This window comes from Dyadobacter sp. NIV53 (assembly GCF_019711195.1).
Classification (GTDB): Bacteria; Bacteroidota; Bacteroidia; order Cytophagales; family Spirosomataceae; genus Dyadobacter.
In genome coordinates, this window is record NZ_CP081299.1 from 2,941,247 (window position 1) to 3,056,589 (window position 115,343).

General features: G+C 38.3%; 77 protein-coding genes, 3 tRNA genes and 7 pseudogenes (1 of these 87 cut by a window edge). 51 read left to right on the plus strand and 36 right to left on the minus strand.

The window, feature by feature from the left end:
* Positions 1-131: 131 nt before the first annotated feature.
* The 17 genes and pseudogenes from KZC02_RS11820 (at position 132) to KZC02_RS11900 (ending at position 22,712) form a co-directional block, all read left to right on the plus strand.
* Positions 132-875: an SDR family oxidoreductase gene (locus KZC02_RS11820; RefSeq protein ID WP_221394282.1), complete on the plus strand. Its 744-nt coding sequence runs from the start codon at positions 132-134 to the stop codon at positions 873-875.
* Between the two features lie 638 nt (positions 876-1,513).
* A complete protein-coding gene (locus KZC02_RS11825; protein WP_221394283.1) occupies positions 1,514-2,158 on the plus strand; it encodes a glycosyltransferase in 645 nt (214 codons plus the stop codon).
* Between the two features lie 119 nt (positions 2,159-2,277).
* Positions 2,278-3,006 (plus strand): glycosyltransferase family 2 protein, encoded by a 729-nt coding sequence (locus tag KZC02_RS11830; RefSeq protein WP_221394284.1) that lies wholly within the window; start codon positions 2,278-2,280, stop codon positions 3,004-3,006.
* A gap of 3 nt (positions 3,007-3,009) precedes the next feature.
* Positions 3,010-4,344: a hypothetical protein gene (locus KZC02_RS11835; RefSeq protein ID WP_221394285.1), complete on the plus strand. Its 1,335-nt coding sequence runs from the start codon at positions 3,010-3,012 to the stop codon at positions 4,342-4,344.
* A gap of 84 nt (positions 4,345-4,428) precedes the next feature.
* Complete coding sequence (locus KZC02_RS11840) at positions 4,429-5,721, plus strand: alpha-L-fucosidase (protein WP_221394286.1); 1,293 nt, start codon at positions 4,429-4,431, stop codon at positions 5,719-5,721.
* Complete coding sequence (locus KZC02_RS11845; protein ID WP_255637479.1) at positions 5,694-6,869, plus strand: FN3 associated domain-containing protein; 1,176 nt, start codon at positions 5,694-5,696, stop codon at positions 6,867-6,869. Before KZC02_RS11840 ends, KZC02_RS11845 begins: the two co-directional genes overlap by 28 nt.
* A 436-nt stretch (positions 6,870-7,305) precedes the next feature.
* Entirely contained in the window at positions 7,306-8,019 is a 714-nt protein-coding gene (locus KZC02_RS11850; protein WP_221394288.1) for a glycosyltransferase, read from the plus strand.
* A gap of 633 nt (positions 8,020-8,652) precedes the next feature.
* Positions 8,653-8,752 (plus strand): annotated as a pseudogene (locus KZC02_RS33315) (DapH/DapD/GlmU-related protein); the annotation flags it as partial.
* A 366-nt stretch (positions 8,753-9,118) separates the two neighbouring features.
* A complete protein-coding gene (locus KZC02_RS11860; protein ID WP_221394290.1) occupies positions 9,119-9,967 on the plus strand; it encodes a glycosyltransferase in 849 nt (282 codons plus the stop codon).
* Between the two features lie 4 nt (positions 9,968-9,971).
* Positions 9,972-10,205, plus strand: a complete 234-nt coding sequence (locus tag KZC02_RS11865; RefSeq protein WP_221394291.1) for a glycosyltransferase — start codon at positions 9,972-9,974, stop codon at positions 10,203-10,205.
* Positions 10,206-11,494: 1,289 nt separating this feature from the next.
* Positions 11,495-12,694 carry a T9SS type A sorting domain-containing protein gene (locus KZC02_RS11870; RefSeq protein WP_221394292.1) on the plus strand — a complete coding sequence of 400 codons (1,200 nt, stop codon included), beginning with the start codon at positions 11,495-11,497 and terminating at the stop codon, positions 12,692-12,694.
* Positions 12,695-12,757: 63 nt separating this feature from the next.
* Entirely contained in the window at positions 12,758-14,377 is a 1,620-nt protein-coding gene (locus KZC02_RS11875) for a DUF1800 family protein (RefSeq protein ID WP_221394293.1), read from the plus strand.
* Between the two features lie 45 nt (positions 14,378-14,422).
* The gene (locus KZC02_RS11880; protein ID WP_229254212.1) at positions 14,423-15,922 is read left to right on the plus strand and encodes a DUF1501 domain-containing protein; all 1,500 of its coding nucleotides are present in this window, start codon (positions 14,423-14,425) and stop codon (positions 15,920-15,922) included.
* Positions 15,923-17,178: 1,256 nt separating this feature from the next.
* Positions 17,179-18,180: a sugar transferase gene (locus KZC02_RS11885; RefSeq protein WP_221394294.1), complete on the plus strand. Its 1,002-nt coding sequence runs from the start codon at positions 17,179-17,181 to the stop codon at positions 18,178-18,180.
* A gap of 41 nt (positions 18,181-18,221) precedes the next feature.
* Positions 18,222-19,643, plus strand: coding sequence for a capsule assembly Wzi family protein (locus KZC02_RS11890; RefSeq protein WP_221394295.1), 1,422 nt, complete (start codon positions 18,222-18,224; stop codon positions 19,641-19,643).
* Positions 19,644-19,738: 95 nt separating this feature from the next.
* Positions 19,739-21,019 (plus strand): capsule assembly Wzi family protein, encoded by a 1,281-nt coding sequence (locus KZC02_RS11895; protein WP_229254213.1) that lies wholly within the window; start codon positions 19,739-19,741, stop codon positions 21,017-21,019.
* Positions 21,020-21,275: 256 nt separating this feature from the next.
* Positions 21,276-22,712, plus strand: a complete 1,437-nt coding sequence (locus tag KZC02_RS11900) for a capsule assembly Wzi family protein (RefSeq protein ID WP_229254215.1) — start codon at positions 21,276-21,278, stop codon at positions 22,710-22,712.
* 14 nt (positions 22,713-22,726) lie between these two features.
* On the opposite strand, the gene KZC02_RS11905 is transcribed toward KZC02_RS11900, so the two are convergent.
* On the minus strand, positions 22,727-23,116 hold the full coding sequence (locus KZC02_RS11905; RefSeq protein WP_221394297.1) for an HIT family protein: 390 nt from the start codon (positions 23,114-23,116) through the stop codon (positions 22,727-22,729).
* 136 nt (positions 23,117-23,252) lie between these two features.
* On the opposite strand from KZC02_RS11905, the gene KZC02_RS11910 reads away from it, so the two are divergent.
* On the plus strand, positions 23,253-23,960 hold the full coding sequence (locus KZC02_RS11910; protein WP_221394298.1) for a DUF1080 domain-containing protein: 708 nt from the start codon (positions 23,253-23,255) through the stop codon (positions 23,958-23,960).
* A 6-nt stretch (positions 23,961-23,966) separates the two neighbouring features.
* Here the strand turns inward: KZC02_RS11910 and KZC02_RS11915 are convergent, their stop codons facing one another.
* Together KZC02_RS11915 and KZC02_RS11920 are read right to left on the minus strand one after the other, a co-directional pair.
* Complete coding sequence (locus KZC02_RS11915; protein WP_221394299.1) at positions 23,967-27,938, minus strand: AAA domain-containing protein; 3,972 nt, start codon at positions 27,936-27,938, stop codon at positions 23,967-23,969.
* 23 nt (positions 27,939-27,961) lie between these two features.
* Positions 27,962-29,035 carry a TerC/Alx family metal homeostasis membrane protein gene (locus tag KZC02_RS11920; protein WP_221394300.1) on the minus strand — a complete coding sequence of 358 codons (1,074 nt, stop codon included), beginning with the start codon at positions 29,033-29,035 and terminating at the stop codon, positions 27,962-27,964.
* 422 nt (positions 29,036-29,457) lie between these two features.
* On the opposite strand from KZC02_RS11920, the gene KZC02_RS11925 reads away from it, so the two are divergent.
* The 3 genes from KZC02_RS11925 to KZC02_RS11935 all read left to right on the plus strand — a co-directional run bounded on the left by KZC02_RS11925 (position 29,458) and on the right by KZC02_RS11935 (position 32,789).
* A tRNA-Gly gene (locus KZC02_RS11925) sits at positions 29,458-29,530 on the plus strand.
* Positions 29,531-29,598: 68 nt separating this feature from the next.
* A tRNA-Leu gene (locus KZC02_RS11930) sits at positions 29,599-29,687 on the plus strand.
* A gap of 150 nt (positions 29,688-29,837) precedes the next feature.
* Positions 29,838-32,789 carry a DEAD/DEAH box helicase gene (locus KZC02_RS11935; protein WP_221394301.1) on the plus strand — a complete coding sequence of 984 codons (2,952 nt, stop codon included), beginning with the start codon at positions 29,838-29,840 and terminating at the stop codon, positions 32,787-32,789.
* Positions 32,790-32,864: 75 nt separating this feature from the next.
* Here the strand turns inward: KZC02_RS11935 and KZC02_RS11940 are convergent, their stop codons facing one another.
* From KZC02_RS11940 to KZC02_RS11950, 3 genes and pseudogenes are all read right to left on the minus strand, one after another.
* A complete protein-coding gene (locus KZC02_RS11940; RefSeq protein WP_221394302.1) occupies positions 32,865-34,160 on the minus strand; it encodes an adenylosuccinate synthase in 1,296 nt (431 codons plus the stop codon).
* Between the two features lie 78 nt (positions 34,161-34,238).
* Positions 34,239-34,742, minus strand: a complete 504-nt coding sequence (locus KZC02_RS11945) for a Fur family transcriptional regulator (RefSeq protein WP_131961309.1) — start codon at positions 34,740-34,742, stop codon at positions 34,239-34,241.
* Positions 34,743-34,867: 125 nt separating this feature from the next.
* Positions 34,868-37,152, minus strand: a pseudogene (locus KZC02_RS11950) (RelA/SpoT family protein).
* A 173-nt stretch (positions 37,153-37,325) separates the two neighbouring features.
* Here KZC02_RS11950 and KZC02_RS11955 point away from each other — a divergent pair.
* Positions 37,326-37,407: transfer RNA gene (locus KZC02_RS11955), tRNA-Leu, on the plus strand.
* 160 nt (positions 37,408-37,567) lie between these two features.
* On the plus strand, positions 37,568-38,914 hold the full coding sequence (tig, locus tag KZC02_RS11960; protein WP_221394303.1) for a trigger factor: 1,347 nt from the start codon (positions 37,568-37,570) through the stop codon (positions 38,912-38,914).
* A gap of 235 nt (positions 38,915-39,149) precedes the next feature.
* Here tig and KZC02_RS11965 read toward each other — a convergent pair whose 3' ends face one another.
* The gene (locus KZC02_RS11965; RefSeq protein WP_221394304.1) at positions 39,150-39,527 is read right to left on the minus strand and encodes a helix-turn-helix domain-containing protein; all 378 of its coding nucleotides are present in this window, start codon (positions 39,525-39,527) and stop codon (positions 39,150-39,152) included.
* 249 nt (positions 39,528-39,776) lie between these two features.
* Here KZC02_RS11965 and KZC02_RS11970 point away from each other — a divergent pair, with 249 nt between their 5' ends.
* The 4 genes and pseudogenes from KZC02_RS11970 (at position 39,777) to KZC02_RS11985 (ending at position 44,507) form a co-directional block, all read left to right on the plus strand.
* Entirely contained in the window at positions 39,777-40,451 is a 675-nt protein-coding gene (locus tag KZC02_RS11970) for a ClpP family protease (RefSeq protein ID WP_229254220.1), read from the plus strand.
* Between the two features lie 350 nt (positions 40,452-40,801).
* Positions 40,802-42,045 (plus strand): annotated as a pseudogene (gene clpX / locus KZC02_RS11975) (ATP-dependent Clp protease ATP-binding subunit ClpX).
* A gap of 181 nt (positions 42,046-42,226) precedes the next feature.
* Positions 42,227-43,186, plus strand: coding sequence for a 1-phosphofructokinase family hexose kinase (locus tag KZC02_RS11980; protein ID WP_221394305.1), 960 nt, complete (start codon positions 42,227-42,229; stop codon positions 43,184-43,186).
* A gap of 241 nt (positions 43,187-43,427) precedes the next feature.
* Positions 43,428-44,507, plus strand: coding sequence for a 6-bladed beta-propeller (locus KZC02_RS11985; RefSeq protein ID WP_221394306.1), 1,080 nt, complete (start codon positions 43,428-43,430; stop codon positions 44,505-44,507).
* A gap of 65 nt (positions 44,508-44,572) precedes the next feature.
* Here the strand turns inward: KZC02_RS11985 and KZC02_RS11990 are convergent, their stop codons facing one another.
* Complete coding sequence (locus KZC02_RS11990) at positions 44,573-45,298, minus strand: hypothetical protein (RefSeq protein WP_221394307.1); 726 nt, start codon at positions 45,296-45,298, stop codon at positions 44,573-44,575.
* Between the two features lie 266 nt (positions 45,299-45,564).
* Here KZC02_RS11990 and KZC02_RS11995 point away from each other — a divergent pair, with 266 nt between their 5' ends.
* Both KZC02_RS11995 and KZC02_RS12000 read left to right on the plus strand, forming a co-directional pair.
* A complete protein-coding gene (locus tag KZC02_RS11995) occupies positions 45,565-47,886 on the plus strand; it encodes a TonB-dependent receptor (RefSeq protein ID WP_221394308.1) in 2,322 nt (773 codons plus the stop codon).
* Between the two features lie 39 nt (positions 47,887-47,925).
* On the plus strand, positions 47,926-48,474 hold the full coding sequence (locus tag KZC02_RS12000) for a hypothetical protein (RefSeq protein WP_229254221.1): 549 nt from the start codon (positions 47,926-47,928) through the stop codon (positions 48,472-48,474).
* A 52-nt stretch (positions 48,475-48,526) separates the two neighbouring features.
* Here the strand turns inward: KZC02_RS12000 and KZC02_RS12005 are convergent, their stop codons facing one another.
* Entirely contained in the window at positions 48,527-48,937 is a 411-nt protein-coding gene (locus KZC02_RS12005; RefSeq protein ID WP_221394310.1) for a Fur family transcriptional regulator, read from the minus strand.
* Between the two features lie 198 nt (positions 48,938-49,135).
* On the opposite strand from KZC02_RS12005, the gene KZC02_RS12010 reads away from it, so the two are divergent.
* Positions 49,136-49,528 carry a MerC domain-containing protein gene (locus tag KZC02_RS12010; protein WP_221394311.1) on the plus strand — a complete coding sequence of 131 codons (393 nt, stop codon included), beginning with the start codon at positions 49,136-49,138 and terminating at the stop codon, positions 49,526-49,528.
* Positions 49,529-49,530: 2 nt separating this feature from the next.
* Here KZC02_RS12010 and KZC02_RS12015 read toward each other — a convergent pair whose 3' ends face one another.
* The gene (locus tag KZC02_RS12015; RefSeq protein WP_221394312.1) at positions 49,531-50,781 is read right to left on the minus strand and encodes a serine hydrolase; all 1,251 of its coding nucleotides are present in this window, start codon (positions 50,779-50,781) and stop codon (positions 49,531-49,533) included.
* Between the two features lie 113 nt (positions 50,782-50,894).
* Between KZC02_RS12015 and KZC02_RS12020 the strand changes: the two genes are divergently transcribed.
* Both KZC02_RS12020 and KZC02_RS12025 read left to right on the plus strand, forming a co-directional pair.
* Positions 50,895-52,613 (plus strand): IlvD/Edd family dehydratase, encoded by a 1,719-nt coding sequence (locus tag KZC02_RS12020; protein WP_221394313.1) that lies wholly within the window; start codon positions 50,895-50,897, stop codon positions 52,611-52,613.
* An 88-nt stretch (positions 52,614-52,701) separates the two neighbouring features.
* Positions 52,702-53,493, plus strand: coding sequence for an SDR family NAD(P)-dependent oxidoreductase (locus KZC02_RS12025; protein WP_221394314.1), 792 nt, complete (start codon positions 52,702-52,704; stop codon positions 53,491-53,493).
* A gap of 31 nt (positions 53,494-53,524) precedes the next feature.
* Here KZC02_RS12025 and KZC02_RS12030 read toward each other — a convergent pair whose 3' ends face one another.
* The 4 genes from KZC02_RS12030 to KZC02_RS12045 all read right to left on the minus strand — a co-directional run bounded on the left by KZC02_RS12030 (position 53,525) and on the right by KZC02_RS12045 (position 57,952).
* Positions 53,525-54,241 carry a hypothetical protein gene (locus KZC02_RS12030; RefSeq protein WP_221394315.1) on the minus strand — a complete coding sequence of 239 codons (717 nt, stop codon included), beginning with the start codon at positions 54,239-54,241 and terminating at the stop codon, positions 53,525-53,527.
* A gap of 73 nt (positions 54,242-54,314) precedes the next feature.
* The gene (gldD, locus tag KZC02_RS12035; RefSeq protein ID WP_221394316.1) at positions 54,315-54,920 is read right to left on the minus strand and encodes a gliding motility lipoprotein GldD; all 606 of its coding nucleotides are present in this window, start codon (positions 54,918-54,920) and stop codon (positions 54,315-54,317) included.
* Between the two features lie 144 nt (positions 54,921-55,064).
* Positions 55,065-56,903, minus strand: coding sequence for a glutamine--fructose-6-phosphate transaminase (isomerizing) (glmS, locus tag KZC02_RS12040; RefSeq protein WP_221394317.1), 1,839 nt, complete (start codon positions 56,901-56,903; stop codon positions 55,065-55,067).
* Between the two features lie 242 nt (positions 56,904-57,145).
* Positions 57,146-57,952 (minus strand): glycogen/starch synthase, encoded by an 807-nt coding sequence (locus KZC02_RS12045; protein ID WP_221394318.1) that lies wholly within the window; start codon positions 57,950-57,952, stop codon positions 57,146-57,148.
* A 215-nt stretch (positions 57,953-58,167) separates the two neighbouring features.
* Between KZC02_RS12045 and panC the strand changes: the two genes are divergently transcribed.
* Positions 58,168-59,010, plus strand: a complete 843-nt coding sequence (gene panC, locus KZC02_RS12050; protein WP_221394319.1) for a pantoate--beta-alanine ligase — start codon at positions 58,168-58,170, stop codon at positions 59,008-59,010.
* A 42-nt stretch (positions 59,011-59,052) separates the two neighbouring features.
* Here the strand turns inward: panC and KZC02_RS12055 are convergent, their stop codons facing one another.
* Positions 59,053-60,525, minus strand: a complete 1,473-nt coding sequence (locus tag KZC02_RS12055; protein ID WP_221394320.1) for a Gfo/Idh/MocA family protein — start codon at positions 60,523-60,525, stop codon at positions 59,053-59,055.
* A gap of 304 nt (positions 60,526-60,829) precedes the next feature.
* Between KZC02_RS12055 and panD the strand changes: the two genes are divergently transcribed.
* From panD to KZC02_RS12080, 5 genes are all read left to right on the plus strand, one after another.
* On the plus strand, positions 60,830-61,177 hold the full coding sequence (gene panD, locus KZC02_RS12060) for an aspartate 1-decarboxylase (RefSeq protein WP_221394321.1): 348 nt from the start codon (positions 60,830-60,832) through the stop codon (positions 61,175-61,177).
* Between the two features lie 56 nt (positions 61,178-61,233).
* Positions 61,234-62,271 (plus strand): lysylphosphatidylglycerol synthase transmembrane domain-containing protein, encoded by a 1,038-nt coding sequence (locus tag KZC02_RS12065; protein ID WP_221394322.1) that lies wholly within the window; start codon positions 61,234-61,236, stop codon positions 62,269-62,271.
* 62 nt (positions 62,272-62,333) lie between these two features.
* Complete coding sequence (gene rfaE2, locus KZC02_RS12070; protein ID WP_221394323.1) at positions 62,334-62,819, plus strand: D-glycero-beta-D-manno-heptose 1-phosphate adenylyltransferase; 486 nt, start codon at positions 62,334-62,336, stop codon at positions 62,817-62,819.
* Between the two features lie 88 nt (positions 62,820-62,907).
* Complete coding sequence (locus KZC02_RS12075; protein ID WP_221394324.1) at positions 62,908-63,588, plus strand: zinc metallopeptidase; 681 nt, start codon at positions 62,908-62,910, stop codon at positions 63,586-63,588.
* Positions 63,589-63,699: 111 nt separating this feature from the next.
* On the plus strand, positions 63,700-64,083 hold the full coding sequence (locus KZC02_RS12080) for a DUF5618 family protein (RefSeq protein ID WP_221394325.1): 384 nt from the start codon (positions 63,700-63,702) through the stop codon (positions 64,081-64,083).
* 1 nt (position 64,084) lies between these two features.
* Here the strand turns inward: KZC02_RS12080 and KZC02_RS12085 are convergent, their stop codons facing one another.
* Entirely contained in the window at positions 64,085-65,254 is a 1,170-nt protein-coding gene (locus KZC02_RS12085; RefSeq protein ID WP_221394326.1) for a VCBS repeat-containing protein, read from the minus strand.
* 163 nt (positions 65,255-65,417) lie between these two features.
* Between KZC02_RS12085 and gcvT the strand changes: the two genes are divergently transcribed.
* The 10 genes and pseudogenes from gcvT to KZC02_RS12135 all read left to right on the plus strand — a co-directional run bounded on the left by gcvT (position 65,418) and on the right by KZC02_RS12135 (position 75,930).
* Entirely contained in the window at positions 65,418-66,500 is a 1,083-nt protein-coding gene (gcvT, locus tag KZC02_RS12090) for a glycine cleavage system aminomethyltransferase GcvT (RefSeq protein WP_221394327.1), read from the plus strand.
* Positions 66,501-66,561: 61 nt separating this feature from the next.
* The gene (locus KZC02_RS12095; RefSeq protein ID WP_221394328.1) at positions 66,562-67,272 is read left to right on the plus strand and encodes a 2-phosphosulfolactate phosphatase; all 711 of its coding nucleotides are present in this window, start codon (positions 66,562-66,564) and stop codon (positions 67,270-67,272) included.
* Between the two features lie 31 nt (positions 67,273-67,303).
* A complete protein-coding gene (locus KZC02_RS12100) occupies positions 67,304-69,292 on the plus strand; it encodes a hypothetical protein (protein ID WP_221394329.1) in 1,989 nt (662 codons plus the stop codon).
* 68 nt (positions 69,293-69,360) lie between these two features.
* On the plus strand, positions 69,361-71,175 hold the full coding sequence (locus KZC02_RS12105) for a two-component regulator propeller domain-containing protein (RefSeq protein ID WP_221394330.1): 1,815 nt from the start codon (positions 69,361-69,363) through the stop codon (positions 71,173-71,175).
* 79 nt (positions 71,176-71,254) lie between these two features.
* Positions 71,255-71,894: pseudogene (locus KZC02_RS12110) on the plus strand (uridine kinase).
* A gap of 142 nt (positions 71,895-72,036) precedes the next feature.
* Positions 72,037-72,711, plus strand: a complete 675-nt coding sequence (locus KZC02_RS12115) for a hypothetical protein (protein WP_229254223.1) — start codon at positions 72,037-72,039, stop codon at positions 72,709-72,711.
* Positions 72,712-72,911: 200 nt separating this feature from the next.
* Positions 72,912-73,019, plus strand: a pseudogene (locus KZC02_RS33320) (lasso RiPP family leader peptide-containing protein); the annotation flags it as partial.
* A gap of 85 nt (positions 73,020-73,104) precedes the next feature.
* Positions 73,105-75,042, plus strand: a complete 1,938-nt coding sequence (locus tag KZC02_RS12125) for an asparagine synthase-related protein (RefSeq protein ID WP_221394332.1) — start codon at positions 73,105-73,107, stop codon at positions 75,040-75,042.
* 299 nt (positions 75,043-75,341) lie between these two features.
* On the plus strand, positions 75,342-75,644 hold the full coding sequence (locus tag KZC02_RS12130) for a collagen-like protein (RefSeq protein WP_221394333.1): 303 nt from the start codon (positions 75,342-75,344) through the stop codon (positions 75,642-75,644).
* 85 nt (positions 75,645-75,729) lie between these two features.
* Positions 75,730-75,930 (plus strand): hypothetical protein, encoded by a 201-nt coding sequence (locus KZC02_RS12135; protein WP_221394334.1) that lies wholly within the window; start codon positions 75,730-75,732, stop codon positions 75,928-75,930.
* Between the two features lie 151 nt (positions 75,931-76,081).
* Here the strand turns inward: KZC02_RS12135 and KZC02_RS33325 are convergent.
* The 4 genes and pseudogenes from KZC02_RS33325 to KZC02_RS12160 all read right to left on the minus strand — a co-directional run bounded on the left by KZC02_RS33325 (position 76,082) and on the right by KZC02_RS12160 (position 82,539).
* Positions 76,082-79,407: pseudogene (locus KZC02_RS33325) on the minus strand (C25 family cysteine peptidase).
* Between the two features lie 67 nt (positions 79,408-79,474).
* Positions 79,475-79,978, minus strand: a complete 504-nt coding sequence (locus tag KZC02_RS31755; RefSeq protein ID WP_229254377.1) for a T9SS type A sorting domain-containing protein — start codon at positions 79,976-79,978, stop codon at positions 79,475-79,477.
* An 81-nt stretch (positions 79,979-80,059) separates the two neighbouring features.
* Positions 80,060-81,412: pseudogene (locus tag KZC02_RS31760) on the minus strand (C25 family cysteine peptidase); the annotation flags it as partial.
* Between the two features lie 245 nt (positions 81,413-81,657).
* Complete coding sequence (locus tag KZC02_RS12160; protein WP_221394338.1) at positions 81,658-82,539, minus strand: hypothetical protein; 882 nt, start codon at positions 82,537-82,539, stop codon at positions 81,658-81,660.
* Positions 82,540-83,413: 874 nt separating this feature from the next.
* Between KZC02_RS12160 and KZC02_RS12165 the strand changes: the two genes are divergently transcribed.
* Positions 83,414-84,943: a malate:quinone oxidoreductase gene (locus KZC02_RS12165; protein WP_221394339.1), complete on the plus strand. Its 1,530-nt coding sequence runs from the start codon at positions 83,414-83,416 to the stop codon at positions 84,941-84,943.
* An 81-nt stretch (positions 84,944-85,024) separates the two neighbouring features.
* On the opposite strand, the gene KZC02_RS12170 is transcribed toward KZC02_RS12165, so the two are convergent.
* The 16 genes from KZC02_RS12170 to KZC02_RS12245 form a co-directional block, all read right to left on the minus strand.
* Positions 85,025-86,959 carry a tetratricopeptide repeat-containing sensor histidine kinase gene (locus tag KZC02_RS12170; RefSeq protein WP_221394340.1) on the minus strand — a complete coding sequence of 645 codons (1,935 nt, stop codon included), beginning with the start codon at positions 86,957-86,959 and terminating at the stop codon, positions 85,025-85,027.
* 558 nt (positions 86,960-87,517) lie between these two features.
* Positions 87,518-88,363: a sugar phosphate isomerase/epimerase gene (locus KZC02_RS12175; RefSeq protein WP_221394341.1), complete on the minus strand. Its 846-nt coding sequence runs from the start codon at positions 88,361-88,363 to the stop codon at positions 87,518-87,520.
* 219 nt (positions 88,364-88,582) lie between these two features.
* Positions 88,583-89,797: a VCBS repeat-containing protein gene (locus KZC02_RS12180; protein ID WP_229254225.1), complete on the minus strand. Its 1,215-nt coding sequence runs from the start codon at positions 89,795-89,797 to the stop codon at positions 88,583-88,585.
* Positions 89,798-89,869: 72 nt separating this feature from the next.
* Positions 89,870-92,554 carry a c-type cytochrome gene (locus KZC02_RS12185; RefSeq protein ID WP_221394342.1) on the minus strand — a complete coding sequence of 895 codons (2,685 nt, stop codon included), beginning with the start codon at positions 92,552-92,554 and terminating at the stop codon, positions 89,870-89,872.
* Positions 92,551-93,450: a PVC-type heme-binding CxxCH protein gene (locus KZC02_RS12190; protein WP_221394343.1), complete on the minus strand. Its 900-nt coding sequence runs from the start codon at positions 93,448-93,450 to the stop codon at positions 92,551-92,553. Before KZC02_RS12190 ends, KZC02_RS12185 begins: the two co-directional genes overlap by 4 nt.
* A 65-nt stretch (positions 93,451-93,515) precedes the next feature.
* Complete coding sequence (locus KZC02_RS12195) at positions 93,516-95,309, minus strand: hypothetical protein (RefSeq protein ID WP_221394344.1); 1,794 nt, start codon at positions 95,307-95,309, stop codon at positions 93,516-93,518.
* 37 nt (positions 95,310-95,346) lie between these two features.
* Positions 95,347-97,095 (minus strand): hypothetical protein, encoded by a 1,749-nt coding sequence (locus KZC02_RS12200; RefSeq protein WP_221394345.1) that lies wholly within the window; start codon positions 97,093-97,095, stop codon positions 95,347-95,349.
* Positions 97,096-97,256: 161 nt separating this feature from the next.
* Entirely contained in the window at positions 97,257-98,648 is a 1,392-nt protein-coding gene (locus tag KZC02_RS12205; protein ID WP_221394346.1) for a RagB/SusD family nutrient uptake outer membrane protein, read from the minus strand.
* Positions 98,632-99,027: a hypothetical protein gene (locus tag KZC02_RS12210; protein ID WP_221394347.1), complete on the minus strand. Its 396-nt coding sequence runs from the start codon at positions 99,025-99,027 to the stop codon at positions 98,632-98,634. The genes KZC02_RS12205 and KZC02_RS12210 overlap by 17 nt, the downstream gene beginning before the upstream one ends.
* Before the next feature lie 34 nt (positions 99,028-99,061).
* Complete coding sequence (locus KZC02_RS12215) at positions 99,062-102,187, minus strand: SusC/RagA family TonB-linked outer membrane protein (RefSeq protein ID WP_221394348.1); 3,126 nt, start codon at positions 102,185-102,187, stop codon at positions 99,062-99,064.
* Positions 102,188-102,226: 39 nt separating this feature from the next.
* Positions 102,227-104,125 carry a RagB/SusD family nutrient uptake outer membrane protein gene (locus KZC02_RS12220; protein WP_221394349.1) on the minus strand — a complete coding sequence of 633 codons (1,899 nt, stop codon included), beginning with the start codon at positions 104,123-104,125 and terminating at the stop codon, positions 102,227-102,229.
* An 18-nt stretch (positions 104,126-104,143) separates the two neighbouring features.
* Positions 104,144-107,827, minus strand: coding sequence for a TonB-dependent receptor (locus KZC02_RS12225; RefSeq protein WP_221394350.1), 3,684 nt, complete (start codon positions 107,825-107,827; stop codon positions 104,144-104,146).
* A gap of 54 nt (positions 107,828-107,881) precedes the next feature.
* Positions 107,882-108,967, minus strand: a complete 1,086-nt coding sequence (locus tag KZC02_RS12230; RefSeq protein ID WP_221394351.1) for a FecR family protein — start codon at positions 108,965-108,967, stop codon at positions 107,882-107,884.
* Positions 108,968-109,076: 109 nt separating this feature from the next.
* Positions 109,077-109,679, minus strand: a complete 603-nt coding sequence (locus KZC02_RS12235; protein WP_221394352.1) for an RNA polymerase sigma factor — start codon at positions 109,677-109,679, stop codon at positions 109,077-109,079.
* Positions 109,680-109,991: 312 nt separating this feature from the next.
* The gene (gene rhaT, locus KZC02_RS12240; RefSeq protein ID WP_221394353.1) at positions 109,992-111,074 is read right to left on the minus strand and encodes an L-rhamnose/proton symporter RhaT; all 1,083 of its coding nucleotides are present in this window, start codon (positions 111,072-111,074) and stop codon (positions 109,992-109,994) included.
* A gap of 285 nt (positions 111,075-111,359) precedes the next feature.
* Positions 111,360-113,522, minus strand: coding sequence for a T9SS type A sorting domain-containing protein (locus KZC02_RS12245; RefSeq protein ID WP_229254227.1), 2,163 nt, complete (start codon positions 113,520-113,522; stop codon positions 111,360-111,362).
* A gap of 217 nt (positions 113,523-113,739) precedes the next feature.
* On the opposite strand from KZC02_RS12245, the gene murF reads away from it, so the two are divergent.
* Together murF and KZC02_RS12255 are read left to right on the plus strand one after the other, a co-directional pair.
* Complete coding sequence (gene murF / locus KZC02_RS12250; RefSeq protein ID WP_221394354.1) at positions 113,740-115,047, plus strand: UDP-N-acetylmuramoyl-tripeptide--D-alanyl-D-alanine ligase; 1,308 nt, start codon at positions 113,740-113,742, stop codon at positions 115,045-115,047.
* Between the two features lie 219 nt (positions 115,048-115,266).
* A protein-coding gene (locus KZC02_RS12255) for a peroxiredoxin (protein WP_221394355.1) crosses the window boundary here: on the plus strand, positions 115,267-115,343 show its 5' end (the start). The gene runs 475 nt beyond the window's last position; only the first 77 of its 552 coding nucleotides appear in the window; the start codon lies at positions 115,267-115,269; the stop codon falls past the right edge of the window.

Here is a 115,343-nt window from a genome sequence, read left to right on the forward strand (position 1 = left end):
TTATTACATGTTTAGATTCCTCAATATTCAGAACTTTCTACCAATCCAAATTAATAATACCTTCTAAGTTCAAAGTCTTACAAATGCACGAAATGCCCATTTCAAATAATTTGATCCAATCAACAATGGATATGAAAAAAGGAAAAATGAAAATATTAGTAATTGGTTCAAATGGTTTTATTGGAAGGAACGTAGCTCAATATATTTATAATTCAGGTTTATATGAATTATATGAATGTGATGTTGTAGTAGATTATGTAAAGCCTAATTATCATCTTATTGACGCTACTAATGCAGATTATCATACTATATTTCAAAAAACAAAATTTGAGGTGTGTATAAATTGCTCGGGTGCCGCCAGTGTACCTGACTCACTAATTAATCCTTTAAGAGACTTCACTCTGAATACTTATAATGTCTTTAAACTATTAGATGCAATACGCCAATATCAACCTGATTGCAGGTTTATCAATATTTCAAGCGCAGCTGTATATGGGAATCCTCAAACATTACCTATTTATGAGCAATCCGATTTGAATCCAATTTCACCTTACGGAATTCATAAAGCGCAAGCTGAACAAATTTGCAAAATGTTTCATGATTATTACAAAATACCTACTTGTTCGTTAAGAGTGTTCTCGGCATATGGACCGGAATTGAAGAAGCAATTATACTGGGATTTATTTCAAAAAGCAAAAAATACCGATTCTATAACTATGTTTGGAACTGGTACTGAAACAAGAGATTTCATTTATATAGATGATGTCGTTCAAGCTATCTTTTGCTGCCTGAGAAACACTTTGTACCAAGGTGAATCTATAAATGTAGCCAATGGTGAAGAAATAACGATTAACAATGCTGTTAGTACCTTTTGAAATTTCTTTCCAGTTAAAAAATTGCTTCAATTTAATGGATTGGTAAAAAGCAGGAGATCCTGTACATTGGAAAGCGGATATTAGTTTGTTAACTAAAATGGGTTACAAGGCATCGTTTAATTTAGAGTTAGGTTTAAAAAATTACTATTCATGGATAACTCAAATATAAATAGAAAAAATATTGGGCTTCTTTTTTATCTGACTATACAACTTGGTCAGGAGGTATAATTTATATACTAAATATTATAAGTGCATTAAATACATTAGAAGATAAATTAAAGCCAGAATTAACAATACTTCATGGCGTAAATTCGCCTATTAATGACATTTTAGCTATCAATTATCCATATGTTAAATTTGTTCCAATTAATATAAATCTTACGCTCCCAGAAAGAATTAAAAATAAAATCACAAGAGTATTAACTAACAAATCTGTATATTTTAAGAATCTTCCTGACATTGTATATCCTTATCAGAAGGGTATTTGCCTGGGTAAATTTCCTTTCTTTTGGATTCCAGATTTTCAGGAGTGGTACCTGCCTCATATGTTTTCTGATACCGAGATAAAATTTCGAAAGAACGAACAGTTAATTATTTCTCGGAGTAAAGGAGTAATCATTTTTAGTAGCAAAAATGCAATGAATGATTTCCAAAAATTTTATCCTGATCATAATTGCAATTTAAGGCTATTACGTTTCGCTACTTCATTACCAACATACAAGCATCTTGATATTATAGTAGTAAAAGAGAAATATGGAATTTTAGGAACTTATTTTATGTCCCCAAATCAATTCTGGAAACATAAAAACCATATAGTTATTTTAGAGGCAATATCTGCTTTAAAAGAATACAACCTGAATTTCCAGGTTGTATTCACTGGAAGTGAAAACGATCACAGAAACAAAGATTATTTTCAGACACTGAAGGATTACGTTGAACTAAACGGTATTCAAAAATGGACAAAATTTCTTGGTTTTATAAGCAGAGCTGATCAATTGAGCTTAATGGATAATGCAGCTGCTATAATTCAACCATCTTTATTTGAAGGATGGAGTACAGTAGTAGAAGATACAAAGGCACTAAGCCAATTTATTATTTTAAGTGATATCGAGGTGCATCGTGAGCAGATTGATAAAAATTGTATATTTTTCTCTACTAATTCAAGTAATGAACTTACTTCAATAATGAAAACTGTCCTCGAAAATGGAGTGAGTCGGCAGTCAATTGACTATTCCAATAATGTTACCAGTTTCGGGAAGTCTATCTTAGAAGTTTTAAACTAGCATGCATCGTGAAAACCTTTTATAGTATTAATACCAATTTACAAATGGGTCATCTAAATAATTAATAAAAGTGTTATTAGTTATTTGAAATTATAAGTCAATTTCAAATTATTTATTCTATGAATTCTAATCCACTTCCCTTAATTTCAATTGTAACTGTTGTTTACAACGCCATTTCAACTCTAGAGCATACATTACAGAGTGTTATCAATCAAACTTATAAAAATATTGAATATATTATAATTGATGGTGGATCGAACGATGGAACAATTGAGCTGATCAATAAATACAGAGTTCATATTAGTCAGTTTGTTAGTGAACATGATGATGGTATTTTCGATGCCATGAATAAAAGTCTCAATTTAGCAAATGGAAGCTGGCTGATTTTTTTAGGAGCAGATGATTTACTGTTATCACCGACGATAATAGAAGAAGTAGTACCTTATTTTGAGAAACACGACGGAATATATTATGGAAATGCCTACATAAAAACAATAAACCGTTTATATAACGGTAAGTTAAACAAATGGTCAATGGCGCTTGGAAGCGTGTCCCATCAAGCCATTTTCTACCCAAAATCTGTATATAAGCATAAATCTTACGATCAGTCATTCAGGATCTTCGCAGACCATATCTATAACATAGAACTTTTCAACTCCCATACTTCACAATTTGTATATATCCCGAAGTTGATTTCAATTTACGATGGTAATGGTGTCAGTTCACATGGAAAAGACGAAAAATATCACAAAAACTTAATAAAAGTTATAATAAGTAACTATGGTTATCTTTGTGGATATTATGTTTGGATAAGAAAAAAATTGTATAGCCTGCAAGAAAAAATATAAAAAATGAATCATGCACAATTAGCATTAACTGTTTTAGATGATCTAAGTTTTTATGTAACTATCTATGTAATTTTAGTTGCCTTATACATGGTGCTTTACCGAAAAATGTATTGGGGCTTATTTGATCCGTTAGTTTGGACTGTTACAAGCATGGCTGGGGGGGCATTTTGCGTGTTTTTCCTAAGTCACCAAATGCAGCTTGATCCTCTTTATAAATGGTCATTCTTAACAACAGAAGTAGCATTATTCACCGGTTTAGTAGTGGCGAGATACATACCACCAATTCGACTAGATTTTGTTTCCCAACCAGAAGTAGTACCTGGTGAAGAAAATATAATTACAGAATTTGATATTTTCACCTGGGTAATTGGCACTATGTACATTGGCTGTGAGATAGTCAGTTTTATGGTTGTTGGAATTGTGCTTTTTGACGAGGGAGCGAATCACCTATCTGCATTTGCTGAACATGGTATTCTTATGGCATTTATAACTTCCTACAGAATGCTATGTCCCTTAGTTTTGTTTTATAAGATGCTTATTTTAAAACAAAAATTTAATTTATTTGATATTATTTGTTGGTTTTTCGCAGCATTTGGAATATTAACAACAGGCTCGAAAGGTGCCATACTTATTTTTATCTTTCAATATTTTATGATGCAGTTTCCACTTATCTATCAAGGAAAAATAAAACCTCTTAAAATTTCCGGAATCTTTATCTTAGTTTTGGCTTGCTTTCCTGTACTTGTACTTTCGATTACTTCTGGAGCCGATGCCATGGGTGCAGTTCAGGGAGTTTTTATCCGTTTGTTATCTAGCGGAGATATTTTCCTCCTCGGCTATAATGACGCAGTAATGGCGTCTATAACTGAAAAATCATTTCTAAATTACGCATTTTACCCAGGATGGGGAACTGTACTAAAAAACTTAGGATTTGACTTTACTCCTCCACAAGCAATAGGAGCTGATATTTTGAACTATCATTATGGCCGAACTGATGGTGGCCCTACTAGTAGATATAATTATGTTGCACTTCATTTTTTAGGCTTTTGGGGTGCAATTATATATTCAGGCTTTATCGGTACTTTCATTGGTGTAATTAGAAATTCATTTAAAACTCTTGACCCTACACGAATTAGTTATTTCGGTTACATCTTAGTTACATTAATTGTTTATGTATCAAATATCTTGATTGATGATATTAATATTTTCATGAACTATGTCTTTTGGAGAACATCCTTCTTAACCCTTTCTTATCTAGCAAGCAAAATCATATTTCTGATCATAAAAAACAGAGCTTCCTCGCTTTCGGTATCACAAAACATACAAAATTTACAGTGAAATTCGTTTCTTTGGCTGAAAATCATAATGAGAACGCTATGAACTTAACTGTAAACCAGATATTTATTTGTATTTTTTTCTTTTTTGAGCCATGCTGCACTGGCTCAAAATGGCTTAGTTAAAATTATATCCACCTCTACAAGTGAGTATGCACAGAAGCAATCAACTTCAATATATCCTGCCTTTGTAGATAGAATGCCATATCAATCCTGGACAGAATCTGGAAGTAAACCCTACTTTCAGTTAGCTGCAGATGCGGGGCAAAAACCATATCAATGGGCAATTGTTACAGGAAAGTTGCCTGATGGCCTTACCTTAACTAAGGATGGAAAAATACAAGGAACTCCTACAAAAGAAGGCAAGTTTCCATTTGTAGTAAAAGTTACTGATTCTCAGGGAAAAACTGATCAAAAATCTTTAGATTTCATTGCGGAACCTTACCGTTCCAAGTGGTTGACAGATGCTAAATTTGGTGTATGGTTTCCACTTAGTCCAGCCGTAAAACCTGCATTGTCTTCAAAAGAAGAGATAAAAATATTTGAAGAGCGAATAAAGAATTTCAATGCTGACAAATGGGTCCAAGCCGTAGTAGATATTGGCGGAAAAGTACTTAACTGCTCCGTAAAAGGAGGAGATGGAATCAGATTATGGCCATCTACAACTCCCAGTAAGTATGAAATGAAAACATCCAGGAATATTGTTAAAGAACTGATCGAAGCATGTCACAAAAAAAACATCAAATTTGTCGGATATTTTGCTCCAGATCATACATGGAACAAAAAAGTGAATGATACAGGAATTGATGGAACTTGGGGAACATTAAATAAAGGGTTAATCAGGGAATTAGTTGACATGGGTGTGGATGGATTTTGGATTGATATGGGAGGTACCCCAGAATTATTTAAAAACGAAGTAGATCCACGTTGGTTTCCATGGGATGAAATATTGCCAGTCGTTCGTACTAGAAATCCTCATGTGATATTTTCTAATAATCCAGGATGGGGTAATGGTGGAACAGTACTAAGATATCCAGATACTGATGTTCTAGTTTACGAAGGTTATACAGGAAATGCAGAAAATAACCTAATTGTAGCAAAACCATCTATAATTAAGAAAAAAGTGGCAATAGAAGTCGATAATTTATTAGATAGTACATGGTCTTGGATACCTGTTAAAGAACATAGAACCCCTAAATCTGCGGAGAGAATAATAGAAAATATCAAATCAAACTGGGCAGTAGGTGCTACTTACATGCTCGATGTCCCGATTCCACCTGATGGCGAAGTTATTAATGAAGATTACACTCCATTGTTAGCAAAGATTGGTGAATTTGTTAAAAAAATCAAAATATTACTTCCCCGCCAAAGTCATCTTTAAATAAAAATAGTGTCTACGATTCAACCCAAATATTGTATTTTGACACAGAGGATAATGCAAAAGTATATTATACAACGGATGGAACAGAGCCTTCTGCAAAAAGTAAATTATACAAGACCCCGGTTAAAATCTCAAAAAGCACCAGAATAAAGGCTATATCAATAGTACCAGGGAAACGTGCAAGTAAAATACTTGACGAGCATTATATTTTCAGTACTAATTTAAAATCTTCAGGATTAAGAATACAAAGTAAAGTATTGCCTCTTGACAAAGGAAAGCCAATAATCGATGATAAAGAGTATTATCGAGGCATGAGAATAATTGTAGAATCAGATCCAATTATCATTTATGGAATTGGGCGGCAATTCATAGCAGGTAATAAGAATACTCACAACATTGTTATCAAAAAATTTGTAAATGACTATCCGGTATTTTCTACTGATTTAAATACGAATAATTTAAAAGTAGATGCCGACGGATATCAATATGTTGCGATTCCTCCGCTAACCTTAAATGCAGGTGAATCTTATATAGTTGCGTCAAAAGAAGATTCAACTGATAAATTCATGCCTAATAATCTCAAAGAAAAAGCAGAAGTTACAAACGGATATCGAATAGCAGGCAATTTTATGTTGAGCCCAACTGGTGACCGCAAACCTGTCGTAAATGACCAAATCGGCTCAATTCTAAATTTTAAATACGAGATCGGCAAAAGTAAAGAACCAAAAAATCTCGCATTAGGCGCTGTTACTTATTTACTAAATAATAGCGGTAAGCCCTTACTTGCGTGGCAAGGAAGATTTTACGCCGAAAATGCAGTAGATGGTAATATGAGTACTCGTGCGCATGCAGGTGGCGAATATGCATGGACATTAAAAATCGATTTGGGTAAAGTAAATGATAAAATAAAACAAACAATAATTGATTTTGGAACAGGTACTTTTCCTACTGAATTTCAACTATTATCCTCTATAGACGGCAGCACTTGGACCAAATTAGCAGAAAAAAGTAACAATTCATCACTTCATATTGTATTTAACTTTCCACCCACCCGGGCTCGTTATTTTGAAGTAAAAGCACTAAAACCAGATGGGCCTGGCCAAAAAGGTGGAGCAATGGGTGTATTAGAGTTCCGAGCTTTCAAATAACTAACACTAGTTGATAGTATTAATAAATTATAAAAAAATAGGTTTGGAATAGGATAATTTAAATTTTATATGAAAACAAAAGTCCTTTTTTTCCTTACATCTTTAAAGTACGGCGGTACCGAAAAAACCACTATTTCTTACTTAAACGAGTTGTCACAAAGTAATAAATATGAAATTACGTTATGCGTAATGTTTGATGTTAATTGTGTAGAAACACTCGAAAAAAGTATTCATGAGTCTGTGAAGATTATTTATCTAACCAGTTCAGAAGTTGGCGACCTCTTTCATAAAGTTCAAACTTCTTATGCAAAAGGATACATATACAAAATAAAATATGTTTTGTTTCGATTAAAATACAATATAATTTTAGAAAAAAAAATTTGACGAAATAATTTCGCAAAATCAACCTACAACATTAGTACAGGCAGATAGTGTTATGCCAGATTATTTCTTTAAATATAAGAATTTAACAAAAATAATATTTGTACACTTTTCCTTAGACCATCTTTTTAGTGGATTATTGAAATCATATAGAATTGATAGATGGGCTAAAAAATTAAAACAGTATGATTTTATACTAGCAATTTCTAAGCGTGGGTATTCTCAATTAAAGCCTTTTTGTAATACTGATCAATTACGTCTCATTTATAATCCTACTTTTGAGAAAGAAATAATACCCTTGTCCTTGCAAGAATATCAACTACCGGATGGAGTAATTAATGGTGAATACATTATATCAGTCGGAAGACTTGATGAGAACCAGAAAGATTTCACTAGTTTAATTAAAGCTATAAAAATAGCAAATGCCAATTATAATCAAAGTTATAAGTTACTTATTGTGGGAGCGGGCCGTGATAAAGAATATTTAGAGAAACTAGTCATTGATAATAGTTTACAGAAATTTGTTTTTTTTATAGGAAATCAACGAAATCCATATCCGTATATAGCCAACAGTTCTTTACTAGTATTAAGTACCAAATTTGAAGGTTTTGGAAATGTGTTATTAGAAGCTATAATTCTAGGAAAATTGGCAATTTCATCTGATTGTTTAACAGGTCCCTCCGAAATTTTAAATCATGAAAAATTGTTAGTCCCTGTTGGAAATAGTAGACTGCTTGCTGGAAGCGATCCATGTTTTACTCTCAACTAAACAATTAAGAGATGACATTTATATTCATCTTGGCAAACAAAAACAACTTTTTGACCCAAAACATTCTGTAGAAGCATTAGAGGAATTATTGAATTGATTAGTAGTATCCAAACTTACTTAACATATACCTTATCGTTAAAAACTAGCATTACTGGCTAATTTTAGTCATTCTAAATTTTATTGTCTTATAAAATATATAAAAGGTATTTATGAGTAGTCTAAAAAAAATTATTCAACAGAATTCCTTTATTGGATTAATTCGATTAGGGAAAAATTTGATTTTAACTAAGTTATTTTTTCCAAGTGCCCGAATAATACGATTTCCAATTTTTATAAAGGGTAGAAATGGAATCCATATTGGTAAAAATTTTACTGCTGGCATTGGCTTGCGTTTAGATTGTGAAAAATTTGATTTGGCATCAAATCCCAGATTATTTATTGGAAATAATGTTGAAATAAACGATTATGTTACACATTGGATGTACGCATGCTGTTACAATAGAGGATAATGTACTAATTGCAAGCAAAGTATTTATTACTGATCATAATCATGGGGTTTATTCAGGTGACAATCAACATAGTTCTCCAGATGAACCTCCAAAATTACGAATTGTTACAGGTCAACCGGTATATATTGAACAAAATGTATGGATTGGAGAAATGGTTACTATATTACCTGGAGTTCGGATTGGCAGAGGTAGTATCATTGGAGCAAATTCAGTGGTAAGTAAAACTATTCCTGCCTTTTCTATTGCAGTTGGCACTCCCGCAAAAGTAGTTAAGCAATTTAATTTTGAATCGAAGAAATGGGAAATTTGAATAAACCATTGCCTATAATTGTAGTTTCTGCAATAAATATTTTTGAAGGTGGTCCACTTACCATATTAAATGAGTGCCTCAATTCTTTAAATTCTATTTTCTATAAAAATTATCAAATAATAGCTCTGGTTCATCGAACAGATTTTATTTCTCGATCTCAATCTTAAAAATGTAACTTTTCGGGAATATCCTAAATCAAGAAAAAAGTTGGTTATACAGGATATATTACGAATATTTTTATTTTAAAACTATTTCTAAGAGCTTAAAACCCTATTTGTGGTTGTCTCTTCACGATACTTCCCCTCGATTATTAAATACACAAAAACAATGCGTTTATTGCCATAACCCTTCTATCTTTTATAAAACAAATTGGTCAGAATTTAGATATGACAAGACCCATGTATTGTTTTCCTTACTTTATAAATTTTTATACAGGATTAATCAAAACAGCAACAGATACATTATTGTTCAGCAGGAATGGATCAGGAAAAAATTTAATCAGCAATTTGATTTTCCGTTATCTAATATTATAGTTGCTTATCCAAATACAAAAAATAATCAAGAAAATCGGATATTTTTTGAAGAAAGAAATACAGAACATACTGTAACCTTCATTTATGCTGCGTTTCCCAGAATATTTAAAAATTACGAGGTAATTGTAGAAGCTGTAAAAATTCTCCTCAGCAGAAATATTTATAATTTCCAAGTTAAATTTACTTTAAATGGTGAGGAAAATAGATATGCTGGAAAAATAAAAAAAATCAGTGATGGAGTAGAGCAAATTAAATTTTTGGGTTTAATGCCCAGAGATGAAGTAATGCTTCATTACTTACAATCAGATGTACTTATTTTTCCATCAAAGCTTGAGACTTGGGGATTGCCAATAACAGAATTTAAAAATATTCATAAACCAATTCTGGCAGCTGAATTAGAATATGCTCATGAAACTGTTGGATCTTATGACAAGATATCCTTTTTTGAACCAACAGACTCTACTATTCTTGCTGAGAAAATGGCTGCCATCATTCGAAATGATACATCGATCTGGCAAAAAGTTATTAAAACAGATCCTGAATTTCCTTTTACTTCGTCTTGGGACGAAATGCTTGAATTTATTTTAAAAAATTAATACTATGCAAATTACTGCCACAATAGTAACTTATAAAAATAATCCAGTAATTCTAAAAGAAGCAATTGATAGCTTTTTAAATACTAAACTAGATGTTCTGCTTTATCTCATTGACAATTCTCCGGTTGATGATTTACGGGAAATATGTAAAGACAGACGCGTAGAATATATTTTTAACAACGCTAATCTAGGATTTGGAAGAGCTCACAATATTGGAATAAATCTTTCTCAAAATTAGATGCTGAATATCATCTTGTACTTAATCCTGATATTTCTTTCCAACCAGGTACTTTGGAAAGTATATATTCATTCCTATCTGTTAATCATAAATTTGGCTTACTTATGCCAAAAGTAGTTTATCCGGATGGTACAACACAATATTTATGTAAGCTTCCCCCAAGTCTTTCTGTATTGCTCCTAAGAAGATTTATGCCTGCTTTTATACAAAATATGTTTAGAAAAAATTAGATAGATTTGAATATAAAGATCATAATTACGACAATATAATAACAGACGTCCCGTATCTGTCCGGGTGTTTTTATGTTTTTTAGAAATTCTGTTTTAAAGAAAGTAGGATTATTTGATGAGCGTATATTCATGTATATGGAAGATGCTGATATAACCATTAGAACACTTGAGTTTGCGAGTACAGTATATTACCCGGAAGCTTTAGTAATCTCATCATTTCATGAAGGGCTCCTATAAAAACATGAAGTTAATGTACTACAATATTGAAGGAGCGATTATATACTTTCAAAAATGGGGATGGAATTTCTAGAATGCACATGATTCTAAGTTCGCCAGCCAACGGCTTTAATCTTATTCACTGATAAAATTGCCTTTTCTTCTTAATTAATAGGATCAAATGCTTCATTAACTGTTGCTATGTAGGTGCTTTTGACCAATATTTTCACTTTTAACAGTTTTTTAGCAGCTAATAGTGCTACACTTATTGGGGCAGTAATATTTACTCTAATACAGTGTAAATACATTCAATGATTAAAATTAGAACTATTTAGAGTATCTCATTTCAAATAGATATCCAAACTGATTATCTTTTTCACTTTTCAAGGAAGATTACTGATACATTTGATAACAGTTATTACCCTCGAATTCCACATTATCATATACGTAATTACTTCTCCTATTCACTTCCTATCATTAAATGAATAGGAAATGAACGGATTATCTTTTATCAATATTCTAATTTCATTTTACCAAGTATTTTAGTTCCCCGGAAAACTAGCCAGCAAACTTAATATTGAATAAAAAAGCTCTTATGAACCCAATAATGCTTCGTTCAAATAGTTAAATAAGTCGATTTAAATTCTACACATATTCTATCATTAACAAGGATCATAGAATTAATATCTAATAATTCTTTTGTTTTAATCCAAATTAATCTACATTTGATTAGAATGATTTTATTATTATGAGCTGGAAACTACAAGTATCGCCGTATATCATTTTGATAAATGCTCTATTTTTTCTAAAAAAGAAGAGAAAAATAGCTATATCTATAATACTTTGTCCTATTATAAGGCACTTCTGTTCATTTTATTCATACTATTCAAATCAACACTGTGTTACTCACAGGATGCAAATGTTATAACTACTTCCAGAAGTAACGGAATGGGGATCATTAGTTATGCCGCACAGGTAACGTCTACCGGAATTTCATCAGGAAGTTATATTGATGGATATGTTAAGAAGCTAGGTACTAACTTTTTTATTTATCCAGTTGGTGACGGTGGATTTTACCGTCCATTTGCAGCAGAAGCAAATAGCATTACAGGAGCATATTACCTTGAAAATCCTACCGTAACAAGTAGTGAGATTATTGGCGGCCCTTTCCCTACTTCTTCTAAGGATCAGGATGTTGGGTCGATCAGTGAAAATGAATTTTGGGATATTAATGGTACATTTTCTACTAAAATTACTCTGACATGGAACGCTAACAGTAACATCAGCTCCCTTATAGGCAGTAATGATTTATCCAGGTTATTACTTGTTGGATGGGATGGTTCAAAATGGGTAAAAATTGAATCAACTGTGGATCCTGTTTCAATACTTGGAGAATCCAGCACAGCGACTACGGGATCGATTACTACGAATGAATCTGTCGTTCCTGATAACTACAAAATTTATTCATTAGGAGCTGCTCCAGGTGGAGCTTTACCTGTTACTCTGGTAAATTTTGATGTAACAGCAACAGAAACATCCATACAACTGAACTGGAATACGTCGGCAGAAATAAACAGTGATTACTTCGATATAGAAAGAAGCTTAACCGGTAAGTCCTGGGCTAAGATAGGCAGTATAAGTATAGAAGAAAGGCTCATTGCATCTGCTCACAATACTACACTTAAACAGTATAATTATACTGATAATGAGCCATTTAATGGAGAAAATCTTTACCGATTAAAAATGGTTGATAAGGATGGGACGTTTTCTTTCAGTACAATCCGCTCAGCAACATTTGATACTAAGAACGGAATGTCAATCTATCCTAATCCAGTCTCTGACAAGTTGTTTATTACTTCTAATAAAAACAATAAAATAGCAGAAGTCACCTTTCTGAATTTGCGCGGAGAAACTCTACTTACTCAAAAGGCTGTTTCACGGGATGGAATTAACACTGGATCACTAGCTTCTGGTGTCTACATTTTAACCATTAAATATAACGATGGCCTTATTAGTTCACATAAGGTAATAGTTAACCGATAGAATTTTAAAAGGAGTACTGGAATTTAATTGAGACTGGCAATCAACATTCTTAAAATTATTGCAATGCCATACTTAGACACTTACACAACACCATTAACTGCAAAGACCGCTGCTCATCTTTTGCGACGGGCAACGTTTGGTCCTACACAACAAGAAATTACAAATTTTACTGGTCTTTCTGCAACAGATGCTGTTCAGCAATTGATCAATAACGTAAATAAAACAATTGATGCTCCGCCACCTGTCGATCTTGATCCCGGCCCTACTTATGGACAGCCTTTTTTAAAACTGCCATATATGTCCAATAGAGAATTTCAAATGGGCTATTTTGTACGTTATTGGTGGGTAGGCCTTATGTGCGAGCAAAATGGTTATCCATCAGTCCTGGAAAAACTGGCAGCATTCTGGCAAAATCATTTTGTGGTTGCTCATAGTATAATTGGTGAGTACCGATTTTTGTATATGTATCTGGATATACTCAGAAAAGGATGCCTGGGAAGCTTTAAAGACTTAACCATTGAAATTTCCAAGTGTGCCGGGATGCTTACCTATCAAAATGGCAATGAGAATGAAAAAAACCATCCTAATGAAAATTATGCACGTGAACTGCAGGAGTTGTTTACGGTTGGTCAAAAGGACTTTGCCGGAAATGCCAATTACACAGAAAATGATGTAAAAGCTGCCTCCAAAGTATTAACCGGGTGGCAGCGTATCGCAAAATGGGATGGTGTGACACCTCCAACAGCTGTCGTTTTTACACCAAGCAGGCACGATACAACGAATAAAACGTTTTCAGCAAAGTATAATAATGTTACCATTCAGGGGCGTACTGGCGACACAGGTGGTGAGATAGAATTGAGAGAATTAACTGATATGCTCCTTGCACATCCTGAATCACCTAAATTTATATGCAGAAAGCTTTACCGCTGGTATGTAAATTCCAATGTTACTCAGGAAATAGAAAATAACGTAATTATTCCACTTGCCAATTTTTTTGCAAGTCCGCAAAATAACTTTCAAATACAGCCTGTTTTAATCAAACTGCTGACCAGCCAAATATTTTTCGATATCAAGAACATAGGATCCATGATCAAGGCTCCTTCTGAATATCTGATCGGCGCATTAAGATTTTTCAATCAGCCGCTACCTGATGTCACGACTCAACCAGCCGGTTATAGAAAATATACCGATTTTGTGCACTGGGGTATGGTTGGAATGCAGCTGAGCTTTCTGGATCAGCCTGCTGTTTTTGGATCAGTTCCGTATTACCAAATAGGCTACTCAAAAAACTGGATTAATGGAGTAACATTAATGAATCGAGGTGCTCATATGGATGAGTTGATATATCCAAACAGAGTGATCCATCCGGGCTATATTCTTGGCATTGACCTTATGGCCTGGGTAAAATCACTCCAGCCTAATTTTGCAGATGTTGAAGGGTCTCCTGCCATAGATTGTGAAGTAGTATATGAGTCGTTTGTGAAAAATTTATTTGCAGTTGAACTAGGACAAGCTCAAAAAGACTATTTGATCGATACTATTATGATGGAAGGCATGAATAGGAGTTACTGGAAAGGCTACTGGAACGCATATCGAAAAAATCAAAAAGACCTTGGCGCCTTATATATCTGTACCCGACTGATGAGATATCTTACGCGTATGTCTGAGTATCATATTTTTTGACTTACTTTCTTATGAAAAGAAGAGATTTTTTTAGCAGCATCCAGTGTGGTTTTACCAATCGCTGTAAATGGTTTTGGCGTAAAAACATTTACAAAAGACTCTGCTTTGGTTAAATCACTAATCAAAACAAATGCATTAGATACTGACAAAATATTAGTTATCATATATTTAAATGGTGGAAATGATGGGCTAAACACCGTTATTCCATTAGACAATTATCCCGCATATCGTTCTTTACGAAGCAGTATAGCAATTCCGGAAAATAAAGTATTGAGCCTGGCTGGAAATCCTAAAACAGGTCTTCATCCTTCCATGACTGGTATGCAAAATTTATACAATGAAGGCAAACTGGCAATAATTCATTCTGTCTCTTATCCTAATCCGAACCAGTCACATGTACGTTCTTCGGATATCTGGATGACAGCTGTAAATTCAAATCAGTATACTGATACTGGCTGGGCAGGAAGATATCTTAAATCTCGTTATCCTAATTATCCTGCTGACTATCCCAACGGAGAAATGGAAGATCCTCTGGCGGTACAAATAGGAAATATGAACTCTCCGGCATTATCCGGTGGTCCTTTAGGAATGGGTGTTACGTTTGAAAATCCAAGTACTTTTTATCAGGTACTGGGAAGTAATTCTTATGTATCTTCTAATCAACTTCCTTGCTGTGACGCTGGAGAGCTGATTAATTATTGCAGACAACAACAAGTGTTGAATTCTTCATTTGCCTTAGAAGTTAAGAGAGCTGCAAGTGCTGGTGTTAATAAAGCTACTTATCCAACTCCAGTCGGTATAACCGATCTGTCTGAGCAATTAAAAATAGTAGCAAGAATGATTCATGGAGGTCTGAAAACTAAAATCTACTTTGTGGAAATGTCTGGCTTTGACACACATGCCAATCAGGTGAGTTCAACAAATCCAGCTGAAGGATTGCATGCAACCTTACTTAAAAGATTGTCCGATAGTATTGCTGCTTTTCAGAATGATTTAAAGTTACAGGGTACAGAAGATAAGGTTATTGGAATGACGTTTTCAGATTTTGGGCGGCGTGCATCTTCTAATGGTTCGTTTGGCACGGACCATGGGATTGCAGCTCCTATGTTTGTTTTTGGTTCTGGTATTAAAAGGCAGTCTGTTGGCACTAATCCCGACTTGGCAAATGATTTGGAGCCTCCAACTATTAATTCAACTCCGCCTCCAAATCAGGATATTAAAATGCAGATTGATTTTAGAAGGATATATTCTGATATTTTAAAAGACTGGTTTGGTACAGATGCTACAACTACCAATTCACTTCTTTTTAATAACTTCAAAAGTACATCTTTGTTCTCAAATGTAATAGAAACAGTTTCATCTGGTGCATGGCCGGACCGGAATATCTGGTCAGCAGGCTGTATGCCAGGGCCAAAAGATTACGTAAAAATTAATACCGGACACACTGTACAAGTGGGACAGAATATAACTGTACGAAATATTCAGGTTGAAGGCGGAGCAGAATTAAGTTTCCTAGGTAACTATAGAATTGAAACTACTGGTTAATAATATGTATTCCTTTTTCTTAATGATTATACCACAAAACATCTGTACAATTAAAGGATAAAATATCAATAATATTATATTTTGACAAATTATAAAACCGTCTAAGAATTTTAAATTATTGACCCTTTAAGTCAAAGAATACTAAACCTGTTATGAATTCATGAACTATTATTTATAAACAAGCTCTGCAAGAATGAATACTTTAATATTCTCAGTGATGTAAGTATCTTTATCCTGACAATAATTCCATACATTGAAAAGACAAAATTCAGAAATCTTTTTACAATGGATTCAAGGCCTTTTCACCTGGTTTTATTAGATAGAAATTTAAGATAAAACTTGTCATTTTATACCTTAAAAATTATGCTGTTAAACAAGAAAGCCATAATTATCAGGTTAATTATCTAATCAATTAAGTGAGGTAAATGAATATTCTATTAACTGGTGAATTTTTATAAAAACTCGCTATACATTCGCTCCAATAAACTCAACAATAGTTACAACCGACGACACAGGCCATTAAATACAATTTAAACTAATTTCTGCTTCTACTGCGATTCAAGCCACTTTTAATGTCAGAAAAATATACTGCCACCCGTATGACCAGCGCATAGCAATTTATTATGTCATACGATTATTTAAACAATACAACTCTGAAAGTAAGGTCTTTACGGATATACTAATGCTTAAATTCCAGCTAAAAATGTTGATTTTTACTTAAAGTATCAGTTACATTATAATAAACCTTATATAGAATAATAACTTCATCATTGACGAACCAACAATCCGAATTTTTCAGAAGTTATTTTTTCAATTCCACGTGATTATTTGCAAATATTTGCTTTTAGTTTTTACTATCAGATACAAATCATTCTATACTGAACTAACCACGGTCACTAATTATTCAGAAGTAAATGGCTACATTTTCAAATTCAAAAGCTCTGTATTTAAATTAGATTTATACTTAGCCATATACTTGTCAACATAATTAAACATTCCATCCATACTAAATAGATCCCCCTTGCTTGTCACCCAATAAATTAATTTTATTTTAAAGTCTAAATAGAAATTCTATGCAGATAAAATTAGTATTATCTCCAATTCACATAATTTTTAATGTCTTCTACGTATAATTTAATCCTGATTAGTTCAACATCTCAAAAAATTATATTATCGAGCTACCCTACTCAGAAAATTTCCTATTTTAAAGTTTTTTTTATAAACTTGCAAAGGAGTACACAACTATAATCGCACACATGAACAAAAAATTAATCTCTAACCGGCCGTATGTCCATCGGCTGTTGAGCAAAACTGCTACAACAGACGAAGTCTTAATCATTACGAGCTACGATTATTTCCTTCAAAAGAACGATCTGCATCTTCTGAGGAAGATATATAAAGAGATTATTCTTGTTCCGCATTCCACTGATGATGATTACCTGCTTAATAATACTGTAAGTCCGCTACTTGATAAATACGAAAAGATACATTTGGTAACTAATCCACAGTTTGACAGTCGTTACCATGTTATTTATGAATTAGTAATAAGAAGAAATAAATCAATACGAATTACGACTGTATACGATTTTTGTGAGAATCATCTTAAGAAAGTATACATACCCGAGGACATTACCCAAAGTAATCCCAACATTCATACCCTGCCCGCATTTGGTAAAAGAGTACGTTATCCAAAAAAAATAATAGATGTAACTGTTTCTACAATCATTTTTCTTTTAAGCCTGCCTGTCTGGATTATCAGTTTTATAATTATCAAAATACAATCTCCCGGCGCTGCTTTCTTTTTGCAGGAAAGAGTTGGTATGGATAATAAATTGTTCAATTGTATTAAGTTTCGCTCAATGGGTCTGGACGCAGAGGCAAATGGTGCTATTTTCTCAAAGAAAAAGGATTCACGTGTATTCAAATACGGTGGGTTTATGCGCCTTTCCAGAATCGATGAATTGCCACAAATTTATAATATATTTAGAAGGGATCTTTCTTTGATCGGCCCACGTCCCGAAAGGCCTGTTTTCTGCGAGAGCTTTGAAGAAGTAATTCCCTATTATAATTTGCGGCACAATGTAAAGCCGGGAATAACTGGATACGCTCAGGTAATGTATTCTTATGGAGCCGGAGTTGCCGATGCACGCCACAAATTGATGTATGACCTTTATTACATTAAGAACTGGAACCTGCAATTAGAATTGAAAATTATCCTGTTAACTATCATTGTAATTTTTGGAAGAAAAGGGCGCTGAAATTCTTCGCTGTCTGAAATTCTGAAATTTATGTGATTAACATGAAGAAATTCTTCTTTATTTTTATTTGTGCTGCTTTACCATACGAGCAAGTACATTCCCAAGATTCTACACTAGTTTATCAGGTAAATCTTCGGGGAGCCTTAGCAGGCTCTTCAACTCCATTTTGGATGCATTCTAATACCAACGGAGTTATTCCGGTTAATGGATCTTTTTTGTCCGGCCAGTTAGCATTGTACAAGAAGTACAACACCAGTATAAAACGCTTTGCCCAATGGTCTGCTGGTTTGGAATTGATCACGAATACGGGTAATTCCAATAATATTTTTTTTACTGATCTGTATTTAGCCGGCAAACTAGGACCGGTAGAACTAAGTCTTGGTCAAAAAAAGGAATATATGGGTTTAGCCGACAGCACTTTATCTTCCGGAGGAGTTGCTATGGGTAATAATTACCGGCCATATCCCAAAATTCAAATTTCTGCACCTAAGTATTTTAATGTTATTCCCGGCAGTGATATCCTTGCATTTAAATTCTCTTATTCAGATGGTATATTAGGCCCGGCACAGGTTCAGTATGGAAATGTATCTGAAGTCTCCCGGATTTACCTTCACCAGAAATCAGTTTACCTCCGGTTAGGCAGAAAAGACTTTATTTTTAATTTATATGCTGGTTTTAATCATCAGGTTATTTGGGGAGGAGAAGATAAAATTTTTAGCGGCGGGCTTAGCAGAGGTGCCGCGTATAAGTATGTTGTTTTTGGCAAGCCATGGTCCGGCAGCCGCGTAGGAAACCACTTCGGTACAATAGATCTGGCATTGGAGGCAAAAACAAATATGGGAGTCTTTTTCTTATACAGGCAAAGTATATACGAAGATGGTTCGCTAATAAAATTCTCTAATATTGCTGATGGTTTAAACGGGCTGCGTTTTAAAAGAACTAATATCGATAAATCAGATCGGACCTTTAAAATCAATACAGCGTTGATAGAATTTGTGTACACAAAAAATCAGGGAGGTGCAGTATTTAATTACAACGCGGGTATTTTCGGAAATGATAATTATTTCAATCATTATATTTATACACAAGGCTGGTCATACCGCGGCAGATCCCTGGGAACACCATTGATTTCTCCACAATCTCTTATCAAAAATAATCTACCTCATAATAGTCGCGATTTTACGATTAATAATCGTATATCTGCTTTTCATACTGGCTTTTATGCAACCTGGATGGATTACCAATTGATGTTTAAAGGAACATATTCTAAAAATTATGGAAATTATAATTTACCCTTAAAACCCTCATTGAATCAAACTTCTTTTATAATATCATTAGAAAAATCAATACCAATTTGGAAAAAGAGCATTGTAAGTGTAAGTTTAGCTACTGACATTGGCCAGCTTTATCCTAATACTGCTGCCGCCAGCGTTGGATGGAAAAAAATTGGTTTCATCAGATGATGATTGATTCATCAATTTGTTCCAGCATTCAGTGAAACATTAATTTTGTGCTTGTAATCACGATCCGTACTTATCTTATTATCTTTTTATCTTTTGTGGCATCCAAAATTTTTGCACAGGATTCCACACTAAAGTATAATGCATCAATCATGCTGTCTGGTGCAAGTGCTGCAACGCCATTTTGGATTCAGGCTAATCAAAACGGTACCATTCCAAATTCAGGAAACTTTGGAACCGGACAATTTGGAGTTTATAAAATTTACAACCCAAATAATCCACGTATTCTACAATGGTCAGCAGGTGCCGAATTAATTGCCAGTTACGGAACTTCAACAAAGCTTTTTGCTTCTGATTTATATGTAGCCAGTAAAATAGGACATTTTGAGATACTGGCCGGACAAAAAAAACACATGACTGGTCTTGCAGATACTCTTTTAACGTCTGGTTCTTTATCCGTTTCAGGAAACTCCAGGCCTATTCCACGTCTGCAAATTGCAATGCCTGAATTTTATCCTCTTTTTTTTACAAACGATTTTATATCTATTAAAGCCTCTTATTCAGATGGGCTTTCTCATGGCACAAATATTAATTACGGCAGTACAAGACATATACCTCAGACCTACTTTCATCAAAAAACTCTTTATTTCAGGATTGGTAACGATCACCAAAAATTAGTGGGATTCGCCGGAATTAACCATCAGGCTATTTGGGGAGGTGAAGGAAAAATTGCACCGTTATACGAAATGAAGCCAATACAAGCTTATTGGTATACTATTACCGGTAAAACTTTTAACTATACAAAAATTGGAAACCATTTTGGTACTATTGATCTCGGTCTTCAATGGAAACGTAAAGAATGGTCTTATTTTATTTATCGTCAAAATATTTATGAAAGCGGGTCATTATTCAAAGTCATAAATTTTACTGACGGGCTTAACGGCTTAAGCATCAAACGTAACAAATCCAGGTTGGCAGGTACCACTTATTTCCAAATCCGCTCGATATTGCTTGAAGTTGTTGGCACCAAGGACCAGACAAATAGTAATCCGTTTTCCGGAATAAGCCTTTTTGAAAAAGGAAATTACTATAATAACTATATATACCAGAATGGATGGTCATTTTATGGAAGGAATATGGGTACGCCATTGGCTGGAAATAAAAATGACACAAAACCTGATACCTATTCCAGCGTATCGGAATTTACCAATAATAATAGATTTTGGGCCTTTCATATTGGTGCAACGGCATCGTGGTTAAATGCTGAAATTCTTTTTAAAGCAACGTATTCGCGTAACTTTGGTACATATATTAACCCCTTTGATGTTCGTAAGGATCAAATTTCTATTTTGCTTAATGTAGAAAAAAATTACCTATAAAATCAGGACTCATTCTTTTTACAAGCCTGGCATCTGATATTGGTGATCTTTACCCGGCTTCAAACGGTTTTCTATTAGGAATTAAAAAAAGAGGCTTTCTCAACTAATGATTATTGACCTTACCTCATTCAGGAATATGTTTATTGAATAGCCAAAAGTTTATATTATTTTTATCGTCAATATCTACTGTTAACACACCTTTATGTATAAGTTTGACAAAAACATTTTAACAATTTTCTGCGTTTTGTTATGCTTATTGATTGTCATAAGACCTGTTAAATCATTTTCTCAAGATACATTCGCAACTTCTTACAAAGACTCAACAGTTAATTACATAGAATTACAAGGATTTGGAAGTTCAACATCACGCACTCCATTTTGGATTCAGGCCAACCAATATGGTGTAGTTCCCAAATCATCACCGGTAGGAAGTGTAAGAGGCGGACTAGAAAAATTCTATAATCTGGATGAAAATAACTTATGGCGGGTCGGCGGAGGACTTGAAGCAGTTGGAAATTTCACCCGGCAAGGATCTAAAATATTGCTTCCCCAAGCCTATGGATCATTAAGATTCCGAAACTGGGAATTATATATAGGCCGTAAAAAACAATCAATTGGATTAGCTGATTCGACACTGGGAACAGGTTCTTACGCCTGGTCTAACAATGCTATGCCTATACCCCGCATTTTTGTTGGCACAAGAGGTTTCGTAAATATTCCGTACACAAAAGGGTGGTTATCTTTCAATGCCTTTTATTCAGAAGGTTTATTTGAAAGCGGAAGACCTGTAACCAGCCATCTCAAATTGCATCAAAAGATGTTCTATGCAAGATTAGGAAAGGCAACTTCCAGAGTTAAATTTTATGGTGGTTTTAATCATCAGGTACAATGGGGAGGCTATTCTCCTTATAATACAGTAGATGGTAAAATGCCGACCGGTTTTGCAAATTATATAAACGTTATTTTGGGAAAAGCCCATAGCAAGAATAACGGAATTAATGACGAAACAGGTAGGGTTGGAAATCATTTGGGAAGTATTGATCTCGCGCTGGAAATAGAAACTTATGCAGCAAGTATTTTTCTTTATCGTCAGAATATTTACGAGGATGGATCTCTTATCTGGCTAAGTAATATTAAGGACGGATTGAACGGAATAAGAATTCAACGTAAAAATTCTTATGGAGCCAATTTTGAAATAACAGCAGCTGTATTCGAATTCCTTTATACAAAAAATCAGGGAGGAGATACGGCGGATTGGAACAAGCCTAGTTACGCAAGAGGCAAGGACGACTACTTCAACAATGGCCAGGTTCATGATGGCTGGTCTTACTATGACCGGGCAATTGGAACTCCCTTTATTCCGCCAACCTCAGATACTTATCCGAACTGGCCCAAGTATAGCGATTTTTTCACGAGTAATAACCGTGTTTCTGTTTTTCACATTGGTCTTAGAGGAACATTATACCAAAAAGTTAACTGGACAAGTAAATTTTCTTACTCCAACAATTCAGGAACATACGATGTTCCCTTCAACGGATCTCCAACCCAGTTTTCCGGCCTTATTGCTCTTCAAACTAAAGTAAATTTATTGGGAGGTACTCTTCTGAAAGGTTCATTGGCTGCAGATATTGGGGATTTGTATCCAAAAAACTATGGATTTACACTTGGCCTTCGTAAAGAATTTTCATTTTAAGCCCTTTTAGTTCATTACATGTTATACCTGATCATAGCGGCCAGCTCTGCCAGTTCTTCTTGTGACATTTTTACCTTTGTTCCAAAATCGGCATCAGCCATGCTGTTCAACGGCAACAAGTGAATGTGGGCATGAGGTACTTCAAGGCCAATCACACTTACACCAATACGTATACAAGGGACGGTTTTTTCCAGCGCAGGTACGATGGACTTAGCGAAAAGGAATAAATTGGCATACATAGTCTCATCCAGATCAAATATGTAATCAATTTCTTTTTTTGGGATTACTAATGTATGTCCTTTTGCTATGGGAAAAGCATCTAAAAACGCCAGAAAATCTTCATTTTCCGCAATTTTATGACAAGGAATTTCTCCGCTTACAATCTTTGAAAATATAGATGCCATTTTATTTAATGTTATAATTATTATTAAAAGTCAGTCTCAGTTCAGTTTGTTAAACGTATCAACTTTAATCAAATATTAAGTAGTTCAGAGCATAAAAGTACTTAATATTGTGATTGAAACTTTTAACAAAATGAATATGAATTTCACAAAATGGCAGGCATTCGGTAAAGCTTCTTTAATTGCTGTATGTGCATTATCATTCAGTACTAATGATGCCCAGGCTCAAAAAGGCAAATGGGTGAGCTTGTTTGATGGCAAAACCACGAATGGATGGCATAGCTGGCAGTCTGACAAAGTTTTGCCTCAATGGAAAATTGAAGATGGCGCAATTGTATTAGCCGAAAAAGGAGGGAAAGATCTGGTAACAGATAAAGAATATGGGGACTTTGAACTGGAACTGGAATGGAAAATAGCGGAAGGAGCCAATAGCGGAATTATTTATCATGTTATTGAGGATAAAAAATATTGCTGCCCCTATTCCACCGGACCTGAAATCCAGATTCTGGATGACGAAAGACATGCTGATGCAAAAGCTGGTAAAATGGGAAATCACAAAGCAGGTTCTTTATATGACATGCTTCCGGCAACAGATTTTAGTGTTGTAAAACCTGCCGGACAATGGAACAAAGCCAAAATTGTGATTAAAAGCGGTAAAGGAGAAAGCTGGTTAAATGGCAAAAAAGTGGTTGACTTCCCAACTCAGGGTGCTGATTGGGATAAACTGGTTGCTGACAGTAAATTCAAAACCTGGGAAGGATTTGGTGCATCACCCAAAGGTAAAATTGCTTTACAGGATCATGGCGACAAAGTTTCTTTCCGTAATATCAGGATTAAGGAACTTTAAGAAAACTCATAAATTCATAGTCTTGGTCCAGTATTCGCGACTGTAAATCCGGCTGAAAGGCCAATGTTTTTGTTTAAGAAGAAGAGGCAAATAAGCGTGTGGTTCCTTTGACGATTTGGAACGATGGTATAAATCATCATCCGTCAATACCAAACCTTTATATGTCTCTTTTTCTTTTACCGTAATATCGCTGAATGGAAGGTCTTTGCTATATTTCTCGTTTAATTTGAGCAACCGGTCTTTCAAAAGCCAATCTGTCCGGAAACTATCAGTAGATAAAGGTTTGGATTGAAACCTGCCTTCTGAAACATCCAGTGCGTACTGTAAATAAGCTTTTAATAGCTTTGGACCTGTATTGGCAGCAAGTTCTGTGTTCAGCTCAGAAGGCCACAAGCTTGTTACAAAATAAATCCGCTTGCGGGCACGGGTAACTGCAACATTTAATCTGTTTTCACCTCCTTGTGCATTCAGGCTACCAAATTGCATACTTAATTTACCTTTTTCGTCAGGTGCATATCCCATCGAAAAAATAATAATGTCACGCTCATCTCCCTGGACATTTTCAATATTTTTCACAAACAGATCCTTAGCAACAATTTTTTCTCTTTCAACTACTTCCTGAATTGCCTGCTGCTGAAAAAAATTGAACGTTACCACTCCTACGCTATAATTTTCAGCACTCAGTTCCCTTAATAATTTCACTACATTTTCTACCTCTACCAGATTGGCGTTCTGCTTCCAGATGCCCTCTACTTTTATATATTTTATACCAGGCTCTTCTTCATTAATACTTTGGAAATCGGGCAACAGGCGTAATGTATTTTTGTAAAAATGCTGGTTAGAAAAATCGATCAGATCCAGTGATAAACTCCTGTAATGACCCGAAAGCTGATATTGATCCAGTGACTGAGCAGCCAGATCAAGTAAGGATTCTATTTCCAAAGCAGCCGAATAATCTTCTTCATTTGTTTTTTCCTCGTATCTTATTTTGTACAGATCACTGGGAGAAAGTTGCCTGCTGTCTCCGGTAACAACAACCTGTTTTCCCCGAAAAGCAGCTGGTAACCCATACTCAGCATAACATTGGGAGGCTTCATCAAAAATAACCAGGTCGAACAATCCAGCTTCCATAGGAAAAATAGCGGAAACTGCTTCGGGAGAGGCCATCCAGCACGGCACGAGTGAAAATACTTCTTCTGTATAATTTTCAAGCAATTTACGGATTGGCCAGATCTTCCTTTTCTTGGTAACCTGATGATTCAGCTCCCGGTACGTAACCCGATTTCCAAACCTGTTATTTTCAATATCCTGATAAGTCGATTCCCGAAGTTTAATTCCGGTAATATCACTGCTTAACTGCTGCTTGGTTATAATACTGCCTTGTATTTGTTCTTCCCACTGTTGCATTTTCAGGGAAGTGACGGCTCTGAGTTGTGGGAATTTATTTTCAATATGTTCAATCCAACCCAGTCGGATGCTATTTTCAAAAAGATTTACGATTTGATTTGAATCAGAAAACCCATTTTCATAAGAATACTTTACAATCACTTTGGTTACTGATTGCTCAGCAATGTTCATATCTTCCCAAAGCCTGTCCATGTCTACTATCGAATCGAAATCTTTTCTTAGTGCTGTCAGTAATAGCTCACTATAATTCCCCGAACCAGTCTGTAACTTTTCTATCTGTTGGGCCAGAAGGAACTCGCTCATTACAGATTCCATACGATCCCAAATCTGAATCCAACCAATTAGCTGATTTATCTTATATTTGAAACCCTCGGAATCCTCAGTCTCCAATGCCAGTTTTTTCAGAATGGTCACCCATGGTTTCAATTCTATTCTCACTGAAGCATCCGCCGCAAATTCCGCCTGTTGAAAGAATTCTGCGTATTGCTTTTCCTGGTCCAGAGAAATATTAAGATATTTTTGGTCAAAAAATAAATTAGGATTTTGCAACCAGCTTTCCAGTTCTATCCGGTTTCTGACTTTTAACTCAAGTTTCACCAAATGTTCAATTGAAGTATTCAATCCATTTTCTGCCGAAACCTGACTCACAATTTTTTTATCAGAACCAAACAAATCCCACCAAACGGAGCTAACCGCTGAATTCCTAGCATCAATGGCCTTTTTAAGCTGTACCCTGAAAGTGAGCAGCTGCGATTTTTCCAGTGAAAATTCCACTCCATCTTCCACCAAAATACCTTCCAGAGAATCGGTTACCTGTCGTATAAAGGCCAATCTTTCATAACTGCTAAAATCGGAGATAATGTATTTCCTGAAAAGCTTAAAAGTAGTTTCGTCCCGAACGGATACTGTAACGTCCTGTAAACGTTCCAGTATTTCCTTTCGGTTGGAAGTCAATCCATCTGCAAATGGCTGTCCGGTTATTGCTTTGAATTTTTCAATTTGCTGTTCATATGCGTCCGGCCAGTCAGAAAGCATTTTCTCCATACTTCGCAGATCGCCCAGCCCAAATGCCTCAAAGCTTTTGCGCTGATTCCAGATATGACTGGAATTGATAATAAGGGAATATTTTGCAAATGTGTTAAGCCGTCTTTTATAATCGTCCCACTGATCAATCCTGAAAGATTTGTAATCCGGAAGATTAATGTGCGGCATAGTTTGGTCACTCGTCAGATATAATTCCTTGATAGAAACGCCACACTCTTTCTCATCGAACAACGCGATCCGAAAGGCATCCAATTCCTCCACTGTCCGGTCGATATGCCTGCTTTCCTGTGTAAATTGCCTTTCCAGAAAAACGGCGTCCAAGCTATAATTTTGCTGTTTGTAAGCTTCAACTTTTTCTATTTGTATAGCAAATTGCCTGTACAATTCCGACCGGTCATTTTTAAAGTCATGAATGAGAGCAACAAACGGGTCCATACCAATTGTTTTTAAACGTTGATAAACCACATCTAAAGCAGCTCTTTTTTGACATACTAAAAGCACCCGCTTTCCTCTGGCAGAAAAATCGGCCATCAAATTACAGATCAATTGGGATTTGCCACTTCCGGGAGGTCCCTGCACCACAACCGACTTTCCTGATTTTACAGAAAGAATAATACTTTCCTGGGACTCGTCAATTGCAAAAGGCGTCAATACCTCCTCTTCTTTTATTTTTTTAGCTACCTGAATATGTACTGATAAATCATTTTCGGAAATGTCATTTTCATCTTCCAGTAACAACATTTTGAAAGGATTTTCCTCATATTGTTCCAAAAGCCTATTATAATCAGGAACCAGGTACGAGCCAGCTTGTGGAAAAATGCCAAGCACTGCTTCTGGGAATAGTTTTAATTCCCCGTTCTTTTCCGTCAGTTCCAGCTCAGAACTCTTTTTTGCCTCAAATGGAATAAGTTTATCTTCAAAAAGCTGCTGATTAAAGTTGATCCGGAAAGGAGTTTCTTTGAGCCACTCATAAAGCTGCGTACGGAATTCCAACAAATCTTTCGAAAAATCTTCATATGACTTTTCAAGTATTTCGTCTGATACTACTGTTTCATTAAAATGGGCATAAGCCAAAGCAAAACTCCTGTTCAGACTTATTTCCGCCTCATCTCTGTGAAACAGGCACCATTGCTCCTTATCCGGCTTTAATGTTACCGGGAAGAAAAGCAAAGGTGCATGAATGGGAGTTCCGTCGGAAAGTTTACCACGTATAAAAGGATAACCCACATATAAATCCTGAGAACCTCGTTCCTCCTGAATAAAAGATTCAGTTCTGGCTATTTTCCTAAGCTTTTTACTGATTTCATTGACGCGCTCAAAACGCGGGTCCTGCATATCGCAAAGCGGAATACGGGCTTTCTTTTGTACTAATTGCTCAATAAACTCAAAGGAAGATTTTCCCAAAAGAAAATCTGTATCACATATATCCAAAAACTGCTCTGCTGGCAAACCTGATAGCAGCAGAGATTTATTACGCGTACTAAGATTTGTGAGTCTTTTTAAATAAGCTTTAAGGATTCGGTTCATAAGCACTAAAACGATCCTTGCGTTTAACTATTTGATAAAACTTCTGCTTCCGACTCTTTCTTTTCCGGAAAAACAACCGACGCAAGTATACTCACAGCCAGAATTCCTAAAATGACATATAAAGAGTAAACAGTTTCGAAACCAATGGATTGCAGGTAGGTATGTGCCAGCATTTTACCCCCGATAAATACCAGAAGAACACCCAATCCATATTTAAGGAACCTGAAAAGGCCCATAATATTACTGAGAAAAAAGAACATTGAACGCAGTCCCATAATAGCAAAAATATTCGAAAAGAAAACGATATATGGATCTTTTGTAACTGAAAATACAGCAGGAACGGAATCTACTGCAAAAATTAAATCAGTAAATTCAACAATCAACACCACGACAAACAGTGGCGTTAACATCCATTTTCCCTTTTTTAAGACAAAAAAATGTTCTCTGACGTATCTTGGGAATACAGGAAAATATTTTGATGTAAATTTCACAACCGGATGCTTGGAAGGATCAATTTTTTCATCACTGTTCCCTTCAAAAAATATTTTTCCACCCTGATAAACAAGCAGCAAACCAAAAATATAAATGATCCATTCAAAGCGCTGCATCAATGCTGATCCCAGGAAAATAAACAGGAAACGCATGATAATAGCGCCTAACACACCCCAGAAAAGGACTTTTTTATAATATTTGGCTCTCACACCAAAAGAAGAAAAGATCAGAATAATCACAAAAATATTATCTACTGAAAGCGCATATTCCAGAAGATAACCAGTTATAAATTCAAGGGACATATTCTTCCGGTAAATCGTCAGACTTTCTTCAAAATTCCCTGGTATAAGCTGAATATGTGATGCATATTTGCTTTGTATGGCTTCCAGCTCCGCATAATTGCTGACTCCATGAATAAGATCTCCATGGGTATTGATTATTACATAAAAGACTAACGCAAGCACAATCCATGCGACAGTCCATGCCGCCGCTTCACCAAATTTTACGACATGATCTTTTTTATTAAAAACCCCCAAATCCAAGAGGAGCATAATACTGATTACCAAAACAAAACCTCCGAAAAACACAACTTCGTTGGAAAACATAAAAAAATGATATTTTAATTTAACAAAAACGCTCAGTACTCAATAAAATTAAAATAAATCGGCTATCCGTATTATAATATTACTATTTAAGCCAACGAAGCAAAGGTAATGAAAATTCAAAATTTGAATCTGAAATAGGACAAACGGTGATAGGTATAATTTTGTCGGTAGGTTTTGAGAGTTGAAAGAACCAGAAAAATTATTTAGCTGCTGAAATAACAGATCGAAATAGCTGAATACGGCTCTTATTGCATATTTGATTTAATTTAGAATAACAAGATGAAATAATAATGTAAGCTAACCCCAATGATTTACAATTTGTTAATAAAAAGTTTAATTTTTTTTTCTAATATTTTACTAAAAAACTTGCGTGAAATATATGACATACCTACATTTGCACCACGATAATCAAAAACGGTTATGCGAAAGTAGCTCAGCTGGTAGAGCGCGACCTTGCCAAGGTCGAGGTCGCGGGTTCGAACCCCGTCTTTCGCTCAGAGAATACAAGCACCGGAATCGGTGCTTTTTTTCTCTCAAACGCCAAAACATCCGTAATGGCTAATGCCGGGGTGGTGGAACTGGTAGACACGCAGGACTTAAAATCCTGTGAGCCGAAACGCTCGTACGGGTTCGATTCCCGTCCCCGGTACCACTTAGGCCAAAGACTTCCTTTTCCGGGAAGTCTTTTTTTTGCTCTCATTTTATTATATATTTGATATTTTGCCAAGCTTGGTGTTGGTATATTTTTAGCTAAAGCAAGCATTTTACTCTCTACATTAGGCTGATTGACAACGTTAATATTATGAAAGTATCGCCTCTCGAACCCTTCAAGATCGTATATTCTATTCTTGCCCATGAATATCTTGGATATATCTTCGAATCTTTTGTAGTTCAGTTAAATGCACAGGGCGATTTTTCTTATCAGATTCAAAGCATTTCTTCCAAAAATATTCAGGAATTCAGCAATGGCCTTGATGTGACGGATTTTGAACTGGTCCAATTGATTGATGACATTCAGCAGGATACTATTGTAAAAAAATTCAATACCAGAAAATTAAATGCAGTTGATTTTTTTCTGAAAATTTATGATTCTCAAAAGGGAGATAAGGCCGTACAGGAAGTAATTACCATATACCTTGAAAAAATCAAGGCCAGTATTCTGGAAAAGCTTGAAGGAAAGGATTTGTTTATTATGGGAAGTGATGGGAATCCGCTTTGGAAACCCATTATCCGGGAAGAAGAAAAAGCGACTATCCGCTTTCATTTTGTAAGAAACGAAGACAATACCCATTATTTCCCCACGATTAAGCACAAATACGAAAAACTTGATTTCCAGTATAAAAATGCCATTCTGATCTGTGATGAACCTGCATGGCTGGAAGTAGACGGACATCTTTACCATTTTGCCGGCCACGTGGATGGAAAGAAAATTAAACCGTTTCTGGCAAAAAAATTCATTGCTATTCCTGCAAATGTTGAGGAACAATATTATCGAAAGTTTGTAGCTCCGCTTATTGCATCCTATGATGTTGTAGCCCGTGGTTTTGAAATAAGAAATATAGCTTCTGCACCAAAAACGATATTAACAATTTCCGACCATATCGTTAATACCAGAAAAGAAGAACTTTTACTTTTTGCCAATTCACATGAAAAGGAAACTATAGTTGAAGAAGAAGATGATAACGATGTAACATTGGATTTGTCGTTTCAATACGGAAACTTCTTTTTCCATTTTGATAGCCTCGCCAGCCAGTCGAGTGTTTCAATAGAAAAAAAAGGGCCGGATTATTTCTTTCACAAAGTAAAGCGAGATATTATCACTGAACGCCACAATGTAGCCCATTTGAAAGATTGGGGGTTGAACATTCGTAACGGAACGATTAAGATGCCAAAATCCCAGGCATTTGGATGGTTACAAGGTAATGCAAATCTCCTTACTGAAAATGGCATAATTGTCAGGCAAAATACTACTGACGCCAAACGTTACTTTTTGGGTTATTCTTCTTTGGATATTTCCATTCAGGAAGGCAGGGATTGGTTTGATATTAATGCAAAAGTGCAATTCGGTGAATTTGAAATTCCTTTTATCCAGTTAAAAAACTATATTCTCAATCAGAAAAAGGAATTCGTACTGCCAAATGGAGAAATAGCTGTTATACCTGAATGGTGGTTTACAAAGTATTCAGAATTGTTTTCATTTACTGAACATGACCACGAAAGCGATCATTTGCGCTTAAAAATGCATCATCTTGCATTGGTTCAGGAATTAAGAGAAGAAAATCTTGCGACTGCTGTTATTAGTAGAAAACTCGAAAATTTGAGGGATTTTAATCATATTGAATCCAGTGTGCCTCCTTTAAATTTTAACGGGACATTACGTCCATATCAAAAATCGGGCTACGATTGGCTGCATTTTTTACACCAATATCATTTTGGCGGTTGTCTGGCGGATGATATGGGATTAGGAAAAACAGTGCAGACACTTGCATTTTTGCAATCACAAAAAGAAGCCGGAATCGTGGAACCATCTTTGCTGGTGATGCCTACATCCCTGTTATATAACTGGGTATTGGAAGCAAAACGATTTACTCCGGGTCTGAAGGTGATGCTTTATACCGGAACATATCGTGAAAAAGATCCTGCTCAATTTACCGGCTACGACCTCATTCTGACCTCATATGGTATTGTCAGGCTGGATATTGATTTGATCAAATCTTACCGTTTCAACTATGTTATTCTGGATGAATCCCAAGCCATAAAAAATCCTTCGTCTAATATTACAAAAGCAGTCAGAAAGTTAAATTCAGCGAATCGACTAATACTTACCGGCACACCGATTGAAAATAGTACGCTTGATCTTTGGTCGCAGATGTCTTTCGTAAATCCGGGATTACTGGGTAGCCAGCCTTTTTTTCGGGATGAATTTCAGATTCCAATTGAAAAAAAGAATGATGAGGAGAAAAGTAAACGGCTTTATAATTTAATAAAACCGTTTATTTTACGGCGTCTTAAATCTCAGGTTGCAACGGATCTTCCCGAAAAAGTGGAAAGTATCCAGTATTGTGAAATGTCAGAAGAACAGGAAAAAGCATACGAAGAAGCGAAGACTTATTACCGCAATATCATCTTACAAAGTATAGACTCGGATGGCATTTCCAAGTCTCAAATGGTTGTTTTACAAGGTTTGACAAAATTAAGGCAATTGGCAAATCATCCTAAAATGATTGATCCGGCTTACGAAGACAGCTCTGGAAAATTTGAAGATGTGCTGCATAAGATTCAGACTGTAATCAGTGAGAACCATAAAATATTGATTTTCAGTCAATACATCAAGCACCTGGATCTGTTCAGGAATTTTCTGGAAGGCAAAAAAATCTCGTATTCTTATTTGGATGGCTCAACGAAGGATCGTCAGACGCAGGTTGAAAATTTTCAGACAGATGATGATATCAAAGTTTTCCTGATCTCGTTAAAAGCAGGAGGTCTGGGACTGAATCTTACAGCAGCAGACTATGTATTTATCCTTGATCCATGGTGGAATCCTGCCATTGAAGCACAAGCGGTAGACAGAGCACACCGGATTGGACAAGACCGCACCGTATTTACCTATAAATTTATTACCAAAAACTCTGTTGAGGAAAAGATCCTTTCTTTACAAAGAACAAAAAAACAGCTGGCTGACGATTTAATATCCAGTGAGGACGGATTTGTCAAATCACTTACGAGGGAAGATGTATTGAGCTTACTAACTTAAAAGTATAAATAACAGAAATAAAAAAAGACCGCTAAGCAATGAGCTTAGCGGTCTTTTTGCGAAATTATAGTTAAGTCAATTCAGTTGTACGGAAGTTTCACGGCTAATTAAAGCCTCTCTGTCCGGACCGGTTGAAATGAATGTAATTGGCAAATTAAGTTCTCCTTCCAAAAATTTAACATAGGCAAGAAGTTCAGCAGGAATGGCTTCAAAATCATGAATACCATCCAATGATTGCTGCCACCCGGCGAAATCTTTGTATATCGGTTCTACTGTCTCGTCACACAGATCGTAAGGAAGCTGATCTGTAATTGTACTATCAGATAAACGATAATCCGTACAAATGCGAATGTTATCAAAAATTGTCAGCACATCCACCTTCATCATAATCAACTGTGTAACACCATTGATCATAATTGCATATTTCAACGCAGGAAGATCCAACCAGCCACAACGCCGGGGACGGCCCGTGGTAGCGCCAAATTCACGTCCTTCCTGACGCATTTTTTCGCCGGTTTCTTCCAGAAGTTCAGTTGGAAACGGGCCGCTGCCCACTCTCGTACAATATGCTTTAAAAATACCAAAAACCTCTCCTACCTGATTAGGAGCTATTCCTAAACCGGTACAGGCTCCTGCTGCCATAGTAGTAGAACTGGTTACAAAAGGATAAGACCCAAAATCAATGTCGAGTAATGATCCCTGTGCCCCTTCTGCCAAAACAGACTTACCGGCTGTCAATGCATCGTTTACCACATATTCACTATCTACCAGTGTAAATTGTTTCATGAATTCAATGGCTGCAAAAAAGTTTTCTTCAGCCTGAGGTAGTGTAGCAGAATAATCGAAAGCGTAAAAATCCAGAATTACTTTATGTGCATCAACCAGTTTTTTATACTTCGCTGCAAAATTCGGAGATAAAACATCCCCTACCCTTAATCCAAGACGCGCGATTTTGTCCTGGTAAGTCGGGCCGATACCGCGCAAGGTCGATCCGATTTTAGAATCTCCTTTTGAGCGCTCGTAAGCAGCATCCAACAGTGAATGTGTAGGAAGAATCAGTGATGCTTTTTTGGAAACAAACAGGTTACTGATTAAATCAAGGTTGTATTTGGCCAGATTATCAATTTCTCTTTTGAAAACGATCGGATCCAATACTATTCCGTTACCGATAATATTTTGAATATCACGGCGAAATATCCCTGATGGAATCTGGTGCAGAACGTGTTTAATACCATCAAATTCAAGTGTATGACCCGCATTAGGGCCTCCCTGAAAACGAGCTACAACATTATACCGTGGCGCCAGAACGTCCACAATTTTTCCCTTACCCTCATCTCCCCATTGGAGACCAAGCAATACATCAACTTTCATTCAATAATTGATTACTAAAAAATAAAATTTCTTGTAAGATTGATGGCTCATGTACTGAGCCAACTAACGAAAATACTATTAATCCCTTTCGTGAGCGACTGACACTTCCTGACCGATCTCATTTCGGTTCTGGCAATTTTCTTTGGTACAGTTACCATAGAAAATAAGTGAATGGTGCAGTACACTAAAATTCAACATTTCCCCAACCATATTCTGAATGGACTGGATACGCGGATCACAAAACTCCATTACCTTATGGCAATCCGTACAGATCAGGTGATCGTGCTGTTTATTACCATAGGATTTTTCAAATTGTGCCAGGTTTTTACCAAACTGATGCTTGGTAACCAGATCACAGTCAACAAGCACATCAAGCGTGTTATAAACAGTAGCACGACTTACCCGATAGCGCTTATTTTTCATGCTGATGTACAATTCATCAACATCAAAGTGATCTTCGCGGGTATAAATTTCTTCCAAAATCGCAAAACGTTCGGGTGTTTTACGAAGTCCTTTATTTTCTAAGTAGGCCGTTAAGATCTTCTTGGCGGCTTCAAAATTTGGTTTGCTGGCTTGTGGCATATCTTTTGAAATCTTGCGCAAATTACGCTTTTTTACTTAAAACACCGTAGGTTACGTGGCAGTTATCATCAAATCCAACGCTGCCTGATCAAAATTAATTCGATCACATATCCCTTCCCTTACAACTATTTTCCGTTCAAATTGGTGTCAAAACGCTGAACTTTGTACACTCCTTCTACCTGTTCAAGCTTATTGATCAATATATCCAAATGGCTGGTATCTTGTACATAAAGCCGAATATCTCCATTGAAAACACCATCTTTTGTATCAATGGTAAGCCCTCTCATATTAATATGCAGCTCGTTGGAAATGATCCGGGTCACATCGTTAATTAACCCTACACGGTCCGTTCCCGAAATATACAAACCAGCCAGAAAAGCCTCTTCTCTTGTCGATTCCCACTTTGCTTTTATTATACGGTTGCCATGTTTAGACATTAATTCCGCAGCATTGGGGCACGTAGTACGGTGAATTTTAATGCCTTCATTAATAGTCACAAACCCAAAAACGTCATCGCCTGCTATTGGATTGCAGCAAGGCGCAAGTTTGTAATCTATTTTATCCATGTCGTCACCGATTAGCAATGTATCGCTGTCGGCACGATCGCCGTGGATATTTTTTAAAAGTTTTGTGAACGATTTACCATCACCAGTCGCAACAGCAGGCGTTGTTGCCGTAATTTCAGAAGCTTTCCTTTCCTTAGCGTCTCTATCCTTTTTAAATCGTTTTAATTCATCCAGCTGAATATATGCCTTTCCAATTCTGTAAAAAAATCAGCAGACGTTTTACATTCAAAAAAGGCACGCAGCTGGTTGGTTACTTCTGCATTCAACTCAATACCAAGCACTTTCAGTTTTTTCTCAACAAGCTGACGTCCATCCGTTTCATATCGGCGGTTATCCTCTTTCAGGAAATCCTTAATTCTTGCCCTTGCTTTCGATGTAATTACAATCCGTAACCAATCCTCATTCGGTTTTTGCTTACTGGAAGTAATAATTTCAATCTGATCTCCATTATTCAGAACATAACTGATAGGAACGAGTATACCACCTACTTTGGCAGCCATACAATGGGCGCCAACTTCGGAGTGGATATCGAAAGCGAAATCCAGTGCAGTAGATCCGCTTTGTAATACTTTCAGTTCTCCTTTTGGTGTAAAAACAAAAACTTCTTCATTGAAAAAATTACTCCTGAATTCATCCAGAAACTCAATAGCGGCAGTTTTATCACCAAAACCATTTTCCAATGTTTCCCTTACCTGGGTGATCCATTGTTCGATATTTCCACGGACTTTGGTATCATTTCCTTTGTATTTCCAATGCGCTGCGTAACCTTTTTCAGCAATTTCGTCCATGCGTGAAGTCCGAATCTGCACCTCCACCCATTGTCCGCTTTTACTCATTACAGTTGAATGCAGTGACTGATAACCATTGGCGCGAGGTGTACTCAGAAAATCTTTTAACCGGTCTGGATTGGGCTTATAATGATCCGTTACAATGGAATACGCCTGCCAGCAGATTGCTTTTTCCCGGTCGCCTTCCACGGACGATTCCAAAACAATTCTTACTGCAAACAAATCATAAATTTCCTCAAAAGGCTTGTTCTGCTTACGCATTTTGTTCCAGATCGAATAAATCGACTTGGGCCTTCCTTTCAAAATGAAGTTTAAACCAGCAGCTTCCAGGTCCTGGGCGATCGGTTCCATAAACTTGGATATAAAACGATCACGGATACCTTTGGTTTCTCTCAGCTTTCTTGCAATTGCCCTGTATTCCTGTGGCTCTGTATATTTTAAATATAATTCTTCCAGCTCTGACTTAATGCTATATAACCCTAAACGGTGAGCCAGAGGTGCATAGATAAAAATAGTTTCTGACGCTATTTTTAACTGTTTGTCTCTGGGCATACTGTCCAGCGTACGCATATTATGGAGCCGGTCTGCCAGTTTTACCAATATCACACGAACGTCATCAGACAGTGTGAGAAGCATTTTTCTGAAATTTTCAGCCTGCTGTGATGTACCGTATTCAAACCTGCCCGATATTTTGGTAAGCCCGTCGATGATTTTCGCTACTTTTTTACCGAAAAGGCGTTCGATATCCTCGATACGCATATCCGTATCCTCGACAACGTCGTGCAACAACGCAGCAACGATGCCTGTTGTACCTAATCCAATTTCCTCTACTACGATCTGTGCAACAGCCAGCGGATGGTATATATATGGCTCTCCCGACCTGCGACGCATATCTTTATGTGCCTCTACCGATGTGTAAAAGGCCTTTTTGATAAGTTTTGCGTCATTATCCTTTAAAAAAGGTTTAGCCGTCCGTAAAAGCCTTCTGTATTTTTTGAGAATATCCTTACGCTCCTGCTCCAGGTCAATGGTGAGGGATTCAACGAGTTGCTCCACTGCTTAATAGTCTTTAGTATGCTTCACCAAAATAACAAATTTTAACGACATTATTCAATATCATTTTACCTAAAGATAAAATTTTTAAAAAAGTTTGCATGTATTAAAAAAATAAGCATACCTTTGCACTCCCAATTCAACAATCGCGTTGGAACGGAAACAAAAAAATAAAAGCGGGCGTGGCGGAACTGGTAGACGTGCTAGACTTAGGATCTAGTGCCGCAAGGCGTGGGGGTTCGATTCCCTCCGCCCGTACGAACAACAAGGGACTGACGGGGCGTCGTATTTCCTACTTTAATTTAGAAAATAAATGGCTCCGTAGTTAACCCGTCAAATGCCCTCAGGACACTGTTTTGAGGGCATTTTTCTTTTTCATTTTATCTAAAAAAGGTATTTACCAATACATAAGGAACGCATGGAAGTTTTGTTAGAGAAGAATTCGCCGACATTAGCCTCGCTTAAAGTGAAGCTAACAAAAGATGATTATCAGCCAAAAGTTGATAAAACTGTTAAGGATTATTCAAAACGTGTGAATTTAAAGGGATTTCGCCCTGGCAAAGTACCATCTCATGTAATACAGCGCATGTATGGTAAAAGCATTTTAGTTGATGAGGTAAACAGTATTCTGAGCAATGCTGTCAGCACTTATATCCGTGATAATAAAGTACAGGTAGTAGGTGATCCTATTCCAAACCGTGAAAAAGCGGAGGAAGCAAACTGGGACAAACCAGGTGACTTTGAATTTAGCTATGACTTAGGTGTTGCTACTGATTTTGATGTCAATCTTTCGGAGCTTCCTGCCGTGAAACGTTATAGTATCAATGTAGACGATAACGAACTGAACAAAACTTTGGACAGCCTTCGTGAGCGGTTTGCAGACAATATCCATCCGGAAGTAAGCGAATTGGGTGATATGGTTTTTGGTGAACTGAAACAGGAATCCACTGAATTCACAACCAATACCGCTATTCCAACCAAACAATTGAATGAAGATAGTTTATCTAAGTTCATTGGTGCAAAAAAAGGTGATGTAATCACTTTCGATATTCAGAATACTTTTACCGAAGAATCTGCTATTGCGCATGTTACGGGTAAAAAGAAAGAAGACGTTAGCGAACTTTCCGGAGAATATACTTTAACTGTTGAGGACGTAACACGTACTGCTTCTGCTGAACTGACTCAGGAATTTTTTGACAAAGTTCTTGGACCAGGACAAGTTGAAAGTGAAGAGCAGTTTAAGGAAAAAGTTCTTGAAATTATCAAAGGCAATTACGAACGTGAAACAGAAGCTCTTCTGCGCCGTGACATCGAAACTGCTCTGCTTGATAATATTGCAATTGACGTACCGGCAGATTTTCTTAAAGACTGGCTGGAAAAAACAAACGAAGGCAAATTCACGCGTGAGCAGATTGAAGAGCAATTCGAGGATTTTCAGAAATCATTGAAACTGAGCCTGATCAAAAATAAAATCGCTGATGTTGCCGCCATCAAAGTAGAATATCCTGAAATCCTTAATTTCACACGTGAAATGATGAAAGGACAATTCGGAATTTATGGTGACGACGAAAGTATGAGAGAAACCATTGACCGTGTTGCACAAGGTTATCTGGCCGATAAAGAGCGCGATAATTATACAAGCATTTTCAATCAGGTTTTTGATAATAAAGTATTGGAGATCATTCGTAACCAGGTTACTACTGACGAGCAGACAATTGAAGTAAGCGAGTTCGAAACTCTGGCAAAAGGAGAAATCCAGGAATAGTTTAAGTTTAGACCGGGCCGCCGGTGCGGTAAAGAGTTCCAAAGTTTAGAGTAAGCTAGCTTTTATATCTAAGTAACTTTTGGTAATTCAATAAAAAGAGTTCAAAGCTTGCAGTGATCTGCAAATTTTGAACTCTTTTGTATTTACAACTAGTCACATACAATAATCTTTAACCGTTTATCTTTTACGGTTTTCCCGTTAACCCTTCACCTTTTAACCCTTTTCTCTTTCTTCTTTAAAACCCAATCCTTTCCCTTCCCTCCCCTATCTGGCGGATTATTCCTTCTCCAAACCACAGCTTAAATTTTGCTTTCCATTGCTCCAATTCGTTTTGCAAACGGCTGTTAACTGCCATAAGTCTGGTATTTTCCTGTCGCAGCCATTCCGTTTCAGAAAGTGCCGTGGATTCAAAACCCAATAATTCTGGTAACGGCATATCCAGCAGTTTTGAAATATTTTCAAGTCGCGAAAATGAAAGCTCTGTTCTTCCACGTTCCAGATCACCATATGCCGTTGTGGACAAACCAAGCATATCTGCCATATTTTCCTGAGAAAGACCCTTACGAAGCCTGATCTGACGTATTTTTTCTGATAAATTCGATGCAATACTCATAGTGCCGGTATTAATTATTAACCATTGACAAGTTATTATGCAATATAATGATTCGCTAAAAAGATAGTTCTCGCAATTTTCGATAATTTATCACACAAATAGATGAGGATTATACAATGAAATACCCAAATTTGCAATCGGGTTAGAAACCAGTAAGCAATCTTTTATCAGAAACTAAGATAATGCGCTTTTTGTTCTTTTGAAGATGTACCCTTTAAATTACATATCATTTAAAATTTAGATTTTTTCATGGATCACGGAAATGAATTTAGAAAATATGCCGTTCATCATTTAGGAATGAGCGGCCTTAAGGTTGATGGCTACATGAACCATACAGTTGAAAATATGACCCGTTCTGTTATTGAAGAACGCCCTATGAATTTCAGGGAAGTGGATGTTTTTTCAAGATTAATGGCCGACCGTATTATATTTATGGGAACTGGGGTTGATGATAATATAGCTAACATTATTGTTGCCCAGCTTTTGTTCCTGGAATCTGCCGATGCAAAAAAAGATATTCTGATGTATATCAATAGCCCTGGCGGATCAGTTTACGCCGGATTGGGAATTTATGATACCATGCAGTATGTACGTCCGGATGTTGCAACCGTATGTACCAGCCTTGCGGCTTCAATGGGAGCAGTTCTTTTGGCTGGCGGAGCAGCAGGAAAGCGTTCTGCGTTGCCACACGCAAGAGTTATGATCCATCAGCCTTCCGGTGGAGCACAGGGAACTTCAATAGATATTGAAATTACGACGCGTGAAATCGTTAAGCTTCGTCATGAATTGTATGAAATCCTTGCAAATCATACCGGACAAACTCCTGAACAAATAGCTTTGGATTCTGATCGTGACAAATGGCTGCGGGCCTATGAGGCAAAAGAATATGGCCTTATCGATGAAATATTGACCAGAGACAAATAAAGTAATCTGGTTGTTAAGCTAGTAAAACGGGCGGGACATAATTATGTTCAGCCCGTTTTTATTTTTTGGCAAGACTTCTGTTTGGTAACACGCCTAAAAAACCGGAACTTTACATCATATTTCAAACTCTGCCTTTCGATGCAATAAAGCATCTATATAAGAAGTGTTACATTCAGCGTTTTTAAAACATTCGTTTTAGCAAAAAAATATTGAATTGTGAAGTGTATAAGATGGTTTGAAACAATATGTTTATTCATTTTGTTAATTCCACTTTCAGGCTAGAAATACCGCACAGGTATTTCTACGAAATTTAATCCAGTGCATCGTACCATAACTGTATATCATATTCAATGGCACAAGTAAATTGTTCGTTTTGCGGACGCAAAAAAAATGAAGTTGATTTATTACTTTCCGGAATTGACGCCCACATCTGCAATCATTGCATTGCACAAGGATATCAGGTAATTACAGAAGAACTTAATTCAAAAGAAGAGAAGAAAGAAAAAAACCAAAGCTGCCTAAGCTTAAATCAATTCCTCCAACAGAGATCAAACGGTTTTTAGAACAGTATGTAATTGGCCAGGATGAAGCAAAACGCTCACTTGCTGTTGCAGTTTATAATCACTACAAACGCCTCAACCAGCCGGTTGGTGATGATGATGTGGTAATTGAAAAGTCTAATATTATCATGGTAGGTGAAACCGGAACAGGTAAAACTTATCTTGCCAAATCTATTGCACGTATTTTACAGGTTCCTTTTTGTATCGCAGATGCAACTGTGGTAACCGAAGCTGGCTATGTGGGTGAGGACGTAGAAACGATTTTAACACGTCTTTTGCAGGCCGCGGATTATAATGTTGAAGCAGCAGAACGCGGAATTGTTTACATTGATGAAATAGATAAGATTGCGCGTAAATCTGATAATCCTTCAATTACCCGTGATGTAAGCGGTGAAGGAGTACAGCAGGCACTTCTTAAATTACTGGAAGGGTCTTCGGTGAATGTTCCCCCGCAAGGCGGCCGTAAACATCCGGATCAAAAGATGATCACGATTAATACAGAAAATATCCTTTTCATATGCGGAGGTGCTTTTGATGGCATTGAGCGTCATATTGGGAAACGTATCAATACACGTCCCATTGGATTCTCTGGTGATAACCGAATCATTGAAATATTTGATAAAGGCAATCTGATGCGTTATGTAACTGCGATGGACCTTAAATCCTTCGGTTTGATACCGGAATTGATTGGCCGTTTGCCGGTTTTGACCCATCTTGATCCTCTGGACAAAGAAACATTACGACGGATTTTAACAGAACCTAAAAATGCTTTGGTAAAACAATATGCCAAACTTTTTGAAATGGAAGGAATTAAATTACATTTTCAGGAAGAGGTTCTGGATTTCATTGTAGATCAGGCAATGACATATAAATTGGGCGCTCGTGGTTTACGTGCAATTTGCGAATCCATTATGACGGATGCTATGTTTGACCTGCCATCCCAGAAAAATGTAAAAGAATTTACGTTGTCTCTGGACTACGCTTTGGAACAATTTGAGAAATCATCCATGTCTTTGTTGCGGTCAGTTGCATAAAATTATATTGATGTAAAACCATAAAAAGCTCTGCGGGTTTATTGCCCTGGCAGAGCTTTTTATTTTACAGGCGAACAATTAAATGAATATTACAAAGCATATTTTTGAATTTATTCACGTAATTGCGTTTGTGTAGTTTTCTTTTGAAACTTGCATTATTATCACAACGACTATTATTTCCATGGCTACCGGACCGATTGTAACACTTACTATTAACCCTGCACTCGACAAAAGTTCTAACGTTGCACGTATTGTCCCGGACAATAAGCTGCGTTGCGAAACACCCAATTTTGAAGCTGGTGGCGGAGGAATCAATGTAGCTAAGGCAATTCACCGTTTAGGAGGTAACCCTGTTGCCATATTTACTGTTGGCGGACCAACGGGTCAACGGTTGCATAAATTAGTTAAAAGTGAAGGGGTAGAAACTATTGTTATTGAAACCAAACAATGGACACGTGAAAACTTCCATGTACTGGAAACCAGCACCGGATTTCAATATCGCTTTGGTATGCCGGGCACGGAGATGATGCCAACTGAAATAAGGTCTGTCCTGGAAACTATGGAAGAATTTGACCCGAAACCTTCTTATATTATTGCCAGCGGTAGCCTGCCTCCCGGAGCTCCAATTGATTTTTATGGGCAAATAGCTAAAATAGCACATAAACAAGGAGCAAAGTTTATTGCTGATGCGTCAGGCGATGCATTGCGCTATGCGACCGAAGCAGGTGTATATTTATTAAAACCCAATATTCAGGAACTCAGCCATCTGGTTGGAGTTGATAAACTTGAAATGGATGATGTGGATGATGCTGCACGTGCACTTATTATCCGTGGCCAATGTGAGGTTGTGATTGTTTCCATGGGTGCTATGGGGGCTATGCTGGTTACAGAAGATCAGGTGGAACATATTCCTGCACCCCCGGTTCAGCCTAAAAGTACAGTCGGTGCTGGGGATAGCATGGTTGCAGGCATCGTCTGGACATTATCCCAAGGCAAATCGTTACGGGAAGCCGTTAGAATGGGTGTGGCTTGCGGTTCAGCGGCAACAATGAATTCAGGAAGCGAATTATTCAAGATGCAGGATGTGAACCGGCTTATGGATTGGCTGAACAGATACGGCCAAAGATATTCTGCTTCATAATATAGTCATAGATAAGAGAATTATAAAACCGCATAGGCCGTATTGCGCGGTGATATTAGTTGCGTACCGATGGTATGCTGTGAATTAACAATAGTTGCAATTGCTACAAACAGGTATTCACTATGCGGCATTAAATAATGCAGTCGCCAATGTGATAAAGATCAAACATTTTGAATTACATTATCTGATAGCTGATAGTAAGAAATCCTGTCGTTTGTCTTTTTAATAAAAAAGAAAAGTCATGTCAGAAAAAATCCCCCGCCGTGAGTTTACAAAAATTACGGCTGTTGCAGCGGCAGCTGTTACCACAGCGGTATTAACTTTTAAGCCATTTTATATTCTTCATGCCAAGCCCAAAGCAGACGAAGAAATTATAGGACATGGGTCACACCGCTACAAAGTACATCAGACCTGGGGAAATCTGGATTCTTCCAAATTTCCGATCAACAACTGCCATGAAATGGTGCAGGATAGCAAAGGGCGGCTGATCATGGTGGGCGATGAAGTAAAAAACAATATTCTTATTTATGACCGTTCGGGAAAACTGACCGAGAGCTGGGGCCACGAATTCCCAGGCGGGCATGGGCTTACACTTTGGAATGCAAATGGAGAAGAATTCCTTTTCATTTGTGATCCCAATATTGGAAAAGTATTTAAAACAGACCTGAAAGGGAAAATTCTGCTGACGATTGAACATCCTTCAAAAGTAGGTGCCTACAAAGAAGCCGACGCTTTCAAACCCACTGAAACAGCAATAGGGCCCGACGGAACTATATATATTGCTGATGGATATGGCTCACAGTGGATTTTAAGATATACTCCAAAAGGAGAATTCATAGATAAATTCGGTGGACCTGGTGATGGTGATGAACAATTTTCTACCGCTCATGGTATTGCCATCGACACCCGTAATAAAGCAAATCCTACTCTTCTAATTACTTCCAGGGTCCACAATGCGTTTAAGAGATTTACCTTAGATGGTAAATATATCAGCACCATATTCCTTCCCGGCGCTTTTGTTTGCCGTCCGGTTTTTGATGATGATACCCTTTATGCAGGTGTTTGCTGGTCGCGACTGCGTTACCTGAACCAGACCCCTAATTCTGGGTTCGTTACTATTCTGGATAAAAACAACAAAGTAATTTCTAATCCTGGCGGCACCAAGCCGGAATACCGAAATGGAGAATTACAGATTATGGTGCAGGATAAACCCATTTTTATGCATTGCCACGATGTGTGTATTGATGAGGATAAAAATATTTATGTCTGTCAGTGGAATGCTAAAAAGACTTATCCTGTCAAATTAGAGAGAGTATCTTAAATATGAGTCGTTAACCGGGACACCGGTTGCGGTTTTAAGTTTACAGTTGCTATCGAAAAACAGATTTAACGGATCATTTTGACTGTAATCCCATTTATAATCATTACTCCGATAGTAATGCAGGCATAGGCCCATCCTATTGTCATGATTGGTAACAGCCAATAAACGCCAATTAAAAAAGCAACAAAACCATATCCTGCCAAAAGCAGTCCGTATAAAATCCGGGCTGCCGCAGCAGATCCTTGTTGGGAATGTGTAAAAACAGCTAACGTGGAAGTCATAATAGGAAATGGCGTGAGAATTCCGCTCCATGTAGGGCCAAGAAAATCGGCGGCTTGTGTTAAAATAACTACAAAAATGGTAGCTACGAACATTCTTAATGGAATATCATATGACGGCTGTTTTTTGTAATCTGTTTTCGCCTCTGGTTTAGGAAAGATATATAGTACAGCTGTTAACACGATCAGGTTTAGTGCAATTGCTGCCTGAAATGAAATATCCCTGCCTAAGGAAGCCAACGCTACAACAAAAAAAGCAAGATAGCTCAACAGAACAGAAGGAAGCCATGAAAGCCTGGATGAAGCAATTGCATAAACCAATGCAAAAAATGTAGTCCCGATTGAGCCTAATAATGCTGACGGTATTGTTGATATCCCAAAATTAGCACCGTGTTCAAATGCTATAAAAAAAGAAATCGGTCCGGCTACCCAGGGAAATCCTCCTACCCAACCTCCAATACCTTCACCCCATTTTCTTACAGCCAATGTAACGCCTGCAATCAGCGGAGGCATTAAAATTATTTTGGTAATTAATAAATAAGACACTTTTTAAATCAACAGATGGATAACTGCAAATTTACTCCCGTTGATTCAATACAACGTATAAAGCATAAAATTCTTCGCAAATAATTTTGCAACGCAGTTGCATTAAACTTATATTTGCAACATTGTAGCAATGTATATTATCCATTCATCTGTAACGATATACAATAGTAGTAAGCGGTTACATTTTGATAAAAGTCACTCCGGATATCTTAAAGGTTTAAAATATTGACTCAATGATAAGAATAATTTTAAGCCTTTTATTTTTAGCTTCTTCTTTGGTCTCTTTTGGACAAAATCCAGCTTGTACGTGTTTTGTAAAAGGTGTTGTTCTTGACCAGCACACCAACCTGCCTATTGTTGGGGCCACCATATTAATTGTAGGACAGAACAATGGTGTTTTTACAGACGATCAGGGACGATACCAAATCAGCAATTTATGTCCCGGAGCTTATGAACTGGAGTGCAGGATTGTTGGGTACAATTCATTTAAGCAAAAACTGGATTTAACAGCCGGACATGAGGAAAACTTCAATCTTCAGGAAAACGAAGTACATCTCAAAGATGTGGAAATAACAGCACACCGTACGGACGCACCTTCTTCCCAGCCATTAACTGTTCTTTCAGGAAACGATTTATTCCAAACGCGTGGGCAAAGCCTGGCTGAAAGCCTCAAAGGATTATCGGGTGTTACAACACTGCAAACCGGGTCTTCTATTTCCAAGCCTGTTATTCATGGGATGCATAGTAACCGGGTACTGATCATGAATAATGGCGTTCGGCAGGAAGGCCAGCAATGGGGTTCTGAACATGCACCCGAAATTGATCCTTTCCTAGCCACCCAGATATCCGTTGTGAAAGGCGCAGCTGGCGTACGGTACGGTTCCGATGCAATTGGTGGTGTAATATTGGTTGAGCCCGAAGAATTACCATTTAATAAACCTTTAAGCGGAGAGCTGAATCTGGTAGGACTTTCAAATGGCCGGCAAGGTGTAACTTCTGGAACGGTAGAAGGCGGTATCAGGAATTTTGAAGGATTTGGATGGCGTGCCCAGGGAACCATCAAACGTTCGGGTAATATCAGAACACCAAATTATTTTCTGGACAACACAGGAATAAGTGAGAAAAACTTTTCGCTTGCAGCAGGTTATCGAAAAAAAGGATTTGGTATCGATGTTTTTTACAGTCTTTTTGACACTAATATTGGAATTTTTTCAGGCTCACATATTGGCAGCGTTACTGATCTTTTAAATGTCATTAAAAACGGTGAACCTTTTGTCAAATCAGGTTTCAGTTATGCTATTGGCAGGCCATATCAGGATGTTACCCATCAATTATTTAAAGCTGAGGCACATTATCATTTAAAAGACGGGAACCGGTTTCAATGGACATTGGCACGTCAGATCAATGATCGTGCGGAATTTGACCTTCACCGCCCACGGAATGATTCCATAGCTGCTCTTAATCATCCGGAACTTTCCTTCAAACTTACAACGCTTACCAATGATGTAATTTGGGATCACAAAGCGATTGCTAAAAAAGTGGCTGGCCAGGTTGGTCTGAGTACACTTTATCAGTATAATCTAATGAGTGGCCGGCCGTTAATACCCAATTTTAACCAGTTTAATATTGGACTTTTCTGGATAGAAAGATATGTTACAAGTAAATGGGAGCTGGAAGCAGGGATAAGATACGATTACCGGACACTTAAAACACACCGTATTGTTAGTCAGGAAAAGGTTTCAAATAATTTTACATTTTCTAATTTTTCAGGTACACTTGGTGCGACCCGAACTTTTTCTTCGCATTTTTCTGCCAGGTTAAATATTGGAACTGCATGGAGAGCGCCAAATGTCAGCGAATTATACAGCGACGGTGTACACCATGGTGCAGCAGCTTACGAAAAAGGCGATGCAACACTTCAGCCCGAAAAAGCTACCAATACGATTGGAAGCATTAAATATTCCAATACAAAATTGTCCGTAGAACTCGGAGGTTACTACAATTACATATCTGATTACATTTATCTGAAACCTCAGCCGGAACCCATTTTAACAATCAGAGGTGCTTTCCCTTATTTTAAATATACCCAGACAGATGCCGTATTTAAGGGAATTGACCTGAATGTTTTGTGGGAATTTGCAAGGAATTTAACATGGACGAGCAAACTAAGTTATTTGAGAGTTTATGATACCAGAAATGACAATTATCTGGTGATGATTCCACCTAACCGCTGGGATAATCAATTGAAATATGAACTCCCGGAACTGGGAAAATGGAAAAAGGTCTATTTTTCGGCAGGAAATCTTTCAGTAGCAAGACAAAAACGCGTACCGGATAACAGCGATTTTCTGCCACCACCTGCGGCTTATTCTTTGTGGAATTTACAGGCAGGCGGGACAATCAAAATCTCAGAAAAAAATCAGCTGGAAGTGGGCGTTTCCGTTCAAAATCTATTCAATACAGTTTACAGGGATTATATGAACCGATTCCGTTACTATTCTGACGATATGGGGCGGCAGGCTTCGCTGCGATTGAGATGGAAGTTTGGAGCATGAAAATTTTCACTTTTATAAATAAATACATTTCACATGAAAATGAACCGTAAATTAATCTGGATACTGCTCTTCAGTGTAGCTGCTTTATTTACACAATGCAAAGACTCAGGAGATGAAGTCCAGATTGATGATGAAAATGAACTAATTACATCAGTAACATTGAAATTCACGGAGCAGGGAACAAATAACCAAAGTACATTTTCATATAAGGATGCAGACGGTGAAGGTGGAAACCTGCCAACCCAGTTCGATACAATAACTTTAAAGCCAAATACGACCTATACGCTTGCAATTGAATTGCTTGATGAAAGCAAAACTCCGGTTGTTGATATTTCTACTGAGGTTAGCCAGGAAGCTTATGAACATTTGTTTATTTATACAGCCACACCAGCTACTCTGCTAAAATATACTTATGGAGATAAGGATGCAAATAGTTATCCAGTTGGGTTAACAGGAACGGCAGTATCGGGAGCAACCGGAACGGGATTGCTGAAAGTACAGCTTCGTCACCAGCCAGGCTCAAAAGATGGAACTACAACACCAGGCAGCGACGATGTCAATCTTGATTTTACATTAGAAGTTCAGTAGAATAAATATGCAAAGTGAGTTGACGCAACATCCGTTGTATCAACTCACTTTTTTATTTGCATTTAGGGCAGGTTCCCTGAATCAGCAGATTAAAAACTTCGGGTTGATAACCCAGTGGCAACTGCACGGCCGGGATATGCAAATTTTCCAGACAATTGGTTTCCCCGCAGGCACTGCATTTAAAATGGATGTGATCGTGATGATGCTTTTCCTCAGAACAATTATTTGAGCACAAAGCGTAACGTAATCCCTCATCGTCCAGGACTTTATGAATAATTCCTTTTTCAAGAAAGGTTTTTAAAGTACGGTATATTGTCACACGGTCATAATTCTCTCCCAATGCCCCTTCCAGGTCTCCATGTGAAAGCGCATTCTTTTTATTTATAAACGTCGAAAGTACATCTTCCCTGCAAGTGGTGGTTCTGAGATGATGTCCTTTAAGCGTTTCTCTTAATTGTTCCATTATTTCCAACAATTTAATTATTCGTCAGGCTTGGTTATGATTAAAACCTTTCCTGTCAAAGTTAAGTTCTAAGTTTGGCAAAATCTCAATTACAGGATAATTCGTTTGCGAATTGTAAAATAATTGAACAAAAAATATTGCAACACCGTTGCAAGTAAGCAGATATAGTTTTACTTTTGCAACGTTATAACATTTAGCATGAAAGCAACACACTCACACGGCAAAGCCGATTATATAGGAATACTTGGTTCCGTACTTTGTATTATACATTGCCTGCTGGTTCCGGCACTGGCATTTGGGTCAACTGTTTATAACAAACATACGCATGCTGGTCTTCTCTCACTTGATTATTTCTTTATTCTTGTAAACGGAATCGCAGTTTATTATGCCACCCGTGACCATAAATCTTTGCCAATACGCTTACTTCTCTGGGGAGCACTAATGATTTTCTCAGTGTCACTTGTTTTTGAGGGCCGCAACCAGATTTTTACCTGGATGGGTTATATTGGTTCCGCTTTACTGATCATCGGGCATCTGCTTAATATTTACATTTGTCAGATTGCACCACGGACGAAGTACAAAATTTCCTGATTTCACTTGTCGTATTGCACTTCAAACCTTTCCAGATCCGGTCGGTTCAGCCGTTTTCTGCTTAACTCGTATTCAAAAATAGTTTTCCCTAAATTGGCCAGAAATGGCAATCCTATTGTTTCGTAGTCGTATTTGTTATCGTTAAATATCTGATCCTCGTTGGCGTAAATTACCGCAGTCAGCATAAATTCAATTCCCTTTTCAAAATCTGCTATATATGCATTATCCAAAAGATAGCCATATGCGTCCCCTGATTTATTAAACAAACGGATATGCCGGGGCAAGCGCGTTTTAGTTGCACCAAAAATCAAAAACTTTAAATATCCGTCATAATAATCATCCGTGTAATTGGCAGGAAAACTGGTTTCTACGGGAAACTGAGACATGTACTGATATAAAAAAGTATAGTCTTCTTTTGTCAGATTAAATCGTTGCTGCTCCGGAACCTGCTCAGGAAAAAATATTGCTTTCAGAAGTTTATGCTGTTCTTCTAATGCAAAGAAATTCTTTTGGGTAAAATCCAAAGGTTCATTTACCAATTCGCCGTTTTTTAAAAACCCCTTTCCCTGAAGAATGGCTGTTGGGGAAAAATAAGTTTTTGCCGAATATTTCTCCGGCTGCTCATAAACTGTTTTTCCATCCTTAACAAATCTGACAGGATTGGTATAACGATTACTCTCAGCACTTAGAGGAGATTCCAGGCGATGTGTGATCCGTACATTTTGATAACCTTTGGCATGTAAAGTTTCGTTGAATTCTTCCTGTCCAATAAATTCATACAACCTGTTAAACGCATCGTTGTCACTAGCCAATAGTATTTTTTTGGCATAATGTGCTATAGATGGTAAGCCATTTTCGGCAGTAGTATCCCTGCGGACTGATGATTGTTCAGGACGGGCCGAATCTGTGAGCATGACCGTATATTTATCAATACTCAGCCTGTTGAGCTTTTCCAGTGCCAATACAATTGCTGGTAATTTGACTGTACTCGCCGGATAAAAATAGTCAGCATTATTGACCTGATAACCGTGCGTTGTAAAATGAGGTTCGTTCTTTTTATTCCGGTCTATTTTGGTATACAAAATTTGAACATGATATTTTTCTGGCGTTTTCAGGATTTCTGAAAACCTTTCAGGATGTTTTTTAAGTAGTTTCTCTATAAAAGAATCCGACTGAAACTGAGCGAAAGCAGGTAATGAAAACAATCCAAAAAGCAGGTAAAAAGGAAGCTTATTCACTCTAAATAAAATCATGGATATCAGGAGCACGTATAAAACGAAGATACAATAATTTAATTTAAAGGGTAAGATGAATTATATTTTACTGATGACTGCCTTTACTAATTGAATGTAAACAATGGCGAATAATGGAAGAAAATAATTTACGCAGCCGAGGCTGGTTTGGTAAATCGGGTAAAGATGGATTTATATACAGAGCCTGGATGAAAAATCAGGGCTATCCTGCAGATGAATTTGAAGGACGGCCTGTTATCGGCATTTGTAATACATTTTCAGAATTGACGCCTTGTAACGGGCATTTTAGAGAACTGGCAGAATCGGTAAAGCGTGGTGTTTGGGAAGCAGGAGGATTCCCTCTGGAATTTCCTGTGATGTCTCTGGGAGAAACACTGATCAAACCAACGGCCATGCTTTACAGGAACCTGGCAAGTATGGATGTTGAAGAGTCAATCCGTGCCAATCCGATTGATGGAGTTGTGCTTCTTTGCGGCTGTGATAAAACAACTCCCTCACTTGTGATGGGTGCTGCCAGTGTAAATATCCCTACAATAGTAGTGTCAGGAGGCCCTATGCTGACAGGCAGGTACCGGGGAAAAACAATAGGAACCAGTGACGTATGGCGATTCAGTGAGCTTTACCGGAAAGGCGAAATTTCACAGGAAGAATTAACAACAGCAGAAGCATGTATGTGCCGGAGTGATGGCCATTGTGCTGTGATGGGAACGGCTTCTACAATGGCCTGTATGGTAGAATCGCTTGGATTAACCTTACCTGAAAATGCAGCAATTCCTGCCGCTGACTCACGAAGAAAAGTTTTAGCACATATGTCCGGACGCCGTATTGTGCAAATGGTAAAAGAAGACCTCCGTCTTTCACAAATACTGACTAAAGAAGCTTTCGAAAATGCGATTATGCTTAATGCAGCTATTGGTGGGTCTACTAATTTCGTGATTCATTTACTGGCTATCGCAGGAAGAATTGGCGTCGATCTATCGCTGGATCATTTCAATGACTTATGTGCCAAAATTCCTCTTTTGCTTAATTTGCAGCCATCCGGAGGATACTTCATGGAAGATTTCTATTACGCTGGCGGCCTACCGGTGGTTATCAAAGAAATGCTTGGTTTATTGCATGAAAATGTAATAACAGCCAATGGAAAAACTATGGCTGAAAACTGTGCCACAGCGGAATGTTTTGATGCGGATGTAATAGGAACACTGGAAGAACCCGTAAAAAATCTGACTGGACTGGCTGTGGTACGTGGCAATTTATGCGCGAACGGAGCAGTTATCAAACCATCGGCTTCCTTAAAACCTGAGCTCATGCAGCACCGTGGAAAGGCAGTTGTGTTTGAAGATATTGATGATTATAAAGCTCGCCTGGATGACCCGGAGCTTGATGTAGATGAAAATAGTGTACTGGTCCTAAAAAATGTAGGTCCAAAAGGATATCCTGGTATGCCGGAAGTAGGCAATATGTCTCTGCCGAAAAAATTACTTGCGCAAGGTGTGATTGATATGATTCGTATATCGGATGGGCGTATGAGCGGAACAGGTTTTGGCACTGTCGTTTTGCATATTTCTCCGGAAGCAGCGGTCGGCGGTGTTTTAGCTTTGGTAAGAGACGGCGATATGATTGAACTGGATGTTGAAAACAGGAAGCTGAATCTGGAAGTATCTGACGAAGAACTTGAAATTCGCCGTGCAACATGGAAACCTCTCGAATTGGGATATAACAGAGGATATGTAAATCTCCACATAAAGCACGTAATGCAAGCTCATGAAGGAGCCGATCTTGATTTTCTGGTAGGAGGCTCGGGTGATAAAGTGGCGAGGGATTCTCATTAATAAACGAACTATTTGTATCTTTATTAACCGTCCGACAGTATAAAGTACTATCGGACGGTTAACTATTTCTAAGTAAACTTACAGCAAAATGAATACCCAATTATTTAATAATCAGGTTGCTATTGTAACCGGAGCAGGACAGGGAATTGGTTTTGAAATAGCAAAACAGCTATCTGTACAGGGAGCAGGAGTTATTTTAAATGATTTCGACGATGCTCTTGCCATCAAGGCTGCAACTGAAATCCGCAATAAAGGCGGAGAATGTATTGCCTTTTCAGGAGACGCATCCCAACCGGATATTATTGACGGGATGGTGGAAGAAGCAATCCGCTGTTTTGGAAAACTAACTATAACCGTTGCAAATGCAGGAATTACACTTTTTGGGGATTTCTTTGAGTATCCGCTGGAAAGCCTCAGAAAGGTTTTAGACTTGAACCTGATTGGCTCGTTCATGCTTACCCAGGCAGCGGCAAAACAAATGAGAGCACAAAAATCCGGTGGAAGAATTTTATTAATGTCATCGGTGGTAGGTCATCAGGCACATCAGTTTTTAGGTGCGTATGCTATGACAAAAGCCGGATTAGAAATGCTGGCAAAAAACCTTGTTCTGGAATTATCTCCGTATGGAATTACCATTAATACCGTAGCACCCGGCGCCACGCTTACCGAAAGAACTTTAACAGAAGATCCATCTTACCCTAAAACCTGGTCAGCGATCACACCAATGGGCAGGCCGGCAATTTGTGAAGACATTGCTAACGCAGCTTTATTCCTCCTTTCGCCACATTCAGGGCATATAACTGGTCAGAGCCTTGTTGTAGACGGCGGCTGGACATCTGTAAGTCCTTTACCCGACCTTAGCAATATGAATGTAAGCTGATTTTTGAAATGACAAATTGTAGTTTCAAACACTAATCTTCCAAACCCTCTGCAAACAGCTGAGCTTCCAGATCATCAAAATTGCTGTCCTTAGAAATAAAAAGCTCTTTTGGCTTGGAAGAAGATGCAGGAACTACTGTCATAAAATTCCAATATTGATCCTTGTTAATAATACATAACTGTAATGCTCTTTTCAGAACTACTGAAAAAGGCACTCTGAAAAAGTTCGCAATATCGGAAGCCAGAAATTCCGGGATCTTTGAAATATCATTTCTAAAAAAACTCTCCACATCTGCATAAGGCAGTAATGCTTCAAATATTAAATGTTCAGATCGGGCAGCGAGAGAAGTTTTATTGGTATAAGAACCGCTTAATCCCAGAGAAACTGTTAATAAATGGATATAGTAATTGCGTTCGTTTATTTCCAGTGATGCATTTACAAAAACCCATCCTTTTTGCCGGTAAATAGCAGAAAATCCTTTAAAAGCCTCATCAACATCATGCAGCTGTGCAATCTTAATTCCTTCCGGGTATGGCAATTTGTGTCCTATCTGATGTACAATATCCTGGGCATAGGAGATGTCTGCGGCTTCACCTGCTGGTTCAATCATCCATTCTCCTTCGACCAATCCTTCGAAAAGTGCATTAGACAACTTCTGGCTTTCAATTTGTCCTAAATGCAAAACAATCCTGTTACCACGAACTGAAAAGTCAAGTGGAAGCTGATTCTTTGGTTGCCTTTTTGACATAGTAGTGAAGACTTTGTGATACGAACTTCAAAGATACATCCTTCCGGTTTGCACCGCAATATCTTTCAGTTTTTTATCTCCATTGCAGTGTGTTAAGCAATTGAAGCATGTCAGCCTGGACGTAGTCTATAACAGGTGCCAGGGAATCATTTTTTGTGGCTATGGGGAAATATATGGCCCCTCTTAAAAAATGTTTTGTACTATCTGTCGTGTAAAACTGGTAGGGGCTTGGTACATCTCCCTCAATCTTGAATATTGTTACTGTACGCCCGCTTTTAGTAAGAATACGCCTTTCCTGAATAGAAGAAGCCCGTATCTGATGTTTCCCCGCCAGTTTGAAAGAATCATTAATATAATCTCTTAATTTATTCTGATCCTTGTTTAAAGGCTTGTATGTTAACTGGATATTGGCCTCAAACTGTGGATACTGAATAAACAACCAATCTTTTTGAGCCGTCGAAAAAGTATCAGGGAGCACCCGCGCTGATTTAGAATATTCAAAAGTATATGGATGTACTTCTGTTAATTTCTGATAAGCATGCTGTGGAAGATTAATACGGTTATATCCTTTTGGTCTGGGAACATAATTCTGTTCTTTTTTTCCACACGAAAAAAGTATCAGGATCAAAAGAGGACAGAGAATATGAATTGTATAAAACCGGAAGGAATTCGTTGGCATAACTTAAAAATTAAGTAACATTTTTAGTGCAAAGCTAACGAATTGAAGTAAATTTTATTTTCGAAAAAAACAATCTATTGCGATGCATAAAAGCGGACCAATCGAACTGATGCTCCGCTTTTATACTTATCCGATATTTACTATCTATTCAACTGTAACAGATTTGGCAAGATTTCTTGGCTGATCAACATTTCTTCCGCGCATTACAGCAATATAATAGGATAGTAACTGCAATGGAATTACAGAAAGTAAAGGAGTCAGCATTTCATGCGTTTTCGGAACTTCTATTACAAAATCCACCATGGCAGGAATGAGTGTATCTCCTTCGGTAACAATTGCAATAACCCGCCCTTTTCTCGCTTTTACTTCCTGAATATTTGAAATGATTTTTTCATAAGAACCATCCTTAGTTGCCAAAAATACAACTGGCATATCCTCGTCGATTAAAGCAATCGGCCCGTGTTTCATTTCAGCAGCGGGATAGCCTTCTGCGTGGATGTATGAAATTTCTTTCAGTTTAAGAGCACCTTCCAGTGCTACCGGAAAATTCAGGCCTCTGCCCAGATAAAGGAAATTTCTGGCGTATGTAAAAATATATGCTATTTCTTTAATCGTGGATGCATTTTCAAGGACACGTTCTACCTTAGCTGGAATATTTTCCAGTTCTACTAACAGCTGACGGTACATTTCCTCCGAAATCGTTCCTTTTCTTTTGGCAACTGCTATGGCAATTTGTGTAAGTACTGTAACCTGTGCCGTAAATGCCTTCGTACTTGCCACTCCTATTTCCGGTCCGGCATGTGTATATGCTCCCGCATGAGTAGCCCTTGCAATCGACGAACCAACCACATTACAAACCCCAAATATCGTTGCTCCTTTGGCCTTGGCCAGCTCTATTGCTGCCAGTGTATCTGCTGTCTCGCCGGATTGTGAAATAGCAATAACAATATCCTTTTCCTTAATTATTGGATTTCTGTAACGAAATTCAGAAGCATATTCAACTTCTACATTAATTCTTGCCAATTCTTCAAAAAGATATTCTGCAACCAGACCGGCGTGCCATGAAGTTCCGCAGCCAATAATTACAATTCGTTTGGCTTCGGCCAGTTTATCAAGGTAATTACTTAGTCCACCCAAATGCAGATGTGCATCGTCCGCCTTAACCCGACCACGCATACTATCGCCAATAGAACGTGGCTGTTCAAAAATTTCCTTAAGCATGAAGTGCTCATAACCACCTTTTTCAATGGTTTCCAGCTCCATTTCAAGTTTTTGGATATATGGGATCGTTTGTGTGTTATCCAGATTCTGGATCGTTAACTTACCGTCACGTATCATAGCTACTTCATAATCATCCAGATACACCACATCTTTTGTATATTCAATGATGGGTGTAGCATCAGAAGCAAAAAAGAATTCGTTCTCTCCCACTCCAATAACGAGAGGGCTTCCTTTGCGTGCGGCTATTAATTGTCCGGGATGATCTACCGACATGACTACAATGGCATATGCACCTACCACTTCGCGCAATGCAAGTTTTACAGCGTCTTCAAGTGAATTTCCTGTTTCCTGCTGGATATCTTCTATAAAATGTACCAGGACTTCCGTATCCGTATCACTCAGAAACACATGCCCTTTTTTTATCAGGTTTTGCTTGATAGTAGCGTAGTTCTCAATAATCCCGTTGTGAATAATGGCAAGCTTACGGTTATTGGAATAATGTGGATGTGCGTTTACGTCATTGGGCTCTCCATGTGTCGCCCATCTTGTATGCCCTATCCCGATAGTCGATTTACGGTCTTTCCCGGTATGCTGATCTTCCAGTTCCGAAACCTTCCCTTTTTTCTTGTATATTTTTAATTGCGATTCTTCCAATAATGCAATACCGGAGCTATCATATCCCCTGTATTCCAAACGTTTCAGGCCTTTGATAATCAAAGGAAATGCGTCCCGGTTTCCAACGTAAGCAACAATTCCGCACATATTTGTATTAATTATTAAGTGTATGTGAATGTAAAACGTACAAATAAATATCAATCAAAGCGGTATAGCAAACCATTTTTTTACAAATTATTCAAATGTCGTATAGTGCTCGAACACATGATGGTTTAGAATAAAATATGAAAAATAAGATTTGCATTTTTACATGAATAATTAAATTATTTTAATAACAGGGCATAAAAAAAAGGCGACATTTCTGCCGCCTTCCTCAATTTTTTATTCAGCTAGTTCATCAAATCTGTATACAGATTGTAATACGACTCTGAGAATTTTTCATCTTCTTCATCAAGTTCAACACGTTTAGGTGCATCATTGAAAATCTGATTTAAGCTATCACTGCAATGATCATCCGCTTTTACAACAGCATCTGCGTAAGCACATCCTATTTTAATAAAGCCCTCAAAATCAGCAGAACGCAAATGAGCCAATGCTTCATCACTCACATCCAAAGCTTTTGCTTTATTGTGCAAATCTGCATCAAACTTATAATCAAAAGCGTTGTTATGAACTGTAAATACACTTTTCGTATCCTTAAACATAGGATCGTTCCTATAGGTAGTCTTAAGATACAAAGGAATCAAAGCTGTCATCCAGTCGTTACAGTGAACAACATCAGGAGCCCATCCCAATTTTTTAACCGTTTCTAAAACACCTTTGCAGAAGAAAATTGCGCGTTCATCATTATCATCGTAAAAGTTATTTTCTTTATCAACGAATACTGATTTACGGTGAAAATAATCATCATTATCTATAAAATAGACCTGAAGCTTCGCATTTGGAATGGAAGCAACTTTAATGATAAGAGGCTTTTCTTCATCTCCTACGGTAATATTTATTCCTGACAGTCGAACTACTTCATGAAGCCTGTTTTTGCGCTCATTAATAAGACCAAAACGAGGTACCAGAATTCTAATTTCTGCGCCGCGCTCTTGCATTGCCTGAGGAAGTCTTCTTACGTAATCGGCAACATCTGTGGTTTGAAGGAAGGGGTTTATTTCACTGGCTACATATAAAATTCGTAGTTTCTCCATACATCTTAGCAGTTTGTGAAAAAAAGTTTTGCAAAAATATACAAAAAAAATCGAAAAATCAATAGATATTCCAAACTAATTGTAATATTGCGCTCAATTTGGGAATATCTATCCCGGATATTTCAAAAACTGCAAACCGGAAATAATTTTACCTGCTGACTTTGAATTCAGCTTTTTGATAAAAACCGGAAACTCCTATATTTAGTACTCGATTCATGGAAGTATTTACTTCGATTCAAAGTCTCCGGAATTTCTTGCACCAACAACGTACCGCAAATAAGACAATCGGATTAATTCCTACTATGGGTGCTTTGCATGATGGGCATATTTCTCTCCTGAATTCTTCTGTGGTGCAAAACGACATTTCAGTCTATGGCATTTTTGTCAATCCAGTGCAATTTACCAATCAGGAAGATCTGGTCAAATATCCGCGAACTTTGGAAGCTGACTGCGCTTTGCTTGAAAAAGCAGGTTGTTCTGCGGTGTTTGCACCGGCAGTATTAGAAATGTATCCTGCACCTCCCGTACTGACCATGAATTTTGGCACACTGGAAACAGTGATGGAAGGAGCTTCAAGGCCGGGTCATTTTAACGGTGTAGGAATTGTGGTAGCACGTTTATTTAATCTTGTCCAACCAGACAGGGCGTATTTTGGTCAAAAAGATTTACAGCAGGTTGCAGTAATACGACAATTAATAAGCGACCTGGCATTTCCTCTGGAACTTGTTGTTTGTCCCACTATCCGGGAAACGAACGGACTGGCAATGTCATCCAGAAATCAGCGTCTGAATGACGTAGAAAAAGCGTCAGCCGCTCTTATTTATAAAATAATGACAATTGCCAAAAACCAATTGTCGGATGGATTGGAAGTAAATGAGGTGAAAAGATCCGCACAAGAGCAATTTGCAGCTTTACCCGAATTCACTCTGGACTATTTTGAAGTAGTTAATATAAATACGCTTCGGCCAATTTTGAAACCGGAATCACCTGGTTCAATGGCTATTTGCGTTGCTGCTTTTCTTGGTCCGGTAAGATTAATTGATAATATCATTTTTTAGTAAAATGGTGTAACCTGAATCCAGGTTACACCATTTTATTTTTTATGACAATTTCCAGTCTCCGCGGTATGTCCGTTTTACAAATTGGTTCGCTTCATCGAAATTGGTTATTTTCATACTCTTACCATCCCATAACAATTTCTTACGTCCCGGATAATCGAATCCTTTACCATCTGCTTTTGCTTTACGCAAATTATAACTGCGAATACCCAGATTACCCATAATTACTGTTTCTGTTAATGGCCCTGAATAATCAAACGATGAAGTAAGTGCCTTGTGCTCTTTACTTTCAAAACCAGCTTTAATTGCATCAGTCCATGAAACATGGTGCCCGTATTCCGGCATCACCGTGTATTTATTTCCAAAATCATCTTTTTTGTATTCCAGCTTGGTTCCATCTTTCAGGTATACTTTTGGATCAATTCCGTATGTTCCGCAAGTCATTACTCCTTTTTCTCCAATTAAAAGAACACCATTACTGCTGTCCGGCTCGCCAAGAGGATCATTTGCAGGAATCAGGTCCGGGTGGAAGGGACGCAAACCGCCATCATGCCAGGTTAAGGTTACTTCCGATTTGTTGACCTTATTAGCCGGGAATTTTAATTGCACACGTGAAGATGGCGGACAACCCTCCGGAATATACTCAGGTGTCCAGTCCTTCATGAAAACAGAACCTGCGCTGCATTCCAGTTCTGTTGGATAGCCAAGACCTAATGTACGGAATGCAGGATCGATCAGGTGGCATCCCATATCGCCCAATGCACCTGTTCCAAAGTTCCACCAGCCGCGCCATTTGAACGGATGCCAAGCAGGATTATAATCAACCCACTCAGCAGAACCTACCCAAAGTTCCCAGTCTATATCAGCTGGAACATCAAATTTGCCAGTCGGAACAGGAATTCCCTGTGGCCATACCGGGCGGTTTGTCCAGACGTGTGCTTCATGTACATTTCCAATCAGCCCTTTATTAAACCACTCCTTCATTTGGGTCTGGGCAGGATTGGAAGCGCCCTGATTTCCCATTTGAGTAACTACTTTATATTTATGAGCCGCTTCTGTCAGCATTCTTGCTTCATAAATATCGTGTGTCAATGGTTTTTGAACATAAACGTGTTTACCTCTTTGCATAGCAGCCATCGCAATAATAGCATGCATATGATCCGGAGTGGAAATAGTAACAGCGTCAATATCTTTCCCCATTTCATCAAACATCTTTCTGAAATCCTTATATTTTTTTGCAGTCGGGTGAAGCTCAAAGTTCTTTTTGGCTTGTCCCCAGTCTACATCGCACAGCGCAACCAGATTTTCAGCTCCCTTATTCCACGCATTATTTGTATCAGAAAATCCTTTACCTCCTACTCCGATTCCGGCAATATTCAGCTTATCACTAGGGGCAATAAATCCTTTCCCTAAAACATGACGTGGAACAATGAAAAAACTTCCAACAGCCGCTGCCGTGGTTTTTTGTAAAAAGTCACGGCGGGTTACATCTTTTGGTTTATTTTCTGTACTCATTGGGTTTTGGTATTAAATAAGAAAGATTAGTAATATTCAGACTAAAGCATTTAACTATGAATTATTACTTAATAGTATTAATTCAGCCTTAAATATAATGATGTTCGGATTTAAAGCGATTGTTTACTTTTAAATTAATTTAGGATAAAGTAGTGATATTTTCATTTAGCGGGTGCTGTATTTCCGGCAAAAAAAGTATGGGAACCGTATCTGACAGCGGGTTGTTTTGAAGGCATTGTATTATTCCTGTAACTTTGCAGGAGTAACGTACATGTAAATAATATTTAACTCATATTACCGGGTAATGCAAATAACACTCATGAAATCGAAGATTCACCGTGTGAAGGTGACTCAGGCGGAACTGAATTATGTGGGAAGTATCACTATTGATGAAGATTTAATGGATGCTGCCGGCTTAATTGAGAATGAGCAGGTGCATATAGTTAACAATAATAATGGAGAGCGTTTTGTAACCTATGTCATTAAAGGCGAACGCAGTTCCGGCATGATCTGCCTGAATGGAGCTGCTGCCAGAAAAGTTCAGATCGGCGACATTGTTATCATAATTGCTTATGGCAGTATGTCTCAGGAAGAAGCCAAATCCTTCAAACCAATGGTGGTCTTTCCGGACCACAATAATAGGTTAGTGTGAAAAAATTTCACAATGATCATCTTCAGTAAATCTAACGGCCTCTTACTATACACTCAATGAAAAGTGCATTACGTTATATTATATCGCTTGGATTAGCCGGTGGACTGATCTGGTTTGTCTTCAAGGATATTGATCTTGCTGACATGCTGGAAAGATTCGAACGCTCTGACTGGCGATGGATCGCAATTTCCTGTGTTTTTCTGATCATGGCGCATGTGATCCGTGCCTGGCGCTGGTCTATGCTGATGGAACCGCTGGGATATAAGCCTGGCTTATTTAATAGTGCGATATCTGTTTTAACGGGCTATTTTGCCAATTATATTGTTCCCCGTATGGGAGAAGTTACCAGATGCGGGACTTTATACCGTTTAGAAAAAGTACCTGTTAATCTTAGTTTTGGAACTGTTGTAGCTGAAAGAATTTTCGATGTGCTAATTCTGCTTGTGTTGATCGGATTGAATTTTATTTTAGAATTTGACCGGCTAAGTACATTTTTTACAGATTTTTTTCAAAGTAAATTAGCAGGTGGCCAAAGCAGCGGAACAGGCAGCGGGATATTGCTTGTAATTTTATTAGCCGGTATTCTTTCAATTGCTTTTGCAGGAATATATATATTTAAAAATCAGGCACTAAAAGATAAACTCAGCCAGAATGCACTCATTCAAAAAATAGTAACATTTGCTCAGGGAATGCTGGAAGGACTATTAAGTATCCGTAAATTAAAAAGTCCTGGTTTATTTATTTTTAGTACAATCGCAATCTGGGTACTTTATTATCTGGTATCATATGTACTTTTTTTCTGTATTCCGGAAACATCAGGATTAGGTCCGTTGGCTGGCCTTACATTGTTAGTAGTAGGTGCGATTGGCATGACTGCACCAACTCAGGGCGGTATTGGAGCTTATCATTTGCTGGTTGGCAATGTAATGATCCTGTATGGTTTATCCCAAAAAGATGGAATTACACTTGCTACCTTTATTCATGGTACACAAATGCTGTTTATGCTTATTATAGGCGCATTGGCATTTCTTTATGTGTTGCTTCAAAAAGATAAAGATGTTAGTGAACCAAGCAAAATAACGGTAAGCCAGTAATGATAATAACATTCGGGTATCGTTTTCAATTTTCTTCATAACCAGAATTCTTTTTTCTACCAATGAACGCAACTGAGAATAAAATTTTACGTCTGGAAGAAGCAACTGCACAAATTGCTGACTGGCAGCGTGCAGGCCAAAAAGTTGTTTTCACTAATGGGTGTTTTGATATCGTACATTTAGGCCACATTGATTACCTTGAAAAAGCACACGCGCTTGGCGATCGTCTGATACTTGGCCTTAATACCGACGCTTCCGTTAGCAGGCTCAAAGGACCGTTGCGTCCCGTTGTGAACGAATATGCAAGAGGGCGGCTAATGGCGGCACTTTCATTTATAGATGCTGTCATTTTGTTCGACGAACCTACTCCCACTGAGCTTATTGAAGCATTAAAACCTGACATTTTGGTAAAAGGTGACGATTATACAGTTGAAACCATCGCTGGCGCAGATTTTGTTCTTGCTAATGGAGGTGAGGTAAAAACAATAGCTCTTGTAAAAGGTTATTCTACAACTGCGCTGATAGAAAAAATAAAACAGGGCTATTGAAATTGATAACATTGGAAAATTACCGGCGTTATATTTTAATCTTGTTTTAGTTTGAAAAGTTAATAACAACTAACAATTAAAAAGACACATGGGTGGTTCATATTTGATTATTATCCTTGTCATGGGCATAAGCTTTTATGTTCAGTGGCGATTAAAAAGTAAGTTTGAGGAGTATTCTCAGGTTGGCCTGAGTAACGGAATGAGCGGTAAAGAGATTGCCGAAACCATGCTGAGAGAAAGCGGAATCTATGATGTAAGAGTTCTTTCAGTAGAAGGAAGGCTTACGGATCATTATAATCCTCAGGATAAAACAGTTAACCTAAGTCCTGATGTATATCATGGCAGGAGTGTAGCCGCGGCGGCCATTGCTTCTCACGAATGCGGTCACGCAGTTCAGCATGCTACGGCATACAAATGGCTGCAGTTCCGTTCACAAATGGTTCCTTTTCTGAGCATTTCGTCGCAGTATATGCAATGGATTATCCTGGGTGGAGTCCTTTTGATAAACACTACTGCCATACCCTTGACGATTGGCGTTGCATTATTCGCACTGACTACATTGTTTAGCTTTATTACGCTTCCTGTAGAATACGATGCAAGTAACAGGGCATTGGCATGGATCAAAAGCAACAGAATTGTGAATGAAAGAGAGTATGTAATGTCAGCCGATGCATTAAAATGGGCTGCACGTACTTATCTTGTAGCTGCCATTGGTTCTCTTGCAACGCTTCTTTATTACGTCAGTATTTTGATGGGCCGGAGAAACTAATATTAGATATTTTTAAGTTTAAACAAAAAAGGAGCGAAGAATTTGTCTTTGCTCCTTTTTGTTTACTTTCGTGTTAATAAATTACAGATTCATCTTCATCTAACACACATTATGAATTCTATTTTAGAAGCTCGCCGCTACATAGAAAATGCGAAAATCATTTTGAGTGATAAAGCAAGAAAAGACGAAGGATATTATCAGGATAAAAAGTATATCAAAATGGCCGGGCATACCGCTTATGCAGGTGTCTTAGTTGCTTTGGATGCCTTACTTTCCGATAAAAAGAAAAAAACCAGAAAAAGTGTAGAGTGGTATCAAAAAGAGTTATCAAATCTTGACAAAAAAATCACAAGATCATTTTCTGATGTTTATGAAATACTTCATTTATCAATGAGCTATGACGGTATTCAAAATGCCAAAGTTATTGCCATTGGAATGCAGGAAGCAGAAAAAATTATAAATTGGTCTGAACAGCGATTGGAGAAAGTCCCCTGAATTAATTTTTGCGTTGATTCCAGTAAACAACAACATTGTGTGTTGCCCTTCCGGAAGCAATAACGTCCAGATCCCCGTCTCCATCCAGATCCGCAGCTGTCAAATCTTCGGTAGCAATTTTAATTTTTTCGTCCAAGGTAAATTCCTGCCATTTTTTACCCTCTCCGTCTGAACCGACAAATATTCTGACCCCAGTCTCTCCTGTAACATCAGGATTTCGCCAACCCATTACGATCTGATCGCGTCCCTGTCCGAAAAAATCTGCACAAACCAGTGCATGCCCTTCTTTCATTTTTTCAGTAAGAACAGTACGGCCATCTTTTGAATAAACGACAAGTGAATTCCCATGCATAGGCTCAATAGTGGCAGTAAATAATTGATTGTTGCCAAGACTTCCTGTCCTGATTTCCCCAATGCCATTATTTGCAACCATCCAGTTTCCCGATGGAGCCCAGCCATCGACACCATTGAGAAATACCTGTACACCTTCCTTCCCACCAACAGCCAGACCAAGAAATCTTCCGGAAACTTCCATTGGCTGAAAATTATGCGTCATGTGCATACCGGTTTCGAGTAATTCATATCCCCAAAGCCCCTTGCGATTTTCAGGTATGTCAAAAGCAATAAGCTTAACACCTGCGCCTTCCCCACTGGAATTACCTTCCCCATGTAATGGCAACACAATTAATTGATAGGCCCCTTCTGTTTTTTTCACCCATTGCATCCTGTGGATTGTTACTTCATGATGTAACCTGGTAGGTTCCCAGAGTTGTGTCCGGTCGGAAGGTGCATTCAGGTAAAACACTGCTCCTGATTGTTTTGTACTTTTTGTTTCTGATGGGTTCCATTGCGCTCCCGCCGCCACCTCTACTTTTCCGTCTCCATCAATATCCCTAACAGCAATACATACATTGTCATGTTCTGTCAAATCTTTCGCTATCACATATCTGATCCAGGATTTTCCTTTTTCTCCCGGATTTTTATACCAGACAATTTCCTTTTTATCCGCCAGTACAATATCAGGCTTACCGTCTCCATCCACATCACCCGCAGCGACTCCATATCCAATACTAATTTTGTCATCTATCACCTCCCCTTTAAAAGTTGCAGTCTGGCAAAATGCGTATTGATGGAAGATAATAATTATAAATATTGGTAAATAAGGTTTCATAAATTGCAATTTTCGATTTCGTATAACAGGACAAAAATTTATGCCTATTTTTTCCCAATATACTTCAAAAACTTTTATCAGAGTATTTGAAAACACAGTTTTTTGTGTGGCTTTGATGCGCTTTACCTACTTTTGCAAATCAAAGAAAATCAATTAACTATTCATGAAGACGATTCCACTTCACCAGATACATATAGATTTAGGTGCCAAAATAGTACCGTTTGCAGGTTTTAATATGCCTGTGCGCTATTCCTCAGACCTGGAAGAACACCATACAGTAAGAAATAATGTAGGTGTTTTTGATGTATCGCACATGGGTGAATTTAGTGTAAAAGGCCCGAAAGCACTGGATCTGATACAAAAAGTAACTGCAAATGATGCTTCTGCTTTATATGATGGTAAAGTCCAATACAGCTATCTGCCTAATGCTGAAGGCGGTGTAGTGGACGATCTTTTGGTTTACAGAATTGCCGAAGACGACTATATGCTCGTTGTAAATGCTTCTAATATTGAGAAAGACTGGAACTGGATTCAGAATCACAATACAGAAGGTGTTGAAATGAGTAATTTATCAGATGATCTTTGCCTGCTTGCTGTACAGGGGCCAAATGCAACCGCTACATTACAAAAACTGACAGAAGTTGATCTGGCAGCAATGGAATATTATACTTTTAAAATCGGGCAAATGGCCGGTATAAATGAGGTAATCATTTCTGCCACCGGTTATACCGGTTCAGGAGGTTTTGAAATTTATATTAAAAATGAAGATGCCGGAAAAATGTGGAATGCTATTTTCGAGGCTGGTAAAGAATTCGATATCAAACCGGTAGGATTAGGAGCGCGGGATACATTGCGGTTGGAAAAAGGATTTTGTTTATATGGAAATGATATAGATGATGCTACTTCTCCACTTGAAGCCGGATTGGGCTGGGTTACCAAATTCTCAAAAAGCTTTATCAATTCTGAAAATTTAAAACTGCAGAAAGAAACGGGTCTGCAAAACAAACTGATCGGTTTTGAAATGATTGACCGTGGAATTCCGCGTGGCCATTATGAATTATACGATGCAGATGGGAACAAACTGGGAGATGTCACTTCCGGAACCCAATCTCCTACACTACAAAAAGGTGTCGGGCTTGGGTATGTACCAACAGCTTACAGCAAACCGGAAACGGAAATATTTGTGAAAGTCCGCGACCGTATGCTGAAAGCCAAAGTTGTGAAACTTCCTTTTGTAAAAAACTAAGCTTCTTGCCTGATTCTGCATTCAAATTTAACTACCATTTTAATTACGCATTGCTTCTTTTATGAAACAACTTGATGTTTGTTTGACTCCCGATCTACTTCATTTACACAGACTTGATAATTCCATTGTTGTTGTAGCCGACGTTTTCAGAGCTACTTCCTGCATGGTAACCGGCCTGGCTTACGGAATAAAAAGCATAACTCCGGTTGCAACTATTGAGGAATGTAAACTTTTACAGGATAAAGGCTACATTGCTGCTGCTGAGCGCGATGCAAAAAAAGAAGAAGGTTTCGATTTAGACAATTCACCTTTCAGTTATATGGACGAGCGCCTTATTGGTGCTCAAATAGCAATGACTACCACCAATGGTACGTTATCTATCACAAAAGCAAGGGCATCTGCCGTAAAAGTAATGGTCGGCTCTTTTCTTAATCTGGGTGCGCTGGCAAATCATCTCCGGTCTGAACCTTATGATGTGCTAGTACTTTGTGCAGGCTGGAAAGGAAGGCCAAATCTGGAAGATACGCTATTTGCAGGGGCGTTGGCTGATGCATTAAAAGACCAGTTTATCCTGCGGGAAGACGGAACTTTGATGGCACAGCGTTTGTACGAACAAGCTAAGGGAAATTTACTTGCATCTGTTTCCAACTCTTCCCATGTAAGAAGATTACAACGACTGGGAATTCATAAAGACATAGCTTATTGCCTGCAAAAGGATTTGTATGATGTTGTTCCAATTCTTCGGGGAAGTACTTTGGTAGCAATGCATTAATATATATAAGTTCAAAATATTAAAATTCTACATGTCTAAGTTCATTATCTTCTTTTTCCTTGGATTACTTGCTTACTCCGGCACTACTCTGGGGCAAAAAAGCCCTTCTGTAAAAAAACCGGCATCCAATGCAAAAAAAACAGTAATAGTACCAGCCAAGAAAGCGGTTATCCTCAAAGCAGATACTGCTAAGGCCTCCTCTAAAATTCAGGCTGATACTAAGGCTGTTAATTTAAAGGATTCATCTGTAAATCAATCTGAAATAGATACAATGGCTGTTTCAAAAGATACATTAACAGAAAAACAGGCTGATGAACTTGCGGAAAAAGCCGAAAAAACGGCCGTAAAAGACACCGTTGATATTTACAAAATTAAGATAGAGGATATATCCTACTTGTCGGTATGTCCGGGTACAACCATTAATGTTCCATTTAGCACAGAAGGCCCGTTTGACGATGAAAATACGTTTGTAGTACACCTTATAGATGCTTCAGGTAAATCAGTGCCGATTTCATTACCGGTCAAAAAGAGCCCGATACGTGCCGTTATCCCTTCTTACAAAATCGGTGGTGAAGTGTACCAGTTACAGATTGTAAGTAATATTTCTGTTTTTAAAAGCCAGCTGGTATCCATACGTTTGCTGCAAATTCCCTCTGCCAGGCTGGAAGTAATTGATGGCACACAAGCAGTACGGATTATGCCCGGACAGGAAGTCAATTTGAAAGTAAATCTTTCAGGAACAGCACCCTGGTCTTTCAGGTTATCTGACAGTACGAATGTTATAAATACGTTATCTAACCCACATTTTCTGATTGTAAAACCAACACAGGTAAGAGCTTATAAAATACTTGGTGTTTCAAATGCCTGCGGAAGCGGTACTATTTCAGGAGAAGCTATTGTAAATGTTGATGATAATCCTGAACCTAAACTTGAATTAAAAGAAATTGATAAAATTACCAAGGTATGCAGTGATATTCCATTTCAGGTACCTTTCAGTGCAACGGGAAAATTTAAAGCAGGCAATCGTTTTGTTGTACAGATAGCAGAACGTACCGGAGCTTTTAAAACCATTTCTTCGCCGGATTCATCCGGCTATATTACTACTAAAATTCCGGCCAGTTACAAACCGGGAGAATATCGCTTACGTGTGACGTCTTCGGCACCTTATCTTGTCAGTCAAACCGCCGCAGTAACCATCGTATCTCCCACTGTTACGACCCTATTAAAAGATTCACTTTATCTGAATGAGGATCAAAGCGGCGAATTGACAGTAAAATTTGCGGGCGGCGGACCACCATGGTTCGTATTATTATCTGATGGAACATATGAAAACAACATTCAGGAATCTCCATACAAAGTAAAGGTGAAACCTTACAATGACACAAATTATGAAATTACTTCTGCCGGTGGACTTTGTGGTGTAGGTAAATTCTCAGGAAAAGCCAAAGTTGCGGTTAAAACCCCTCCTGTTGCTATTACGCTGGATAAATTATCACAAAACATGGTTTGTTCCGGTTCGGTTTTGGAAATCCCGTACAAAATTGTAGGGCGATATAATCCAGGCAACAGGTTCGTAGTTCAGATAACGGATAAAAACGGGAAATTTGTGGATCTGCCTACAACCATTACAGCAAGCACAATGAACGTGAAGTTAACATCTGCTTCGCCGGCTGATACCATCAGAACACATAGAATACGCATTATATCTTCTTCCCCTGCGGTTTCCAGCGCTATTGAAGAAATTGACATCATAGCACCTAACAAAGCCGTTGGTGAAGTATCAGGAAAGAATATCATAACAGCCGGCAGATCAACCAGAATTCAGCTAAAATTCAAAAATGGTTTGCCGCCATGGTCTTTTACCCTTTCAGATGGTACTTCAATCACAGGTACTTTCCTTAATCCATATCTGATAACGGTTTCCCCGACTGCAACCACAGAATATAAATTAGCTGCCGTCAAGAGCGGATGCGGAACAGGTTCAGGAAAAGGATCAGCCATTATTACGGTCGAAAATTGATAATATAAGCAGATTTTTGTGACATGAGGCTAATGGAAACATTCAGGAAATCGAATAAAAAGCTTTTTATGAGCTTAAAAACTATTCTTCTCCTACTCATTGGCATTATAAACTCTTCCGCACAGAATGTTCCGCTTGGCAATTGGGAAGCACATTACAGTTATTTATCCGCACAGCATGTCCTGCAGGCAGGTAATAGGATTTTTTGCTCTTCGTATAATGGCCTTCTTAGTATTAATCCTGAAAACCGACAAATAAAAACCTTTTCAAAAGCAGACGGTTTGAGCGAAGCTGGTATTAGCAGTATGGCTTACAATGCTGCTGACAATATCCTGATCCTGGCTTACAAAAGCGGAAATATCGATCTTATTGCGTTAAATGGCGAGTCAGAACCTGAACAAATTACCGCCTGGCCAGTGCTCATTAATTCTGCCGATTTACCAGTTAGCAAGCAAATTAGCCAGATAATTTTCCATAAAAGCCTGGCATATCTGGCAACGAATTTTGGTATTGTAGTATTGGATGCGAAGCTTCAAAACGTAGAAGAAACCTATCGTTATATTGGAAGCAACGGAACCGAAATGGATGTTAAAGATATAGCCTTTGCCTCTGATTCTATTTATGCGCTCACTTCGGAAGGAATTTTAGTAAGTTCCATGCAACCTTCGGTTAACCGACAATATTTCGCAAACTGGAAAACGGTTTCATCACCAGGCACAGTTATCGCTCTTTCATCTCAAACTGATGAACTTTATGCAGGTTTCTCAGGAAAGGGAATATTTAAACGGTCAGATGAATCCTGGTTTTCTATATATTCAAGTAGCAGTCAATATTACTCCTTTTCAAATACCGCAGAAAGTATAGTTGCCACACTAGACAAAAATGTTGTTGTTATTCCAAAAACAGATCAGCCAAAGCTATTTGCAAGCACATTATTTAATAGTCCAAGAGCATCATTTTTTATCGAAACAAAAACGATCTGGACTGCTGATAGCAAGAATGGATTGCTGAGTAATATTGATGGTGATTTTAAATCTTTTAGTCCCGCTGAAGCAGATACAACTATCAACCTAAGGACAGATTCAACCGTAATCGATCAAAACGGACTAGCCTGGACACACTTGCCCAGCTATCTCGGAGGAGGAATTTCTGTCAAAAACATAACAACCAATCAACAGCGAATCTTAACAACTGCTGCCGGAAACGGAGGACTGCCTTCCTCATTAATCAATAGCCTGGCGATAGATCAGGATGGATATATATGGTTCGGAAGTGATAAAGGTGCAGGTTATTTCTTGCCGGATGATATTTTAAGCGGAACAATCACAGATGCAATACTGCCAGTTTATGGACAGCGTAAACTTTTTGCAAACGAAAAATGTACCGCCATTTCAGTGGAACCAGGCAATAGAAAATGGATTGGTACACGCAATGGATTATATTTGTTTAATAATGACGGAACCGAGCTGATTGAGCAGTTTACTGCCTCTGAAAGCCCATTACCTTCAGATCATATTATTGCTTTAAAATTCCACCCTGAAATGGGAATGCTTTTTATTGATACACCAAACGGAATGGTATCGTATAGAAGCAATTCAACAGCTCCGGCAGAGGATTTGTCTTTAGTAACCATTTTTCCAAATCCGGTACGTCCTGGATTTGGCGGTCAGGTAGGAATAAAAGGATTGATGGATAAATCAGTCGTAAAAATAACTCAGTTATCCGGCAGGTTAGTATACGAAACTAAGTCGGAAGGAGGAACAGCATCCTGGGATTTAAATGATTACACAGGAAAGAGAGCCCGGGGAGGAATTTACATGGTACTGGTAATTTCCGGAAATGGAGAAGAAAAACTCGCCGGAAAACTAGCCATTATTGACTAAAATATTATTAGAATACTAATATCAATTTGTGATCATTCACAATCATCAGTTTCATTATTCATCAACATCGGAGCATTTCATGACATCCCACGAAAAACCACCGTACATCATCGGCATTACAGGAGGCAGCGCATCAGGCAAGACCTACTTCATGAAATGCCTGATTGATTCATTTGCAAAACATGAAGTAACGCGTATCTCCCAAGACAACTATTACAGGCCTATTCATGATATTCCAAGAGATGAAAACGGTGTCGAAAACTTTGACTTGCCTGAGACTATCGACCATCATCTTTTTGCAGAACATATAGCCGTATTACGTGCAGGCCGGGAAGTACAGCAGAAAGAGTATACCTTTAATAATCCACTAATAGAGCCGGAAATATTGGTTTTCGAGCCACGCCCGATCATCATAGTCAGAAGGGATTTTTGTACTTTATTTCCCTGATATCGCCAGGCTGATAGATCTTAAAGTGTTTGTGGATGCAAAAGAACACGTGAAAATAAAACGTCGTATCATACGTGATAATAACGAGCGCGGTTATGATCTGGATGATGTACTTTATCGCTGGGAACACCACGTTGCGCCCACCTATGATAAATTCATCCTACCACTCCGTTCGGAAGCAGATATGGTAATTAATAATAATGCACGTTTTGATACCGGGCTAGAAGTTTTGGTTGGCTTTTTAAGAAAAAAACTGGATGAGAGGAAGTAAGTAATCGGAGTTCACTCACATTTTGTAAATTTGTGCCTCCTTATCTTCCAAGCGGTTGGATAATCTTTAATATTAAACTACTTAATATCTCTGTGGGAACTTACACACATTTAAAAAAAGTATTGCCCGGAGCATCATTCAATTGATTCCACTACTGGCAATTGTTTTTCTTCTTCAATCCTGTAACAATGACTCAACGGAACCTATTAATGTATACGATTATTATCCATTAGAAATAGGTAAGTATCAGATTTACAGTGTGAAAGTGGAAGTATATTCAGCAGGGGTATCTGCTCCTGTAACAACGACATATCAGGAAAAGGATGAGATAGAAAGTATGTCAACTGATGCACAGGGAATCTCCACATACATTTTTTCCAGATCAACCAGAAACACTTCAACCGACTATTGGCAAAAGACAAAGAACTATAGTGTTACCGAATATCCGGATAAATTATTAACGAATATTGATAACCAGACTTTTTTTTCTTTAATTTTTCCTATTGATTTAAAAGTTACCTGGAACGGAAATATTTATAATAACCTGGACTCGGAAAATTACCATTATGAGGATATCAATAAACCGATGCAAATAGATACACTGAGATTTGATAATACCCTTACACTCGTAGAACGAAAAGATACCTCAATAATAAACCGCTATACAGGCACAAAAATATATGGACTTGGAGTAGGATTAATATCTGATGATCAGATTGCTTATGAATATTGCCAGGCAGATGATTGCATCGGATCAGAAACAATTGAATCAGGAACTCATAAGACCAGAACCATCATTTCTTATGGCACCAGATAAAATACAAAAAAATGTAGAACTAGTTACATTTTCATTTTCCTGTTTTAGTACAACTTTGATACTTTTCTTCGTGATTATTAGTAAAATTTGTAATTAATAAATTATATATCTAAATTTACCTCGGATACTTGTATATACATCATATAACGACTTAAACATGAAAACATTGAATTCGCACTTTACACCGATAAAAAAAATCTTATAAGAAACCTGTTTTGAATAAACTGGGAAAAGTTAGCAAGCTTACAAAGGGCACCAAAGGTGGTAGTGAACTTGATGCTGGTGGAGCTATGACTTACCAATCATAATTATTTACCTTTACAAGCAATGTGTGATTCTAATAGAGTTGCTAAATTGTTTGATAGTCATCTTCTTTTTTAATATGGTTATATTTTGATTCTTAAAGGCACTATCGATTTCAGATCATATTCCATTGAAATTGCTAGTACTTATTTTGAATCAGAGTGCTCTATTTCATGGGGAAATAGCTTAATCAATGTAAATGGCTGTAAGTGTTCTTTAAAACAGGATCATTTAGATGATTCAATTCAAGTTAAAGAACCCAATAATATTTTAACTATTTTAAAACTCTCTCCTGCATTAATTTGTGAAGAGAGTTTTTTCACATATAGTGATGTTAGTAATTTAATTCCAATTTCAACTTCCGGTTTGAATATCTGGTATTGCGCCGAGTCAAACATTATATGTATTCTTAGAAATGAATTTGGAATAATTCCTTTATTTTATATTCATATCCCCAATTCCTTTTTTGCATTCTCAACAGACCTTCCTACTTTATTAGGAATGAAAAAGGTTCGGAATGTAATTGAAATAGATTCACAAAGAATTATTGATTACTTAACTTTTAGAAGTGATTCTAATATAGATTATGATTCGTCTACTTTTTATCACCAAATTAAATCTTCTCTACCAGGGCATATTCTTTATGTAAAATCGGAAAATGTAAAATCAAAACCGGTTATAAAGTTCAACCCTTATAAGTACGAAAACCTTAAAACTAAGGAGGATTTCGGAGATGCTATACAAAATGCGCTTAAAAAATCGGTATACCTGGCAACTGTAAATGGTTCTGTAGTATCACATCTTAGTGGAGGATTGGACTCTTCGTCACTAAGTGCAATTACAAAGCTGTTATTCCCAAATCGCCAGTTACAAACCCTTTATGCAGAGACTCGCACTAAATTTGCAGATGAAGATTACTATGCCAGATCTGTTGCAGAAAAAATAGATTCTGTTCACTACAGTGTTGAACCTCAAAAAAATGACTTTGAACTACTCAAGTTATACATTTCTATATATGGACATCCAGAATGCATGGTGCTAAGCCCTTCTTTACAAGGCAGTATGCTAAAATTTGCACAAACCTTGGGCAGTAAAACGATGCTTAATGGTCATGACGGTGATTCAATTGTTGGAACGGGATTAGAATATCTATCTGAATTATTCAAGAAAAGAGAATGGAATAAAATAGAATCGATATTATCAAATAAAATTAATGACCCTTCCTATACCTCCGTTAATAAAAATTGGAATTATTTGTCCCCAATTAACAAATACGGCTTTTTAAAGAATGATTTTTTTCTTAGAAAGCTCATTGAAATATTACGATATAAAAAATATAAGAAATTTGCTTCGGTGTATTTTGAAGTATACAATAAATTTGGCATTTCTCCTTTCTTATTATTGAAAAGAGGAATTGTTTCCTTATATAATAATATTGCTGGTAATAAGGTTCCTAATTCATTGTTAAGAAATGGAATTGAGAGAAAAAGCTCGGCTTTCTCAAACAGTCTTTCAGAAGCACTTCGGGGAGAGTTATCTGAACAATTTCAAGACGACTTTAAATCTGTCTTTAATAGGCAATCAATTGTATTTAATGAAGAGTTATTTGCACTGGGGAATTATTATTCAATTCATGTTGCTCTACCTTATTATGATAAGAACTTATTCGAACTTTGCTTAGCAACACCAACTGAGATAAAATTTGATAATGGAATCGGAAGAGGTCATTTGCGACAAGCTATGAAAGATATTTTGCCAGAGGTAGTAAGAACCCGTCAAGACAAAGCTGCATTCGGTTTATATGGAAGAGATGCTGTTTTACGCATGTTACAACAGGGAAGTGATTATATGGAAAACACCATTGAAGTATGGAATTATGTAGATAAAAAGAAGTACAAACATGCCATTAACATAATGCTAAAAAAAGATCAGCCATCATATATATATAGTCGTTGTCAATTTTTGATAATGCGTACAATTTCACTTTCTTTATGGCTGGATTGGTTTAATGAGCGTAAATCTTCTTAGATTTTATTATTTCCTGCAAATTTGGGTTACAATGCAACTGAACTATATTTTTAGGCATAGTTATTCTGGTAATGAATAAACCCTTATAATTGCATCATACCTTGATTTAAATTGTTAACAATCACTAATTCTTTACCTTTAATTTACAATCAATTTCAAATTGTAAATAAATATATTGCATATTGTAGATACATCCCGTAATTTTCACTGTATGATAGTTATTCTGCAATAATATAATAATTCAAAATTTAATTCTATTCTCAACTTTATCTATTTTTCATTATTAAACTTTAAGAATTATGCTTAAGAAATATCTAATCCTTGTTTTCGTTAGTCTTGCAATTTTTTCCATTGGTTGTGACGGGCCGAAAGGAGATGTTGGACCTGTAGGGCCAAAAGGTGATACTGGTGAGACAGGAGCTACCGGCCCAGCAGGAGCCGACGCGGAAAATCCTGATCAAACTGCATTCTTTTATACGAATGGCACGAAAGTAACAGATTCTTTGGGTAATCTTGAAATCAAATATGCTAATTTTTTCCAAGGTTCAACGGCCGAAGGTATTAAGTCTGCCAGATGGCGGAGCATTTCTAATATATATTAAAACCGGTGGGTCTTGGTATGCTATACCTGGTTTAGTATCATTTCCTGATTCAAGTTTTACTCAATATAGTTTTCACTATTCAATTGTGAATAATTTAGATTTAAAGTTTAACATTGTTAAGGTTTCTTCGTCCGAAGGGTCATCTAATATCAAAACCTTTGATGATGTTAGAATTGTAATGATTCCTGGACGTGTTCGATTAAGTGCTGGTACCAATTGGAATAAGTATGAAGAAACAATTCAGGCTCTTGGGTTATCTGAGAAAGATGTAAAAATCTTTAAATAGAAAATAGACCTCAGAAATTTATGTTACTTGCTTTTACTTATTATTGGTATCTAAGGTAGGAACTTATATGATTTGCGTCACAGAAAAACCTTACTATGTTTCATAGTAGGGTTTTCTGTGACGCATCTCAATCTATAATGACACTTATAGATTAATTTACTACTATGACCTTGCCCGTAACTTCGTATAGTTTATTACTTTTATCGTTAAGATGTATCTTATAAATATATACACCAGATTTAACTTGAGGTATCCAATACCATGTACGACCAAACAATTGACTTGGCTCAATGCTTCTATTTTCTAGTAACAAGCCATTAGGATCATATATTGCCCACTGAACCGAAGTAAATGAACTAAGTTCTACATCCTTAATCTCAAATTTTACGTAATCTGACGATGGATTGGGACTACAAACGACCTGAACTGCTTTATTTACAACATCATTTGCAACTATAAATCTAATACTGTAGGAATTTGATTCAGAATTACCTGACATATCATGGGTACTAACCAGCATTTCGTAAATACCCCCTTGAATATCTTCAGGATGATAAACCACTTCGATAGAGTGGTCTGATATTGCTCTAATTTTTATTAAATCATTGTTATTTAAGATAAGGCGCTTGTAATCGCAGCTTTCATCACCACAAGGTTTAATATAGATACTAATGAGAGATGTATCAAGTTGTATAAGACGATCGTCCTGTAAAGTAAAAGTAATAATTGGATTGGGAAAAATGATTTCTTCATTGGCAATAAAACGCCCGTTAAACATCACATTTAGCAAAGGCGGAACAATATCCTTAACATTTTGCGCAGGGTAAATTATTTCTGCCGATGCAATATCCCAGTCTATAATTAATTCCGAAACATTATTATTTGTATTTAATTCAGTGAGCTTTGCATCCGGATCAATTTTTACATTTATTCGTTGTAAATTTTGTCCAATACCATCATATTTTACAAATATGGTATCTTCATATGCAATGGCATTGACAAGTTCATTAACTACTTGACTGGTTCCATTCTTATAATAATATTTAATTTCTACCGGAATTTCCTGTTGTTTGATATATCTTCCCCAATTAGAAATTTTAATTGCGATTTTTAATGTTTTTGAATTTCCTATTGAGGTGTTTGCTGATTCAGAATATAACGAAATACTCTGATCTGGATCTAAAGAATAATCAGGATAAGGAACGCGGATAAGGTGTAGTGCCGGATCTCCTTGCAATAAAGATTGATGTACGTTAGCAATATCATAAGAATTATTGTTTCCCATCAAAATATTTTTAGCAATTCTTTGCTGTATTTTACCGATTGGTAATTTTTCAGCAGTTGAATCAGCAAATAATACCGAGTAAAGTTCATCTAAGTAATGCACAGTTGGGGCTAAATAACTATCAAATGAGTTTGCAATAACAGCGATAGCACCCTTTTGTTTTGAAAGCATCCAGTCTAACGAAAGTGGCATCTTGTCAGATGCATTAATATTAGAATTTAATCTGGCATTAAAAATATTACCAACACCACATCCGTTAAAATACATGAGTGGGTATTTTGATGGATTCTCATATCCACGATTAACCGCTGAAACATATCCAAAGTCGAAATCCGTCAAGGTTTGTGCACCATGCCCTATATACGAAATCATCCCTACACCTTCATTTACCTCTGGCGCTATATTAACAGACTCAACTTCAATAAGACTTTGTTTCACAAAGGCCTTAACTGTTCCACCAACTGTCCCTTTTGTAATTAAAGGACTTAGTGTAGAAAGAGAATTTTTGAAAGTATTTATTTCATCAACGGTTTTGCCTCCATTTAGATGCAAAACTCTCTTTTCCATTCAAAACTTCCACTAACGTTTCCTTCATATTCCTTAACTTTTTCTAAATAATTATCTGCCTGTACTTCTGTTACGGCACTTATTCTTCCAACCGGCATTGCAGGTACATTAACCGGAAAACCGGCCAATCCATCAACCAGTAATAAATCAGAGCCTGGATAACCAACAGATGGAACATCTTCTGATAATTCTGGTAGCATTCTTTCAACGAAAGTGATAGATTTTCCAAATAACAGTAAGTATTTATCTTTATTACTATCAGACATTGTATAGTCTATAAAGCGCCGTATTGCAACTGGACTTACCTCACCATAATTGAATTGATCATAAATATCCTTGATCTTTATAACGATAGGGGAATAACTTCCACCTTCGGCTGAAGATCGGTAGTCGGCATATCTGTTCGCAGCATCTTTTAGTGTCTCATTAGTAATAATTACATAATTAAAGTCAGCTGGATTTATTTTGTAAAATGTTGTCTTTAATATTTGTGAACTTTCAACAATATTGATTTTTTTAGAAGAAAAAATTATAGTTTGTTTACCAGTTTGTCTAGGCATTGTAAAATCTGATAATGAGCCGTCTAATATTGTAGGATTATTGGCGTCTGTTATATCATATGATTTATATGTATTCTGATAATCAGATATCTGAATTCTACTTGATGATCCATTAATTGGAGGCAAATTAAATATTTTAGATTCTAAACTATTTAAAATCAACGCTTGTGGATAGGTTACTAAGTAAAAACCTACGGAAAATCTTTCTTCCGGTAATGTACTTGTTGATTTTAAAGCAAACGTAAGTGCGCCGTTTGCACCTATATCCGTAGACTCTATTTTAAATTCAAAAATCTGAGCTATAAAATCAACTATATTGACTGATCCTGCTTTTCTTAAATTTAATGAATCTTTTCCCACGTAAACTTCAATAGCACGAGAATTATTACTTCTTCCATGCAATAACAGCTTAATACTTGGCTGAGTAGTTTGATTTTTTTGAAGACTATCAAGTTTTATTGTAAACGGTATTATTTTGTTTCCAAGTAAACGGACACCAGTTCTGCTAGCTCCGTGTTCAAAAAAACTATTAATGAATTCAGGCTTTATGTATATGGCAGTACTGTGAGAGTATTCCTGAGTATTAGATTGCAAGTACTTTTGTATATGTACTTTAGTTGGTTCCAAATTAGAATTCTTATCTGTTAATACTCTTACCGCTCGTTTACCAGCTAAATTACCAATAGTTAAAAAATAAGCAGTTCTATTAGAGTAAATACTGGAATAAGGATTGAGTCTAGAACTCATTGGTCTATATAATAGCGAATCTGTGGCTCCATCGTTTGGAACTGCATAAAACAGGATTTCATTATTATCTGTACTTAGAATGGAAACTTCTTTTCCAAGATGGAACAACTGAATTTTTTCAGGTTGATTAACCGGAAAATCATAAGGTAAAGAGGAAAATGAAATCTTCTGAAGGCCACTTGTTGTTATTCCAATTTTAACATAAGGTTTGGAAAAATCAATCCAGCTATTAGAGTATGGATATCCCCACTGAGCAATTAATGTTGTTGGAAATAGAGAAAGCAGTAAAAAAAAACTAGCAAATAAGTGCTTTACCATATTAATATAAAATAGAATCCATGACTATTACTATTATATAGCAAATAATCATGGATATAAATTAAAACTATTGTTTAACTACCTTTTTGTAATATACCTTACCATCAGTAGAAGTAATGTTTAAGATATATTCCCCAGCAGGATAATGAGTTAGATCTAGTATATCCGCCTTACTTTCGGGAATTAAAATCCTACCTTGGATACTGCTTAAATTCCAAGATTTTAGTTCCAGGGACTTATCCAATTGTATTTTAAATTGAGAAACACTTGGATTTGGAGCTACAACAACTAGATTGATATTTGGATTATTTACAGCAACGATTCTAGAATATGTCTTCTTCCCTTCGGTTGCATTTCCGTTATTATTCTCTTGATTATCCACTTGAAGCAATCTATAATAACTTATTCCTGAAAGTGGTTTTGAATCATAATAAACATAATTACTTTTCAAATCAGTATCTCCTTTTGCGTCTACATATCCAATTTCTTGAAAGTTTTTGGCATCATTACTACGCTCAATCACAAAATGATTATTACTTCTCTCCCAAGCCGTTGACCATTCTACCTTCACTTCATTGGTATTTATTAACTGAGCCTCGAAAGAGATCAAATCAACAGGTAGTGGATTAGATTGCTGCAGAAGAACTATGGCAGGATCTCCAAGCAGTAAAGTCTGATGAACATTAGCTTGTGCAAAATTGTAATTAAATGTAACGACATCCGGACTAATTGCTGCGGTTCTCCCATTTGCACCAGGTATTGCATTAATTGTTAATGCTGCAACATCTTTCATGATGCTACCCATTGGTTTTCTGTTAATGTCTGAAACAAACAATTTAGAATACCACTTTTGCATATATGGAGTTAAAACCGACTCATATCCTTCCCAAGAATTTCCAACTATAGTTACTGCTCCCTTAGATGGAGTTAACAACCAATCAACAGTAAAAGGACGTTTGTTAGATCTATTGCTTAACGTGTAATCAACAAGTTCATTCAACCCCCGAAAGACATTATTCACATCACATCCATATATGAACATTCCAACATATTTCTTTGATGCCATATAATTCCTTCCTGGATCTATAGAATATCCATAGAAGTAATCTGTCACTCTTGGATTTCCATGTCCATAATAAGTAAGAATACCAGCTCCGTTATTAACTTTAGTAGCAATTTCACTATTCGCCCAGGTTTGGCAGTCTTGAAACCCATAGTTTGGATCTCCAACTGGTGGAGTAGCTGGACACGGTACTGCAATATCTTTAACATATGGAGCAACCGTCCCTCCATATGTGCCTGGCAGTACGTAATTAGTAGCAGCCGAAGCCAATGCATTTCTGAAAGAGGTTATTTCGGTGGTTGTTTTTCCTCCACTAACATGAACAACATTCTTACGCCAATCAGTACCAACTGTGCTTGAAAAATCTTCATATTCTTTTACTTTTTGAAGATAGTCAGCTACTTTTTGTGGCCCCCCCAGCACCAACTCCAACTGGTAGGCGACCGACTGGTATGGAAGGTATATCAGGATGCGAACCTGCACCAAGTCCAGAAACTAAAGAAGGTCCGAACCTGGATAGCCGACACTTGGAACCTCATCTTTTAAGTCTCTATTATTCTTAGCCAATTCATAATAGGTTGTAGAATTTCCAATTAAAAAAAGAAATTTATTTACATTTCCATCGGATATTGAATAATCTATAAAGCGGCGAATAGCAACCGCACTTGGTTCTCCAAAATTAAATTGGTTATAGATATCCTTCATTTTTAGCACAATTGGTCTATAATATGAAGCATCAACTGGATTGATGGATGTTGCTCTGTAATCTGCATATAACTGTGATTGTGCTTCCAGAGCATCAACCGTAAGAATAATGTAGTTATAATCGGTATTTGCAGGATCCAGAGATAATGGGGAGAAAGACGTAATTTGAGTAGCTGTAACAATTGTTACGATTGTTGTTGCAAATAAGTCAAACTTTTCTGTTGTAACTCTTGGAATAACAAAATTTTGCTGGTGTAACGGTAACTACTTCCTTTGGATTATCAATATTGGTTATATTGTATAATTTTACCGTTCCAATTGCCGGGAAATTGGTTAAATTAATACGTGATGATTCTAAACTTGAAGCTGGTAAGGTAAATAAAAAGGATTTTTTTCCTTGCATGCTAATGCTTTGAGGATAAACAATAGAAATGTAAGAAACTGAAAAAGATCATTGTCACCACCAGTAAGGGATTGAAAACTCAACACTCCTTTCCAGTTGCATCAATGTCAAGGGAAGTATCAAGATCAAATTCATATTCAGCAGCATTAAACGGACCAACCGACAGTGTTGTAATTAATCTAAGTGCGGTATTGGTTTTACCCATTTTTACAGTTATATTTTTAGCTTGATTACTTCTACTATGAATCAGAAATTTAAGTTTTGGTTTTATTGACGAAACAGCACTGTTATATCCGGTCAACTGAATTGTTTTTTCTGATACTGTACTACCGAAAACCCGTGCAACATCCGTTAGAGTTTTACTATATTCATAAAAACTATTCATATAGTTCGGATATATGAAATAAGAGTTACTGTAAGAAAACTCTGTCTTAAAAAGGGTTGTATCATGTCTCATGTGAAATGATTCAGGAACTATTGGAGGATTTGCTATGGCATCTGAATTTATGGAAACAGATCTTAGCCCTTTTGAATTTCCTACAACTAGAAAATAAACCCCATCATCAGAGAATAAACTAACATATGTATTCATTCTGGATGTTATACCTGGCAAATTAGCATGCGGACGATACAACAACTCGTCATATTTGCCATCATTAGTTTCACCATAAAATACAATTTTTGTCGCATCAGCCTGAAGTAATGCAACTTGTTTTCCTCGATGCCATAGTTGTAAGTATTCCGGATCAAAGGATTTAACAAAATCAGCTGGCAAATCTGCAATATTAACCTGATGAATTCCCTTTACTTTGACTGGAATTCGAGCATACTTTTGTCCTTGAACCAACCACTCATTTCCATATTCTCCACTCCAAGGTGTCTGCGCTTGTAAATTGCCTATTATCAATCCACAACTACTTATTATCAATAAAACTAAGCGAGTAAAATTCTTTTTTAACATAAAAGTGAATATATATAATGTGTAGTTACAAGTTTTTCAAGGCTTTAAATTTACCATAAATTTTGTACCGGAACAAATTAAATTATATGTACGTAGTAGGTAGAAATATGTCATTAAATTTTTGATTTTATTTTTTCAAAAGTGGAATTGTCTATATTAATTCAAACATTACTTCTTAATTAATACTTTCTTCATTTCCCCTATGCATTGAGTTGAATGTCTTGTAGCAGCTCCCCCTCCCAAACACAAATTGCACGAATATACTGATCCATACCTCATCTCCTTATTTGTACCAATCAAAATCCAGAAGTCACTAGTCAAGTAATGTTAATTCTTCTGCTAACCGCAGACTTTGATTCTAAACTCCCCAACCTGTGGCATTTCATGGGTTCTGTACTGGTTTCAATACTTACTTTGACTTAATTCACCCGTATCTTGAATTTTGAACCTAAAGCCATATACGAAAGCTGCTCCGTTAGGGACTTATATGACGGGCCGTAAGATTTTGCTAACAAGCTGGCTGAAAAGCTTCAAGCTCCCGTAATGATTTTCAATTCGGACTTGCCTGCTATGCGTATTCGTTAAAAATTGAGTTATTAAAGTATCAAAATAGGATTACATCATAAAGATTGATAGCAAAAGTCTTCGGGTAACAAACTAGATTTTAAAGTGTTTTCCTCTTTGAAAGAACCCGATTTCCCGTCACCCCATTATTGTAACAAAAAAGGTTTTTATTGGTTATTAGAAAGAACTTTAAGCGATAATATTATAATTATATTAATTTGGAAACAAATAGCATAAACACCATTGTTGTTGACTTATATTTGGATTTTTCCGGGTTGACAGATTGGTTTAAAATAAACTTTCATTCCAAATGCGTATTAAAAAGTCTTCAAAAGTCATAACCTCTGATATCGTTTTGATTGGTGCGGGTATCATGAGTGCAACTCTTGGTGTATTGCTTAAAAAATTAAATCCTTCATTCACAATTTCCATTTTTGAGCGTCTCGACCGTGTTACTGCGGAGAGCTCTGATGCCTGGAATAACGCCGGTACGGGTCATTCTGCATTCTGCGAATTAAATTATACTCCTGAAAATGAGGATGGCTCTATTGAAATTTCAAAAGCAATTAAGATTGCCGAGTCATTTGAAGTTTCAAAAGAATTCTGGTCTTATCTTGTTGAAAATGAAGTTATTGAGTCTCCTGATTCTTTCATACGACATATCCCGCATATGAGTTTTGTCTGGGGAAATGAAAATGTCAAATATCTGAAAAACCGTTTTGATGCACTTACCAGGCATCATTTATTCTATGGAATGGAGTATTCGGATAAAAATGCAGAAATCACCAATTGGATTCCTCTGGTGATGGATGGCAGAGACCCCAAAGAAAAAGTAGCGGCTACCAGAATGGAACTGGGAACTGATGTAAATTTCGGCGCTTTGACCAGATCAATGTTTGATTATCTTGAAAAACAAGATGGTGTAACACTGAACTTGAATCATGAAGTTGAGGATTTTGAACGTGGTAAAAATGGTTCCTGGACAATAGAAGTAAAGAACAGAGACTCAAAAGAAACAAGTTTTGTGCGCTCTCAATTTGTTTTCATAGGAGCAGGTGGCGGTTCTTTACCTCTGCTTGAAAAATCCGGCATTCCGGAAGCAAAAGGTTTTGGCGGCTTTCCTGTTAGCGGGCAATGGCTGGTTTGTACCAAACCGGAAATTATTGAAAAGCACCAGGCAAAAGTGTATGGAAAGGCTGCTGTAGGTTCACCACCTATGTCTGTCCCACATTTGGATACCAGGGTAATTGATGGTAAAAAAGCTTTGTTATTTGGTCCTTATGCGGGTTTTTCTACCAAGTTCCTGAAAAACGGATCATATCTTGATCTTCCACTTTCTATTAAATTTAACAATATTAAGCCAATGCTGGCTGCCGGTATTCACAATATACCTTTGACCAAATATCTTATTGATCAGGTCAGACAATCTCCGGAAGACAGAATTGCGGCATTAAACGACTACGTTCCCGGAGCAAGAATAGAAGACTGGGAACTGGAAAAAGCCGGGCAGCGTGTTCAGGTTATTAAAAAAGATAAGGACGAAGGCGGTGTATTGGAATTCGGAACAGAAATGGTAACTGCCGCTGATGGCTCACTTGCTGCTTTATTGGGAGCATCTCCGGGAGCATCGACATCGGTCTCTATCATGATAGATCTGATTCACCGTTGTTTTAAAGATCAGGCACAATCTCAGGACTGGCAAAACAAGTTCAAAACACTGATTCCGTCATTCGGAAAATCATTGGCAAAAGATGCGGACCTGGCTGCTAAAACCCGTGAAAAAACAACCGAAGTATTACGTCTTAAAGGTTCTTACCTCAAAGAAGATATTGCAGTATAGCTTTTATCAGCTAAGTAGTGTACTAAAAAGGTTTCGGAACATAGCGCTCCGAAACCTTTTTTGGTGAATCGAATTCCGGTATTATTGAAAAGTCTCTTCTCCTTTTGGAAGCCGAATATAAAAAGTTGTCCCTTTATTGATTTCGCTCTCAAACCATATTTTGCCTCCATGTGCTTCTACTATTTGTTTGGAGAACGGAAGCCCGATTCCAAAAGGCTGCTCCCCAGCAGTTCCAGGCCTTTTAGAGTCACCAAACATGTCAAAAACATTTTCATTAAATGAAGCAGGAATTCCAATTCCGTTATCTTCAATAAATAATTCAATCGTTTCTCCTTCCTGCTTCATTCCTACACGGATTTCTGCATTTAATGGGCTGAACTTGATGGCATTGATAATTAAATTACTCATAACCCTGCCTAATTTTTCACGATCTCCTTTAATTCTCACGTCGCTTCCAATGACAAGTTTAATGAGCTGCCCTTTTTCTTCGGCTTTAAACCTGAGCTGATCTACACATTTAAAGATCAATTCTGACATATCCATCCATTCCAGTTTCATCGCGAATGAACTGTTGGCCGTATTGGCCGTAAGCAGATCATTTATCATTTCAATAGATTGCCAGCTTGATTCCTTGATTAGCTCTACCAGTTTCGCATGCTCTTCCGAAAACTGAATTTCATCCAGTAGAATAGTTGATATATTGGCAATAGCCCCAACCGGATTTCGCAGGTCATGTGCCACCACCTTTAAAATACGGTCTTTATCTTTACTGCTTTGCATGAGATCAGCCAGAGTTTGTTCCAGCTGCACGTTCTGAAAAGTTATTTGTTTATTTAATCTCGTCAACGCGGATATACTCCTTCTGGATGCCTTTCGTTTTTTCCATAAAAGAAACAAAATAACCAAAGTCATTAACGAAAAAAGGACAACAACGAAAAGCATTATTTTTTTTAAATCATTATCCTTACTAAGCCTGATATAGCTGTTCTGCTCCTCAATAAGTTGAAATTCTTTTTCAAAATCTGCCATAACCAGTTTTTTGTTGACAGCATCCTGAGAATCTTTTAGCTTTAAATACTCCTGTAAATAAATATACGCCGAATCTTCCTGACGAAGTTTGTCAAAATAATTCCAGTTTAATTTACTTAGCCCGATTTCTGCCACCGGATTTTTAATCGAATCCAATGAAAATTTTAATTTCTGAGCTACTTCCATAGCCTGCGGAAGCTGGTTTGAATTAAAATACAATTCCCCCAATTTTAATAATGTAATTTGGGCATCCTGATTATCAAATCCTTTTTTACTATTGATGGCAATGCTTTTCAAAAGACTCCTTTTAGCATTTTTCAGGTCTCCCGACCTGAAAAAAAGATCCGCCCGGTTACCATAGAGCACACCACGGGCTGATTCTATATAAACTTTCTTGTCCGGATATTTACTTTCATTTTCTTTAATAAAGGCCAGTGCACGGTTGTTGTATATTACTGCACTGTCCGCAATCCCCTGCTTAAAGTAACTTAATGACAAATTACTCAGTACCTCCTGGCTCATAGCAAAATTTTGAAAATCATCAGAACAGTACAAAAGATCCTCGAAACACTGCCTGAAATGCATAGTAGACTTTTGATACTTGCCTTGCTTATAACTTACCATTCCTAAACGATAACTATAACCGCTTGTGGTACAGCGATCCATGATTGTCCGTGCAATAATTTTTCCCTGATAATAATATTTATAAGCTTCCTGGTATTCACGGAGTTCAAAAAGAATGTCTCCTTTATTAAACATTGACGTTACATACTGCTTAGCATACTTTTCTTTCAATCTATCCGTAGAAAGTAACAGCAAAATACTGTCCAGATGATTAATCGTGAGTTCCATATTGTGCCTGCGGTAATTGACGTCAGACTTGAATTTATATCTGTCTATTAAATCGCCTATTCCGGGTTTGACAATCGTATAAAATGCTGAATCAAAAAACATGACCGCTTTTCCGGAATCCTCGTTCTGAAGCATTCGGTCAGCCTGATCTGATATTTTCTTTATGTATTGGGGATGATCCTCCCGATTGGAAGTAGATATATTACAAGAAGAAAAAGTAAACAGAAGAAAAAAGATTCTACCACAGTTGGATTTGCAAAAACAAAAAAAACTTTGACTTCCAAATTTTGTCATATTTATTCCCTGTGCCTTCTAAATAATATAATGTCTGGTTAACGTTTAGAGTCAATCAAATGTATGCTGCATTCAAAAAAATACATTTATTCTATAAATTTAGCGAAATAATTCGCACTGATGAATAATTTATTCTAATTAATTTTCACAAACAGAAGAGTACGAGTTAAAAAAGAAAGGATAACAGGTTTGGTTTAAAATAATTATACCTGTCCTAAGTAGTGTTAAAGTTGATATCCTGTCAGATACTACGCCTTTTGAAGACTGGAATAAATGCAAAAGTGATGTAATTTGCGTTAAGCAACTTGACTTCAATAAAGTTTGTGTTAGTTAGCAGCATCTATTCGCAGGTGCTATTTTTAGCAACAGCAAATTTATTTTTTGTACGTTTCAGGAATTTTAGAATGCAATAGACCTCAAAAAATTCAAACCATCTATGGCTATGGACTCTTTTGAAGTTTCAATCTGTCTCCAGATAGAAGCAGCTTTTGCAATAATTTTCACATCTGGTGTGAAAGATTCAATGACAATATCTCCCTGGTAATTAATTTTTTCCAAAGCAGCAAAAATCCTGTCCCAATTGATCTGGTCGCCGCCAGGCGTTCCGCGGTCGCTGCCGGAAGCATGCAGCAGCCCTAATTTTTCACCTGCTTTAATAATGGCTAATGCCGGGTCTTTTTCTTCCAGATTCATGTGAAATACATCAAGATGCACCAGAAGTGATTCACTATCAACATCTTTGATCAAACGCATTGCCTGTTCGCAGGTATTTATAAAATCTGTTTCATAGCGGTTTAATGGTTCGATAGCCAGTTTTACATTGCGTTCCGCTGCATAAGCTGTTAATTTCTGCAAATTGGCTACGACAGTTTCCCATTGTTTTCTATAATCCTCTTCTGATACCAGATCTGCTCTGCCCACAGAAGAATAAATTGGCCCTGCAACCAGTTCACTACCTAAAACCGGAGCAATATCTATCAATTTTTCAATGTATTCCAATGAAGTTACCTGCTCTTTGCGGGTTCCGCGTAAATCCCGGCCCGGCCCGGTTGCAGCACAAACTGAACGACAGGTTAAACCATGATCGTCCAACGCTTTCCTGATTAAAACCGGATCAATGTCTGATGGTTCTTCCAGGGCAATTTCTACAAAATCGAATCCCCATTCTTTAAACTGCGGAAAGAAGGAAATGCTGTCATTTGTGAACGGAGAAGAAAATAAGTATGTGTTGATTCCGAATTGCATGATGAAGGATTTAATTCAAATTAAGAAGTTAAAAATGAAAGTTGCTACTGTAATACCGACGGATTATTATTTAAATAAATTATGCCAATCGTAACATCTGTCTTTTTTTAACTCCTTAATTTTATTGTCATCGTGTATTCCACGATATATGATTTATGCCGTCATAGTTTTTCCATTTACCACTTTACTTTGCCATGGTGTTTGGCTCCGTATACAAGCTTATTTCCCTTTTGTTTGTGTAAAAATCCTCACTCCTTTTTTATTTCCCGTTACAATATCAGGCAAACCGTCCTTGTTAATATCTTCTACAACAACATGTAATCCTGCACCCGAATCATTGTCAATTTCGTGTTTGGTCCAGGCCGGAGTTTTACCAGGAATATATTCGAACCAGTAAATTACAGCCGGTTCGCGTTCTCCCGGATCATTTCCATGATGCGCCCAAAAACGTTTTCCTGTAACCAGATCCGGATTGCCGTCACCATTGATATCTGCCAGCGCCATTCCATGCGATTGTGAAAATGATTTGTCAATTTCATGGGTTGTCCAGGTCTCATTGCCTTGCGCATCTTTTCCCTGTTCATGCCACCACATACCATAATCATGCGCAGAAGCGCTGATTACGTCATTTAATCCATCCCCATTTAAATCCAACACATACATTTGAGAACAATCTTTACCCAGATCGGCACGATGAAATTTCCAGTCTGCGTCTTTGGGATGTTTCCCAGGCCCTTCTGCCGGGCCTTCCCACCAGCCTTCTCTTACCAAAACATCTTTACGGCCATCGCCATTTATATCACCAAATCCGATCCCATGTGTGTACATGTGCGTCGACTGTTTTTCATCATTACTGATAATATATTGCTTCCATTCTGCTGTATCCCCTTTCATTTCGGGCGATTTAAGCCATATCACTTTTTTTGCAGTCGGGTCATTACAAAGTAAATCCAGGCGACCGTCTCCGTCAATATCCACCAGCGTCGGCGACTCATTTCCAACAGACGAATGAATTAAATGCCTCGCCCAGTGCCCCGGTTTATTTTTGGGATTTTCATGCCAGTAAGCAGCTTTCCCGGGCCAGTCAATCCGAATCAAATCGACCCAGCCGTCCTGGTTTACATCCATGGCAAAGTCGAGAAACGAGTCACTGTAACTTCCGTTTACAACAAACGTATCCGGTTTGGCCAGTTCATGCGCTTTCCAGTCGGGTGCTTCAAACCAGTATGCACCTGCCAGTACATCTTTTTTACCATCCTTATTTACATCACCCATTGCCGCTCCTTCGGAAATAAACCTGGTCGTAAGTATTTTTTTTGTAAATGAAACTGTCCCTCCTTTTTTCTGCTTCGTTTGCGCCTGACTTACTGTGCATATACACAACAGGAAGAATAAACAGCGAGACAATCCCATATATTTTTTAATATTAATCATTTGATACTTATTGGTTTAGGATAAAAACAAATCTGTGTTCACTTCAACTGGATTTTTAACAATTAACCATTATTACTTAACACTCAATAAATACTCCATCAAAGCATAAAAATCCTTTTCAGGAATAATATTTCTAAACTGGTCCGGCATCAGTGTGTATTTGGATGCGCGGTATTCTTTCATATCATTTTTAACAACTGAAAATTCCTGTCCGGACAGATCTGCAAAAACCATTGTTTCACCTTCCGTTCTGCGGTACAAGCCTGTCAGCGTTTTTTCATCTTTAAGCGTAATATTATAGGTCCTGAAAGCTTCTGTTATGTTTCTGTTTGGATCCAGTATTTTCTGTGTCAATGCTTTATTTCCCCAGTTTCCGATACCGTCCAGCTGCGGGCCAACCATTCCGCCTGCTCCCTGAATCTGATGACAAGTACTGCAATTCTGAGTAAAAACGATCTTTCCGGCGTCTGATAATGTATTGGTAGCTTTAAAACCGCTAATTCTTGTATCGATCAGTTTTTGCCGCTCTTCCCTTTCATCTGCACCTGAGGCCAGGAATGTATCCAGTTGTTTCTGCTGTTCTGTATTTGCATTTATCCCAAAGCGTTCTTTTACAGATATCTCGGTTGCAATATCCGGATTCGCCTCTTCCTCTTTAAAGGCATTGAGCAAGTAGGATATACCCTCCGAAGTGTTGGATAATACGGTCGCAATTACTATCTGCAAATTGCGGGCACCGCCAGCCAACTGTTTTTTAAGTATTTCATACACCGATGGTGACGGGACCTGGCCAATTAAAACAGCCAATTTTTCTCTCAAAACAGGTAGTTCTGCTGCATCATTAAATACATCTTCCAGTACAGCGACATTTTCCTTCGGATCAATACTCATTAAAGCACCCGCGGCGGCGCTTCTCACCTGATAATCTGTCCAGGTTGTTTTTACTAATTGCTTTAGAACTTGTTGCAGTGATTTAATTTTATACTCACCTGCTATCTCTGCCGCCATAACCCGCTGTTCAGCCACTACTGACGGGCTTTTTCTTTTTTCAGGAATTTCCAGCACGGCAGGTTCCAGTTTTCCAATTCCTACAGAACCAGCCATAGAACTATCCACTGCTTCAATATAACCCATTTGCCCTTCGTAACCGCTTAAATCAAAAGTGGCATTTTTTATAAGATCTTTTAACTGGCTCGTTTCTTTCTGTTCCAGCCGGTATTCACCAATTATTTTATTTTCTTGGGCAAGCCTTATTCTTACAAAATTGTTCGACAATCCCGTTTTTGATGCCTTATTATGAATATCATTGTCAAACACGTTCATTTTAAGAGAAACAGGTAATTTAAACGGCACCGAATACAATGTGCTTCTGGGTACATAACCGCTTTTTTCACTTAGTACGATCCGGAAAGCCGGCATTACTTCTGTAAGAAACTGGTCTGAAACGACCCACGGATTTATATTTTCACCCGTTTTTGTCACAGGCTTGCTTTTCCATATTTCACTTTCAGCCGAAATATTTTCCAGAAAATGGCTGGCAAGATTTATGCCCCAGTCTTCCATTTTTTTACCGGGTGGGATCCCGTTTTGTTTTACTCCTGCCCGTATCGTTTTATAAAGTGACAATTGAGTTTCGGGTTCATTTTGAAATTTTTTGGTGATCAGATCAACCACAGTTTCCAGCTGGTATGGTGATGCGTAACGGCCAATATATTCCAGATCATTAACCAGATCTTTGGAAGAGATTTCATGATTTATCACGTAATCCAATACAAACGAGGCTGCCGCAGTGGAAGGCACATCCAGCATCGCTTTTGTCAGTAATGCAAGCTGTTTATCATCCCATTTCATACCCGGAACTTTCCACATGACACCTTTATACCGAAGATTATTGCGTATTCCTAGCATTGCCGTATATCTCAGATGACTGTCTTCCATGTTTGTTCTTTCATACAAATCTATCAGATCATCCAGGTTTTCGGCTTGAGGAAATTTAGTTAGTATTTCAGCAGCAGTCCGTTGTATAAACGGGTCACTGTTCGATTTTAATGCGCCAATTACCAGATTGTAATGTATATCCGAAATGGAGTCTTTTTCCTTTAAAATCCTGAACGCATGGATCTGAATATCAGCGTTCGTACTATTCAATGCTTTATCCTGAATGTTGTCGTCTAAGGCATTCAGCCGGTACAGGATCCATAATCCCAAAACATAAGAATCTGTATCAGCAGCGTTTGAGGAAAGCATTGTTTTGACAGGATTGATGGCTTTATCCTTCCAGGTATCCACAATCCTGTCCGCCACTTTCAGACGGGTATTCAATTGTGGGTGTTTTAATCCTTCCAATAGCTGTTCAATTGTTGCTTTCGACCAGTCGGTAACTGTCATATCCTGATGAACCTGATCACCTTTGTACGTGATTTTCCAGATTCGACCACTTAGCCGGTCGCGTCCGGGATGGTTCAGCGCTACTTCGTAATGGCCAATGATACGGTTGTAAAAATCGGCAACGTACAAAGCACCATCAGGCCCGAGTTTTACATCCACCGGACGAAACCACGGGTCACTGCTTACCAGAAAAGGTTCTTCTTTATGTGAAGCAGGTGTAGAACCGTTGTAAGTTATCGTATTGCGGTCGATACGACAGGTGACAACATCGCCGGTAAAAAAACTTTTTCTGTATTTTTCAGGAAATTGTGTTCCCGTATAATAAACTAATCCGGCAAGTGCGGTAGAACCCAGTTCGTAATCCATCATTTCAGGAGCAAAACCAATTCCAACGGGTGCTTTTTTCCAAAATGCGGGTAATCCCCACCCGGAATCAGTTGTGTAATTGGTTTGGTATGGCAGTCTACTGAGTACAGGTATCCTTTTTCATCGTATGCATAACCGAAAGGATTTACCCGGCCAAAAGTCGTTTGCTCCACTCTGCTTCCATCCATTCGGACACGAAAAGTATTGCCTGAAATCATTTTAATGGAATCGCCATCGGTTCCTGCGACATTGGATGTATTGGAAAATCCATGACAAACATGCAGCCAGCCGTCATAACCACGCATCAGGTTATTCACCATTCCGTGTGTATCCTTGTGCCCGAATCCTCCTAACAAAATCTTTTTACTATCTGCTTTTCCATCGTTATCCGTGTCCCTGAAATAATACAGATTGGGAATGCTGTAAGCAATGGCGCCATCAGAAACGGGCATTATACCGATCGGAATATTCAGATTATCATCAAAATTTGTAAAACTATCCGCTTTCCCGTCCCCGTTTTTATCTTCCAGAATGGTGATCCTGTCTTTACCGTCCCCCATCCCGGCAGCAATCGGATATTCGGACGATTGCGTAACCCAAAGCCTTCCCCGGTCATCGAATTCCATATTGATCGGTTTGGTAATATCCGGTTCCGAGGCAAAAAGTGTTATTTCAAATCCAGGGGGAAGTTTAAAAGCAAGCCGTTCTTCTTCAGGCATTTTGAATTCACTTGTGCGGATATGTTCTGCATAAATATCCGGAACAGACGGTTTTTCTTTATTGACTATTGCCTTTTTTATTGTTTTGTTTTTGGGAGAATTACAGCTCTGCACAAAGAATAACAACAATATCAAATTGACAAGAACCGCTTTTGCATTCAGGTTTTTCAGAATTTTCATAAATTTGAAAGGGTTGTGCTGATGATCGTTTGGCGATTAGTTTGGCAAAATTATTTTCAGGCTTTTTATTCCTTATAATGATAATTAAACCTGCCAGCCGGCGCTACATCTCCATTTACCAGAAAATCCATAACATCGCCATCCTGCTGCATATTGTCTGACCATTTGAATTCAAAATCAAGTTTTCCATTAACTTCGAGTAAGGTTTTGGGGACTTTAACTTCGAGGCCATTGCCTTTCACCGAATACTCCAATTCACCGACTTTCTGCCAGTTCCAAGCTTCCTCACTTTTTTCCAGTATTGCTTTTTTATCAGGATTAATGCGGTTTACCACAAAATCATATCCTTCCCAGCCCGTATTTTTATTGCAGTCAATATTGATAAAAAGGCGCATCCAGCCTGGATTCTTTTTATTTGAAAGTTTTTCCGAAGTTTCTACATAGAAGTATACATGCTCATTATCACGTGCTACTTTGGCCAAAACAATGTCATTCCGTCCTGTATTATTGGTATAACGCAAACTTCCCCAACCAGGACTATTCCGATGAATGGTATTGCCTTTGTAGGAAGTAAATGCAGGTGTTATATTTTCCCATTCCTTAAATTTCCCGCCAATAGGGATAGTTATATTCGGAGCAACAGGCTGAGGCGCAGGAACTCCTTTGAACCGCCGGATATTGGAAACCATCTGGTAATAATAATTATCACCGTGCCCGCCCTTCATGGGTTCCACATCCCGGCTTCCTTCCTGATTAAACTCGTCCGGAAAAGCATTGGTCTGCTGTTGCCATACATCATAACGGCCTGCAATCCATTCATTCCAGCCTGTTATAAAAATAAATTCCGGATTGATTTTTAAAGCATTGTCCCATTGTTCCTGGAAATTATGCCCGTAATTGACCGCTCCCGGTTCTGTAATCTGTCCTTTTGCGTGGGTATAACTTCTGCCAAAAGAACCCGGTGCGTTCATGGCGGTAAGCCCTCTTTCTTTACTCCAGTTCTGGCCTACCCCAACCGTGGCCTGCTCAAAACCACCGTCCGTTTTTTTGACAAAACCATGCTGCGGCGTAATTTCCAGCCAGCCCCAATGATCCGGTTTTTCAGGTCCTTTGTTATAAACAGGCTGACCGCTGCGAAAAGTAAAGAATTCCTTCATTTCCTTCTGCATAATGGAATCGTTGGCTTTATTGGCAATATCACCAGCAAATTCAGGTGAAGCCATAATGAAAGGTTTTCCTTTCCAAATGAACCACAGATCTTTATACAAGCCCGGTTTATATAGGTCGGTATAAATTTCACGAAGAATTTCTTTACCGCCATCCGTTGTCCAGAATGGCAGCATGAATGCAATCTGAGGTGTTTTTACTCCATCTTTGCGTGCTTTTGTAAAAACCTCACATAATTTCATGTAAGATTCTTTCCAGGTAATGTTCCCGTTTGTGCAATCAAAAATAATGACATCCACTGCCGCGTCAGCCAGCATTTCAGCATGCTTCCGCAATACCCATTCGTCCGTATCCAGATAATACCCAAACAGCGGTTCAGCCCAGAACCAGGGGCTTTTTGCTTTTGGCCAGATCGGGTTTTTAAAATCATCAATCGCTTTGGGATCACGTGCCAGATATTCGGTAACATTCAGCGCCGGACTTTTTACACCCGGCTGTGTATGCCAGGTCCAATAAAAAAGCCCGACGAATTTATCTTTTTTAACTGGCCCAACCTCTTCAAAATCGGGAAGTTTTCGTCCTAATGCATCCGTAGCTGTGAGATTAGAAGCATTATTTCCCTGAAATGGTTGTGCAAAAAGAGTTGATGAGAGGAGGATTAATACAGATGTAATTGATAATTTGAAGCTCATTTACTTAAAGATCAAGAGGTTTAGCCTTACTATTCTGTTATTCGGTCACCATAAAATTAAACCGTCCGCCCGGAGCAGCGTCTCCGTTAACATACCAATCCAATGGGTCTGAATCGTTCTGCATATTATCCGACCATTTAAATTCAAAATTTAATGTGTTGGTAAAATCAGGAATTTCTTTTCTTGGAACGGTAATCATCATTTCGTTACCGGCAACTTTAAAGGATACATTCTTTACGTTTTTCCAGGAACTACCCGAATATTTCTGTAAAGTTTTACCACCCGTAATCCTGTAATCGTAACCTTTCCAGCCAGTAGTAGCCTTCTTATCAGTATCAATATAAAGCCTCATCCAGTTGTTACCCGAGTTAGGTGTAATGTTCGCTACTGTTTTAGCGTAGAAATAAATGCTGTTTTTATCTTTGGCTATTTTCAGTATTTCAAAATCGTTTCTGCCCGTATTATTGGTATAAATCGTTACCGGATCAGATTGCGCACCTGGATGATTCCGGGCTTGTGTATCTCCCACATAATCTTTATAATCCGGTTTGATATTTTTCCAGTCATTGAAATCCGTAATAGTTTTATCGGCTTCAAGCTTCGGATTTGCATCAATTCCTTTGTATTTTCTGATGTTACTTACCAGCTGCATATAGTAGTGGTCTTTCAGGTTTGCTGTCAGCGAAGGTTCGATATCGCGACTGTATTCCGGGCTTGCCTGATCACAAAACCAGGAATGTTCCGGATTATCATCATGGCTCGGAAATTTGCCGGCAATCCATTCGTTCCAGCCTGTAACGTAGATAAACGGTGTGTTTTGTTTTAACGCAAAATCCCATTGCTCTTGTACGTTATACCCGTAAGGCAAGTCTTTTTCAGGATTTCCGGGCGAACCGTTGTGATAACTTCTGCCCCAATTGTCTTTATTTCCATAAAATGCCGAACCGCCCATACCGGCAGTTGGGTTGGGGTGCTGGGAAACGGATACATTTACAATTTCCCTTTCACCTTTTGCATTGAGATAAACTTTCTGAGGACGCGTAAATTCTATCCAGGGCCAGCCACTGGTTTTCTGGCCTTCGGTCGGCCACTGGGATTCACGAAAGGTAAAAAAGGACAGGTAATCTTTTCCTGCTGCTTCTGCTGAAAGGCCGAGTATCAAAGGTTTTCCGTCCAGATAAAACCAGCATTCGGGATGGCTGTACGGTGCTCCATTTTTGTAAAAATTATCGTACGCTTCCTGCATGGTTTCGCCCGAAGAAGTATTGGTATAAAAAACAATTTTGGGTGGATTTTTCCCTTGCGCTCTTACGGCATCCATTGCTTTCATGAGCACATCGGCCTGTTTAGGATAAGTAAGCCGGTTTGTTGCATCTATCACAAGCAAGTCTACGCCTGCATCGGTAAGCAGCTGAATACTACGAAGGTGTACCCAATAGTCATCCGCTTTGTAATATCCGTAAATCGGCTGTCCCCAGTAATACATGCCAACATCTTTGCCTTTTCCAAAATCTCCCCAGTTCGGATTGTCAAAGTCATTTAATACTTCGGGATGTTTGGAAACAATTTCATGCAGGTCCCAGGATTTCCCCGGTGCTACGTCGTGCCATAAAAAATAAAACATGGCAACCTGCCTGTCGGACTTCGGGTTACCCACTACATCGTTTTGAGGAACAATGCGTCCAAGGTCATCGGTACCCGCCAAAGGCTGTGCGTAGCTAAAATCAGCCAATTGAAAAACAATGATAAAAAGGATAATGCCTGATCGGATGAATGATTTCAGCATGGTTTTAAGGGGTTTAGGTAAGTATTAAGAGTTTAGGGATATTTTGTAATGAATTATTTCTGATTAACCTGTTGCCATCTGATTGTCTTTTAAAATGTGTTATTTTGAAAGACAATCAGTGATAAATAGCCAAACTTCATCATTAATAATTAATCAATATTTCAATCCAGCCATCCCGGATTTTGCCAGTTAGCACCAGATAATCCGATAATTTTATTTGCTTCGCTCTGATCAATCGGATACATCAGATATTTATCTGAAAAAGCGTTTCTGTTTGGAAATTTAAATCTGCTGTATTTAAGAGTTGCGCCGGTTTTTGTGATCCGCATACCGGTTACAAACTTATCAGTATCGGTCAGGATCTTCCAGCGACGGACATCAAAAAAGCGGTGTTCTTCAAAAGCCAGTTCTACACGGCGCTCATTGCGGTATTTCTTCTCAAATGCATCTTTTGACATCCCGGCAGGAAAGCCCGGCATTCCCACTCTTGCACGGACTGCATTAACAGCTTGTCTGGCGCTCATTGAAGCACTGCCAACCGGTACGGCTGCATCAGGCCCTGCTGAATTATAAGCTGACTCTGCAAAATTGAGATACAATTCGCCCAGACGAAATAACCGGATTGCACCATCCGCATCATTTCCCTGTCCTGATCTGAAATTGTTGAACTTCCGCAAATAGTATCCAGTCCGGGTCTGTTTCCGGTTTATATCCGAAATCCCTTCCTGCCCGCCTACAAAAGTTTCTACCTTTTTGCCATCAGGCTGATCCAGGTTTCGAACCGCTCCATTATAATAAACTGATGCATAAAATCTTGGATCACGGCCGGCATAAGGATTGGCTTCATCGTATTTTGAAGCTGCATTGATGATCGGTGTCAACCGGTTAGCGTCCGAATATCCTGTAATTGGTGCTTCGCCATTTGCCATTTCGTAACTATCGACAAGCTCTTGCGTCGGGCAAGGGCCGGTTCTTTCCATTCCGGGATTCGTTGGTAATCCTGCAAAACGCCAAACCTGCATTTTCACTCCCGACTGATAAATAGTTTCTTTGTCTACTGCCCGCTGGTCGTTGGAACTGGTGAAAGCATACAACGCATAAGCATTCTGAGCAATATCAGCTGCCGGTTTTTCATCAAATAATTTATATCCGTTAGCAAGGCATTGAGATAAAGCTTCTGCGTTGATCGTTGTAGCATTGGCCCAGGTAAAAGTACCGTCAGACCACAGCGGACTGGCAGCATAAGTAACAGCCTGAGATTTGATGGCATATGCAACGGCACGCGTCATAATACCAAACTGATTATCATAAATATCCCACGGAAGCCCGTCGCGTGTTGCGGGATAAGACAATGCAACATCACAGTCGGCAAGGATAAATTTGACAACATCGGCAAAAGAGGAGCGTTTGTCCTGCGAAAAATCATGTTCCAGATCCAGCGGTTTATCAAAAATCGGAACACCTCCGTAGCGTTTTATGAGTTGCAAATAGTAAAGCGCACGTAAGGTATGTGCCTGTGCGGTCCAGGCTGCTTTTTCACCTTCTGGGTGCATAAACAGTGGCCGTTTTAATATTTTCAATAAAAACATTACACTTACGAATGCCAGTATAAAGAGAATCCCACGGGCTGCCATCAGAAGCATTAATCTTATAAGTAGCCGACGTTACATTGCCGCCATACCAGACAATATATTTGGAACCAGGTGTAATATCATCCGCATCCTGGGCTTCGTCTGTATAGGAAGCACGGTCCATATAAGGTTTGGGAGAATGTCCGTAACACGAATTGAGATAACCGCGGGTCCTGTTATAATCGCTGAAAACCTGGTCCATGGTAATGCGTCCGTCGGTGTCCAGATCCAGCTGTCCTTTGCATGAGAAAATCAGCCCAACGGTGGCTATAACAAAGAGAACATTGATATATTTTTTCATAATAAAAATCAGATTAATAAATTACTCCTGCTCATCAGAATACTACACTTACGCCTACATTATAAACCCGGTAAACAGGAAATGACGAATAGGCACTTCCCTCTTTAAATTCCGGCCCGAAATCCTTGGATTTCATCTTATCCCACGTGATCAGGTTTTGTCCGCTCAGAATAAATTTTACCGTTTGTGCCGAGATCGTTTTTGCCAGGGAAACGGGTAATGTATACGCCAGCTGTAAATTTTTCAGGCGCACATACGATCTGTTATAATTAAAATAGTCGTTGTTCTCCTGGTTTACCGTTTTGGCAAGAGAAAGTGCCGGTGCCGTAATATTATCTCCGTTTGCGTAGCGTTCGGGCGTCCACGCATTACTGTGTAATGAGCCAAAAACACCATCAAAATCCGTTTCATAAACACCCTGCCCGTTCAAAATAGTAGAATACTGGCCAACTCCCTGAAATAACACGCTCAGATCAAGGCCTTTGTAGGTAATGCCGGCGGACATGGCGTAGGTTGTTCCCGGAATTATACCTTTACCGATCGGGGCTTTGTCACGGTCATCAATTTTGCCATCACTATTCAGGTCCCTGTATTTGAGATCACCTAAACGCGGAACTCCAAAACCATATGTCAGATTGCTGTTGTCAAGATCAGACTGGGAATTAAAGAATCCGTTACCGTTGCTGTAATCAACCAGGTAGCCAAACTGCTGTCCGTAAGAATACCCTTCTTCCCAATTCCGGAATGCGTAATCTGTGGTCCGTAACGCTTCATTTAATTTAATGACCTTGTTTTTTGCATAACTGAACATTCCACCAGCATAAAAGCTAAAATCCTTATTGATCGTTTTGGTATAATTGGCAGTCAGGTCAACACCTTTGTTTTCAAATATCCCTGCATTGGTCTGCGGATAGTTTGCCAGCGGAATACCCTGATAAACCGGAATTGTAGCCAGTGCACTTACAACCATATTATCCATCCGTTCTTTAAACACATCCACCGAAACAGACAGATTTTTGAATAGACCCAGATCCAAGCCATAGTTTTGCTTGGTAGATATTTCAGCCTTGATATTTGGATTACCAACCTGTCCTTCAACAATATTATACTGCAGAGAACCAATCGGGCCACCGCCGGTAACTGTTACATTATCAAGATAAGCATAGCGCTGTAAACCGCTCTGATCATTGGCAGTTTTGCCATAAGAAGCCCTTAATTTCAGATTGCTCAGCCAGTTTACATCCGTTAAAAATGCTTCATTAGAGATAACCCAGGCTGCCGAAATAGCAGGAGTTGTTGTAAACCGGCTGGCTCTTGCATATTGTTCAGAACCCGAATAACCAAGGTCAACTTTGGCCAGATATCTGTTTGAAAAACCATAACTAGCCTCAAAACCGGAACTAATGCGGTTATAAGGCAACAAACCAGGTGAGGTGTTATCAGCCTTTGTAAGATTTTGATAAAACATATAAGCCATGCCTCCGATGCTGTGACGCCCAAAATCGCGTCTGTAGTTCATGTTGACCTTGTAAGTCAGGTGATAATAGTAAGAATGGCTTTTGCCATAAGAAAGGGGTGTATCGTTTTGTGCCCCTTTTTTGATAAAAGAAGGTGTAGAGGACGAATCATTTACTACAACATATCTTTCATAATCCTGTGTGGTGCTCAGGCTTCCGACAGAGTTAGTCTGGTAGGCCAGAACGCCGGACAAATTAAGTCCTTTTGTCAAAAACCCCATGTCCAGATCAAGGCCGAACTGAGAAGTAATGTTGGTCACTGTATGCCTGATATATCCCGTACGGTTCAGCATTCCATAAGTAGGTGATTCCACGCGTTCGGTAGTAATGACGTGCCCACCCGGATCGAGCACTTCACCATCCGAACCAACAATTTCCGGCGTGGTTGGCCCGTAAGTTGTTGGCGGGATCTGGAAAACACTTCCATAAACCGATTCGTTACTTAATCCCGGCGTACGTTCTCTCTTGACATTTCCGCTCAAACGGATAAATGCTTTGAGATATTTATTCAGGTTCATGTCCACATTGGAGCGGTAATTGACCCAGACATTATTTGCATTGGAATCATATCGCGGCTGATCTGTTTTGAACTGTCCACCCTGGTGCATGAAGTTGATATTGGAGAAGAACTGTACTTTATCGCTTCCTCCGGTCACATTTACGCTTGCGCGCTGCATAAAGGCAAATGGTTTGATATAGCGTTTATAAGAATTATTATTTGGATAAAGATCTCTGTTGGCGCCTGAACGATAACCTTCAATTTGCTGTGGGCTAAACAAATAGTTCTGGCCCAGGCCGTCATTAAAAGCTGCCTGATTTCTCATTTCCGCATAATCGGCAGAATTGTAAAAAGCCGGTTTGGTCGTTACCTCCTGCATGGACTGGTCAAATCTGGTTTTGATCTGCAATCCACCCTTTGTACCTCTTTTCGTAGTAACAACAATCAGTCCGTTCGCTCCCTGTATACCGTAAAGTGCCTGGGTCGAGGCATCTTTCAAAATGCTGATGGACTCAATTTCGTTGGCTGTTATATAGTCAAGCGTCTGGCTGCTGTTGTAAGAATTAATAATCCCGTCAATCATGACCAGCGGGCCGTTTTTTCTGGCTGCGGAAAGCCCTCTGATATACAGATCCGTTGTGGCGCGTGATAATTCTGAATACGTTTCCTGTGTTGTAAGTCCTGAAAGCCTTCCTGCCAAAGTTTGGGTAAGGTTGGCAACCGGTGACTTTTCAAGCTCCTCACCACTTACGGTAGCTACCGATCCGGAAATTTCACTGCGTAACTGCGAGGTGTACCCAAGCTGTACAATTTCATCTTTGTGATGCGGATCAACTTTCAGGCTTACATCAACATCCTGGTTTTCTACGATAGCTACTTTTTGCCTGGCAAATCCTTTCACAAAAAAAATGAGCGATTTACTGTCATCATCTACGCTCATGGTGTATTCTCCTTTTGCATTGGTAGATGTTCCGTTTTTGCCGTTTTCCGAATTAATTTCAACACCTGAAAGCGGCCTTCCGAACTCATCTGTAACAAGGCCGTTGATAGAGGCCGATACATCCTGCGCATGAAGCCCGGTCAAAAAGCAAGTCAGCATGAGGATAAACAGCACTGTTATTCTGATATAAAATTTATGTATCATATTGATTATCATTGAAAGTCAGTTAAAAAACCATTGCTGTTACCAACCTGCATTTTGCCAGTCTGAGCCTGTAATTGCCCTGAGCCGGTTTGCCTCATCCAGCGGCACAGGCACCCATAAAAATTTATTGGTATAATTTTTACGTTCCACATTACGGACATTCCTGCGGGCGTAACTGTACGTTCCATCAGCTTTCCGGGTAATTTCCATTGCCGTGATCCATCTGTCTGTTTTGGCAAGATCACCCGTCGGAGCTGACCAGCGGCGCAGATCAAAATACCGGTTTTCTTCCATGGCCAGTTCCACTCTGCGTTCATTCCGGATGCGCTGGATCAGTTCATCTTTCGATAATCCGGCAGGCAGATCAGGCATTCCGGCTCTTTTGCGGATTTCGTTTACAGCAGCTATTGCCTCGACAGACTGCCCGGCTTCGGCTGCTGCCTCAGCAAAATTCAGGATTATCTCTCCCAGCCTGAACAGTTTATAATTTGCTCCGCCAATCGGATTGTCGTTTCCTGAATTAGGATGCAGGAATTTTCTTTCATAATAACCTGTACGTGTAGCCTTTCTGGTAGTCGAATGGATTCCGGTTTGCGGTTCGTTCACATAAGTGGCAATAATTCGTGCGCGGTTTCCGATCGGAGCCGGATAGTTTTCGAATGATTCAGGTGCTTCTGCAAAATTCCACATGGCTTTCCTTTTTGACCCATTGTAATAAATGGAAGCATAAAAGCGCGGATCCCTGTTTTTGTACGGATCATTCGGATTGTAAAGGGTATTAGCTGCGTTGTAATTCGGCTGCAAATGTTTCTCATCCGCATATGGGTTGGCCAGATTCAAAACCGGTTTTCCGTCTATAGTTTCGTAAGCATCTACCAGTTCCTGAGATGGGCAGGTACCGGATTTATAACCATCCTGAGATCCGATCCCGTCAATATCCCATATATTCCCCTGGCCTTCACGGCTCTGGAAAATGGTTTCCCTGTCAACCGGGCTGCCGGTGTAAGTCATTGTTTGTGTAAAATATTCGTTGTAGAGCGCTGTATTTACATTTTTGTTGGGGCCTAAATAAGCATCATCCGACAGATAAGTCTGTGGAAAATTGACTTTATTATACAGCTCGTAACCATTCGCTCTCAGATTGGCAAGAGATGTTTTATTGATCAGGTAAGCATCCTGCCAAAGATTTGCTCCACCGTTATTAAGCGGACTTGCAGCAAAGAGGATCATCTTGGATTTTACAGCTTCTGCAAGTGCTTTGCTCACACGGCCTGCTTCTGCATCCGTTGTAATGCGCCATGGTAATTCGGAAGTAGCAAGCGCAACATCGCAATCTTCAATTATGAATTTTACAACGTCGTAATAACTCTCCTTTTTAACACCCGAAAAATCTGCCGAAAATTCGTACGCTTCACGTTCGATAGGCAAAGCCGGTCCAAACCATTTCAGTAATTCTGAATAATAATAGGCCCGCAGTAAATGTGCTTCGGCTTTCCAGCGATTTCTTTCAGCCGGACTCTTTACAGTTGCCTCATCAATCCGACTAATGAAAATGGTACAGTTACGAATGGCTGCCCAATAATTTGCCCAGTAATTACCATTGCCTGCGTCCGCACTGATGTTGGTAATCGGGTGGCTTCCCGCAGATGCATCGCCATTGTACATCCGTCCCGACATAATCCAGGATTCGGCTTCTGCATCGGTATCCCAGGCGTCGTCACTCCAGTCAACCGGGCCTCTGCTCCAGAAGAAATAACGGGTTCCTTTTACAGGAATATTGGCATAACAGCTGTTAAGAAAGGCACCAACTTTATTATTATCCTCAAAGATCTGATCCATGGTGAGCTTTCCGTCAGGTGCCATGTCCAGTGTATCTTTGCACGAACCCAATAGCAGTATCAACACTGTTAATGAGAATGTTATATATCTGATTTTCATAATGTTCTGGTTTTGGAATTAGAAAGTAATGTTTACACCAAAATTGATCATTCTGGTAACCGGATAACCCAGCGGATCATTATTCTCCGGATCAAGATGGTTCATTCGCAAATGATCCCATGTCAGCAGGTTTTGTGCACTGGCATAAACTCTCAGCTTCTGAACCCCGATCATCTGAAGCGATGCTTTTGGAAGTGTATAACCCAGCACCAGATTTTTCAAACGCGTAAATGACCGGTTCATAATAAAAAAGTCATTGGCCGTATGGTTCGTTGTGCTGTGCGTACTCAGCGCGGGATAAGTGATCTTTTCACCATTTGCAAAACGTTCGGGCGTCCAGGCGGTTTTATGGTAATCGAAGTAAGTACCTCTGATGATGTATTCATATACACCTTGCTGAGCGTAGTTCATGCTATATTTGCCTACACCCTGAAAAAATGTTGTAAAGTCAAAACCTTTGTAATCGACAGATAGTGAAAGGCCGTAGGTAACGCGTGGAATCCCTGAATATCCGATGGGCGACTGGTCTTTATCATTAATAACACCGTCCTTGTTTAAATCGACATACTTGAAATCCCCGACACGTGGCTCACCAAAACCGTAAGTGGTTTTGCTTAGGTATGAATCCAGCTCTTCTTTGGAATTGAAATAACCGTTTCCATTGCTGTAATCAATTTTATAACCCCAAGTCTGCTGCAAAGAAAAACCAGTACTCCTGTATCTGTAAGCGTAGGTTTCATCACGGCTTACTTCATCCAGGAACTTCACAACATTACGGTTATAACCATAATTACCCCTTACCATAATAGTAAGATCTTTGGCAATAGCTTTGTTGTAAGTCAGCTCGAATTCATAACCTTTGTTATCAACCAGCCCCATATTCACCTTTGGGATATTACCCAGCGGTACTCCCTGAAATTCAGGAACGGTCCCTCTGGAAATCAGGATATTACTACGTTTTTCTTTAAAAACATCTACCGATAAGCTCAGGTCCCTGAACAATTGAAGATCAACGCCATAGTTTTGCTTTTTGGCAACTTCCCAGGTAATGTTCGGATTCCCCAAAAGTCCCTGGCTCACTCCCTGCCCCAACCCTAAACTTGGCAACGAACCTCCTCCCATGGTAATATTGCTCTGGTACAAAAACCTTGGGCTGGTTTCCCTTGTTTGCCCCAGAATGTCATTACCTACCTTACCATAAGATGCGCGCAATTTCAGGTTTGTTATGAATTTGTTGTTCTTCATAAACTCTTCGTTAGTTACGATCCAGCCGGCCGATACTGCCGGAAAAAAACCGAAACGCTTATCCGGTGCAAACTGTTCGGAACCGTTGTACCCCATATTAACTTCTGCCAGATAGCGGCTGTCAAAAGCATACGTGGCTCTTGCTGCAACCCCTAATACGTTATAAGGAATTTCACCATTGGTTGATTCCCAGTTATCGCGCTGTGCCAGGATCATTCCACCTACATCGTGTTTATTTCCAAACAAACGCGAATAATTAAGTGAACCCTGCATGTTAATATTGTAGCGGGAATTGGCACCTTTAGACAAGGAAAGCAATCTTTCATCCGATCTTTTCACTGCATAGCTCAGCATATCCGTTGTTGTATTCACCTCCGCCAGATACAATCGTTCTGACTTGCTTCCCTGCATGGCTGTTGTTGCCCTCGAATCATAGGAGATCATTCCTTTAATACTCAATCCTTTTGCAATCGTATTGCTCAAATCCCACTCCATGCCGTACGATGCATTCAGGTTTGACCTTACTTCATTACGATAACCAAACCGGTTCATAATTTCAAATGCAGAACGGTCCATATAACCAGGGTCAACAATTTGACCGGGAGCTACACCAAATCCGTCGATTGTTACCGGGCCGGGTGTGATCGGAAGTACAGTTTGTGCCTGATAAAGAAGGTCTCTCATCATCCAGTTGGTATCATCGCCATACAGCCAGGCTGCCGGCATATTTACCTGCTCAATGTAACTACCGATGTTCAGGAATGCTTTGAGGGAATTGGTAACCTTGTAATCTATATTAGCCCTGAAATTATACCGGTCCATTTTAGAAGAAGGATCATACCCCAAAACAGATTTTGGCTGGGTATTCAGATTTCCTCCCTGATGCAGATAGGCGCCATTTACAAAATATGAAACCTTATCAGTACCACCGCTTACATTCATATTTACACGGGTTTGTGGTGCAAAACGGGAGATGTATTCACGATAATAATCATGATCAGGATACATGTAATTTCTCAATTTCGCCTTTGCAGCATATTCAGGATCATTCGGATCCAGTCCGGCCAGCGGATTTGCATATTTATCCATGATCTCCTGTGTAAATGGCAGCGGTGTAATTCCATCGTTCTGAGAAGCTTCATTTCTCAGCTTCATATATTCCAGTGAATGAAGGCGTTCAGGTTCCCTTGTGAAAGATGAATAACTCTGCTCGGCATTTAAAGTCAATGAAGTTTTGCCTGCTACACCACGCTTTGTAGTGATCAGGATCACGCCATTGGCACCTCTTACGCCAAATACTGCCGTTGCTGATGCATCTTTTAATACCGAAACCGAGGCGACTTCATTGGCATCAAGTGTACGGATATTGTCACGCGGAACTCCGTCAATCAGAATCAGCGGGCCCGTTCCATTCGTAGTAGCCGCACCACGCAGGTACATGGTGGCATCATCACGCCCCGGCTGTCCGCCACCGGATTGAATGGAAGTTAATCCCGGAAGGCGGCCAGATAACGCATTGGCTAAACTTGCAGAGGAATTTTGCTGCAATGCTTCACTATTAATGGAAGAGACCGCACCTGTTACGGATACTTTTTTCTGTTCACCGAAACCTACTACGACAACTTCTTCCAGTGCCCTTTCGTCAACTTTCAATGTTATGTCCAGCGTAGACATATTCCCGACCGCAATTTCCTGGCTCAGATAACCCACAAAACTAAAAATCAGAACTGGCGCATCATCGCCTACAATAAGCTGGTAAGTACCTTCCGTACTGGTAGTTGCACCTTGTGTTGTGCCTTTTACTACAACGCTTACACCAGGCAGCGGATCTCCTTTTTCATCTGTAACCTTACCTTTCACAGTTTTGTCAGGCACGGGTACAGATTGTGTTAATTTTCCCTGAGCAGAATTTTTTAACAGGCTGCCCGTTTCCAGAACTGACTTTTTCTTTGCACCCCGTTTTAGTAAAATCGTTTTTTTCTTCGATACTTCATAAGAAATATCAAGCGGGTTCAGAAGGTTTTCCAATATAATTTCAAGACGTTCATCCTGACTGTTAAAGGAAACTTTCCTTCCAGCCCGGATTACTTCATGGCTATATACGAAGCGCACTTTGGTCTGGCTTTCTATTTTTTCCAATATTTTTTCAACATCCATATCCACTACCGATATAGATATACGTTGATCTAAAATTTCCTGTGCACGCAGATCATGGGCAAATGAGCTGCTTACAAAAAGCAAAGAAATTATAAACTGGAGTATAATAGTCCTCCATGGTTTAATCAGAATTTCGTCTGGTTGCCGACGTTTTTGCATAATTGAATGGGTTTCTAATTGTAGAAAAGTATCGTTTACTTCCTGAGCCGTCCGGTTTTTAACCGGACGTATTTGTTTAATTACACTGTCAAAAAATTCCTGAAGATTATATAAAGCATTGGCTGCTTTCGTGTTGAGCAAATTTCCTTACCCATAGGCATTCATTTTATTGATCGTTAAAATTGTACGTACTATTTATTCCCTGCATCCATTAGAAAATACCGTTATAATTCCGTTGTCAGTCTCATATCTGGCATTCACTATAGCGCATATCATGTCAAGTTTTTCTAATACCGGTTCGTCACTAAGTTGTGCGGTGATCGTACAGCCTTCCGTTATCTTTTTATCGAAGTTTATCTGCACGCCATACGTTTTTTCCAGTGTGGCAAATGCTTCCTTCAATGGTGTTCTTTTAAATACAAAATCCTGTGATTCAATGGATAAATTTATCAGTACAGGACGATCTACTTTTCTTGTTTTTATATCCAGGCTTTCCCTGTCTAATGTCACCAGCTGATTTGGGCTTAATGTTATTGTTTTCTTTTCCAAATCGGCCGATGATCCGCCATTTTGGTTTAAAGCTGAAACCTCTACAATTCCCGTTTTTACGACCAGTTGTACTTCTTTATCCTGTCCATTTGCCTTTATACTGAAACTGGTTCCGGTAACACGGGTTCTCATTTCGCCGGAATAGACAAAAAATGGCTGTTCAGGATTTTTTTCCACTTCAAAAAAGGCTTCTCCCAACAGGTAGACTTCTCTTTTATCAGGAGCGAATTCTACTGGATAGCTGATACGGGCATTTTGTTTTAAAACCACTGAACTTCCATCAGGCAAGCTGACCAGCTTAATATTTTTATCACTGTTGATAACTTCCTTCATATCGGAGCGCTTCAGGTTTTCCAGCATCGTATAATACGGCTGAGGCGCAGGAAATAATCTCTCCCAATAATAACCTCCCAGTCCGGCTGTCAATAACACCACAGCTGCTACCTGTAGCCATTTGCCCTTCCACCAGGGATTTTTTTCATTTTTATCTTCAACTGAGATGGTACTTAGCAATGTGAAAATTCTGGATTTAACTTCCTGTTCAGAAATAGAATCCAGTTCTCCACGGACAGACAAAAGGATATTTTTTGCCTGTTCAATATTATCGCGCTGTGAGGGTGTGTTTTCGAGAAAAGTAAGCCAGAATCTGTCCGATTCATTCCTGTAGACCCAGTTACGAAACTTTGGATCTTCAAGCCAGTCCTTTACCCCGAAGTCATTATAATTATTCATGAAATTGTCAAATTATTCACTTCTGATACGATGAGTATCGTGGAAGTAAATAGTACCCATGACTTTGAAAATATTTAGTATATTTTCAATAAAAAATTTCAAGTATCGGTTACCAGAGAATGGTATTCAGGATCAGTGTAAGCAGAATGGTATTGAATTGCCAGTATTCGCGGAGTTTCTGGATCCCATACTGAAGGTAATTGGCAACAGCCTGACGCTGTAAACCCATTATTTCACCAATTTCTTCGTAGGAAAGATTTTCGTAGTATTTAAGGTATAGAGCTTCGCGCTGCCTTTTGGGAAGAAGTTCTATGGCATGCCGGAGCCGGTTACTTGTAAGCTGATCTGTTTCGGTTAAAATCCAGTCTGATTCCGGTGAGGCATCTTCCGTTTCTACCTCATTCCGGGAAATATCCGAAAATACAGATTGCTTCTTAATCCGACGAATGAGGTTGTTTCTTAAGGACTGAAATAAATAAGGTTTAATAGCTAAAATGTAAGTCAGGGATTCACGTTTTTCCCAAATATCCAGAAACAGATCCTGGATACAATCCTGAATCAGGTTGCGATCCGTAGTGAACCTTGTTCCGTAATGATGCAACGTTTTATAGTTATGCTCTGCGATTTCTGCAAAAGCGTTTTTGTCTCCGCGACAAAACTGTTGCCAGCGCGTAGATTGATATATGTCGTGCAGATATTCGGTTTGCTTCACAAAAGTTACGGACAGAATTTACGTTGATACAAATCAGCACCACTTCAATACATCCAATTATTTCTTGTAATTGGTATGTAAATATCCATAGACACATTACCTCAACTGTCCTGCCCTATCATGCTTTCATCAAAAAAATTCTACGATTTAATCTGTTTTAATTTAAAAATATAGAACATTTCTATTTTATACTATAGAAAATAAACCATTCAGGAGTTAAGCTTCATTAGGTTTAATCTCAATGATCCTTCGTTTCTGAATGGTATATATTTTGAATTTCAAATACCGGATCTCCGGTGCAGCTTTAATTAATTATTCCTTCAGGTAGTTTCCGTAACCTACAATCAATACGGAAAGGATGATAACAAGTATGCCTGCAATAATGGTAGTCAGTGTTTTTTTAGTAATTCCATTCCATTCTTTCAGGATCAATCCCCATGAATTGGCAACCAGAATGATGAACGCCATGTGCAGGATCCAGGAACTTGCGCCGTTACCCAGCTTGCTTTCTCCCATTCCGTAAAAAAAGAACTGTAAAAACCAGGTTGTTCCGGCCAAAGCCGAAAATATATAGTTTGAAAGTAAAGGTGTTTTTGTATCTGTATAATTACCAAAAGTTTTGTTACGAGCGTTCAGGATCATACACCAGGTGAAGTTTGTTGTCAGCCCTCCAAGTAAAATAACTATATATGTTACGTTGTTCTGAAAAAGAAACTCTCCGTCACCAGGATTGGATGCTTTCCAGATTTCGTTGGCTTCCTGTGCCATTACCTTTCCTGCATCAATTCCGAATGCAAAACAAGCACTTAAAATACCTGAAATAATCGCAACAGTTAATCCTAAACCAATTTTAAACTCAGATTGATCGTCGGCGATGTAACCGCTTTTTTTGAGGTCGTGATCCTTCATCGAACCTGCCTTTCCACAAATGATAATACCGATCACACAAACCAGCAGGCCAAGCAAAACCATTTGCCCCCAGCTGCTATTGAATATATCAGAGATAGAATCTTTACCTGGCGATGGATTGAACTGGTAATAAATAGATGGTATCAAAGAGCCAAAAACAGAAGATATTCCTAAAATGATAGAACTTCCGAGCGAAACACCCAGATAACGCACGCCCAAACCGTAGGTAAGGCCACCAATTCCCCAGAGTACTCCGAAAAAATAAGTCAGTGCCAGAATGCCGCCATTTGTATGCGCAATGATGTCAGTGAAACCGGGAATGGTCAGATAGGCTGCAATCGGGGGCACGATGAACCAGGAAAAAAGACCGCCAACAATCCAATAAGATTCCCAGGCCCAGCCTTGTACTTTTTTGTAAGGAATGTAAAAACTACCGGAAGCAAAACCACCAATGAAATGAAAAAGTACGCCTAAAAGAGCTTGCATGAGGTTAGATTGTTAGTGTTTCGGCCGGAAATGATTTTTACCCAAAATCAATCCATCCGTAAATTGCTATGCTATACATCACCCTGCATCCTGTACCGTACTGGTTCAATACACAAACTTTTTAGGTTTTTCTATTAAAAAAAGTGCTGTTTAACGTATAACATCAGTTAAGCAACTGAATATAAGTATCTACTTGGAATTGGGATACTTTATGGCTTTATATTAAAATTTTTGAATTATTTCAATTCAACCGAATTTATACTAAGTTTCCAGCAGCCTCATTTTTTAGCGCACTACCACCTTCTTCACCGTCCTGATATCTCCGCTTTTTAATTCAAGCAAATAAAGCCCGGAAGCCCAGTTTATAGTCGAAATTTCTTTTTCCTGATTTGCATTTACATTTATATTTTGAAGAATCGCCTGTCCGCCGACTGTGAGCACACGCAAGGTGGCCTTTTTTGAAGAAAGTATTTTAATATAGTTATCCGCAGGGTTGGGATATACTTTTATAGTATTTTGAATACCTGGTTCTGTACCTGTAACCGTTACAGGCAGAATATTGGTAAATAATTTAAGCCCGCCGGCATTATTTCCAACTGCTACATCGGGCTTACCGTCCCCATTGAAATCCGCAACAGCAGCGGCCAGATAAGTACCCGCTATTGGTGAAGAACTTTTACCATTCCGGTCAACCAGCAGACTGTCACGCTTGGTCCATTTGCCCCATTCAGCTCCATGAAATATCCTGATCATACCGGTGTGGTCAACAGTGAGAAGCTCCGGATAGCCATCCAGATCAATATCTGCAACAGCAGGCTGAGAAAACCGGCCTTCAAAACTGAACGAAACCCCTGCAAAAGCACTTGTTTCCAACTTAAATGTAAATTGTTTGTTAGTGCCCGAATTACTGTAATAATTGATATTTCCCTGCGGTTTCCCTACCAGTAAATCCAGGTCACCATCACCATCCGAATCATAAAAAAACGGTGAATCTCCAATTTGCGCTTCTACGGGCATGGTAATTAAAATGGCCTCTGCAGGATTTAACTGAACCGCTCCTCCTGCCGGGCCCTTATTGGGGATATATCTGTATTCAGGTTTTAATGTACTGCTGGAAATTGCCTGAAAACCAAGGTCAGAAATGCCGTCTCCATTAAAGTCAGCCCATTGCGGTTTGATGTTGTACAAGCCCAGTGAAGCACGGATGTCCAGATAATTTTCAGAGGTCAGGTCATATTTTGGTTCCTTCGCATTACCTACGTTTGTAAATAACCAAAAGCCTCCGCGGAATCCTGTTGCTCCCTGAATCCCACCTGTTCCAATAATCATATCAAGATCTCCGTCGCCATCTATATCAAAAAATGAAGGTGCTGCATTTTCTCCCACATCAATCATCTGATCCTGCAAAAAATTCTTTTGTACAAGCTTTAAATCGACATTCTCAGATGTACCGGAATTGTGATAGAACCAGTTTGATGCTTTAAAATCCACCAGGTTTGCAACATTTGAAGAAACGCTGGGTGCAGTAACCAAATCCTTAACACCGTCAAAATCCATATCTTCCATAAATGCTGCCGGAAAAATATAGAATCCCACCGGATCGACTGTCGGATACGTGTTGGTAAAACTGGTAAAATTGGCCAATATTCCTTCAGCAGAATTTTGCAGAAAAGAAATATGCTGATTGCTCACATGCCCAACCAAAAGGTCTCTTTTATTATCGCCATTCAGATCTTGCAGTAATATTGAATTCCCGGCATGCATAACCCTTCCTCCCGGATTCAGTACCACACGGCAATCATCTCCTAAAACAAAATCCTCACCATTGTCTGCTTTATGAAAATTCCCCCAGCAATCGCCGTTCCTGAAAAAAACAGGGCTTTTTGCACGGCCCAGACTATCAGGAACACCAAATTTGTCCATGCTCAGATTTTGGTGCAATTCAATAAAATTACCCGAAAAATCGAAGGTAAGTACATCCAGGTCACTGTCTCCGTCAATATCAATAATCGCCGGAATATCGGTACCTGATACCTGAAGATTGATATCACCCGAAAAACCCTGCGTATTCAATGCGTCTCTTTCCAGCTGCCACGAAAAATTATTTCCTGTTTTTACCTGACGATAAACCGTAATTCCCAGGGATGTACTTGCAAAAAGATCCTTTAAGCCGTCACCATTATAATCTGCAAGTATCATCCAGTTATCCATTTTCGGAAACAAAGCTTCGTAATATGGGGCATGTAGAAATGCTTTTTTTGCAGGATCAATAGGCGAAACTGCTGCAACAAATGTTGTGATTTTGCTATTGGTGCGATCAAAAACTATGAGATCTTCAAGCCCGTCATTATTGAGATCCATTTTCAAAAACTGAGATGCGTTTAAACCGCCTGCCCATGGATTTAGAAGGTTTATACCATTCGAAGAAACAGTAATAGTTGAGTCCATCCGGAACCAGGATTGCTGCGCATTACTTTTTGTGTGAATGCATATACAAATCAAAAAGAAAAAGCAGGAGGTAAATTTCGTTCGCATCGTTGAAGAATAATCCGTTAATTTTGTCTGTCCACCGGGTCTGTGTAATGGATTTCTTAAACCTAACGAAATAAGAAACCATTTGATTGAGCCCAGAGCACAAAGTTTATCCAACCTTATATATTTTCTCATGTATACCCCTATTGAAACGCTTTACGATATTTATCTGAACGGAGCCAAAATTTGTACTGATACACGCCAGATTACTCCCGGGTGTATATTTTTCGCACTTAAAGGAGATAAATTCGATGGCAATCAATATGCAGAGCAGGCCATAAAAAACGGCGCAGCCTATGCAGTAACAGATGATACTTCACTGGGTGAAAACCTGCGTTTTTTATTGGTGGAAGATGTGTTATTAACATTACAGGACCTTGCAAGGCAACACCGCAAAACTTTTACTTTCCCGGTAATCGGACTAACGGGCTCGAACGGAAAAACAACCACAAAAGAACTGATAGCAAAAGTGTTGACGATGAAGTTCAATACTTATGCTACAAAAGGGAATCTCAATAACCACATTGGTGTGCCGCTCACCATTCTTTCGATTGACCGTGAAAAACATGAGATAGCGATTGTCGAAATGGGTGCGAACCATCAGGAAGAAATTGCTCTTTTGTGTACTATCGCCCAACCTACACACGGACTCATTACCAACATTGGAAAGGCTCACCTGGAAGGTTTCAACGGAATAGCGGGTGTTATTAAAGGCAAAGGAGAATTGTATGATTTTCTTTCCAAAAAGAAGGGTATCGTTTTTGTCAATGCACAGAACGACATACTGATGGAAATGGTCAGTAAAAGAAGGGCATTTGGTGAAATTATTTTTTACTGTTCGGAATCCAGCGCGGTTAGCCCTGAATTAATCCAGGAAAGTCCGGTGGTGATATATAAAGGAAACAACCAAAGAAGGGTAATTACACATTTGCCGGGAAGTTATAATTTTGATAATATATGCGCCGCTTTGGCAATAGGAAAGCACTTTGGAGTAATTGACGAAGATGCCCATGAAGCAATTGCTAATTACCAACCGGATAACAACCGCTCTCAGGTCGTAAAAAAAGGAAGCAATACGATTATTATGGACGCATACAATGCTAATCCTTCTTCAATGGCTGCCGCTGTTGACAACTTTGCAAGACTGGACGCGCCAAAAAAAATGCTGATCCTGGGCGATATGTTTGAATTGGGAGACGCCGCTCCGGAAGAACATCTTGCATTGGGAAAACAAATTGCCGGTGAAAATTTTGATATCGTGATTTTAGCAGGAAAATTAATGCAGGACGCATTGCCTGCGCTTCCCAAAGCATATTATTTTCCTGATAAATTTTCCCTTCATAACTGGGTGATGGATAATCCGCAGGAAAATACGCATATTCTCATAAAAGGTTCGCGTGGTATGGCGCTGGAATCGGTATTAAGCCTGATGAAAGACTAATATTTATAATTACTTTAATTATTAGTATAATGATATAGTACAAATTTATGATCTTATAAACAAAATTTATAAGATTGTGTTTTGAATAGAAAAACCTAAATTCATTTGATTAGAACAAGTCTTTCCAACAATAGTACCACGTTCATATTTGGCTTGAATGACGTTAGCTAGTAAGTTTGTCATCATAATAAAGTACAATTTACAAACGAACAGGCAATCATGTCAAATAGACTATTATCAGTGGGATCATCATTCCCGGAATTCAAAAAAACATCAGTAGTTTCTCTTGAAAAAGG

Coding starts and splice junctions, on each gene's coding strand:
- KZC02_RS11820 (WP_221394282.1), top strand. CDS start 132: ATGAAAAAAGGAAAAATGAAAATATTAGTAATTGGTTCAAATGGTTTT.
- KZC02_RS11825 (WP_221394283.1), top strand. CDS start 1,514: ATGAATGATTTCCAAAAATTTTATCCTGATCATAATTGCAATTTAAGG.
- KZC02_RS11830 (WP_221394284.1), top strand. CDS start 2,278: ATGAATTCTAATCCACTTCCCTTAATTTCAATTGTAACTGTTGTTTAC.
- KZC02_RS11835 (WP_221394285.1), top strand. CDS start 3,010: ATGAATCATGCACAATTAGCATTAACTGTTTTAGATGATCTAAGTTTT.
- KZC02_RS11850 (WP_221394288.1), top strand. CDS start 7,306: ATGCCAGATTATTTCTTTAAATATAAGAATTTAACAAAAATAATATTT.
- KZC02_RS11865 (WP_221394291.1), top strand. CDS start 9,972: ATGCAAATTACTGCCACAATAGTAACTTATAAAAATAATCCAGTAATT.
- KZC02_RS11875 (WP_221394293.1), top strand. CDS start 12,758: ATGCCATACTTAGACACTTACACAACACCATTAACTGCAAAGACCGCT.
- KZC02_RS11885 (WP_221394294.1), top strand. CDS start 17,179: ATGAACAAAAAATTAATCTCTAACCGGCCGTATGTCCATCGGCTGTTG.
- KZC02_RS11890 (WP_221394295.1), top strand. CDS start 18,222: ATGAAGAAATTCTTCTTTATTTTTATTTGTGCTGCTTTACCATACGAG.
- KZC02_RS11905 (WP_221394297.1), bottom strand. CDS start 23,116: ATGGCATCTATATTTTCAAAGATTGTAAGCGGAGAAATTCCTTGTCAT.
- KZC02_RS11910 (WP_221394298.1), top strand. CDS start 23,253: ATGAATTTCACAAAATGGCAGGCATTCGGTAAAGCTTCTTTAATTGCT.
- KZC02_RS11915 (WP_221394299.1), bottom strand. CDS start 27,938: ATGAACCGAATCCTTAAAGCTTATTTAAAAAGACTCACAAATCTTAGT.
- KZC02_RS11920 (WP_221394300.1), bottom strand. CDS start 29,035: ATGTTTTCCAACGAAGTTGTGTTTTTCGGAGGTTTTGTTTTGGTAATC.
- KZC02_RS11935 (WP_221394301.1), top strand. CDS start 29,838: ATGAAAGTATCGCCTCTCGAACCCTTCAAGATCGTATATTCTATTCTT.
- KZC02_RS11940 (WP_221394302.1), bottom strand. CDS start 34,160: ATGAAAGTTGATGTATTGCTTGGTCTCCAATGGGGAGATGAGGGTAAG.
- KZC02_RS11945 (WP_131961309.1), bottom strand. CDS start 34,742: ATGCCACAAGCCAGCAAACCAAATTTTGAAGCCGCCAAGAAGATCTTA.
- tig (WP_221394303.1), top strand. CDS start 37,568: ATGGAAGTTTTGTTAGAGAAGAATTCGCCGACATTAGCCTCGCTTAAA.
- KZC02_RS11965 (WP_221394304.1), bottom strand. CDS start 39,527: ATGAGTATTGCATCGAATTTATCAGAAAAAATACGTCAGATCAGGCTT.
- KZC02_RS11970 (WP_229254220.1), top strand. CDS start 39,777: ATGGATCACGGAAATGAATTTAGAAAATATGCCGTTCATCATTTAGGA.
- KZC02_RS11980 (WP_221394305.1), top strand. CDS start 42,227: ATGGCTACCGGACCGATTGTAACACTTACTATTAACCCTGCACTCGAC.
- KZC02_RS11985 (WP_221394306.1), top strand. CDS start 43,428: ATGTCAGAAAAAATCCCCCGCCGTGAGTTTACAAAAATTACGGCTGTT.
- KZC02_RS11990 (WP_221394307.1), bottom strand. CDS start 45,298: ATGCCTCCGCTGATTGCAGGCGTTACATTGGCTGTAAGAAAATGGGGT.
- KZC02_RS11995 (WP_221394308.1), top strand. CDS start 45,565: ATGATAAGAATAATTTTAAGCCTTTTATTTTTAGCTTCTTCTTTGGTC.
- KZC02_RS12000 (WP_229254221.1), top strand. CDS start 47,926: ATGAACCGTAAATTAATCTGGATACTGCTCTTCAGTGTAGCTGCTTTA.
- KZC02_RS12005 (WP_221394310.1), bottom strand. CDS start 48,937: ATGGAACAATTAAGAGAAACGCTTAAAGGACATCATCTCAGAACCACC.
- KZC02_RS12010 (WP_221394311.1), top strand. CDS start 49,136: ATGAAAGCAACACACTCACACGGCAAAGCCGATTATATAGGAATACTT.
- KZC02_RS12015 (WP_221394312.1), bottom strand. CDS start 50,781: ATGATTTTATTTAGAGTGAATAAGCTTCCTTTTTACCTGCTTTTTGGA.
- KZC02_RS12020 (WP_221394313.1), top strand. CDS start 50,895: ATGGAAGAAAATAATTTACGCAGCCGAGGCTGGTTTGGTAAATCGGGT.
- KZC02_RS12025 (WP_221394314.1), top strand. CDS start 52,702: ATGAATACCCAATTATTTAATAATCAGGTTGCTATTGTAACCGGAGCA.
- KZC02_RS12030 (WP_221394315.1), bottom strand. CDS start 54,241: ATGTCAAAAAGGCAACCAAAGAATCAGCTTCCACTTGACTTTTCAGTT.
- gldD (WP_221394316.1), bottom strand. CDS start 54,920: ATGCCAACGAATTCCTTCCGGTTTTATACAATTCATATTCTCTGTCCT.
- glmS (WP_221394317.1), bottom strand. CDS start 56,903: ATGTGCGGAATTGTTGCTTACGTTGGAAACCGGGACGCATTTCCTTTG.
- KZC02_RS12045 (WP_221394318.1), bottom strand. CDS start 57,952: ATGGAGAAACTACGAATTTTATATGTAGCCAGTGAAATAAACCCCTTC.
- panC (WP_221394319.1), top strand. CDS start 58,168: ATGGAAGTATTTACTTCGATTCAAAGTCTCCGGAATTTCTTGCACCAA.
- KZC02_RS12055 (WP_221394320.1), bottom strand. CDS start 60,525: ATGAGTACAGAAAATAAACCAAAAGATGTAACCCGCCGTGACTTTTTA.
- panD (WP_221394321.1), top strand. CDS start 60,830: ATGCAAATAACACTCATGAAATCGAAGATTCACCGTGTGAAGGTGACT.
- KZC02_RS12065 (WP_221394322.1), top strand. CDS start 61,234: ATGAAAAGTGCATTACGTTATATTATATCGCTTGGATTAGCCGGTGGA.
- rfaE2 (WP_221394323.1), top strand. CDS start 62,334: ATGAACGCAACTGAGAATAAAATTTTACGTCTGGAAGAAGCAACTGCA.
- KZC02_RS12075 (WP_221394324.1), top strand. CDS start 62,908: ATGGGTGGTTCATATTTGATTATTATCCTTGTCATGGGCATAAGCTTT.
- KZC02_RS12080 (WP_221394325.1), top strand. CDS start 63,700: ATGAATTCTATTTTAGAAGCTCGCCGCTACATAGAAAATGCGAAAATC.
- KZC02_RS12085 (WP_221394326.1), bottom strand. CDS start 65,254: ATGAAACCTTATTTACCAATATTTATAATTATTATCTTCCATCAATAC.
- gcvT (WP_221394327.1), top strand. CDS start 65,418: ATGAAGACGATTCCACTTCACCAGATACATATAGATTTAGGTGCCAAA.
- KZC02_RS12095 (WP_221394328.1), top strand. CDS start 66,562: ATGAAACAACTTGATGTTTGTTTGACTCCCGATCTACTTCATTTACAC.
- KZC02_RS12100 (WP_221394329.1), top strand. CDS start 67,304: ATGTCTAAGTTCATTATCTTCTTTTTCCTTGGATTACTTGCTTACTCC.
- KZC02_RS12105 (WP_221394330.1), top strand. CDS start 69,361: ATGAGCTTAAAAACTATTCTTCTCCTACTCATTGGCATTATAAACTCT.
- KZC02_RS12130 (WP_221394333.1), top strand. CDS start 75,342: ATGCTTAAGAAATATCTAATCCTTGTTTTCGTTAGTCTTGCAATTTTT.
- KZC02_RS12160 (WP_221394338.1), bottom strand. CDS start 82,539: ATGTTAAAAAAGAATTTTACTCGCTTAGTTTTATTGATAATAAGTAGT.
- KZC02_RS12165 (WP_221394339.1), top strand. CDS start 83,414: ATGCGTATTAAAAAGTCTTCAAAAGTCATAACCTCTGATATCGTTTTG.
- KZC02_RS12170 (WP_221394340.1), bottom strand. CDS start 86,959: ATGCTTCAGAACGAGGATTCCGGAAAAGCGGTCATGTTTTTTGATTCA.
- KZC02_RS12175 (WP_221394341.1), bottom strand. CDS start 88,363: ATGCAATTCGGAATCAACACATACTTATTTTCTTCTCCGTTCACAAAT.
- KZC02_RS12180 (WP_229254225.1), bottom strand. CDS start 89,797: ATGATTAATATTAAAAAATATATGGGATTGTCTCGCTGTTTATTCTTC.
- KZC02_RS12185 (WP_221394342.1), bottom strand. CDS start 92,554: ATGATGGATTACGAACTGGGTTCTACCGCACTTGCCGGATTAGTTTAT.
- KZC02_RS12190 (WP_221394343.1), bottom strand. CDS start 93,450: ATGAAAATTCTGAAAAACCTGAATGCAAAAGCGGTTCTTGTCAATTTG.
- KZC02_RS12195 (WP_221394344.1), bottom strand. CDS start 95,309: ATGAGCTTCAAATTATCAATTACATCTGTATTAATCCTCCTCTCATCA.
- KZC02_RS12200 (WP_221394345.1), bottom strand. CDS start 97,095: ATGCTGAAATCATTCATCCGATCAGGCATTATCCTTTTTATCATTGTT.
- KZC02_RS12205 (WP_221394346.1), bottom strand. CDS start 98,648: ATGCACCCAGAAGGTGAAAAAGCAGCCTGGACCGCACAGGCACATACC.
- KZC02_RS12210 (WP_221394347.1), bottom strand. CDS start 99,027: ATGAAAAAATATATCAATGTTCTCTTTGTTATAGCCACCGTTGGGCTG.
- KZC02_RS12215 (WP_221394348.1), bottom strand. CDS start 102,187: ATGATACATAAATTTTATATCAGAATAACAGTGCTGTTTATCCTCATG.
- KZC02_RS12220 (WP_221394349.1), bottom strand. CDS start 104,125: ATGAAAATCAGATATATAACATTCTCATTAACAGTGTTGATACTGCTA.
- KZC02_RS12230 (WP_221394351.1), bottom strand. CDS start 108,967: ATGAATAATTATAATGACTTCGGGGTAAAGGACTGGCTTGAAGATCCA.
- rhaT (WP_221394353.1), bottom strand. CDS start 111,074: ATGCAAGCTCTTTTAGGCGTACTTTTTCATTTCATTGGTGGTTTTGCT.
- KZC02_RS12245 (WP_229254227.1), bottom strand. CDS start 113,522: ATGGACTCAACTATTACTGTTTCTTCGAATGGTATAAACCTTCTAAAT.
- murF (WP_221394354.1), top strand. CDS start 113,740: ATGTATACCCCTATTGAAACGCTTTACGATATTTATCTGAACGGAGCC.